The 115343-nt window shown below is 70.2% G+C and carries 94 protein-coding genes, 2 tRNA genes and 2 pseudogenes; 49 read left to right on the forward strand and 49 right to left on the reverse strand.

Annotation, left to right across the window (positions count from 1 at the left end; translation table 11 throughout):
- Window positions 1-411 precede the first annotated feature (411 nt).
- Together ACFVDP_RS37780 and ACFVDP_RS37785 are read right to left on the reverse strand one after the other, a co-directional pair.
- Complete coding sequence (locus tag ACFVDP_RS37780; RefSeq protein ID WP_383500200.1) at window positions 412-1215, reverse strand: sugar phosphate isomerase/epimerase family protein; 804 nt, start codon at window positions 1213-1215, stop codon at window positions 412-414.
- Between the two features lie 17 nt (window positions 1216-1232).
- Window positions 1233-2168 (reverse strand): GNAT family N-acetyltransferase, encoded by a 936-nt coding sequence (locus tag ACFVDP_RS37785; protein ID WP_383500203.1) that lies wholly within the window; start codon window positions 2166-2168, stop codon window positions 1233-1235.
- Between the two features lie 360 nt (window positions 2169-2528).
- Between ACFVDP_RS37785 and ACFVDP_RS37790 the strand changes: the two genes are divergently transcribed.
- A complete protein-coding gene (locus tag ACFVDP_RS37790; protein ID WP_383500206.1) occupies window positions 2529-3956 on the forward strand; it encodes an alkaline phosphatase family protein in 1428 nt (475 codons plus the stop codon).
- 91 nt (window positions 3957-4047) lie between these two features.
- Here the strand turns inward: ACFVDP_RS37790 and ACFVDP_RS37795 are convergent, their stop codons facing one another.
- From ACFVDP_RS37795 to ACFVDP_RS37805, 3 genes and pseudogenes are all read right to left on the reverse strand, one after another.
- Window positions 4048-4851: an inositol monophosphatase family protein gene (locus tag ACFVDP_RS37795; RefSeq protein ID WP_383500209.1), complete on the reverse strand. Its 804-nt coding sequence runs from the start codon at window positions 4849-4851 to the stop codon at window positions 4048-4050.
- Between the two features lie 50 nt (window positions 4852-4901).
- Window positions 4902-5332, reverse strand: a pseudogene (locus ACFVDP_RS37800) (winged helix-turn-helix domain-containing protein).
- The gene (locus ACFVDP_RS37805; RefSeq protein WP_383500211.1) at window positions 5329-5868 is read right to left on the reverse strand and encodes a GntR family transcriptional regulator; all 540 of its coding nucleotides are present in this window, start codon (window positions 5866-5868) and stop codon (window positions 5329-5331) included. Before ACFVDP_RS37805 ends, ACFVDP_RS37800 begins: the two are co-directional and overlap by 4 nt.
- Before the next feature lie 307 nt (window positions 5869-6175).
- On the opposite strand from ACFVDP_RS37805, the gene ACFVDP_RS37810 reads away from it, so the two are divergent.
- A complete protein-coding gene (locus ACFVDP_RS37810; RefSeq protein ID WP_383500214.1) occupies window positions 6176-7114 on the forward strand; it encodes an ornithine cyclodeaminase family protein in 939 nt (312 codons plus the stop codon).
- Window positions 7115-7122: 8 nt separating this feature from the next.
- Here ACFVDP_RS37810 and ACFVDP_RS37815 read toward each other — a convergent pair whose 3' ends face one another.
- Together ACFVDP_RS37815 and ACFVDP_RS37820 are read right to left on the reverse strand one after the other, a co-directional pair.
- Window positions 7123-7890 carry an SAM-dependent methyltransferase gene (locus ACFVDP_RS37815; RefSeq protein ID WP_383500217.1) on the reverse strand — a complete coding sequence of 256 codons (768 nt, stop codon included), beginning with the start codon at window positions 7888-7890 and terminating at the stop codon, window positions 7123-7125.
- Window positions 7891-8356: 466 nt separating this feature from the next.
- Window positions 8357-9406, reverse strand: a complete 1050-nt coding sequence (locus ACFVDP_RS37820) for a LacI family DNA-binding transcriptional regulator (RefSeq protein ID WP_383500220.1) — start codon at window positions 9404-9406, stop codon at window positions 8357-8359.
- A gap of 242 nt (window positions 9407-9648) precedes the next feature.
- Between ACFVDP_RS37820 and ACFVDP_RS37825 the strand changes: the two genes are divergently transcribed.
- The 3 genes from ACFVDP_RS37825 to ACFVDP_RS37835 are packed head-to-tail and all read left to right on the forward strand — an operon-like array spanning window position 9649 to window position 12796.
- Entirely contained in the window at window positions 9649-10815 is a 1167-nt protein-coding gene (locus ACFVDP_RS37825; protein ID WP_383500223.1) for a Gfo/Idh/MocA family protein, read from the forward strand.
- Window positions 10812-11969 carry a dihydrodipicolinate synthase family protein gene (locus ACFVDP_RS37830; protein WP_383500225.1) on the forward strand — a complete coding sequence of 386 codons (1158 nt, stop codon included), beginning with the start codon at window positions 10812-10814 and terminating at the stop codon, window positions 11967-11969. The genes ACFVDP_RS37825 and ACFVDP_RS37830 overlap by 4 nt, the downstream gene beginning before the upstream one ends.
- A gap of 29 nt (window positions 11970-11998) precedes the next feature.
- Complete coding sequence (locus tag ACFVDP_RS37835) at window positions 11999-12796, forward strand: sugar phosphate isomerase/epimerase family protein (RefSeq protein ID WP_383500456.1); 798 nt, start codon at window positions 11999-12001, stop codon at window positions 12794-12796.
- A 20-nt stretch (window positions 12797-12816) separates the two neighbouring features.
- On the opposite strand, the gene ACFVDP_RS37840 is transcribed toward ACFVDP_RS37835, so the two are convergent.
- The 3 genes from ACFVDP_RS37840 to ACFVDP_RS37850 all read right to left on the reverse strand — a co-directional run bounded on the left by ACFVDP_RS37840 (window position 12817) and on the right by ACFVDP_RS37850 (window position 16730).
- Window positions 12817-14151: an MFS transporter gene (locus tag ACFVDP_RS37840; RefSeq protein ID WP_383500228.1), complete on the reverse strand. Its 1335-nt coding sequence runs from the start codon at window positions 14149-14151 to the stop codon at window positions 12817-12819.
- A 120-nt stretch (window positions 14152-14271) separates the two neighbouring features.
- On the reverse strand, window positions 14272-16056 hold the full coding sequence (locus ACFVDP_RS37845; RefSeq protein ID WP_383500231.1) for a sulfatase: 1785 nt from the start codon (window positions 16054-16056) through the stop codon (window positions 14272-14274).
- On the reverse strand, window positions 16053-16730 hold the full coding sequence (locus ACFVDP_RS37850) for a PadR family transcriptional regulator (protein WP_383500234.1): 678 nt from the start codon (window positions 16728-16730) through the stop codon (window positions 16053-16055). Before ACFVDP_RS37850 ends, ACFVDP_RS37845 begins: the two co-directional genes overlap by 4 nt.
- A 143-nt stretch (window positions 16731-16873) precedes the next feature.
- Here ACFVDP_RS37850 and ACFVDP_RS37855 point away from each other — a divergent pair, with 143 nt between their 5' ends.
- On the forward strand, window positions 16874-17851 hold the full coding sequence (locus tag ACFVDP_RS37855) for a formylglycine-generating enzyme family protein (RefSeq protein ID WP_383500237.1): 978 nt from the start codon (window positions 16874-16876) through the stop codon (window positions 17849-17851).
- Window positions 17852-18127: 276 nt separating this feature from the next.
- Here the strand turns inward: ACFVDP_RS37855 and rbsD are convergent, their stop codons facing one another.
- The 5 genes from rbsD to ACFVDP_RS37880 all read right to left on the reverse strand — a co-directional run bounded on the left by rbsD (window position 18128) and on the right by ACFVDP_RS37880 (window position 23991).
- The gene (gene rbsD, locus ACFVDP_RS37860; RefSeq protein WP_383500240.1) at window positions 18128-18517 is read right to left on the reverse strand and encodes a D-ribose pyranase; all 390 of its coding nucleotides are present in this window, start codon (window positions 18515-18517) and stop codon (window positions 18128-18130) included.
- Window positions 18514-19413 (reverse strand): ribokinase, encoded by a 900-nt coding sequence (locus tag ACFVDP_RS37865; protein WP_383500243.1) that lies wholly within the window; start codon window positions 19411-19413, stop codon window positions 18514-18516. The genes rbsD and ACFVDP_RS37865 overlap by 4 nt, the downstream gene beginning before the upstream one ends.
- Before the next feature lie 47 nt (window positions 19414-19460).
- Window positions 19461-21407, reverse strand: a complete 1947-nt coding sequence (locus tag ACFVDP_RS37870) for a substrate-binding domain-containing protein (RefSeq protein WP_383500246.1) — start codon at window positions 21405-21407, stop codon at window positions 19461-19463.
- Window positions 21394-22929, reverse strand: coding sequence for a sugar ABC transporter ATP-binding protein (locus tag ACFVDP_RS37875; RefSeq protein WP_383500249.1), 1536 nt, complete (start codon window positions 22927-22929; stop codon window positions 21394-21396). The genes ACFVDP_RS37870 and ACFVDP_RS37875 overlap by 14 nt, the downstream gene beginning before the upstream one ends.
- Before the next feature lie 66 nt (window positions 22930-22995).
- On the reverse strand, window positions 22996-23991 hold the full coding sequence (locus ACFVDP_RS37880) for a LacI family DNA-binding transcriptional regulator (RefSeq protein WP_383500253.1): 996 nt from the start codon (window positions 23989-23991) through the stop codon (window positions 22996-22998).
- Between the two features lie 233 nt (window positions 23992-24224).
- Here ACFVDP_RS37880 and ACFVDP_RS37885 point away from each other — a divergent pair, with 233 nt between their 5' ends.
- Complete coding sequence (locus tag ACFVDP_RS37885; RefSeq protein ID WP_383500256.1) at window positions 24225-24806, forward strand: hypothetical protein; 582 nt, start codon at window positions 24225-24227, stop codon at window positions 24804-24806.
- A gap of 360 nt (window positions 24807-25166) precedes the next feature.
- Here ACFVDP_RS37885 and ACFVDP_RS37890 read toward each other — a convergent pair whose 3' ends face one another.
- Entirely contained in the window at window positions 25167-25850 is a 684-nt protein-coding gene (locus ACFVDP_RS37890; RefSeq protein ID WP_383500259.1) for a DUF5701 family protein, read from the reverse strand.
- Window positions 25851-25945: 95 nt separating this feature from the next.
- Window positions 25946-26167 (reverse strand): DUF4287 domain-containing protein, encoded by a 222-nt coding sequence (locus tag ACFVDP_RS37895; protein WP_383500261.1) that lies wholly within the window; start codon window positions 26165-26167, stop codon window positions 25946-25948.
- Window positions 26168-26343: 176 nt separating this feature from the next.
- On the opposite strand from ACFVDP_RS37895, the gene ACFVDP_RS37900 reads away from it, so the two are divergent.
- The 3 genes from ACFVDP_RS37900 to ACFVDP_RS37910 all read left to right on the forward strand — a co-directional run bounded on the left by ACFVDP_RS37900 (window position 26344) and on the right by ACFVDP_RS37910 (window position 30548).
- Entirely contained in the window at window positions 26344-26751 is a 408-nt protein-coding gene (locus ACFVDP_RS37900; RefSeq protein WP_383500264.1) for an Imm7 family immunity protein, read from the forward strand.
- A 53-nt stretch (window positions 26752-26804) separates the two neighbouring features.
- Window positions 26805-29060, forward strand: coding sequence for an ATP-dependent RecD-like DNA helicase (locus ACFVDP_RS37905; protein WP_383500267.1), 2256 nt, complete (start codon window positions 26805-26807; stop codon window positions 29058-29060).
- 198 nt (window positions 29061-29258) lie between these two features.
- Window positions 29259-30548, forward strand: a complete 1290-nt coding sequence (locus ACFVDP_RS37910; protein ID WP_383500270.1) for a citrate synthase — start codon at window positions 29259-29261, stop codon at window positions 30546-30548.
- Between the two features lie 630 nt (window positions 30549-31178).
- Here ACFVDP_RS37910 and ACFVDP_RS37915 read toward each other — a convergent pair.
- Together ACFVDP_RS37915 and ACFVDP_RS37920 are read right to left on the reverse strand one after the other, a co-directional pair.
- A complete protein-coding gene (locus ACFVDP_RS37915) occupies window positions 31179-31493 on the reverse strand; it encodes a heavy-metal-associated domain-containing protein (RefSeq protein WP_383500274.1) in 315 nt (104 codons plus the stop codon).
- 77 nt (window positions 31494-31570) lie between these two features.
- Window positions 31571-32515 carry a PrsW family intramembrane metalloprotease gene (locus ACFVDP_RS37920; protein WP_383500277.1) on the reverse strand — a complete coding sequence of 315 codons (945 nt, stop codon included), beginning with the start codon at window positions 32513-32515 and terminating at the stop codon, window positions 31571-31573.
- A 74-nt stretch (window positions 32516-32589) separates the two neighbouring features.
- On the opposite strand from ACFVDP_RS37920, the gene ACFVDP_RS37925 reads away from it, so the two are divergent.
- The 3 genes from ACFVDP_RS37925 (at window position 32590) to ACFVDP_RS37935 (ending at window position 39196) form a co-directional block, all read left to right on the forward strand.
- Window positions 32590-33807: a cation:proton antiporter gene (locus ACFVDP_RS37925; RefSeq protein ID WP_383500280.1), complete on the forward strand. Its 1218-nt coding sequence runs from the start codon at window positions 32590-32592 to the stop codon at window positions 33805-33807.
- Window positions 33808-33902: 95 nt separating this feature from the next.
- Window positions 33903-34946, forward strand: a complete 1044-nt coding sequence (locus ACFVDP_RS37930; protein WP_383500283.1) for an alcohol dehydrogenase catalytic domain-containing protein — start codon at window positions 33903-33905, stop codon at window positions 34944-34946.
- Window positions 34947-35482: 536 nt separating this feature from the next.
- Window positions 35483-39196 (forward strand): ABC transporter ATP-binding protein, encoded by a 3714-nt coding sequence (locus ACFVDP_RS37935; RefSeq protein ID WP_383500286.1) that lies wholly within the window; start codon window positions 35483-35485, stop codon window positions 39194-39196.
- Between the two features lie 25 nt (window positions 39197-39221).
- Here the strand turns inward: ACFVDP_RS37935 and ACFVDP_RS37940 are convergent, their stop codons facing one another.
- From ACFVDP_RS37940 to ACFVDP_RS37950, 3 genes are all read right to left on the reverse strand, one after another.
- A complete protein-coding gene (locus tag ACFVDP_RS37940; protein WP_383500289.1) occupies window positions 39222-39422 on the reverse strand; it encodes a helix-turn-helix transcriptional regulator in 201 nt (66 codons plus the stop codon).
- A 398-nt stretch (window positions 39423-39820) separates the two neighbouring features.
- A complete protein-coding gene (locus tag ACFVDP_RS37945; RefSeq protein ID WP_383500292.1) occupies window positions 39821-40858 on the reverse strand; it encodes a helix-turn-helix domain-containing protein in 1038 nt (345 codons plus the stop codon).
- A 12-nt stretch (window positions 40859-40870) separates the two neighbouring features.
- Window positions 40871-41791, reverse strand: a complete 921-nt coding sequence (locus tag ACFVDP_RS37950) for a sugar phosphate isomerase/epimerase family protein (RefSeq protein ID WP_383500295.1) — start codon at window positions 41789-41791, stop codon at window positions 40871-40873.
- Window positions 41792-41932: 141 nt separating this feature from the next.
- Here ACFVDP_RS37950 and iolC point away from each other — a divergent pair.
- From iolC to mmsA, 5 genes and pseudogenes are all read left to right on the forward strand, one after another.
- Window positions 41933-42889, forward strand: a pseudogene (gene iolC, locus ACFVDP_RS37955) (5-dehydro-2-deoxygluconokinase); the annotation flags it as partial.
- A gap of 495 nt (window positions 42890-43384) precedes the next feature.
- Window positions 43385-44164, forward strand: coding sequence for a deoxyribose-phosphate aldolase (locus ACFVDP_RS37960; RefSeq protein ID WP_383500459.1), 780 nt, complete (start codon window positions 43385-43387; stop codon window positions 44162-44164).
- Between the two features lie 16 nt (window positions 44165-44180).
- Window positions 44181-44999: a 5-deoxy-glucuronate isomerase gene (iolB, locus tag ACFVDP_RS37965; protein WP_383500298.1), complete on the forward strand. Its 819-nt coding sequence runs from the start codon at window positions 44181-44183 to the stop codon at window positions 44997-44999.
- On the forward strand, window positions 44996-46906 hold the full coding sequence (gene iolD / locus ACFVDP_RS37970) for a 3D-(3,5/4)-trihydroxycyclohexane-1,2-dione acylhydrolase (decyclizing) (RefSeq protein WP_383500301.1): 1911 nt from the start codon (window positions 44996-44998) through the stop codon (window positions 46904-46906). Before iolB ends, iolD begins: the two co-directional genes overlap by 4 nt.
- A gap of 20 nt (window positions 46907-46926) precedes the next feature.
- Complete coding sequence (mmsA, locus tag ACFVDP_RS37975; RefSeq protein ID WP_383500304.1) at window positions 46927-48441, forward strand: CoA-acylating methylmalonate-semialdehyde dehydrogenase; 1515 nt, start codon at window positions 46927-46929, stop codon at window positions 48439-48441.
- A gap of 77 nt (window positions 48442-48518) precedes the next feature.
- On the opposite strand, the gene ACFVDP_RS37980 is transcribed toward mmsA, so the two are convergent.
- Window positions 48519-49367, reverse strand: coding sequence for a hypothetical protein (locus tag ACFVDP_RS37980; protein WP_383500307.1), 849 nt, complete (start codon window positions 49365-49367; stop codon window positions 48519-48521).
- A 497-nt stretch (window positions 49368-49864) separates the two neighbouring features.
- Here ACFVDP_RS37980 and ACFVDP_RS37985 point away from each other — a divergent pair, with 497 nt between their 5' ends.
- Entirely contained in the window at window positions 49865-51289 is a 1425-nt protein-coding gene (locus ACFVDP_RS37985) for an APC family permease (RefSeq protein WP_383500310.1), read from the forward strand.
- Window positions 51290-51321: 32 nt separating this feature from the next.
- Here ACFVDP_RS37985 and ACFVDP_RS37990 read toward each other — a convergent pair whose 3' ends face one another.
- The gene (locus ACFVDP_RS37990; protein WP_383500313.1) at window positions 51322-52662 is read right to left on the reverse strand and encodes a Gfo/Idh/MocA family oxidoreductase; all 1341 of its coding nucleotides are present in this window, start codon (window positions 52660-52662) and stop codon (window positions 51322-51324) included.
- Between the two features lie 182 nt (window positions 52663-52844).
- The gene (locus ACFVDP_RS37995; RefSeq protein ID WP_383500316.1) at window positions 52845-53267 is read right to left on the reverse strand and encodes a GNAT family N-acetyltransferase; all 423 of its coding nucleotides are present in this window, start codon (window positions 53265-53267) and stop codon (window positions 52845-52847) included.
- Between the two features lie 212 nt (window positions 53268-53479).
- On the opposite strand from ACFVDP_RS37995, the gene ACFVDP_RS38000 reads away from it, so the two are divergent.
- The 3 genes from ACFVDP_RS38000 (at window position 53480) to ACFVDP_RS38010 (ending at window position 59121) form a co-directional block, all read left to right on the forward strand.
- Window positions 53480-56194, forward strand: coding sequence for an alpha/beta fold hydrolase (locus ACFVDP_RS38000; RefSeq protein WP_383500319.1), 2715 nt, complete (start codon window positions 53480-53482; stop codon window positions 56192-56194).
- A gap of 280 nt (window positions 56195-56474) precedes the next feature.
- Complete coding sequence (locus ACFVDP_RS38005; protein WP_383500322.1) at window positions 56475-57341, forward strand: ABC transporter permease; 867 nt, start codon at window positions 56475-56477, stop codon at window positions 57339-57341.
- 193 nt (window positions 57342-57534) lie between these two features.
- Window positions 57535-59121 (forward strand): von Willebrand factor type A domain-containing protein, encoded by a 1587-nt coding sequence (locus ACFVDP_RS38010; protein ID WP_383500325.1) that lies wholly within the window; start codon window positions 57535-57537, stop codon window positions 59119-59121.
- Between the two features lie 516 nt (window positions 59122-59637).
- Here the strand turns inward: ACFVDP_RS38010 and ACFVDP_RS38015 are convergent.
- Window positions 59638-60849 (reverse strand): acyl-CoA dehydrogenase family protein, encoded by a 1212-nt coding sequence (locus tag ACFVDP_RS38015; protein ID WP_383500328.1) that lies wholly within the window; start codon window positions 60847-60849, stop codon window positions 59638-59640.
- Window positions 60850-60869: 20 nt separating this feature from the next.
- A complete protein-coding gene (locus tag ACFVDP_RS38020; RefSeq protein ID WP_383500331.1) occupies window positions 60870-61337 on the reverse strand; it encodes an SCP2 sterol-binding domain-containing protein in 468 nt (155 codons plus the stop codon).
- Between the two features lie 127 nt (window positions 61338-61464).
- Between ACFVDP_RS38020 and ACFVDP_RS38025 the strand changes: the two genes are divergently transcribed.
- The 3 genes from ACFVDP_RS38025 to ACFVDP_RS38035 all read left to right on the forward strand — a co-directional run bounded on the left by ACFVDP_RS38025 (window position 61465) and on the right by ACFVDP_RS38035 (window position 65867).
- Window positions 61465-62085, forward strand: a complete 621-nt coding sequence (locus ACFVDP_RS38025; RefSeq protein ID WP_383500334.1) for a TetR/AcrR family transcriptional regulator — start codon at window positions 61465-61467, stop codon at window positions 62083-62085.
- 148 nt (window positions 62086-62233) lie between these two features.
- The gene (locus ACFVDP_RS38030; RefSeq protein ID WP_383500337.1) at window positions 62234-64156 is read left to right on the forward strand and encodes an AMP-dependent synthetase/ligase; all 1923 of its coding nucleotides are present in this window, start codon (window positions 62234-62236) and stop codon (window positions 64154-64156) included.
- Window positions 64149-65867, forward strand: a complete 1719-nt coding sequence (locus tag ACFVDP_RS38035; protein ID WP_383500340.1) for a GMC family oxidoreductase N-terminal domain-containing protein — start codon at window positions 64149-64151, stop codon at window positions 65865-65867. Before ACFVDP_RS38030 ends, ACFVDP_RS38035 begins: the two co-directional genes overlap by 8 nt.
- A gap of 21 nt (window positions 65868-65888) precedes the next feature.
- Here ACFVDP_RS38035 and ACFVDP_RS38040 read toward each other — a convergent pair whose 3' ends face one another.
- The 4 genes from ACFVDP_RS38040 to ACFVDP_RS38055 form a co-directional block, all read right to left on the reverse strand.
- Complete coding sequence (locus ACFVDP_RS38040) at window positions 65889-66701, reverse strand: ABC transporter permease (RefSeq protein ID WP_383500343.1); 813 nt, start codon at window positions 66699-66701, stop codon at window positions 65889-65891.
- Window positions 66698-67690, reverse strand: coding sequence for an ATP-binding cassette domain-containing protein (locus tag ACFVDP_RS38045; protein WP_383500462.1), 993 nt, complete (start codon window positions 67688-67690; stop codon window positions 66698-66700). The genes ACFVDP_RS38040 and ACFVDP_RS38045 overlap by 4 nt, the downstream gene beginning before the upstream one ends.
- Before the next feature lie 87 nt (window positions 67691-67777).
- Window positions 67778-68626, reverse strand: a complete 849-nt coding sequence (locus ACFVDP_RS38050) for a DUF4097 domain-containing protein (RefSeq protein ID WP_383500346.1) — start codon at window positions 68624-68626, stop codon at window positions 67778-67780.
- A gap of 87 nt (window positions 68627-68713) precedes the next feature.
- Window positions 68714-69235: a toxin-antitoxin system HicB family antitoxin gene (locus ACFVDP_RS38055; protein WP_383500349.1), complete on the reverse strand. Its 522-nt coding sequence runs from the start codon at window positions 69233-69235 to the stop codon at window positions 68714-68716.
- Between the two features lie 267 nt (window positions 69236-69502).
- On the opposite strand from ACFVDP_RS38055, the gene ACFVDP_RS38060 reads away from it, so the two are divergent.
- A complete protein-coding gene (locus ACFVDP_RS38060) occupies window positions 69503-70162 on the forward strand; it encodes a M15 family metallopeptidase (protein WP_383500352.1) in 660 nt (219 codons plus the stop codon).
- A gap of 74 nt (window positions 70163-70236) precedes the next feature.
- Here the strand turns inward: ACFVDP_RS38060 and ACFVDP_RS38065 are convergent.
- The 3 genes from ACFVDP_RS38065 to ACFVDP_RS38075 all read right to left on the reverse strand — a co-directional run bounded on the left by ACFVDP_RS38065 (window position 70237) and on the right by ACFVDP_RS38075 (window position 71446).
- Window positions 70237-70319: transfer RNA gene (locus ACFVDP_RS38065), tRNA-Arg, on the reverse strand.
- A gap of 68 nt (window positions 70320-70387) precedes the next feature.
- Complete coding sequence (locus ACFVDP_RS38070) at window positions 70388-70654, reverse strand: hypothetical protein (RefSeq protein ID WP_383500355.1); 267 nt, start codon at window positions 70652-70654, stop codon at window positions 70388-70390.
- Window positions 70655-70687: 33 nt separating this feature from the next.
- Entirely contained in the window at window positions 70688-71446 is a 759-nt protein-coding gene (locus ACFVDP_RS38075; protein ID WP_383500358.1) for a GntR family transcriptional regulator, read from the reverse strand.
- 79 nt (window positions 71447-71525) lie between these two features.
- On the opposite strand from ACFVDP_RS38075, the gene ACFVDP_RS38080 reads away from it, so the two are divergent.
- The 3 genes from ACFVDP_RS38080 (at window position 71526) to ACFVDP_RS38090 (ending at window position 73408) form a co-directional block, all read left to right on the forward strand.
- Entirely contained in the window at window positions 71526-71807 is a 282-nt protein-coding gene (locus ACFVDP_RS38080) for a hypothetical protein (RefSeq protein ID WP_383500361.1), read from the forward strand.
- A 519-nt stretch (window positions 71808-72326) separates the two neighbouring features.
- Window positions 72327-73070, forward strand: coding sequence for a GntR family transcriptional regulator (locus ACFVDP_RS38085; protein WP_383500364.1), 744 nt, complete (start codon window positions 72327-72329; stop codon window positions 73068-73070).
- Window positions 73067-73408, forward strand: a complete 342-nt coding sequence (locus tag ACFVDP_RS38090; RefSeq protein WP_383500367.1) for a hypothetical protein — start codon at window positions 73067-73069, stop codon at window positions 73406-73408. Before ACFVDP_RS38085 ends, ACFVDP_RS38090 begins: the two co-directional genes overlap by 4 nt.
- Before the next feature lie 175 nt (window positions 73409-73583).
- On the opposite strand, the gene ACFVDP_RS38095 is transcribed toward ACFVDP_RS38090, so the two are convergent.
- The 4 genes from ACFVDP_RS38095 to ACFVDP_RS38110 all read right to left on the reverse strand — a co-directional run bounded on the left by ACFVDP_RS38095 (window position 73584) and on the right by ACFVDP_RS38110 (window position 83673).
- On the reverse strand, window positions 73584-76541 hold the full coding sequence (locus tag ACFVDP_RS38095; RefSeq protein WP_383500370.1) for a DUF499 domain-containing protein: 2958 nt from the start codon (window positions 76539-76541) through the stop codon (window positions 73584-73586).
- 8 nt (window positions 76542-76549) lie between these two features.
- Entirely contained in the window at window positions 76550-79051 is a 2502-nt protein-coding gene (locus tag ACFVDP_RS38100) for a hypothetical protein (RefSeq protein WP_383500373.1), read from the reverse strand.
- A gap of 353 nt (window positions 79052-79404) precedes the next feature.
- A complete protein-coding gene (locus tag ACFVDP_RS38105) occupies window positions 79405-82629 on the reverse strand; it encodes a helicase-related protein (RefSeq protein ID WP_383500376.1) in 3225 nt (1074 codons plus the stop codon).
- Between the two features lie 576 nt (window positions 82630-83205).
- The gene (locus ACFVDP_RS38110) at window positions 83206-83673 is read right to left on the reverse strand and encodes an NUDIX hydrolase (RefSeq protein ID WP_383500379.1); all 468 of its coding nucleotides are present in this window, start codon (window positions 83671-83673) and stop codon (window positions 83206-83208) included.
- A gap of 18 nt (window positions 83674-83691) precedes the next feature.
- Here ACFVDP_RS38110 and ACFVDP_RS38115 point away from each other — a divergent pair, with 18 nt between their 5' ends.
- The 11 genes from ACFVDP_RS38115 to ACFVDP_RS38165 all read left to right on the forward strand — a co-directional run bounded on the left by ACFVDP_RS38115 (window position 83692) and on the right by ACFVDP_RS38165 (window position 90962).
- Window positions 83692-84471 carry a GntR family transcriptional regulator gene (locus tag ACFVDP_RS38115; protein WP_383500382.1) on the forward strand — a complete coding sequence of 260 codons (780 nt, stop codon included), beginning with the start codon at window positions 83692-83694 and terminating at the stop codon, window positions 84469-84471.
- 139 nt (window positions 84472-84610) lie between these two features.
- Window positions 84611-84967 (forward strand): hypothetical protein, encoded by a 357-nt coding sequence (locus ACFVDP_RS38120; protein WP_383500385.1) that lies wholly within the window; start codon window positions 84611-84613, stop codon window positions 84965-84967.
- Window positions 84968-84969: 2 nt separating this feature from the next.
- Window positions 84970-86337, forward strand: coding sequence for an FtsK/SpoIIIE domain-containing protein (locus tag ACFVDP_RS38125; protein ID WP_383500388.1), 1368 nt, complete (start codon window positions 84970-84972; stop codon window positions 86335-86337).
- An 81-nt stretch (window positions 86338-86418) separates the two neighbouring features.
- The gene (locus ACFVDP_RS38130; RefSeq protein ID WP_383500391.1) at window positions 86419-86601 is read left to right on the forward strand and encodes a hypothetical protein; all 183 of its coding nucleotides are present in this window, start codon (window positions 86419-86421) and stop codon (window positions 86599-86601) included.
- A gap of 3 nt (window positions 86602-86604) precedes the next feature.
- On the forward strand, window positions 86605-87276 hold the full coding sequence (locus ACFVDP_RS38135; protein WP_383500394.1) for a DUF2637 domain-containing protein: 672 nt from the start codon (window positions 86605-86607) through the stop codon (window positions 87274-87276).
- 18 nt (window positions 87277-87294) lie between these two features.
- Complete coding sequence (locus tag ACFVDP_RS38140; RefSeq protein ID WP_383500397.1) at window positions 87295-87486, forward strand: mobile element transfer protein; 192 nt, start codon at window positions 87295-87297, stop codon at window positions 87484-87486.
- Window positions 87487-87496: 10 nt separating this feature from the next.
- Complete coding sequence (locus ACFVDP_RS38145) at window positions 87497-87652, forward strand: hypothetical protein (protein WP_383500400.1); 156 nt, start codon at window positions 87497-87499, stop codon at window positions 87650-87652.
- A gap of 29 nt (window positions 87653-87681) precedes the next feature.
- Window positions 87682-88002 (forward strand): SpdD-like protein, encoded by a 321-nt coding sequence (locus tag ACFVDP_RS38150; protein WP_383500466.1) that lies wholly within the window; start codon window positions 87682-87684, stop codon window positions 88000-88002.
- A gap of 88 nt (window positions 88003-88090) precedes the next feature.
- Window positions 88091-89497, forward strand: coding sequence for a replication initiator protein RepSA (repSA, locus tag ACFVDP_RS38155; protein ID WP_383500403.1), 1407 nt, complete (start codon window positions 88091-88093; stop codon window positions 89495-89497).
- Window positions 89494-89691 carry an AlpA family transcriptional regulator gene (locus ACFVDP_RS38160; RefSeq protein WP_111664652.1) on the forward strand — a complete coding sequence of 66 codons (198 nt, stop codon included), beginning with the start codon at window positions 89494-89496 and terminating at the stop codon, window positions 89689-89691. Before repSA ends, ACFVDP_RS38160 begins: the two co-directional genes overlap by 4 nt.
- Window positions 89691-90962, forward strand: coding sequence for a tyrosine-type recombinase/integrase (locus ACFVDP_RS38165; protein ID WP_383500407.1), 1272 nt, complete (start codon window positions 89691-89693; stop codon window positions 90960-90962). The genes ACFVDP_RS38160 and ACFVDP_RS38165 overlap by 1 nt, the downstream gene beginning before the upstream one ends.
- Before the next feature lie 320 nt (window positions 90963-91282).
- Here ACFVDP_RS38165 and ACFVDP_RS38170 read toward each other — a convergent pair.
- Window positions 91283-91355: transfer RNA gene (locus tag ACFVDP_RS38170), tRNA-Arg, on the reverse strand.
- A 443-nt stretch (window positions 91356-91798) separates the two neighbouring features.
- On the opposite strand from ACFVDP_RS38170, the gene ACFVDP_RS38175 reads away from it, so the two are divergent.
- The 4 genes from ACFVDP_RS38175 to ACFVDP_RS38190 all read left to right on the forward strand — a co-directional run bounded on the left by ACFVDP_RS38175 (window position 91799) and on the right by ACFVDP_RS38190 (window position 97770).
- The gene (locus tag ACFVDP_RS38175) at window positions 91799-93436 is read left to right on the forward strand and encodes a dynamin family protein (RefSeq protein ID WP_383500409.1); all 1638 of its coding nucleotides are present in this window, start codon (window positions 91799-91801) and stop codon (window positions 93434-93436) included.
- Window positions 93385-95262: a GTP-binding protein gene (locus ACFVDP_RS38180; RefSeq protein WP_383500469.1), complete on the forward strand. Its 1878-nt coding sequence runs from the start codon at window positions 93385-93387 to the stop codon at window positions 95260-95262. The genes ACFVDP_RS38175 and ACFVDP_RS38180 overlap by 52 nt, the downstream gene beginning before the upstream one ends.
- A gap of 201 nt (window positions 95263-95463) precedes the next feature.
- A complete protein-coding gene (locus ACFVDP_RS38185; protein WP_383500412.1) occupies window positions 95464-95907 on the forward strand; it encodes a single-stranded DNA-binding protein in 444 nt (147 codons plus the stop codon).
- A 420-nt stretch (window positions 95908-96327) separates the two neighbouring features.
- Window positions 96328-97770, forward strand: a complete 1443-nt coding sequence (locus tag ACFVDP_RS38190; RefSeq protein WP_383500415.1) for a Cys-Gln thioester bond-forming surface protein — start codon at window positions 96328-96330, stop codon at window positions 97768-97770.
- Between the two features lie 164 nt (window positions 97771-97934).
- Here ACFVDP_RS38190 and ACFVDP_RS38195 read toward each other — a convergent pair whose 3' ends face one another.
- Both ACFVDP_RS38195 and ACFVDP_RS38200 read right to left on the reverse strand, forming a co-directional pair.
- Window positions 97935-98474 (reverse strand): hypothetical protein, encoded by a 540-nt coding sequence (locus tag ACFVDP_RS38195; protein ID WP_383500418.1) that lies wholly within the window; start codon window positions 98472-98474, stop codon window positions 97935-97937.
- 83 nt (window positions 98475-98557) lie between these two features.
- The gene (locus ACFVDP_RS38200) at window positions 98558-99088 is read right to left on the reverse strand and encodes a proline dehydrogenase (RefSeq protein ID WP_383500421.1); all 531 of its coding nucleotides are present in this window, start codon (window positions 99086-99088) and stop codon (window positions 98558-98560) included.
- Between the two features lie 134 nt (window positions 99089-99222).
- On the opposite strand from ACFVDP_RS38200, the gene ACFVDP_RS38205 reads away from it, so the two are divergent.
- The 4 genes from ACFVDP_RS38205 to ACFVDP_RS38220 all read left to right on the forward strand — a co-directional run bounded on the left by ACFVDP_RS38205 (window position 99223) and on the right by ACFVDP_RS38220 (window position 102752).
- Window positions 99223-99624 carry a hypothetical protein gene (locus tag ACFVDP_RS38205; RefSeq protein WP_383500423.1) on the forward strand — a complete coding sequence of 134 codons (402 nt, stop codon included), beginning with the start codon at window positions 99223-99225 and terminating at the stop codon, window positions 99622-99624.
- A gap of 349 nt (window positions 99625-99973) precedes the next feature.
- Window positions 99974-101638 carry an energy-dependent translational throttle protein EttA gene (ettA, locus tag ACFVDP_RS38210; RefSeq protein ID WP_383500427.1) on the forward strand — a complete coding sequence of 555 codons (1665 nt, stop codon included), beginning with the start codon at window positions 99974-99976 and terminating at the stop codon, window positions 101636-101638.
- Complete coding sequence (locus tag ACFVDP_RS38215; protein ID WP_383500429.1) at window positions 101638-102054, forward strand: acyl-CoA thioesterase; 417 nt, start codon at window positions 101638-101640, stop codon at window positions 102052-102054. Before ettA ends, ACFVDP_RS38215 begins: the two co-directional genes overlap by 1 nt.
- Before the next feature lie 5 nt (window positions 102055-102059).
- A complete protein-coding gene (locus tag ACFVDP_RS38220; RefSeq protein ID WP_383500472.1) occupies window positions 102060-102752 on the forward strand; it encodes a hypothetical protein in 693 nt (230 codons plus the stop codon).
- Window positions 102753-102765: 13 nt separating this feature from the next.
- On the opposite strand, the gene ACFVDP_RS38225 is transcribed toward ACFVDP_RS38220, so the two are convergent.
- Window positions 102766-103170: a globin gene (locus tag ACFVDP_RS38225; protein ID WP_383500432.1), complete on the reverse strand. Its 405-nt coding sequence runs from the start codon at window positions 103168-103170 to the stop codon at window positions 102766-102768.
- Window positions 103171-103483: 313 nt separating this feature from the next.
- Here ACFVDP_RS38225 and ACFVDP_RS38230 point away from each other — a divergent pair, with 313 nt between their 5' ends.
- Entirely contained in the window at window positions 103484-104476 is a 993-nt protein-coding gene (locus ACFVDP_RS38230) for a methyltransferase domain-containing protein (protein WP_383500435.1), read from the forward strand.
- A gap of 163 nt (window positions 104477-104639) precedes the next feature.
- Here the strand turns inward: ACFVDP_RS38230 and ACFVDP_RS38235 are convergent, their stop codons facing one another.
- The 7 genes from ACFVDP_RS38235 to ACFVDP_RS38265 form a co-directional block, all read right to left on the reverse strand.
- On the reverse strand, window positions 104640-105812 hold the full coding sequence (locus ACFVDP_RS38235) for an FHA domain-containing protein (RefSeq protein WP_383500438.1): 1173 nt from the start codon (window positions 105810-105812) through the stop codon (window positions 104640-104642).
- A 62-nt stretch (window positions 105813-105874) separates the two neighbouring features.
- Window positions 105875-107227, reverse strand: a complete 1353-nt coding sequence (locus ACFVDP_RS38240) for a VWA domain-containing protein (RefSeq protein WP_383500441.1) — start codon at window positions 107225-107227, stop codon at window positions 105875-105877.
- Between the two features lie 65 nt (window positions 107228-107292).
- Window positions 107293-108570: a protein phosphatase 2C domain-containing protein gene (locus tag ACFVDP_RS38245; protein ID WP_383500444.1), complete on the reverse strand. Its 1278-nt coding sequence runs from the start codon at window positions 108568-108570 to the stop codon at window positions 107293-107295.
- 31 nt (window positions 108571-108601) lie between these two features.
- The gene (locus tag ACFVDP_RS38250; RefSeq protein ID WP_383500476.1) at window positions 108602-111079 is read right to left on the reverse strand and encodes a tetratricopeptide repeat protein; all 2478 of its coding nucleotides are present in this window, start codon (window positions 111077-111079) and stop codon (window positions 108602-108604) included.
- Window positions 111080-111291: 212 nt separating this feature from the next.
- Window positions 111292-112593, reverse strand: coding sequence for a hypothetical protein (locus ACFVDP_RS38255; RefSeq protein ID WP_383500447.1), 1302 nt, complete (start codon window positions 112591-112593; stop codon window positions 111292-111294).
- Between the two features lie 55 nt (window positions 112594-112648).
- Entirely contained in the window at window positions 112649-113725 is a 1077-nt protein-coding gene (locus tag ACFVDP_RS38260) for a glutamate ABC transporter substrate-binding protein (RefSeq protein ID WP_383500450.1), read from the reverse strand.
- A gap of 14 nt (window positions 113726-113739) precedes the next feature.
- Window positions 113740-115194: a hypothetical protein gene (locus tag ACFVDP_RS38265; RefSeq protein WP_383500453.1), complete on the reverse strand. Its 1455-nt coding sequence runs from the start codon at window positions 115192-115194 to the stop codon at window positions 113740-113742.
- Between the last annotated feature and the right edge of the window lie 149 nt (window positions 115195-115343).

Consider the following 115343-nt stretch of genomic DNA (forward strand, 5'->3'; position numbering starts at 1 on the left):
CCCAGGGGCGCGGGGAACTGCGCGAGCAACCACGACGAGAGCGGGACTCGGTCGATGACCCAGGGGCGCGGGGAACTGCGCGAGCAACCACGACGAGAGCGGGACTCGGTCGATGACCCAGGGGCGCGGGGAACTGCGCGAGCAACCACGACGAGAGCGGGACTCGGTCGATGACCCAGGGGCGCGGGGAACTGCGCGAGCAACCACGACGAGAGCGGGACTCGGTCGATGACCCAGGGGCGCGGGGAACTGCGCGAGCAACCACGACGAGAGCGGGACTCGGTCGATGACCCAGGGGCGCGGGGAACTGCGCGAGCAACCACGACGCGAGCGGCACTCGATCGACTGCCTCAGGGGCGCGGGGAACTGCGCGACCAGCCACGACGGGAGCCGCGCCCGGCGACGAACCCCTTACGCCGACTCGGTGAGGAGCCGGCCCAGCAACTCCCGCCCCGCGCCCAGCAACCCGGAAAGCGGCGCAGCCGACTCGTACCAGCGGGCCTCGTACTCCCAGCACAACCACCCGTCCCACCCCTCCCGGCTGAGCACCTCCACACACTCGGCGAGCGGCAGCACCCCGGCCCCCAGCGCGAGCGGCGTCGTGTCGTCGGGCCCGGCGATGTCCTTGACCTGGACATAGCCGAGGTAGGGAGAGAGCGCGGCATACGAGGCCGAGGGCTGCTCGCCGCCGAGCCAGGTGTGCATGACGTCCCACAGAACGCCCACGTTGCGGTGGCCGACGAGCCCGGCGACCCGGGACGCGGCGGCGCCGGTGCGGTGCGAGTCATGGGTCTCCAGCAGGACGCGTACACCGCGCTCGGCCGCGTACTCGGCGGCGACCCCGAGCCGCCGCGCGGCCGTCGCGTCGGCCTCCTCGGCGCTCTGCTCGTCACCCCCGCCGGGGAACACGCGCACGTACGGTGCCCCCAGGTCCCGCGCCAGATCGACCAGTTCACGGACCTGGTCAAGCACGGGCCCGTCGTCGGCGGCGGGCGCCGCCACCCGCGCGTACCCGGCGACACCGACCACCTCGACACCGGCCGCCTTGAACCGTGCGGCGGCGTCCGCCCGCTCGTCCGCACCGATGCCCGGATGGACCGGCTCCTCGGGATGCGCGCGCAGCTCGACACCGTGATAGCCGTGCGTGGTGGCGAGGCGCAGCACGTCGTCGAGGGGGAGACCAGGGACACCGAGGGTGGAGAACGCCAGTTTCATGGGGCGGACCCTACCCGTCAGTCCACCGACTTATGGAGGGCCATCTTCCAGTCCTGTCCGACGAGATCGGCGCCGAAGGACCGGTGCGGCCGCTCGCCGACGAGGACGAATCCGTGCCGCTGGTAGATCGAACGGGCCGACTTCAGCACATCGTTGGTCCACAGCACCATCTCCCGGTAGCCGACGCCCCGCGCGAAGTCCGTACAGGCGCGCACCAGCCGGTCGCCGATGCCGAGACCGCGTGCCTCGGGCTCGACGAGCAGCAGGCGCAGCCGGGCCGTGCCGGGCGCCTCGTCGCGTACGCACATCACGCAGCCCACCGGACGGCCGTCCAGCTCGGCGATCCACACCCGCTCCAGGTGCGGGTCGTGGTCCTCGGCGAAGTCGGCGACGATGCGGGCGACCAGGCCCTCGTAGTCGGTGTTCCAGCCGAACTCGGCCGCGTACAGAGCGCCGTTGCGCGCGACGATCCAGCCGAGGTCGCCGGGGCCCGGTTCGCGCAGCAGCACGTCGTCGGGGTGCGGGGTCGCGCGGCCGTCGCCGAGCAGTCGACGGACGGTGCGCAGGGCGTCGCCCAGCCGCTCGCGCTCACCCGCCGGAACCGAGGCGAGCAGCGTGCCGACGCGTTCCCGTGAGCGCTCGTCGAGGAGTTCGGCGGCGCCGCGGCCGCGTGCGGTGAGCGTGATGCGGCGGCGCCGGGAGTCCTTGTCCGACGAGCCGCGCTCGACCAGGCCCGCCCGCTCGAACTTGCCGAGGATGCGGCTCAGATACCCCGCGTCGAGCGAGAGCCGGGTGCGCAGGTCGGCGGCGTCGACGTGCTCGCTGTGCGCAAGCTCGTACAGGACCCGGGACTCGGTGAGGGTGTACGGGGCGTACAGGTGGCGGCTGTAGTCGAGCGCGCCGATCACGTTCGTGTAGAAGCGGTTGAAGGACCGGATGTCGTGCACGGTCATGGTCACCTCGCGGGTACCTCGTGGCGCGGACAGCGGCGCGGACAGTTGACTCAGTCAGAGGTTTCGGGTGCCGCTCAGCGTACGCCCGGACCCGGGGGCCGTCCACGGATGCCGACGTGGGCGGGCTGCGGCGCGGGGGCCGATTCAAGTCCGTGTATACGGCAGGTATGGCGTGTGCCAAGTGTCCGGGTCCAGGCCCATGGGTTGGCCAAGCCCTTGCCGTGCGTTGTCCCTGATTTCATCGTGGGCCTCCTCTGCGTCACATCCGGCGGAGCGCACTGTTGATCCAACGGCCCGTGCGACACGGGCCGTTGGCATGCAGGCGGCGACAGCCGGACCCGAGCAGACAGGGAACTTTCCATGGCCGAACTGACCCGACGCAGACTCCTCGGTTCCGCGGCGGGAGCCGTCGGCGGCGCCGCGGCACTCTCCCTCCTCCCGCCCAGCGTCCAGAAGGCGGTCGCGGCGGGCCCGCCCCGCAAGGGCTCGCTGCGCGACATCGAGCACGTCGTGATGCTCATGCAGGAGAACCGTTCGTTCGACCACTACTTCGGCACGCTCAAGGGCGTGCGCGGCTTCAACGACCCCCATGCGCTGAAGCTCGACAGCGGCCGCTCGGTCTTCTACCAGCCCGACGCGGAGAACCCGAAGGGGTACCTGCTCCCGTTCCACCTGGACACCCACTCCACCAGCGCCCAGGCCATCCCCTCCACGTCGCACGCCTGGTCGGTGCAGCACGAGGCGTGGAACAACGGGAAGATGGACCAGTGGCTGCCCGCGCACCGCAAGGCCGACGGCGTCAACGGCCCGTACGTGATGGGGTATTACACCCGTAAGGACATCCCCTTCCAGTTCGCGCTCGCCGAGACCTTCACCATCTGCGACAACTACTTCTGCTCGGTCTTCGGCCCGACCTGGCCCAACCGGCTCTACTGGATGACGGGCAGCATCGACCCCGGCGGCACGCAGGGCGGCCCCATCCTCAACAACACGGCGCCGCAGCCCTACCGCTGGACGACGTACGCGGAGCGCCTCCAGGCCGCCGGTGTCAGCTGGAAGGTCTACCAGCAGGACGACGACTACGGCTGCAACATGCTGGAGAACTTCGCGTCGTTCAAGAACGCGCAGCCCGGCTCGGACCTCTACGAGCGCGGGGTGCGTCCGCAGCCGGAGGGCACCTTCGAGGACGACGCCCGCAACGACCGCCTCCCGGCGGTGAGCTGGATCATGCCGACGAGCTACCAGTCGGAGCACCCGGACTACCTTCCGGCGGCCGGCGCCGACTTCGTCGCCCAGAAGATAGAGGCGATAGCCAGCAACCCCAAGGTCTGGGCGAAGACCGCCTTCATCCTCAACTACGACGAGAACGACGGCCTGTTCGACCACGTCGCGCCGCCCACGCCCCCGGCGGGCACCGCGGACGAGTTCGTGAAGGGTCTGCCCATCGGCGGCGGCTTCCGCGTCCCCGCGATCATCATCTCGCCCTGGACGGTCGGCGGCTGGGTTGCCTCGGAGACCTTCGACCACACCTCGGCGCTCCAGTTCCTGGAGAGCTTCACGGGCGTCGAGGAGCCCAACATCTCCGACTGGCGCCGCGACACCTTCGGCGACCTCACCTCGGCCTTCCGCTTCTCCCACGCCAAGCCCCGCGCGCCCCGCCTGCCCGACGACACCGCCGAGCAGCTGGCCCAGGCGAAGGAAGAGGTGGCCACCCTCCCGAAGCCGACCCTCCCGGGCGCCGACCAGAAGTTCCCCCACCAGGAGCCGGGACGCCGGCCGCACGTGTAGCCCGGCACGGCTCCGGCACCTCCCGGACACCGGCCGCCGAGCGGGGTGTGGCCCCCGCTCGGCGGCCACACCGTGGGTGCCTGCCGATGCCTCAGACGGCTTGCGCGATCCCCACCAGCGCGGCGTGGGTCTCCGCGTCGGCCGCCACGACGAGCCCGCCCGCCCCGGTGTGCAGCGGCTCGCCGAGGATCCCCGTCACCACGCACCCCGCGGCTCGGCACAGGCCGATCCCGGCGCTGAAGTGCACGCTGTCACGCAGCTGCCCGTCGGTCACGTACGCGGCCCGTCGCCCGGCGGCGACCCAGGCGACGGCCAGCGTCGTCGATACGACACGCGGCCGGAAGCGGTCGGCGAACTCCGGTGCGGCGATGATCCGGGCGCCCCGGAACTCGGGCGAACGGGGGTCGGCGGTATCCATGTTGATGTCCACGAGCCGCGACGCGGCGGACGGAGCCAACGCCCGGTCGACGCCGCCCTCACGGACCAGGGCGCGCTCACCGTCGGTCCAGAAGACTTCCCCCGAGAACGGGTCGGCGGTGGCGGCGGCCGTGACCTCGCCATCGACCCTGAGAGCCACGTTGACGCCGACGAGCATGTTCTTCGCGGCGTAGTTCAGGGTCCCGCACAGGGGGTCCACCAGCCACCGCCGCCGCGCCCCCGGGAGCCCGCTCTCCCCGCTCTCTTCCCCCGCCACGGCATCGTCGGGCCGTCCGGCCCGCAGCACACCGAGGACGGCGTCCTCCGCGGCGAGATCGGCGGCGGTCGCGAAGTCACCGCCGCCCTTGTCGAACCGCTCCAGTGCGCTGTCGTCGTACATCACCCGCACGACCGCGGCGCCGGCCGCGGCGGCGGTGAGGGCGAGTTCGGCGTCGGGCGCCGCGTCCGTGATCGTCATGCGCGCACAGTAGCCCCGGGGGCGGCGGTCGGACACGGCCGCTTACGGAGTTACTCCGCCGTGAACTCGTACCGCAACTCGTAGAGATGACCGGCCTTGACCATCACCGTGGCTTCGACCGGTCTGCCGTCATTGCTGTGGACCGAGCAATGCCCAAGGGGTAGTAGGAAGCGACCGGTTCCGCCGGCTCCTCATCAAGGGGCAGCAGTTGACGGCGTACGACGCACCGCTGTGCGATGCGCGCGGGCCGTGACTGCCGCCCCGGCACGCCTGATGGCCAGCCCTTCGCCCTTGAGGAGTTGCAGGGCCTTCTGCACGCTGGCGCCGGACGCCTTGAACGCTCCTTGAGCTGCACGGTCGACGGGATCTTCGCTCCGGGAGCCAGCACGCCGCTCATGATCCGGTCGCGCAGATCGGCGGCGATCCGTTCGTGCAACGGGCGGCGGTCGAAGGCGTCGGGGTCGGTACGGGGCACGGTCAGCCGATCCGGATCTCGTAGCGCAGGCGCTGGCGGCGGGCGGGCATGGTGATGAGGTCCGCCTGGATCGGACGGCCGTCGGCGTCGAGGGTGAGGCGGGCGATGTGCAGCACGGGCTCGTTCTCCGCCAGGTGCAGCTCCGCCCGCTCCTCGGCGTCCGGCATGTGTGCGGTGACGTCTTCCTGCACGCGTACTCCTACGTGGCCGAGCTCGGCGAGCAGTGCGACGGCGCCGCCGCGAATCTTGCCGGTGCCTGTGAGGCGCGTACCCCGGGCGATGTCCGCGGGGTAATACGTGTCCGTCAACTCGCAGGGTGTGTCGTCGAGTTCGATGATGCGGCGGCGGACGACCACGGGACTGCCCGGTTCCATGCCGAGCAGCGCCGCGACGGCCGGCGGCGCGGGTACTTCTCCGGCCTGTGCGATGCGCTGAGTTCCCCGACGCCCCTGAGCCGAGGCCTCCGCACCCCATACGTCCGACGGGGCGCCCTCGACGGGCGGGGCCAGGTACGGCATCGAGGTGCTCGTCCAGTCGCTCATGCCGACCATGGTGCCTCCCGTGGCTCGGCGTGTCCCAGTCCTCATCGTGGCGAGGCTCATCCGATGAAACTCTGCGGCAGGTGCGTTGGACTCCCTCCGGGCTGTACTGGGCGATCTCATGTCGACCTACGCAGAACTGAGACACCTGAGCCTGCGCCTCTTCGAGTGCCTCGCCGATGCGCTGCGGATCGGGGGGAGCGCAGGAGCGGGGGAGCGGGGGAGCGCGGATTCCGGCGCCCGGCGACAGCCTGGACTGAGTGGGCGCTGTCCGGCGTGCGGCCTGCCCGGCGCTGCGATGATCCCCTCCATGACCCGCCTCTTCACCCGTACCGACCTCCTCGCCCTCCTCGACCCGGCCGCCTGCGCCGAGGCGCTGGCGGCGGGGTTTCGGGTCGCCGTGCCCGGGGCCGGTGGTCGGCGGGTGATCGCCGGGCTTCCCTTTGCCGGTACGGCGACGGCGCTGATCCCAGGAGTGCTGCCCGGGGTCCCCGCCTACACGGTGAAGGTCAACGCCAAATTCCCCGGTGCGACGCCCGCCCTGCGTGGCGTTGTCTGTCTGCACAGCGGGGTCGACGGAGAGCTCCTGGCGCTGCTCGACTCGGCGACGGTCACGGCCTGGCGGACCGGGCTCGCCGCCGCGCTGGGGACGCACGCGCTGGCCCGGGCGGAGGCGCGCACGGTCGGGGTGATCGGGGCGGGCGCGCAGGCCGAGCTGATGCTGCGGGGACTGCGCGCCCTGCGCGACATCGGGGAGGTGTGGGTCCACGACGTGGATCCCGGCCGGGCGCGGGCGTTCGCCGACCGTCATGACGCGCGTACGGCACCGCACCCCGCGGCGATCGCCGACGCGGCCGACATCGTCCTCCTGTCGACTTGGTCCCGCACCCCGCTCCTCGGCCTCGGCCAAGCCCGGCCCGGGCAGCACTTCACGACGCTCGGCGCGGACGAGCCCGGCAAGCTGGAACTGGGAACCGATCTGCTGCGGGCTGCATATTTGGTCGTCGATGACCGGGAACTCGCCCTTGAGAGTGGGGTGTTGGGCTCTCTTGGGGGTGCGGCTGATTCGGTACGCGCCACCCCGGTTCTGGGGGAGATCCTGAACGGCGCCGGCCCGCCGCCCGGGGCCGTCACCGTCTACGCCCCGGTCGGCCTCCCGTGGCAGGACCTTGCCCTGGCCTGGCTGGCCTATGAGGAGTCGCGGCGGCGGGGCGACGGCGCGGGCCGCGAGGTCGACTTCCTCGCCTGAGGTGCGGGTCAGCCCACCGGGACCAGGGTGAGGTAGGCGATGCCGAGTACGTCGCGGTAGCCCCTGAGCCAGTTGGCCCGGTGCGCGTCCAGCTTCTCGCGGGTCTCCCCGGCCAGCGGGTGGTCCGGGTGGCCGGCCAGCCAGACCTCCTTGTCCGCCTGGTAGCCGGACTCGAACGTCTCCCACTCGTCACGGTTCGCCGTCTCGACCCAGGCGGGCCGGAACCCGGCCTCCACGGCGCGGTCTACGAGCCCCGCCAGGTCGTCGTACTCGTCGGCCCTGGCGTCCGGCCACATCGCGGCCAACTCGTCCTGCGTCGGCGGCCGTTGCCAGTACCCCTCGGCGAGCAGCACCCGGCCGCCCGGCGTGACGAGGCGGCGCAGCGCGTGCAGCGCCTCCGTGGTGTGGCGGGGCGGTTCGGCGTCGCTGAGCGCGTGGCTGGCGCTGAGGCAGAGCACCAGGTCGGCGGGGTCGGGCGCGGCGTCGGTGGCGGACTTCTCCAGGAACTCGACGCGGCCGGAGAGACCGCGGGCGGCGGCGTCCGTACGGCCCCGGGCCAGATCCTCACCGTTGAGATCGATCCCGACCCCGGTCGCCCCGGGCGCCGCTTCGAGCACCCGCAGCATCAACTCGCCCCAGCCGCAGCCGATGTCGAGCACGGTGGTCGGCTCCGCGAGCGCCAGGCGGTCGACGATGCCCTTGGCCCGGGGCTCGGAGAGGGGGCCGTGGAAGGTGAGGTGGGTGAGGCGCGGTGGGAGGTCCTGGGTTTCGGTCATGGCGGGTAACGGTACGTGGGGGTGGGCGTCCGCACGAGGGGGTTTTCGCGGTCCGCGTCCCTGTGGGGTTGGCGGTCGGGTGCGGGTCGCGTCGTGGCTGGTCGCGCAGTTCCCCGCGCCCCTGAGATGCGCACTTCGTGCGGCATCTCATCACAGGCGCGCCCCCACGTTTCAGGAGAGGCGCGCCACCAGTCCGAGGTGGGGCGCACCCCCTGCCCAGGGCGGAGGCGCGCGAAGCGCAGCCTCAGGGGGAAGCTGCGCGCAGCGCATGCTTCAGGGGCGCGGGGAACTGCGCGAGAAGCCCCACCGGGCCGCGGACGAACGACAACCTGCGACCAGTCCCACCGGGCCGCACCCGAACGACAACCTGGGGCCAGCCCCACCGACCCGCACCCGACCGACAACCCACGACCACCCCCACCGACCCACCCCCGAAAACGAACACCTCACCCCAACAGCGTGACCGTCACGACGCCCGCGGCACCCCCGTGGACCCCCGCACCATCAACTCCCCGCCCACCACATCCACCCCACCCGCCGGCGCAGCCTCCCGCCCCATCGCGATGCGTCCCGCCCGCGCCGCCGCCTCCGCCAGGGGAAGCCGGACCGTCGTCAGGGCGGGCACCGCGTCCACGCTGAAGGGGAGGTCGTCGAAGCCCGCCACCGAGACGTCCTCGGGGATGCGCAGGCCGGCCTCCCGCAGGGCCGCGCAGGCGCCGAGCGCGACCGTGTCGTTGGCGGCGACCACGGCGGTCAACGACGGATCCCTGCGCAGGAGTTCCACCGTCGCGGCGTACCCCGCCGCCCGGTCGTAGGGACCGTGCACGACCAGGCCGTCCGACTCGCCGACCCCGGCGGCGGTCAGCGCCTCGCGGTGGCCCTCCAGGCGGTCCCGGGTCGTCGTCCGCTCCTCGGGCCCCGCGACGTAGCCGATGCGCCGGTGCCCGAGAGTCAGCAGATGCTCCGTCAACTCCCGGCCGCCGCCGCGATTGTCGAAGGTCAGCGCCACCGCGTCCGCGTCCGGCACCGGCGGCCGCCCGCACAGCACCACCCGCGTACCGGCCTCCGCGAGCCGCCTCAACTTCGAGGCCACCGCCGTCACATGGGCGGCGTCCTCGATCGCCCCGCCCGTCAGAACGACCGCGGCCGCGCGCTGACGCTGGAGCAGTGTCAGGTACGTCAACTCGCGTTCCGGAGAACCACCCGTGTTGCAGACCACCGCGAGCCTCTCACCGCCCGCGCGACCGCCGGGGCCGACGATCTCCGACTGCACGGCGGACGCCATGATCCCGAAGAACGGGTCGGCGATGTCGTTGACCAGCACCCCGACCAGGTCGGACGTGGCGGCGGCGAGCGCGCTCGCCGGACCGTTGAGCACGTAGTCCAGCTCGTCCACGGCCTTCAGGACCCGCTCGCGGGTGGCGGCGGCGACCGGGTAGTTGCCGTTGAGCACGCGCGAGACGGTGGCGGGGGACACCTGCGCGCGGGCTGCCACGTCCGCAAGGGTCACGGTCATCGAGTCATCCTCCGACTGGTATGCGGCTGGTGTCGGCTGTGGTGTCCGCTGTCATCCGCCGCGTATCCGCTCTTGTCCGAGCGGCTGTGCAGAGGCTAGCTTCTCCTTAGGTAGAAAGCGCTTGCTACGGGATATCGAACACGGGATATCGATGGGGCAGGCGCGGATTTCGCGTACGCCGGGCCACGGCGGCAGGACGCCTCGCCGCCAGGACGGTTCACCGGCCGGACGAAGGGACTCACGTGACACGCAAGACGGTGCGCATCGCCATGAACGGTGTGACGGGGCGCATGGGCTACCGCCAGCACCTCGTCCGCTCCATCCTCGCGCTGCGCGAGCAGGGCGGCCTCGACCTCGGTGACGGCACGGTCCTGTGGCCCGAGCCGGTCCTGGTGGGCCGCCGCGAGCACGCCCTGAAGGCGATCGCCGAGCGGCACGGGCTCGACCCGGCGAACATCTCCACCGACGTGGACGCCGTACTCGCCGACGACAGCGTCGACATCTTCTTCGACGCCGCGATGACCTCGGGCCGCGAGGAGATCCTGAAGAAGGCGATAGCCGCCGGCAAGCACGTCTACACCGAGAAGCCCACCGCCACCGGCCTCGAAGGCGCCGTCGAACTGGCCCGCCTGGCACGGGAGAAGGGCGTCAAGTCGGGCGTCGTGCAGGACAAGCTGTTCCTGCCGGGCCTGCTCAAGCTCAAGCGCCTCATCGACGGTGGCTTCTTCGGGCGGATCCTGTCCGTGCGCGGCGAGTTCGGCTACTGGGTCTTCGAGGGCGACTGGCAGGAGGCCCAGCGCCCCTCGTGGAACTACCGCACGGAGGACGGCGGCGGCATCGTCGTCGACATGTTCCCGCACTGGGAGTACGTGCTGCACGAGCTGTTCGGCCGGGTCACCTCGGTCACCGCGCTCGCCACCACCCACATCCCCACCCGCTGGGACGAGAACGGCAAGCCCTACGACGCCACCGCCGACGACTCCGCGTACGGCATCTTCGAGATCGAGGGCCCCCAGGGACCGGTCGTCGCCCAGATCAACTCCTCGTGGGACGTGCGCGTCAACCGCGACGAGCTCGTCGAGTTCCAGGTCGACGGCACCGAGGGCTCGGCCGTCGCCGGACTGCGCAACTGCCGCGTCCAGCACCGCAGTTCCACCCCGAAGCCGGTCTGGAACCCGGACCTCCCGGCGACGTACTCCTTCCGCGACCAGTGGCAGGAGGTCCCGGACAACACCGAGTTCGACAACGGCTTCAAGGTCCAGTGGGAGCTGTTCCTCCAGCACGTGTACGCCGGTGCCGACTACCACTGGGACCTCCTCGCCGGAGCGCGCGGCGTGCAGATGGCCGAGCTGGGTCTGAAGTCGTCGGCCGACGGTCGCCGCCTGGACGTTCCGGAGATCTCGCTGTGACCCTTCATCTCCCCACCGCCGAAGGCGGGTTGAAGGCGTACGAGCCGCGCGCCGAGCCGCTCTCCTTCGACACGGGCGCGCCGCTCGCCTCCCGGGTCGTCTTCTCGGCGGCGCACGTCGTCGCCGACCCGCTCGCCGACACCAACCCCGACTCCCCGGCCGCCGTCGACTGGGACGCCACCCTCGCCTTCCGCCGCCACCTGTGGTCGCACGGGCTCGGCGTCGCCGAGGCCATGGACACCGCGCAGCGCGGCATGGGCCTGGACTGGGCGGGCGCCGCCGAACTGATCCGGCGCTCCGCCGCCGAGGCGAAGGCCGTCGGCGGCCGCATCGCCTGCGGTGTCGGCACCGACCAGCTCACCGCGCCCGCCCGCGACCTGGCCGAGGTCAGGGCCGCGTACGAGGAACAGCTCGCGCTCGTCGAGGGGTCGGGCGCGCAGGCGATCCTCATGGCGTCCCGCGCCCTGGCCGCCGTCGCCCGCGGCCCCGAGGACTACCTCGACGTCTACGGCCACCTGCTCCGGCAGGCCACCGAACCGGTCGTCCTGCACTGGCTCGGCCCGATGTTCGACCCGGCGCTCGACGGCTACTGGGGCTCCGCCGACCTCGACGCCGCGACCGAGACGTTCCTGGAGGTCATCGCCGCGCACCCGGACAAGGTCGACGGCATCAAGGTGTCCCTCCTCGACGCCCGCCGCGAGGTCGAACTGCGCCGCCGCCTCCCGCAGGGCGTGCGCTGCTACACCGGCGACGACTTCAACTACCCCGAGCTGATCGCGGGCGACGACCGCGGCTTCAGCCACGCCCTCCTCGGCATCTTCGACCCGCTGGGCCCGCTGGCCGCGCAGGCGGTCCGCGTCCTGGACACGGGCGACGTCAAGGGCTTCCGCGAACTCCTCGACCCCACCGTCGAGTTGTCCCGGCACCTCTTCCAGACGCCGACCCGCTTCTACAAGACCGGCGTCGTGTTCCTGGCGTGGCTCTCCGGCCACCAGGAGCACTTCACCATGGTCGGCGGGCTCCAGTCGGCGCGCTCCCTGCCGCACTTCGCGCGCGCCTACGAACTCGCCGACTCGCTCGGCCTGTTCCCGAGCCCGGAGCTGGCCGAGACCCGCATGAAGCAACTGCTCGCCCTGTACGGAGTGACCAAGTGAGCGCCGACCCGCTGTTCTCCATCAATCAGATGACCGTCAAGCAGCTCAGCCTGCCCGAACTCGTCGACGCGTGCGGTGAGTTGGGGGTCCGTAACGTCGGCACCTGGCGGGCGCCCGTCCAGGAGTACGGCGTCGAGAAGGCCGCCGTACTGCTGCGCGACGCCGGTCTCACCGTCACCACGCACTGCCGCGGCGGCTTCCTCACCGCGATCGACGCGGCCGAGCGCACGGCCGCGCTCGACGACAACAAGCGCGCCGTCGACGAGGCCGTCACCCTCGGCACGGACGTCCTGGTCCTGGTCTCCGGCGGACTGCCGACCGGCTCGTACGACCTGGCGGGCGCCCGTGAGCGCATCGCCGAGGGCATCGAGGTGCTCGCCCCGTACGCCGCCGAGCGCGGCGTGAAGCTGGCGATCGAGCCGCTGCACCCGATGTACGCGGCCGACCGCTGCGTGGTCTCCACCCTCGCGCAGGCCCTGGACATCGCCGAACGCTTCCCGGCCGACCAGGTCGGCGTCTGCGTCGACACGTACCACATCTGGTGGGACGACCAGGCGCCCGCGCAGCTCGCGCGGGCCGGAGCCCAGGGACGTATCGCGACGTTCCAACTCGCCGACTGGACGACGCCGTTGCCCGAGGGCGTGCTCAACGGCCGGGGGCAGATCGGCGACGGTGCGATCGACATGCGGTACTGGCGCGGCCTGGTGGAGAAGCAGGGATACACGGGCCCCATCGAGGTGGAGCTGTTCAACGACGGGCTGTGGGCGCGCGACGGCCGCGAGGTCCTCGCGGAGACCGTCGAACGCTTCACCCGGCACGCCGTCTGAAACCTGCTGCCTGACAGGTCCTAGACCTCGCCGTCCCGTACCCGCGCCACGTCGCGCGGGTACGTGCGGTGGAGCAGCCCGCAGAAGGCCGCGTTGGCCACCATCAGGACCACCAGCACCCACAGGAAGACCGTCTGGAGCCCCAGGGCGTCGCCCAGCGCCCCGGCGCCGAGGTTGAACAGGGCGTAGGCGATCGCCTCGGCGACGGAGATGAGGACGGCGAAGGCCGGGCCGCGCAGGTCGGGCGGGGTGACGGCCATGACGATGGGCCGGTTGACGCCGGGATTCGCGCCCTGCACGGCCGCCATCGCCCCGAAGAGCAGCAGGTAGGCGCCGATGCCGTGCCAGTCGATCTGCGTGCCGAGGAACGCGAGCCCCGCGTAGAGGAGTTGCAGTACCTGGAGGGTGCGGACGCGCCCGTGCTCGGGGTTCGCGCGGTGGACGCGGTCGGTGATCAGGCCGCCGGCCACGCTGCCGAGCAGGTACCCGACGCCGCTGGGTATCGCGATGAGCGCGGCCGTCGCGGTGCCGAAGCCGCGTTCGGTGAGGAAGACGATGCCGAACCCGGCGACCAGCAGATGTCCGCTGAGCAGCCGCTGGACCACCATGAGTCCGAACGTGGGGATGCCGAAGAGGCGGCGCAGGGTCTGCCGGGAGAACGCGCCCGCGGTGTCCTGGGCGGCGGGCGCCGTCGCCTCGCTCGCCCCGGAGCCCGGGTCCCGGAAGAGGAACAGCACCAGCAGGGCCGCCAGTACGCACAGCGCGCCCACCGCGTAGAAACCGGAGCGCCAGCCGCCGGGGGCCTCGGCGAGCTGTGCCACGAGCGGGCCGATGACCGCGCCGAGCAGGGTCACCGCGCCGTACATCGTGCCGATCGCCCGCCCCCGGGACGTCTCGTCGAAGAGGTCGGCGACGACGTCGTGGACGAGGGGCTGGCCCGCGGCGGCGCCCACGGCGGCCAGCAGGTAGCAGGTGAGCAACTGCGGGAAGTTCTGGCTCAGCCCGCAGGCGGCGAGCCACCCGCCCATCCACAGGCCCGTGCCGACCAGGACGCTCCTGCGGCCTGCGCGCCGCGCGGCGGCGACCCACAGCGGGCCGGAGACGGCGCCGACCACCCGGCTGAGCGCCTGGAGCAGGCCCAGGTGACTCAGGGACATGCCGAGGGTCTGGCGCATCGCGGCGAAGAGGGTGCTGACGACGGACGATTCGCTGTTGTCGGTCAGCACCGTCGGGGAGAGGACGGACAACTGCCGCCAGCGACCCGGGACATGGCGCCCGGCGGCGAGGTCCTTCGGTGGCGCGGCGGGACCGGAACCGGCACCGGCCAGGGGGACGGACGGGGAGTTTTCGGGCATGACGAACTCACCTCTGCCGCGCGGCGGCGTGACGGGGAGGAGCGGGGACGGGGAGGGGCGGGGACGGGGAGGGGGAGGGGCGAGTCCCGGGCGGGCGGCGCCCGGGACTCGCCGGAGGCCTCAGGAAGCGGGAGCCACCTGTGCCAGGTCGGCGTGCAGGGCGTGCAGCAGGGTGCGGTCGACGGCCGGAGTCATCGCGGCGAGCTGCAACGGGCTCATCGCGCCGACCATCGCCAGCAGGCCCGGGTGCGCGAGCATCGGCAGATGCCGCCGCAGGACGTCCGTGCCGTCCGGCGCCTCGGTGATGCGGTGCAGCGGGGTGGTGACCGACAGCTCTTGCGCGGGGAACTCCGCCGCCGAGGGCAGCGGCGCGCTGGAGCGCTCGACCTGCTCGCGCTGGGCCCGCACCAGCAGGTGCTCCTCGGTGACCGGGCCCTCGGCGGGCAGGCCGAGGCGGGTGAACTGCCCGGCGGGGGCGTCGCAGGCCCGCATCCGCTCGACCAGGAGCGTGGCCATGCGCAGCTCCAACTCCTCGTCCAGGAGGGGGTGTTCCTGGTCGGGGTCGGTGGTGAGGTCGTAGAGGCGGGTGCCGAGGGCGTAGGGGTTGCCGACGGCGAAGCCCGGCAGGCTGAGGACGGGGGCGCCCTTGGTGAAGGGGAGCGGGTCCTCCAGGGTCGCGTCGCGCAGCTCGCCCGGGGAGAAGCGGCTGTCCATGTGGGTGGGCATGAGCGTGTACTCGCGCAGCGGCTGGTTGTCGGGCCGGACGCAGGCCCGCATGTAGACGTGGCGTCCGTCGGTGACGTTGACGTGGGCGCCGTAGGAGCCGAAGAGACCGGCCTCGCGGACGGGCCGGTCGTCGGCGGTCGTGTCCCCGAGCGGGACGCCGAGCATGTCGGGGGTGCGCTCCAGACCGAAGAAGTCCAGCAGGGTGGGGCCGATGTCGATGGTCTGCACGAGCGCGGAGCGGCGGCCGGTGGCACGGGAGCGCGGGTCCCAGACGAAGAGCGGGGTGTGGATGTTCTCGTCGAACCAGGGCTGGACGTTCTTGCCCCACCAGCCGTGCTCGCCGAGCAGGAAGCCGTGGTCGGTGCAGACGATCAGGAGCGTGTCGTCCCACAGGCCGTGGGCGTCGAAGGCGTCCAGGACCCGGCCGAGCGAGGTGTCGCACATGGTGAGCAGGGCGGCGTACTCGTGGCGGGCGTGGGCGACGGTCTCCTCGTCCTCCGTGACGCGCTTGTAGTCGGGCCAGTCGAAGTGCGGGCCGTCGTAGGCCGCGTCGCGGGCGGCGTAGTGCTTCTTGTGCTCGGCGTAGGAGAAGAACGGCTCGTGCGGGTCGAAGGTCTCGATCTGGACGAACCAGCGGTCCTCGTCCCGGTTGGCGGCGATGAACTCCAGGCCGGCGTCGAAGGTGAGGTTCTGCGGGTGGTCGGCGGGGTCGGCGAGGTGTTGGCGGTTCACCCAGTCCTGCCGCCAGACCCGGCCGCGGCGCAGGGTCTGCGTGGGCGGGATGTCCGGGTCGGCGACCTGGCCCTTCCACTTGTCGCCCTCCTGGCCGCGGAAGAACTCGAAGGAGTTGTAGCGCTGGTGGTAGGTGGCGCCGCCGTCCTCCCAGTAGTGCTGGTGGTCGGTGACGAGGTGGGTGTAGACGCCGTCCTCGGAGAGCATCTGCGGCACGGAGTCGTCGAAGGGCTCCAGCGGGCCCCAGGAGCGGTGCAGGAAGTTCGGCCGGCCGGTGTGCATCTCGCGGCGCGCCGGCATGCAGGGCATGGAGCCGCCGTAGCACTGGTCGAAGACGGCGGTGTGCTCGGCAAGGCGCTGGAAGTTGGGGGCGTGGGTCCAGTCGCAGCCGTAGGGCGGGAGCATCCTGCGGTTGAGGCTGTCGAACATGACCATGACGGCTTTCACGCGGGATCTCCCTCGGTGCCGGTGCGGGCCTCGCCCTCGCTGTCGGGCCGGGCCCCGCCCTCGCTGTCGTGGCGGACGCCCTGCTCGCTGTCGTGGCCGACGTCCTGCTCGGTGTCGCGGTGGTCCGTGAGCAGGCGGCGGGTGTGTTCCAGCCAGTCGATCCAGGCGTCGATCTGCCGGACGCCCTCCAGGTGCAGCAGCTCGGTCAGCAGCCGGGTGCGGGGCGCGTCGATCTCGGGCAGTGCCTGGTCCAGGCGGAGCGTGCGGTCCCGGCCCCGGGAGTGCGCGACCTGGGCGCGGCGGTGGTCGAGTTCGGTGTCGATGAGCCGCAACGGCAGGTCCGCGTCGAGCATCCCGGCGAACAGCAGGCGCGCGACGAACTCGGGGTCCTGGAAGCGGCTCGGCGGCTCGTACGGGGAGTGGGCCCAGGCGGTCAGCGCCTCGCGGCCGGCGTCGGTGAGCCGGTAGACCTTGGCGTCGGGGGCGCCGTCCCGGGCATCCGCCTCCCAGGTGATCCACCCCTGGTCCGTCATCCGGCCGAGCAGCCGGTAGACCTGGCTCTGGTGGACGCCGGAGCGCAGGAAACGCCCCTCGCGCTCCAGCCACCGCCGCAGGTCGTAACCGCTCTGCGGCCGCATGGCGAGCACACCGAGCAGCACGTGCTCGAACTTCACGCGAACCCCCAACTCCTGACGCGCCGGCCTCGGTGTTGTCGACTTCGACGACCTCGACGACCTAGACGCCCTTGACGTGATGCTGACCTAGGTGCAGATTCACCTAGGTGCATAGTGTTATAGGTGGGAGGCGGGACACGTCAATGGATTCGACCGAGGGAACTCCGGCGCCCTGCTGCACGGGCCCCCGTCCGACCGGCGCGCCCCCACCGAGGGAGACCGCCCGCCCGGCGGTCCCGGGCCTGCACCCCCTCCCGCACGAGCAGCGGACGCTGGCCGGCGGTGCCTTCGCCATGGGCGACGCCTTCGCCGAGGGCTACCCGGCCGACGGCGAACTCCCCGTCCACACCGTCACGTTGTCCTCGTTCGCCATCGACACGACCACCGTCACCAACGCGCACTTCGCGCGGTTCGTCCGCGCCACCGGGCACGTGACCGACGCCGAGCGCGCCGGCTCGTCGGCGGTCTTCCACGCCTACGCGCTCGCCGCACCGGCCGACGTCCTGGGCCGTTCCCCGGCCGCCCCCTGGTGGCTGGAGGTCCGCGGTGCCGACTGGCGCCGCCCGTACGGTCCGCTCAGCGGCGTCGACGGGCTCGACGACCACCCCGTCGTCCACGTGAGCCTGCGCGACGCCCTCGCCTACTGCGCGTGGACCGGCCGCGCCCTGCCCACGGAGGCGCAGTGGGAGTACGCGGCCCGCGGCGGCCTGTCCGGCGCGCGCTACGCGTGGGGCGACGAGCTGACCCCCGGCGGCGCGCACCGCTGCCACGTCTTCCAGGGCGCCTTCCCCGCCGCCCCCACCGGCGCCGACGGCTGGTTCGCCACCGCGCCGGTCCGCGCCTTCCCGCCCAACGGCTTCGGCCTGTACGACATGGCGGGCAACGTCTGGGAGTGGTGCGCCGACGGCTTCGACCCGACCTGGTACGCCCGCTCCCCGCGCCGGGACCCCCGCTGCCCGCCCACGGACGCCCCGGACGCCCGGCACGTCCTGCGCGGCGGCTCGTACCTCTGCCACCCCTCGTACTGCAACCGCTACCGCGTCTCGGCCCGCACCGCCACCACCGCCGATTCCTTCAGCGGCAACTGCGGCTTCCGCACGACGAGTCGGGCCCACCTCTGACCTTCAAGGAGGCGTACGGGGATCAGTGAGGCAGAAAAGGGGGCGCGAGTCGTCCGCTTTCGCGCCCCTTGCGCGCCTCGTGCTCCCGCCGCGCGCCATCTCTCAAGAGATTTCCGCAATCCCGTGCAACCTTTGCGGCGCCAGGCGGGTCGTTACTTGCGTCGGAATCCTGAGGGGGGAGATCTGGGGGGATCGAGGGATTCCGGCGCAGGAGGGGGAAGGCCCGAGGGGCCCGGTCCGCGGACCGGGCCCCTCGTCGGTTTCGTGCCCCGGGTCTCAGAAGAAGACCCCGCACCGCAGCAGCACATTGGCGAACGGCCGCGCCTCACCGGTCCGCACCACGAGCTTCGCCGACGCCGACAGCGCCTTCAGCTCCTCGTGCGTGACGTGGGAGAGGACCGGCAGCCGCTCCGCGAGCAGAGCGGCCGTCTCCGGGTTCGCGTCCCGCACCTCTCCGGCTGCCGTGCCGCCCTCCACGACCAGCTCGTCGAGGAGCCCGTCGAGGACTTCGGCGAACGACGGCACCCCGGCCCGGAAGGCCAGATCGACGACGCGCGGCCCGGCCGGGATCGGCATCCCCGCGTCGCACACGAGCACCCCGTCCCCGTGCCCCAACTCCGCTATGGCCCCGGCCAGATGGCGGTTGAGTATGCCTGCCTTCTTCACAGCGCGGAGACCTCTTCGGCCGTCGGGTACGAGGCCTGCGCGCCCTCCTTGGTGACGGCGGCGGCGCCGACCCGGGCCGCGTACGCCGCCGCCTCGGCCAGCGACGCACCGGTGCCGAGCCGCCAGGCCAGCGCCGCCGTGAAGGCGTCACCCGCACCGGTCGTGTCCACGGCCTTCACCTTGACGGATGCGACGCGCTCCGACCCGTCGGCGTCCGCGACCAGCGCGCCCTCGGCGCCGAGCGTGATGACGACCGAGCGCGGGCCGAGCGCGAGCAGCTGCCGCGCCCACTCCTCGGGGTCCGGGCCCGGCTCCGTACCGAGGATGACCTTCGCCTCGTGCTCGTTGACGATCAGCGGGTCGCACACCGCGAGCACCTCGTCCGGCAGCGGCGCGGGCGGCGACGGGTTGAGCACGAGCCGCGCCCCGTCGGCCAGCGACCGGGCCACCTCGGCGACCGTGTCCAGCGGGATCTCCAGGAGCGTGGAGACCACCGGCGCCGCCGCGAACAGCTCACGGGCCGCCCGCACGTCGTCCGGCGTGAGCCGTCCGTTCGCGCCCGGCGACACCACGATGCTGTTGTCGCCCGACGGGTCGACGGTGATCAGCGCGACCCCGGTGGGCGCCCCGCCGACGAGCACCCCCGAGGTGTCCACCCCGGACGACTCCATCGACGTACGCAGCAACTGCCCGTGCCCGTCGTCACCGACCCGCGCGAGCAGCGCCGTGCGCGCGCCGAGCCGGGCCGCGGCCACCGCCTGGTTCGCGCCCTTGCCGCCCGGGTGGACCACCAGGTCGGAGCCGAGGACGGTCTCGCCCGCGCCGGGACGCCGGTCGACGGCGACCACCAGATCGGCGTTGGCCGACCCCACGACGAGGAGGTCATACGTGCTCATGCTCTGCCTTTCTGTCTTTCTGCATGCCGGACTGCGTGTCGGGCGGATCAGTTGAAGTCTGCCGCGTTCTTCGACGTCACGACCTTCACCGGCACCTTCACCGCCGGGTCGATCTTCTTGCCGTGGGCGGCGTCCACCGCGTTGCGCACGGCGATCTCGCCCAGCTCACGCGGCTGCTGCGCCACCGAGGCGTACATCGTGCCCGCCTCCACCGCCTTGATGCCGTCGGCCTCGCCGTCGAAGCCGATGACGGGCACCGACTTCCCGGCCTTCGAGCCGAGCGCCTTGACCGCGCCGAGCGCCATCTCGTCGTTGGCGGCGATGACGCCCTGGACGTCGGGGTGCGCCTGGAGCAGGTTCGACATCACGTCGAGGCCCTTGGTGCGGTCGAAGTCGGCGGGCTGCTGGGCGAGGACCTTGATGCCCGGGTAGGCCTTGAGGCCCTTCTCGAAGCCCGCCGCACGCTCGCGCGCGGCCGACGTGCCGGCCTGCCCCTGAAGGATGACGATCTTGCCCTTGCCGCCCAGCTTCTCGGCCATCGTCTTGGCGGAGAGCACACCGCCCGCGACGTTGTCGGAGGCGACGAGGGTGGCGACCTTGCCCTTCTCCACCCCGCGGTCGACGGCGACGACCGGCATGCCGGCCTTGTTCGCCGCGGCCACCGAGTTGCTCGCCGCGGCCGAGTCGACCGGGTTGAGGACGATCGCGTCGAGGCTGGAGCTGGTGAAGTTCTGCATCTGGTTGGCCTGCTGCGAGGCGTCGTTCTGCGCGTCGGTGACGGTGAGGTCCACGCCCAGCTTCTTCGCCTCGGCCTGGGCGCCCGCCCGGATCTGCACGAAGAACGGGTTGTTGAGGGTCGACAGCGACAGGCCGACCTTCGGCTTGTCGGACGCCGACGAACCGCCGTGCAGGAAGGACGTGGCGCCGACGATCGCGACGGTGACGACCGCCGCGAGCCCGTACGTCGCCGCCTGCCTGCCCTTGTTCCCGCCGCCGCCGGAGGTGACCGGCGTGGCCCCGGCCTTGCGCCGCAGCGTGTCGAGCAGCACCGCGAGCGCGATGACGACACCGATGACGACCTGCTGCCAGAACGCGGACACCGACAGGAGGTTGAGGCCGTTGCGCAGCACCGCGAGGATCAGCGCGCCGATCAGCGTGCCCGACGCCTTGCCCGTGCCACCGGCCAGCGAGGCACCGCCGATGACGACGGCGGCGATCGCGTCCAGCTCGTAGCCGTCGGCGGCCTGCGGCTGCGCCGAGGAGAGCCGGGAGGCGAGCACGATGCCCGCGGCGGCGGCGAACAGGCCCGACAGCGCGTAGATGACGAGCTTCTGCTTCTTCACGCGCAGCCCGGAGAGCCGGGCCGCCTCCTCGTTACCGCCGATCGCGTACATGGCACGGCCGATGTACGTACGGCCGAGGATCACGGCGGCGATCAGCCCCATGACGACCATCACGAGCACCGGCACCGGCAGCCAGCCGCCGAGCGTGTCACCGAGGTGCGAGACCGAGTCGGGGAACGGGATGGGCGAGCCGTCGGAGAGGACCAGCGCCAGACCGCGCCCCACCGACAGCATCGCGAGCGTCGCGATGAACGGCGGCAGCTTCCCGTACGCGATGAGGAAACCGTTGACGAGACCGGCGACTATGCCGGTCGCGACGGCGAGCACCACCGCGAGGACGACCGGCACCCCGTGCTGCGTGGCGCTCCACGCGAGGACGGTCGCCGACAGCGCGGCCACCGAACCGACCGACAGGTCGATGCCCGCCGCGACGATCACGAAGGTGACACCGAAGGCGAGGATCGCGGTCACGGCCGCCTGGACACCGATGTTGAGCAGGTTGTCGGTGGTCAGGAAGTCGCCGGACAGCGCGGAGAGCGCGATGACGAGGACGATCAGCGCGGTCAGCGCGCCGTTGTCGAGCAGCAGTCTGCGCAGCTGCGCGGCACCACCGGTGCCCGGCTTGCTCTTGAGCGTGTCAGTGGCGGCCACGGTCGGCCTCCTTCTCGGTCTTCCCGGTGGGTGCGGTGGTGCTGACGGCGAGAGCCATCACGGAGTCCTGGGTGGCGTCGCCGGCGGCGAGTTCACCGGCGATGCGGCCCTGCGCCATGACGAGCACGCGGTCGCTCATCCCGAGGACCTCCGGCAGATCGCTGGAGATCATCAGGACGGCATGTCCTGCGGCGGTCAGCTCGTTGATGAGCTGGTAGATCTCGACCTTGGCGCCGACGTCGATGCCGCGCGTCGGCTCGTCGAGGATCAGCACCTTGATGTCGGCGAGGAGCCACTTGCCGATGACGACCTTCTGCTGGTTGCCGCCGGACAGCGTGCGCACGTGCTGGCCGAGCCCCGCCATGCGCACGCCCAGCTGGGCGGCGATGCGGTCGGCCGCCGTGTGCTGGCCCTTGCGGTCCACGAACCCGCCGCGGGTGGCGGCGCGCAGGGTCACCAGGCCCAGGTTCTCCTCCACCGACTGGTCGAGGACGAGGCCCTGTCCCTTGCGGTCCTCGGGCACGAGCCCGACACCCGCGGTCATCGCCGCGTTCACGTCGTGGCGCGGCAGTGCCACGCCCGCGACCTCCACCGAGCCCTTGTCGTACGGGTCGGCCCCGAAGACCGCGCGCACGACCTCGGTGCGCCCCGCGCCGACGAGCCCGGCGATGCCGACGACCTCACCGGCCCGCACCTCGAACGACACGTCCTGGAAGACGCCGTCGCGGGTCAGCCCCTCGACCTTCAGCAGGGCGCTGCCGGTTTCGGGCCGCTCACGCGGGTACTGCTGCTCGATCGACCGGCCCACCATGAGCCGTACGAGCTCGTCCTCGGGCGTGGACGCGGGCACCTGGCCCACACTCCGGCCGTCCCGGATCACGGTGACCCGGTCGCCGAGGGCGGCGATCTCCTCCAGGTGGTGCGTGATGAAGACGATGCCGACGCCGTCCTCGCGCAGCGCGCGGACGATGGCGAAGAGCTTGTCGACCTCTTCGGAGGTGAGCACGGCGGTCGGCTCGTCCATGATCAGCACGCGCGCGTCGAGGCTCAGCGCCTTCGCGATCTCCACCATCTGAAGGCGGGCGATGCCGAGTTCACGCACACGCGCGCCGGGCGACACGTTGACGCCCACCCGCGCGAGCAGCTTCTCCGCGTCGGCCTCCATCTGCTTGCGGTCGACGAGACCGAAGCGGCGCGGCTGCCGGCCCAGGAAGATGTTCTCGGCGACGGTCAGATCGGGGACCAGGTTGAACTCCTGGTAGATCGTCGCGATGCCGAGCCGTTCGGCGTCCTGCGCTCCGTGGATACGGACCTGCTCGCCGCCCGCGAGGATGCGGCCCTCGTCGGGCGTGTAGGCACCGGAGAGCATCTTGATCAGCGTGCTCTTTCCGGCCCCGTTCTCACCGAGCAGGACGTGCACCTCCCCGCGGCGCAGGTCGAAGTCGACGCTGTCGAGCGCGACGACACCGGGGAAGGTCTTCCGTATCCCTTCGATACGCAGCAACTCGTCGGAGCTGCTCATCCGTTGCTCCTCTCCATTGAGGTGGGCGATTGAGGTACGCGGTTGTGGGGTGTTCGTGGCCTGTTGTCAGGCGGGGGCGCCGCAGGAGCGGCGGACGACGAGTTCGGCGGGGAGGGTGACCGAGGCCGGGGCGCGTCCCTCGATCCGGTCCACCAGGGCCCGCACGGCGGCCCGCCCCAGCTCGCCGGTCGGCTGGGCGATCGCCGTGATCGGCGGATCGGTGTGCACGAACCAGCGGATGTCGTCGAAGGCGGCGAGCGCGATGTCGTCGGGAACGCGCAGCCCGCGCGCGCGGATCGCGTCCAGCGCGCCGAGCGCCATCAGGTTGTCGGCGGCGAAGACGACCTGGGGCGGCTCGGGCAGGTCCAGGAACCCGTCCGTCACCCGGCGCCCGCTCTCCGCCTGGAAGTCACCCTGCCCGATGTACGCGTCCGGCAGCTCGATCTCGTAACTGGCGAGCGCCTCCCGGAAGGCGTCGACGCGCTCGCTGCCGGTGGTCGTGGCGGCGGGGCCCGCGATGATCGCGAGCCGCCGGTGCCCGAGCCCGTGCAGATGCGCGACGAGGTCGCGGATGGCGGCGCGCCCGTCGGAGCGGACCACGGGCACGTCGACGCCCGGGATCCACCGGTCCACGAACACCATCGGCGTCCCGGCCCTGGCGGCGCCCAGCATCAGCGGGGAACCTCCGTCGGTGGGGGAGACGAGCAGCCCGTCGATGCGCCGGTCCAGCAGGTTCTGGACGTGGTGGTCCTGGAGGTCGGGCCGTTCGTCGGCGTTCCCGATGATCACGCTGTAGCCGAGGGCGCGGGCCGCCTCCTCCACGGAGCGGGCCAGCTCGGTGAAGTACGGGTTGAGCACATCGCTGATGACCAGGCCGAGCGTGCGGGTCTGGTCGGTGCGCAGGGAGCGGGCCACGGCGTTGGGCCGGTAGCCGAGCGACTCCACGGCGGCCAGCACGCGGGTCCGGGCGTCCGGGCTCACGGACGGGTGGCTGTTGAGGACCCGGGAGACCGTGGCGACGGAGACCCCGGCCGCGGCCGCGACGTCCTTGATGCTCGCCATCGTGCGGCTCCCTCCGGGTGGTGCGGGGCTCATGTGGCGTCGAGGGGACGCACATGTGCATGGAATCGATTACATCGACCTACGTGAGGGATTGGAATCGATTACACGGGTAGCTGGCAACCCCTGTTCCGGTTGTCGTGACCGGATCGTGATGGGAGCGGGGGAGATGTCGGTGCGGCGTGCGAAGGTGGGAAGCCGTAGGACCCGACCTCTCGGAGACGGAGCACAGGACCGTGAACCACGCGCAGCTCACCGCACTAGGCCGCGCCCTGCGCGTGCTCGGGGAGCACGGCGAGAAGCTCTCCGCCGACACCCCGGACGACGTGCTCCACGAGGTGCGCGGCGATCTGTCGCGCGCGCTCGACCGGCTCGACGACGCGACGACGGGCCAGAAGCCGACGACCCGCTGCAAGGAGCATCCGTACGGCCCGGTCGAGACGTCCGCCCCCGACCTGTGCCTGCTGTGCGAGACGCGCCGCCGCAAGGCGCACCGCTCCCAGCTCACGGGGGAGTACACGGGCCCGGCGTCCGCCCCCACACCCGAGCGCCCGGTCCTCTCGCGCTACGGCACACGCGAGGACCGCCCCCAGCCCCAGCAGCGCTGGATCCCGGAGATGTGGAACGGGCAGGTGTGGCAGCTGTGCGGTACCCCGCGCCACGATCGCCGCGAGGCGGATCTGTATCTGGCGGCGCAGCGGCGGCGGCCCGACGCGGCGATGGCGTACCGCCTGGTGCACGAGTTCACGGACTATGAGGTGGTGCGGGTGTGGGGGACGCCTGTGCGGATGGATCCGGAGCCGATGGGCGGGATCTAGGGGGACCTGGGGTGTCGTTCGTGCGCGGGTGGGTGGGGGCTGGTCGCGCAGTTCCCCGCGCCCCTGAGATGCGCACTTCGTGCGGCATCTCATCAGAGGCGCGCCACCGCCCCGCAGGAGAGGCGCGCGAAGCGCAGCCTCAAGGGGAGGCGGCGCGCAGCGCCTGCCTCAGGGGCGCGGGGAACTGCGCGAGAAGCGGCCACCGGCCCGTACCCGACCGACGACCCGTTAAGGGGCGCGGGGAACTGCGCGAGAAGCGGCCACCGGCCCGTACCCGACCGACAGCCCGATAGGAGGCGCGGGGAACTGCGCGACCGGGACGATGCGGCCGCACCCAGCCACCCGGCCCCCGTCGGAGATCTATACGCGCCGCGCGGTGGACCCGAACCCCAGCCACGTGTGCCGGTTGCCCGCCCAGCACCAGCCGACCTTCGGCGCCCCGCGGCGCTCCCGACCGTCGCGGCCCGTGCCGTTGCTGATCCAGATCGCGGGGGTGCGCGCGTCCAGCGAGCCGTTCGCCCTGCGCAGCCGCGAGCCGATCGTCATGAAGCAGTGATTGCGGTCCAGGGCCGCGGGCTGCTGAAGCACCCAGTGGATGCCCTCGGCGAGCAGCAGGGGAGAGCGGCCCCGCTCGGTGAGGGCGGAAAGCGCCTCGTCCGGGCTCCAGTTGGCCATCTCGTCACCCCGATCGGGCCGGTCGACCAGATAGAGCGGCGCGTCGGGCAGGTCCGTGACGGCTTCGACCGGTGCGAAGAGATCGACGTCCGTCATGTCGACGACGACGAACCCGGCCCGGTCCTCGCGGCGCAGCAGCGGCGCGAGGGCGGAGGCGGGCGCCCGGTCCGGGTGCACGACGAGCAGGGCACCCTCGCCGGCCGCACCTTCGGTGCCCTTCGCGAAGTCGCGCAGTGCGGCGGCGTCGAGCCCCGCGATCTCGTGGACACCGAGCTCCACCAGCCGCTCGGCCTGGACGGGCGGTGACGGCAGCAGGGGCAGGGCGGAAGGGGAGGGGGCGGAGGCGGTGACGCGGGCGTTGTCGGACACGGGACTCCCTCGGGCAGGGCGCGTACGGCGGACGTGCCCACAACGGCCGGCCGTTCCTGTGAGTTCCCTGAGCGCCCGGCGGGACGCCACCACGCTCACTTCCCGGCGCGCGCCTCGGCGAGCGTGTGCGCGACCAGCGCGTTCGCATGCCCGTGACCCAGCCCGTGCTCGCTCTTCAGCCAGCCCACCAGCTCCATGTGCCGGGTGAGCGGCGAGGAACGGATCAGGTCCTGCCAGTACGCGATCGGCTGCCCGTACTTCTTCTCGATGGACGGGAAGTAGCTGGCTGGGCCTTTGACGGCGGGGGTGGTGGTCATGGCGGCTGCGCTCCTGTCTCGGTCACGGTCCCGTACGCGGGATGCTGTCTGTTCAGACCGGGCGACGGCGCCGAACTCATCGCCCACGCGCGCGTGATTCCGGATTGTCCGGGACCACCGGCATCACCCGGCATCACTCGGTAGCACCCGATATCACTCGATCAGGGGGGCGGAACGTGTTCGAGTACCACGGCTGGATCACCGTCAGACAGAGCGCGGACGCCGACAGCGAGGAGTCCGCGCTGCCGCGCATCGTCGACGAACTCCGCCTCCACATCGACGGGTTGGCCGCCCCGTACCTCCTCGACCTGCGCTGGATGAACGGCGAACCGTTCCTCCACATCGGCGGCCACGCCAACCACCGCACGGCTCCCCACCCCGTCGCCCTGTACGAGCATGTCGCGGCCGTCGCCCCCGGCTCGTACGGACTGCTGCACATCCGCGACGACGAGGACCCGGGCCACGCGAACCAGATGCGCGTGGTCAGGCTCGCCCGTGGCGCCGTCACCCACCACACCGAGCCCCTGCTGTCCCCGTGCGTCCCGGAGTTGGAGAGTCCGTTCCCCGGACAGGGCGGGTCCTGACGGGACCGCCAGGGCCCTCCCGCGTTGTCAGTGCGCACCGCTACCGTCGGATCATGACCGATCAAGCGGCGGGGGCGCGCTCCATGGCGGTGCTCGAAGGGGTCCTGGAGCGGATCACGTACGCGAACGAGGAGACGGGGTACACGGTCGCGCGCGTGGACACCGGGAGAGGCGGCGGCGATCTGCTCACCGTCGTCGGCTCGCTGCTCGGGGCGCAGGCGGGGGAGTCGCTGCGGATGGAGGGCCGCTGGGCCTCCCACCCGCAGTACGGCAAGCAGTTCACCGTCGAGAACTACACGACCGTGCTGCCCGCCACCATCCAGGGCATCCGCCGCTACCTCGGATCCGGCCTGGTCAAGGGCATCGGGCCGGTCTTCGCCGACCGGATCACCCAGCACTTCGGGCTCGACACCCTCGACATCATCGAGCAGGAGCCGAAGCGGCTTATCGAGGTGCCGGGGCTCGGCCCGAAGCGGACGAAGAAGATCGCCGACGCGTGGGAGGAGCAGAAGGCCATCAAGGAGGTGATGGTCTTCCTGCAGTCCGTCGGCGTCTCCACCTCCATCGCCGTCCGTATCTACAAGAAGTACGGGGACGCCTCGATCGGCGTCGTGAAGAACCAGCCGTACCGGCTCGCGGCCGACGTCTGGGGCATCGGCTTCCTCACCGCCGACCGCATCGCCCAGTCCGTCGGCATCCCGCACGACAGCCCCGAGCGCGTCAAGGCCGGCTTGCAGTACGCGCTGTCGCAGTCCACCGACCAGGGCCACTGCTTCCTGCCCGAGGAGCGGCTGATCGCCGACGCGGTGAAGCTGCTCCAGGTCGACACGGGGCTCGTGATCGAGTGCCTGGCCGAGCTGACCGAGCCGGACCCGGACTCCGGCGAGGTCGGCGTCGTCCGCGAGCAGGTGCCCGGCGAGCACGGGGAGCCGGTCACCGCCGTCTATCTCGTCCCCTTCCACCGGGCCGAGCTGTCGCTCTCCGCCCAGGTGCTGCGGCTGCTGCGCACCGACGGCGACCGGATGCCGGCCTTCCGGGACGTCGCCTGGGACAAGGCGCTGTCCTGGCTCGCCGACCGGACCGGGGCGACGCTCGCGCCCGAGCAGGAGGAGGCCGTGAAGCTGGCGCTGACACAGAAGGTCGCCGTGCTGACCGGCGGCCCCGGCTGCGGCAAGTCGTTCACCGTGCGCTCCGTCGTGGAGCTGGCCCGCGCCAAGAAGGCCAAGGTGGTGCTCGCCGCGCCGACCGGGCGGGCGGCCAAGCGGCTCGCGGAGCTGACCGGCGCCGAGGCCTCCACCGTCCACCGGCTGCTCGAACTCAAGCCGGGCGGTGACGCCGCGTACGACAAGGACCGGCCGCTCGACGCCGATCTCGTCGTGGTCGACGAGGCGTCCATGCTCGACCTCCTCCTCGCCAACAAGCTGGTGAAGGCCGTCCCGCCGGGCGCCCATCTGCTCTTCGTCGGGGACGTGGACCAGCTGCCGAGCGTCGGCGCGGGCGAGGTGCTGCGCGACATGCTCAGCGAGGGCAGCCCCGTCCCCGCCGTCCGCCTCACCCGCATCTTCCGCCAGGCCCAGGAGTCCGGCGTCGTCACGAACGCCCACCGGATCAACTCCGGCACCCCGCCGCTGACCCAGGGCCTCAAGGACTTCTTCCTCTTCGTGGAGGAGGACACCGAGGAGGCGGGCCGGCTCACTGTCGATGTCGCGGCCCGCCGCATCCCCGCCAAGTTCGGCCTCGACCCCCGGCGCGACGTCCAGGTGCTGGCCCCCATGCACCGCGGCCCGGCGGGCGCCGGGAATCTGAACGCGCTGCTCCAGCAGGCCATCACCCCCGCCCGCCCCGAGCTGCCCGAGAAGCGGTTCGGCGGCCGGGTCTTCCGCGTCGGCGACAAGGTCACCCAGATCCGCAACAACTACGAAAAGGGGGCGAACGGCGTCTTCAACGGCACGGTGGGCGTCGTCACCGCCCTCGACACCGACGAGCAGAAGCTCACCGTCCTGACGGACGAGGACGAGCCGGTCGAGTACGAGTTCGACGAGCTGGACGAGCTGGCGCACGCCTACGCCGTCACCATCCACCGCTCCCAGGGCTCCGAGTATCCCTGCGTGGTCATCCCCGTCACCATGAGTGCGTGGATGATGCTCCAGCGGAATCTCCTCTATACGGCTGTCACGCGTGCGAAGAAGCTGGTCGTGCTGGTCGGGTCGAGGAAGGCGCTGGCGCAGGCGGTGCGCACGGTTTCGGCGGGTAGGCGCTGTACGGCGCTGGATTTCCGGTTGGCGGGCGCGACTCTTCAAAAGATTTGATCGATCAAACGAGTCGCAAACGTCACAGGGCACTTCCGGAACCAGGGTGATAGGGGGCAGGATGGGCAGGCTGGAGGCACTGAGTGCCGCCAATCGGTCCAATGGACGACCCCGAGTGCACTCTGCTGGGCCAAGTGGGGGATGGTAGAGACAGTCAGGGCACCTCGAAGAAGAGGCACTACGTCGGTGAGGGATGACGTGAGCGACAACTCTGTAGTACTGCGGTACGGCGATGGCGAATACACCTACCCGGTGATCGACAGCACCGTCGGCGACAAGGGCTTCGACATCGGGAAGCTCCGGGCCCAGACAGGACTGGTGACCCTCGACAGCGGATACGGCAACACTGCCGCCTATAAATCCGCGATCACCTACCTCGACGGCGAAGAGGGCATCCTCCGCTACCGCGGCTACCCGATCGAGCAGCTGGCCGAGCGCTCCACCTTCGTGGAGGTGGCGTACCTGCTGATCAACGGCGAGCTTCCCACCGTGGACGAGCTCTCCACTTTCAAGAACGACATCACGCAGCACACCCTGCTGCACGAGGACGTCAAGCGGTTCTACGACGGGTTCCCGCGCGACGCCCACCCGATGGCCATGCTGTCGTCGGTCGTCTCCGCGCTGTCCACCTTCTACCAGGACAGCCACAACCCGTTCGACGAGCAGCAGCGGAACCTTTCGACGATCCGCCTTCTCGCCAAGCTTCCGACGATCGCGGCGTACGCGTACAAGAAGTCGCAGGGCCACCCGGTGGTCTACCCGCGCAACGACCTCGGTTACGTCGAGAACTTCCTGCGCATGACCTTCTCGGTGCCGGCCGCCGAGTACGAGCTGGACCCGGTCGTCGTCTCGGCGCTGGACAAGCTCCTCATCCTGCACGCGGACCACGAGCAGAACTGCTCGACGTCCACCGTGCGTCTGGTCGGCTCCTCGCAGGCCAACATGTTCGCGTCGATCTCGGCGGGCATCTCGGCCCTCTGGGGTCCGCTGCACGGCGGTGCCAACCAGTCGGTGCTGGAGATGCTCGAGGGCATCCAGGCCTCCGGCGGCGACGTCGACACCTTCATCCGCAAGGTGAAGAACAAGGAAGACGGCGTGAAGCTCATGGGCTTCGGGCACCGCGTCTACAAGAACTTCGACCCCCGGGCGAAGATCATCAAGGCGGCGGCGCACGACGTCCTCTCGGCGCTCGGCAAGAGCGACGAGCTGCTGGACATCGCGCTGAAGCTGGAAGAGCACGCGCTGGCCGACGACTACTTCGTCGAGCGCAAGCTCTACCCGAACGTCGACTTCTACACCGGCCTGATCTACCGGGCCATGGGCTTCCCGACCGAGATGTTCACGGTGCTCTTCGCGCTTGGCCGTCTGCCGGGCTGGATCGCCCAGTGGCACGAGATGATCAAGGAGCCGGGCTCGCGCATCGGCCGCCCGCGCCAGATCTACACGGGCGTCGTCGAGCGCGACTTCGTGCCGGTGGAGCAGCGCTAGTCGCTCCGCTCGGGGCCGGGTGAACGATCGCGCCGTCGGCGGTGCGGTCGGGTGTTCGCCGCGGCCCCGTCGTGGTTGCTCGCGCCGTTCCCCGCGCCCCTACGGGGCGCGAAAGCGCAGGTAGTAGCGGGTAATAGAAAGCGCCCCGCTGTCAGTCCCCCCACGGGCCGACAGTCGGGGCGCTTTCCTTTTCCCGGTTCGGATTCCCCCCACGGGATCCGGCCGGGCGTCTGTGTGCGTCGGTCGCCGAAGCACGTACGTACGGGGTGGGCCGCTCAAGCCCCCCGGTGCACGTGCCCCGGCCAACGCAGTCGGGACCGTCCCCCAAGACGGGCCCGTTCGACACGGGAACGCCCCCCAAGACGTTCCTGCATCGCCTCCTTAGACTCACGAGACCTGCAAAGGGTTACGTTCGGATCGGTGTGATCTGCGTCTCTTGCATATGTCCTGTGCGTACGCAAGAGAACCGATATGGGGATATCGGCTCCTGCGTGGGAGTGCTGCAATTGTGCCGTGTGGATTGTGTGGAGGTCCAGGTGCAACTAGGTGAACTTGCGAAGTCGAAGGCTGTTTGTGACCACAAACACGGATGACAGTCCCAAACCGACCTCCGCGAGCACCTGATTCGGCTCAGACGCGGCCGATCAGCTCGTAGCCGGCCTCGTCGACCGCCTCGCGGACCGCCGTCTCGTCGAGCGGGACCGCGGAGACCACTGTGACCTGGCCGGTGGCCGCGGCCGCCGTGACCGAGGCGACGCCGTCGAGCTCGGAGATCTCACCGGCCACCGCGCCCTCGCAGTGACCACAGGTCATCCCCTTGACCTGGTAGACCGTGGTGACAGCGCCCTCGGTGGCGGAAGGGGCGGCGTCCGAGTGGCAGGCGCCGCCGCAGCAGGAGCCGGCCGGCTCGGCGGAGACCTGCGGAAGCTCGGTGTGGGCGCTCATGTCGTTCTCCTGGAGGGGCGTGGAGCGGCGGGTGCCGGGTACCCCCGGCACCGTCTGACGCAGCCGACCCTATACCCCTAGGGGGTACTTCTCCAAGACGGATCGCGCCGCGCCAGCGAACGCGCCCAGGAGATGCCGAAGAGCGAGATCAGGACCAGGCCGCCGATCGAGAACAGCGCGAAGAGATGCTTCTGGGAGTCGGTCGGCTCGGGGAGGTAGCCCTGCGCGAAGAGGCTGCGGTCCAGGCCCGAGGTGGTCAGCCGGGCCACCAGCCACAGCGCGATGCCGTGCATCGAGTCCCACAGGGCGTGCAGCAGGGAGACGCCGAGGTACGTGAGGATCACCGGGCCGGTGAAGCGGTAGCGGCCGTTCGGGCGACGGAAGGAGAGCAGCACCGCGCCGGAGATCGCCGTCCACAGACCGTGGCCGAACGGCGCGAGCAGCCCGCGCAGCACCTCCGTCTCCAGGAGGGAGCGCAGGTCGATGCCCTTCATGGTGACCGCCGCGTTGAACGCGTAGCCCGCGCTCTCGAACGCCGCGAAGCCGAAGCCGACGGTGGCGCCCAGGACCAGACCGGCCCGCAGGCCGCTGACGCGCGGATAGCGGTGGAGTACGTACATCAGGGCGGCCAGCTTGACGGCTTCCTCGATCAGGCCGACGCCGACGAACATCCAGAGGGAGGGGTGGACGAGGTAGTACTCCATGACCGAGGCGCCGAGCACGCCGAGGATGCCGCCGATCAGGAAGCAGCCCAGGATCAGGTTCACGCCCAGGTCGCGGCCGTGACGCTCGTACGCCCACAGGACGAAGACCGCCGGGGCCAGGAAGCTGCCGAGCAGGATCAGGGTGGGCAGCAGGGTGGTGTTCTTCGTGGCGTACGTGACCACCGCCGTCAGGACCCACAGGGCCAGGCCGCCCCACAGGCAGCGCTTCCAGAGCCCGGCGCGGATCTGCGGGCCCGGAGGCGCCGGCTGCTGGGGGATCCGCGCCTGCGGTGCCCCGGAGGGCTGGTGGTTCGCCACGGTGGTCCTCCGACTTCCCTGCAACTGACTGTGCTTATGGGTGATTTGTCGGAATCCTATGGTAGACAGCCGCTATGTCGCAGCCCGGGACGCTCATTCTGATCATGGTCATCGCGGTTCTGGCACCGCTTCTGGCCTACGGCGCGGGGCGGTGGCTGCCCGTCCCGCTGGTGATCTTCGAGATCCTGCTGGGCATCCTGGTCGGCCCCGACGTGCTGGGCTGGGCCTCCAGCCACGACACGGGCGTCGACACCCTGTCCGACCTCGGGCTCGCCATGCTGATCTTTCTCGCCGGGTACGAGATCGAGTTCGACAAGATCCGTGGCAGCACCCTCAAACGGTCGGCCTGGGCCTGGATCGTCTCGCTCGCCGTCGGCCTCGTCCTCGCCATCGCGCTCGCCGACTGGTCCTACGCGCGCGGTGTGTACGTGGGCACGGCCCTCACCAGTACGGCCCTGGGCACCATCCTTCCCGTCCTGCGCGACTCCGGAGACCTGCACTCGCGGTTCGGCTCGGTGCTGATGGCGTTCGGCGCGGTCGGCGAGTTCGGGCCGATCATCGCCATGGCGCTGCTGCTCAGCGGACGCTCGCCGCTCGACTCGGCGCTGCTCCTGCTGGCCTTCGCCGCCCTCACCGCCCTCGCCGTGCTGTGGGCGATGCGGCCGCGGCCGCCGTGGTTCTCGCGGGTCATCGCGAAGACCCTGCACAGCAGCGGACAGTTCGCGGTACGTCTCGTGGTGCTGCTGCTCGCGCTGATGCTCGGCCTCTCGCAGGCGCTCGGGGTGGACACGCTGCTCGGGGCGTTCGCCGCCGGGATGATCGTCCGCCTCGTGCTGCACGGCGCCGCGCCCGACAGCGCCGGCGAGGTCCTCGGCAAGGTGGAGGCGATGGGCTTCGGGTTCCTGGTGCCGGTCTTCTTCGTCGTCACCGGCATCGACTTCGACCTGAAGGCGCTGCTCGACGGCGGCACCGCGCTGCTCCTGCTGCCGGTCTTCCTCGTCCTGTTCCTGGTGGTGCGCGGCCTGCCCGTCTACTTCTTCGCGCCGGACGACCTGGTCGGCCGGGACCGGTTCTCCCTCACCTTCTTCTCCTCGACCGCGCTGCCGCTCGTCGTCGCCATCACCACCATCGGCGTCCAGGACGGCGCGCTGCCCACGGACGTGGCGGCGGCGCTGGTCGGCGCCGCGATGGTGTCCGTACTGGTCTTCCCGCTGATCGGGCTGAAGCTGCGGGCCGGCAAGGGGGAGCGGGCGCTGCCGCGGGGGCCGGTGAAGGGCGCCGAGTCGTGGTGAACCCCTGGTACTCGTCCGGCAGGGGTTGTGCGACGGCGGCGCGTGGCGTGGGGTGACGGGGGTGAAGATCATCGGCTGACGGGAAGGGCGGGCACATGCGCGCGGTTGTCTTCGAACGGTTCGGGGAGCGGGCCGAGGTGCGGGAGGTGCCGGATCCGGTGGCCGCGCCGCACGGGGTCGTCGTCCGGGTGGCGGCGACCGGGGTGTGCCGCAGCGACTGGCACGGCTGGATGGGGCACGACCCGGACATCGTGCTGCCGCACGTTCCCGGGCACGAGCTGGCCGGGGTCGTGGAGTCGGTGGGCGCGGACGTGCGCGGCTGGCGCGTCGGGGACCGGGTGACCGTGCCGTTCGTGTGCGCCTGCGGGCGGTGCGCGGCGTGCGCGGCCGGGGACCAGCAGGTGTGCGAGCGGCAGACGCAGCCCGGGTTCACCCACTGGGGTTCCTTCGCCGAGTACGTGGCTCTGGACCATGCCGATGTGAACCTCGTGGCCGTGCCGGAGGAGATGGAGTTCACGACGGCGGCCGGGCTCGGCTGCCGGTTCGCGACCGCCTACCGGGCCGTGGTGCAGCAGGGGCGGGTCGCCGCCGGGGAGTTCGTGGCCGTGCACGGGTGCGGGGGAGTCGGCCTGTCGGCCGTGATGATCGCGGCGGCGGCCGGGGCGCGGGTCGTGGCCGTGGACGTCTCGGCCGGGGCGCTGGAGATGGCCCGCCGCTTCGGGGCCGTCGCGTGTGTCGAGGCCGGAGCCGTGGCGGACGTGGCCGGCGCCGTGCGGGAGCTGACCGGGGGCGGGGCGCATCTGTCGCTGGACGCGCTGGGGGCGGGGGTGACGTGTGCCGCGTCCGTGGGGTCGTTGCGGCGGCGGGGGCGGCATGTGCAGGTGGGGTTGCTGGCCGAGGATCCCGTGGTGCCGATGGGGCGGGTGGTGGCTCTGGAGCTGGAGCTGCTCGGGAGTCATGGGATGGCGGCTCATGCGTATCCGGGGATGTTGGAGTTGGTGCGGGGCGGGGTTCTGCGGCCTGAGCTGCTGGTGACGTCGGTGATCGGGCTGGAGGACGCGGCGGGGGCTCTGGCCGCCATGGGGGAGGGGGCGGTGGGGGTGGGGGTGACTGTGGTGGCGCCGTCGGCCGCGGGCTGAGCAGGTTGTCGCTCGTCTGCGGCCCGGTGGGGCTTCTCGCGCAGTTCCCCGCGCCCCTGAGGCATGCGCTGCGCGCAGCCTCCCCCTGAGGCAGCGCTTCGCGCGCCTCTCTTGGAGGGACGGGGGTGCGCCTCCACCTTGGGCAGGGGGCGCGCCTTCGCCTTGGGCAGGTGGTGCGCCTCCACCTTGGCCAGGGGCGCGCCTCTCCTGAAGGGTGGGTGGCGCGCCTTTGATGAGATGGCGCACGAAGTGCGCATCTCAGGGGCGCGGGGAACTGCGCGAGAAGCGGCCACCGGCCGACAGCCGAACGACGACCCGATAAGGGGCGCGGGGAACTGCGCGAGAAGCGGCCACCGGCCGTCAGCCGAACGACGACCCGATAAGGGGCGCGGGGAACTGCGCGAGAAGCCCCACCGGGCCGTACCCGACCGGCAATCCAGGGGCCCAGGGATGGGGAAAATCGGTTGCTCTCGGGTGGGGTGGGCTGCCAGATTGCTTCGGTTTGGGTTGGTGGGTGGGCGAGAGGGCGGCGCGGGATGACGAGCGGCAAACAGGCGGAACGCGACTGGCTGCGCCGATTCGCGGCGCTCTGCTGGGCCAGGCCCCGAGCCGTCACCCTGGCCTGCCTCGGCGCCGTAGCCGGAGTCCTGCTCACCACCACGGCCCCGCTGATCATCCGCCGGGTCGTCGACGGAGTCATCGTCGCCGGACGCGACGCCGCGGCCCCCTGGATCACCCTGCTGCTCGCCGTCGCCGCGGCCCAGTTCGGCGCCTCCTGGGTGCGCCGCTGGTGGGCCGGCAAGGTCCAGTGGGGCGTCGAGCGCGACCTGCGGCTGATGCTGCACGACGCCATCCAGCGCATCGACGGCCGCCGCCTCGACCGCCTGCGCTCCGGCGACGTACTGAGCCGCGCCGTGAACGACGTGGCCGTGGTCCGCGACCTCACCGGATCGCTCCCCCTGCTCGCGCAGAACGGGCTGACCCTGCTGCTCACCCTCGGCGTCATGCTCACCCTCTCCCCGCTGCTCGCCTGCGTCGCCCTCGCCGTCGTCCCGCCGATGATGCTGCTCGCCCGGCACTCCCGGGACCGGATCTACCCCGCCGACCGCGCCGTCCAGGAACGCACCGGCGAGGCGTCCGAAGCCGTCGAGTCCAACATCGCGGGCGTCCGCGTCGTCAAGGGCTTCGCCCAGGAGGACGCCGAGACCGACCGCTACGCCGGGCTCGCCCGGCGCCTGTTCGCCGCCCGCGTGCACCGGCGCTACGTCGCGGCCCGCTACGCCGGCCTGCTCGGCGAACTGCTCCCCGGCACCGCCCGGTTCGGCGTCGTCCTGCTCGGCGGCTGGCTCGCCGTGCGCGGTGACATCACCCTCGGCACCTTCGTCGCCTTCACCACCTACCTGGCCGCGATGATGGGCCCGGTCCGCATGCTCTCCACCATGGTCGGACAGGCCCAGGAGGCCCGCTCCGGACTCGTACGGATCTTTGAACTCGCCGACGCCGAGCAGGAGGTGACCGAGCGGCCGGACGCCGTCGCCGTCGGGGACGGGCCGCTCGCCGTCGTCTTCGACCGGGTGACCTTCGCGCACGAACCCGGCGCGTCCGGCGCCGCCCCCGCCCTCGACGGCCTCGACCTCACCATCGCCCCCGGCGAGACCCTCGCCCTGGTCGGCGGCTCGGGCTCCGGCAAGTCCACCGTGGGCGCACTGCTCTCGCGGCTGTACGACGCCGACGCGGGCGCCGTGCGGATCGGCCCCGCCGGCGCGCTCACCGACGTGACCGCACTGCGCCTGGACTCGCTGCGCGACGCCGTCGGCATCGCCTTCGAGGAGAGCCTGCTCTTCTCCGAGAGCGTGCGCGACACCATCCGCTTCGGCCGCCCCGACGCCACCGACGACGAGGTGCACGCCGCTGCCGGGGCCGCGCAGGCCGACGCGTTCGTCCGCGCGCTGCCCGACGGCTACGACACCGTGCTCGGCGCCCAGGGCCTGACCCTGTCGGGCGGCCAGCGCCAACGCCTCGCCCTGGCAAGGGCGCTGCTCACCGATCCGCGCATCCTCGTCCTGGACGACGCCACCTCCGCCGTGGACCCGAAGGTCGAGGCGGCCATCCTCGCCTCCCTGCGCACGCAACTGGCCGGGCGCACCGTCCTGCTCGTCGCCCACCGCCGCTCCACCCTCCGCCTCGCCGACCGCATCGCCGTCCTGGAGGCGGGTCGCGTCCTCGACACCGGCACCCACGACGAACTGACCGCCCGCTGCCCCCGCTACCGCGAGCTGATGCTGGGGGAGCTGGAGGACCTGGGGGAGTTCGACGAGCTGGTTGAACTGGAGGAGGTGGCTCAGGAGGCGGGGGACGGGCCCGTTGTCGGCGGCGCCCTTCCGGCCGGCCCCCTTCCGTCGTCCGACCGGCCCGCCCCCAACGCCGTCCCCATCCGTGACCCGGACGTCGTCCCCACCCGCGACCCCGACGTCGACGAGGCCCGCGCCCGCGCCGCCGACCCCGACTTCACCCTGCGCCGGCTGCTGCGCCCCTACCGGGCCCGGCTGCTCGCCATCGGCGTGCTCCTCGTCGCCGACACCGCCCTGCTGATGCTCGCTCCCCGCCTGGTCAGCGCCGCGATCGACCTCGGGGTGCGGCGCCACGACGGAGCCGCGCTCACCGCCGTCGCGGGCGGCCTGCTGGCCACCGCCGTCGCCAACTGGCTCGTCTTCGCGTACGAGATGCGGGCCATCGCCCGGACCGGCGAGCGCATCCTGTACGAGCTGCGCGTCAAGATGTTCGCCCATCTCCAGCGGCTCGGCCTCGACTACTTCGAGCGGGAGTCCGGCGGCGCGGCCGTCACCCGGATGGTCAGCGACGTCGCCGCGATCGGGGAGTTCGTGCAGAGCGGGCTGCTCGACTCCGCCGTCAGCGTCATGCTGTTCACCGGGGTGCTCGCCCTGATGTTCGCCCTCGACACCGGCCTGGCCCTCACGGTCCTCGTCGTCGTGCCCGTGCTCGCCGTCGCGTGCTGGTGGTACGGGCGTGTCTCCAAGCGCCGCTACGACCGTGCCCGCACCCAGCTCGGCGGGCTCAACAGCGCGTTCCAGGAGGCCATCGACGGGGTGCGGGTCACCCAGGCGTACCGCAGGCAGGACCGCAGCGCCGCCCGCTTCCACGTCCTCGCCGAGGAGCAGCGGCTCCTCCAGATGCGCTCCCAGCGCTCCCTGGCCTGGTTCTTCTCCGCGGTGGAGTTCCTCTCCGACGCCACCACCGCCCTCATCCTCGGTGTCGGCGCCTGGCGGGTCGCGGACGGCGCGGCCAGCACCGGGACCGTCGTCGCCTTCCTGCTCTACGTCGGCCTCGTCTTCGGCCCGATCCGCAACGCCTCGCAGCTCCTCGACGGCTACCAGCGGGCCCGTGTCGGCCTCGGCCGCTGCCGCGAACTGCTGCGCGAGCGGCCCACGGTCACCGAGCCGCACCGCCCGCTGCCGCTGCCCGCCTTCGGCAGCGCCGGGCGGATGCGCGGCGAGGTGGTCCTGAAGGACCTGCACTACGCGTACGAGGGCGGCGGCAAGCGGGCCCTGGACGGGGTCAGCGCGCGGATCGGCGCGGGGGAGACGGTCGCCGTCGTCGGCACGACCGGCGCGGGCAAGTCGACGCTGCTCAAGCTGGTCGCCCGGATGTACCTGCCGACCGGCGGCGCCGTCGAGATCGACTCCGTGGATCTGCGCGCGATGGACGGGTTCGCCTACCGCAGCCGGATCGGGCTCGTACCCCAGGAGGCGTATCTCTTCGGCGGGACGGTCCGCGAGGCCATCGCCTACGGGCGCCCCGGCGCCTCCGACGCGGAGGTGCGCGCGGCCGTCGAGGAGGTCGGCGCGCACCGGATGATCGCGGGCCTGCCCCAGGGGTACGGGCACCGGCTCACCGAGCGCGGCCGCAATCTCTCGGCGGGCCAGCGGCAGTTGATCGCGCTGGCCCGCGCCCGGCTGATCCGCCCCGACCTGATGCTCCTCGACGAGGCGACCGCGGCGCTCGACCTGGCCACGGAGGCGGCGGTGGGGCGCGCGGTGGAGGCGGCGACGGCCGCCCCCACCACGATCGTCGTCGCGCACCGCCTGACGACGGCGGCCCGCGCGGACCGCGTCCTCGTCCTGGAAGGGGGCCGCCTCGTGGAGGACGGCCCGCACGAGGCGCTCGTCGCGGCCGGCGGCCACTATGCCGCGCTCTGGTCCGCGTACGACGACGGGGTGATCCCCGCCTAGGGCCGCCTGCACAGGGGTGGTGCGCTCAGTCCATGGAGCGGCCGCGGTTGCGCGGGCGGGCGGCCACCCATGCCCGGACCGTGTCGGCGTACCAGTAGGGCTTGCCGCTCTCGACGTGGTCCGGCGGGGGCAGCAGACCGTGCTTGCGGTACGAGCGCACGGTGTCGGGCTGCACGCGGATGTGCGCGGCGATCTCCTTGTACGACCAGAGCCTGCGGTCGGCCATGGGTGGCTCCTTCCCTGGCGGGTGTCGCCCGGCGGCTCGGGGGTGGCCGCCGGTGATCACTCACCTTGTGCCCGGAGAACGACGGGCGCGGAGCTGAAGGGAGGGGCTGTGGGACGCCTGTGACGCAGAACCCGCGTAGGGCGGACAAGCGTGACAGTAGAGGGGCGTTTGTGACGTGAATGATGCAAAGGGGGCGCTGTGACGGCGCATGCACCGGCGCGCAGCGGGGAGGAGCGGGCGTGGTGCGCGGCAGCCGGGAAGGGGCGGCGGGCGAGCGGCGGGCCGGGTCCGACCCCGGCTCGCGGCCCATGTCCGAGCAGGGGGCACCCCCGTACACCGGACCCGGCCCGCCGTTCCCCGCATCCCCCGGCCAACTGGCCCGAAGGGACAAGAGTGCCTCAGCGGTGACCGGTGGTCTTGGACAAAGACGAACCACCGGCGCGCGGTCCGTGCCGCAGGACCAGGCTCGTCGCCTCCCCGGTGAGCCGGTCGGTGGCCGGCGGGCCGCCCGCGTCGACGTGGACGCCGCGGGCGAGGAAGAACTCGCGCGGGGTGCAGCCGGTCATCGCCTTGAACTCGCCGCTCAGATGGGCCTGGTCGTAGTAGCCGCAGGCCGCCGCGGTCTCGACCTGGCTGGACCCGGCGCAGAGCAGTCGCCGGGCGCGCTGCAGCCGCAGCACCCGCGCCGCGGCCTTCGGGGTGAGGCCGATCTGCTCCCTGAACCGGTTCTCCAAGTGCCGTACGCTCCAGCCGACCTGACCGGCTATCCGGCTCACCGGGGTGGCGCCGCCGCTGTGCGCGAGCGCGTACCAGGCGTGCACGGTGCCGCCCGCGGGGCGCGGCCCCGAGCGCAGCCAGCGGCCCAGCGTCTGGTCGAGCAGCCCGAAGCGGGCCCGCCAGGACGACAACTGACCTATCTCGTAGGCGAGTTCGTCCACGGCGCCGTCGGGGAGCGCTCCCATGGTGTCCGGGTCCACCCGCCAGCCGGACAGCTCGTGCAGCGGCGTACCGAACATCGTGAACGCGGCCCACGGGGTGAGCAGCACCTCCACCCCCGACACCCGCCCGTCGTGCTCGCCGAGGACCGGAAGGGTCGTCAGGCCGGACAGGACCGACGAGAACTCGATCGTGCGCAGTCCGTCCGGCCGCGCCGCGCCCGCCTCCCGCTCGCCGCCGACGCCGACCCAGCCGCCGGTCGCCTCGGTGACCCGGACCGTGCCCTCGAACCCCAGCATCAGCGTCACCGCGCCGATCGGCGCCTCCAGGCGGGCGCGCGGCCCGGGGAAGGCGAGCCGGAAGCCGCGGTAGCCGATGACGCCGGGGCGCAGGCTCGCGTGCGGGCGGGCCGTCGCGGTCTCCCAGGTGTCGTCGGGGCTGCGCACGGGTCGGACGGCGGGGCGCGCGGGACTCGGGGCGCGCGAGGCACGAGAGCTCATCCGCCGATAGTGCTACACGCCGCAGGACCTCAGGTAGCCCCTGGTGCGCCGGGCGATCGGCAGTGGCCGGTCCGGATCGCACGGATACATGTCCTGCTCGACGATCGCGAAGAGGTCGACGTCGAGACGTGCGGCCGCCGCGAGCACCGGTTCCAACTCCGGTACACCCCGCGGAGGTTCGCACATCACGCCCTGGGTGACGGCCGGCCCGAAGGGGGTGCCCTGCGCGCGGACGTCGGCGAGGACGGCCGGATCGACCTGCTTGAGATGCAGATAGCCGATGCGCTCCCCGTACGTCTCGATCAGCTTGACGCTGTCGCCGCCGCAGTACGCGTAGTGCCCCGTGTCCAGGCACAGCGATACGAGGTCGGGGTCGGTGGCGTCGAGGAAGCGGGTGACGTTCTCCTCGGTGTCGATGTGGGTGTCGGCGTGCGGGTGGACGGCGATCCGCAGCCCGTACCGGTCGCCGACCTCCCGTGCGAGCCGCTCGGTCTGGGCGGCGAGATGCCCCCACTGCTCGGCGGTGAGGCTGGAGTCCTCGATCACCTGCCCGGTCTTGTCGTCGCGCCAGAACGACGGGATGACGACGAGATGCCGGGCGCCCATGGCCTGGGTGAGCGCGGCGATCGACGCCACGTGCTCCCAGGTCTTCTCCCACACGGCGGGGCCGTGGTGCAGCCCCGTGAAGACCGTCCCGGCGGACACCTTCAGCCCGCGCCGCCCGGTCTCCTCGGCGAGCGTGCGCGGATCGCTCGGCAGATATCCGTACGGGCCCAGCTCGATCCACTCGTAACCGGCCTCGGCGACCTCGTCGAGGAAGCGCTGCCAGGGGACTTGGCGCGGATCGTCGGGGAACCAGACACCCCAGGAGTCGGGCGCCGAACCGACGCGGATGCGCTGGGGGCGGGATGTCGGGCTTGTCGGGGTCGCCATGGGGCCAGCCTTGGACGCGCCGGAGGGAGTGTCAAGTGTTCGTCCGAATGTAAGGACAAAATGTTGACAGGGGGGAGAGGCACGACTAGACCGGTGCTACCGACAGCCCGGTGCCACCGACCACCGTCGAAGGGACCCTGCATGGCCCGCACGGAGTTCGACCTGATCACGATGGGGCGGATCGGGGTCGACCTGTATCCGTTGCAGGCGGGCGTGGGTCTCGCGGACGTGTCGTCGTTCGGCAAGTTCCTCGGCGGTTCCTCGACGAACGTCGCGGTGGCGGCTGCGCGGCTCGGGCTGCGCGCGGCCACGATCAGCCGGACCGGGCGCGATCCCTTCGGTGACTATCTCCGGTCTCAGCTGCGGGAGTTCGGGGTCGACGAGCGCTGGGTGACGCCGGTCGATGGGCTGCCCACCCCCGTCACCTTCTGCGAGATCTTCCCGCCGGACGACTTCCCGCTCTACTTCTACCGGCGGCCCTCCGCGCCGGACCTCCAGATCGCGGCCGACGACCTCGACGTCGACGCGATCGGCGCCGCCCGGATCTTCTGGATGACCGGTACGGGCCTGAGCGCCGACCCCAGCCGGGAGGCCACCCTCGCGGCCCTTGCCCACCGGGCGCGCGACGGGCACACCGTGTTCGACCTCGACTGGCGGCCGATGTTCTGGTCCGAGCCGGAGGCCGCGCGGCCCTTCTACCGGGAGGCGCTGCGGTACGCGACGGTCGCCGTCGGCAATGTCGACGAGGTCGAGATCGCGACCGGCGAACGCGAACCGCTGGCCGCGGCACGGGCGTTGCTCTCGTACGGGGTGCGCCTCGCCGTGGTCAAGCAGGGTCCGCGCGGCGTCCTGGCGATGACCTCCGACGGCCGGTCCGCCGAGGTTCCTCCCCTCCCTGTGGAGGTCCTCAACGGTCTCGGTGCCGGGGACGCGTTCGGCGGCGCCCTGTGCCGTGGCCTGCTGGCCGGCTGGGACCTGGACCGCATGATGCGGTACGCGAACGCGGCCGGCGCGATTGTGGCATCGCGCCTCGAGTGCTCGTCGGCGATGCCGCGCCCGGAGGAGGTGGAGGCCGCCATTGCCGCGGGGCGGGTCCTGTCCGTTTCCGCCCGCGGCCCGGTGGCCGCTTCTCGCGCAGTTCCCCGCGCCCCTGACGGGGCGGTTCCCGCCGACGTCGGCTGCGGGCCGTCGGTGGCTGGTCGCGCAGTTCCCCGCGCCCCTGACGGGGCACTCGACGACGGCGAGTCGCCACATCAAGCCCCTCCGCCGCGTGGCGACGGCGCTTCGCAAAGTCAAGTCCCTCCGGCGCTCGACGACGGCGCCCCTCCACCTCAATCTCCTCCGGCAGCCGACGACGGCGCCCCGCCACCTCAACCCCCTCCGGCAGCCGACGACGGCGATGCGCCACATCAAGCCCCTCCGGCGATTGAGGAGCGGGGGCCGGGGCGGAGCCCCGGGGCTGGGGGCGCGGGGGCCCGTGCCAACGACCCCCGCACACTGGCGCGGCTCAGGGCCGAGCACCCCGAGGCGATCCAGGAGGCGGCAACCACAAGGACCCGCCGCCCACTCCTCCCCGCACCGAACACCCGCCTAATGATCATCGCCGCCGACCACCCGGCCCGCGGAGCCCTCGGCGCAGGTGACCGGACCCACGCCATGGCCGACCGCACGGACCTCCTGGAACGGCTCCAGCTGGCCCTGTCCCGCCCCGGCGTGGACGGCGTCCTCGCCTCCGCCGACGTCCTGGACGACCTCCTCCTCCTCGGCGCCCTGGAGAACAAGGTCGTCATCGGCTCCATGAACCGCGGCGGACTCGCCGGCGCCGCCTTCGAACTCGACGACCGGTTCACGGGCCACCGCCCCGAGGACCTGCACCGGCTCCGCTTCGACGCGGGCAAACTCCTCCTGCGGATCGGCTACGACGAACCCGGCGACGGCTCCGTACGGACCATCGAGGCAGCCGCCCGCGCCGTCGACGCGATGGCCGAGCGCCGCCTCCCCGTGTTCATCGAACCGTTCGTCTCCCACCGCGACCCCGCCACCGGCGCCCTGCGCAACGACCTGCGCGCCGACGCCGTCACCCGCTCCATCGCCGTCGCCTCCGGACTCGGCGGCACCTCCGCCTACACCTGGCTCAAGGTCCCCGTCGTCGACGACCCCGACACCATGGCCCGCGTCATGGAGACGTCCACCCTCCCGGCGGTGCTGCTCGGCGGCGACATCAAGGACGGCGACCAGGACGCCACGTACGAGAAGTGGCGCACGGCGCTCCAACTCCCCACGGTGCAGGGCCTGGTGGTGGGCCGCTCGCTGCTGTACCCGCCGGACGGCGACGTCGCGGCGGCGGTCGATACCGCCGTCGGCCTGTTGTAGAGAGGAGAGTGACGGGATGACCTACCTCCCCAGGGGCAGCGCCGCCGACGGCCCGTACGCCCTGCACGTGGACCCCGACCACATCCCGGGCAAGGCGCCCTGGTCCCGCGCGGGCCTGCGCATCGTCGAACTGGAGCCCGGGCAGCGGCACGCCTTCGACACCGGCGAAAGTGAATGGATCGTGCTGCCCCTGTCCGGCGCTTGCTCCGTGCACACCCCGGAGCGGATCATCGAACTGCGCGGCAGGGAAAGCGTGTTCAGCGGCGCGAGCGACTTCGCGTACGTACCGCGCGACACCCGCGCAGAGATCGCCTCCGGTGCGGGAGGCCGCTTCGCCCTGGCAGGAGCGAAGTGCGGACGACGACTCCCCGTCCGCTACGGCCCCGCGCCGGAGGTTCCCGTCGAGGACCGGGGCAGCGGCACCAGCGCCCGCCAGGTCCGCAACTTCGCCGCCGCCCACACCTTCGACTGCGACCAGCTCATCGCCGTGGAAGTGATCACGCCGGGCGGCAACTGGTCCTCGTACCCGCCCCACAAGCACGACGAGCACCGCCCGGGCGAGGAGTCGGAGCTGGAGGAGATCTACTACTTCGAGATCGAGGGCCCGCACGGCTACGGCTACCACCGCGTGTCACCGTCGCGCCCCGGCGGCACCGACCTGCTCGCCGAGGTCCGCACGGGGGACGCCGTGCTGGTCCCCGACGGCTGGCACGGCCCGTCGGTCGCCCAGCCGGGGCACACCATGTACTACCTGAATGTGATGGCCGGGCCGGGGGAGGAGCGGGAGTGGAGGATCTGCTTCCACCCCGACCACGTGACGGAGGGATACCGATGACCGAGCCGAGGACTCCGGCCACGCAGGCGACTGCGACGACGCGGCTCACGACCGCGCAGGCCCTCGTCCGCTTCCTGTCCCGCCAGTACACCGAGCGCGACGGCACGAGGCAGCGCCTGATCACCGGCACCTGGGGCATCTTCGGGCACGGCAACGTGGCGGGGATCGGCCAGGCGCTGCTCCAGTACGTCGACGACATGCCGTTCCACCAGGGCCGCAACGAGCAGGCGATGGTGCACGCGGCGGTCGGCTACGCGCGCCAGCGCGACCGGCTCTCGGCGCACGCGGTCACCACCTCCATCGGCCCCGGCGCCACCAACCTCGTCACCGGCGCCGCCCTCGCCACCGTCAACCACCTCCCCGTGCTCCTCCTCCCCGGCGACGTGTTCGCGGCCCGCCCCGCCGACCCGGTGCTCCAGCAGCTCGAAGTCCCGTACGCGGGTGACGTGTCGGTCAACGACTGTCTGCGTCCGGTGTCGAAGTACTTCGACCGGATCACCCGCCCCGAGCAGCTGATCCCGGCCGCGCTCCAGGCGATGCGGGTCCTGGCCGACCCCGTCGACACGGGCGCCGTCACCCTCGCCCTGCCGCAGGACGTCCAGGCGGAGGCGTACGACTGGCCGGACGACTTCTTCGCCGAGCGCGTCTGGACGATCCGCCGCCCCGCCCCCGACACCGCCGAACTGGCCGCCGCCGTCAGCGCGTTGAAGGAGGCCGAGCGGCCGCTGATCGTCGCGGGCGGCGGCGTGCACCACAGCGGCGCCGAGGACGCCCTGGCCGCCTTCGCCGAGGCGACCCGCATCCCGGTCGCGTCCACCCAGGCGGGCAAGGGCGCGCTCCGCCACGACCACCCCGCCGACGTCGGCGGCATCGGCCACACAGGCACCGCGACCGCGAACGAGCTGGCCCGCACCGCCGACCTGGTCCTCGGCATCGGCACCCGCTACACGGACTTCACGACCGCGTCGGCCACCCTCTTCGCCCACCCGGACGTCCGCTTCCTGAACCTGAACATCGCCGCCTTCGACGCGCACAAGCTGGCCGCGCTGCCCCTGGTCGCCGACGCCCGCGAGGGCCTGACCGCGCTCCACCGGGCCCTCGGCAAGACCTTCCGCGCCGCGCCGGCCCAGGTCGCCGAGTACACGGAGGACAAGGAGCGCTGGGAGTACCGCGTCGACGCCTGCTACACCGCCGACGACGACCTCGTACGTCCGACCCAGACCCAAGTCCTCGGCGTGCTCGACGAGTTGGTGACCGGCGACGACATCCTCATCAACGCCGCCGGTTCCCTCCCCGGCGATCTGCACAAGCTCTGGCGCACCCGCTCCCGCGACCAGTACCACGTCGAGTACGGCTACTCCTGCATGGGCTACGAGATCCCGGCCGCCCTCGGCGTCGCCCTCGCCGCGCCCGGCCGCCCGGTGTGGGCGCTGGTCGGCGACGGCACGTATCTGATGATGCCGACGGAGATCGTCACCGCGGTGCAGGAGAACATCCCGGTCAAGGTCGTCATCCTCCAGAACCACGGGTACGCGTCGATCGGCGGTCTCTCCGCGTCCGTCGGCGCGGAGAGCTTCGGTACCCAGTACCGCTACCCGGGCGACCAGGGGCCGTACTCCGGGGCCCCGCTCCCCGTCGACCTCGCCGCCAACGCGGCCAGCCTCGGCATGGACGTACACCGGGCGAAGACGGTCAGGGACCTGCGCGAGGCGCTCGCCGCGGCCCGTGCGGCGACCCGGCCCACATGTGTCTACGTCGAGACCGAAACGGCAGACACAGTGTCGGGCCCGCCTCCCGCGCAGGCGTGGTGGGATGTGCCCGTGGCCGAGACGGCCGACCGCCCGTCGACCGTCAAGGCCCGCGAGGAGTACGACCGGCACGTCACCGCTCGACGCCGCCACCTCTGAGACACCACAGGAGTCGCCCCATGTCTGACAGCGTTGCCAAGTCCGTCCACCACTGGATCGGCGGCAAGTCCGTCGAGGGCGTGTCCGGTAACCACGGTCCGGTCACCGACCCGGCGACGGGCGCCGTGACGACCCGGGTCGACTTCGCCTCGGTCGACGAGGTGGACGCGGCGGTCGCGGCCGCCAAGGCGGCCTACGCGACCTGGGGCCAGTCCTCGCTGGCCAAGCGCACGGAGATCCTGTTCCGCTTCCGCGCGCTGCTCGACGCCAACCGCGACGCGATCGCCGAGCTGATCACCGCCGAGCACGGCAAGGTGCACTCGGACGCGCTCGGCGAGGTGGCCCGCGGCCTGGAGATCGTCGACCTGGCCTGCGGCATCAACGTCCAGCTGAAGGGCGAGCTGTCGATGCAGGTCGCCAGCCGCGTCGACGTCTCCTCGATCCGCCAGCCGCTCGGCGTGGTGGCGGGCATCACGCCGTTCAACTTCCCGGCGATGGTCCCGATGTGGATGTTCCCCATCGCCATCGCGTGCGGCAACACCTTCGTCCTGAAGCCGTCGGAGAAGGACCCGTCCGCCGCCGTCAAGATCGCCGAGCTGCTCGCCGAGGCCGGTCTGCCCGACGGTGTCTTCAACGTCCTGCACGGCGACAAGGTGGCCGTCGACCGCCTCCTGGAGCACCCGGACGTCGCGGCCGTCTCCTTCGTCGGCTCGACCCCGATCGCCCGCCACATCCACCGCACCGCCTCGGCCAACGGCAAGCGCGTCCAGGCGCTCGGCGGCGCCAAGAACCACATGCTGGTGCTGCCCGACGCCGACCTGGACGCCGCCGCCGACGCCGCCGTCTCGGCCGCGTACGGCTCGGCGGGCGAGCGCTGCATGGCGATCTCCGCGGTCGTCGCGGTCGGCTCGATCGGTGACGAGCTGGTCGCCAAGATCAAGGACCGCGCCGAGAAGATCAAGATCGGCCCCGGCAACGACCCGGAGTCCGAGATGGGCCCGCTCATCACGGCCGCCCACCGCGACAAGGTGGCGTCCTACGTGAAGGGCGCCGCGGCCGAGGGCTGCGAGGTCGTCCTCGACGGCTCCGAGCACACCGTGCCCGGCTTCGAGAACGGTCACTGGGTCGGCCTGAGCCTCCTGGACCGCGTCCCGACGTCCGCGAAGGCGTACCAGGACGAGATCTTCGGCCCGGTGCTGTGCGTGCTGCGCGTCGACACCTACGAGGAGGGCGTGGCGCTGATGAACGCGTCCCCCTTCGGCAACGGCACCGCGATCTTCACCCGTGACGGCGGCGCCGCCCGCCGCTTCCAGCTGGAGATCGAGGCGGGCATGGTCGGCGTCAACGTCCCGATCCCGGTCCCCGTCGGCTACCACTCCTTCGGCGGCTGGAAGGACAGCCTCTTCGGCGACCACCACATCTACGGCAACGACGGCACGCACTTCTACACCCGCGGCAAGGTCGTCACCACCCGCTGGCCGGACCCGTCCGACGCCCCGGCGGGCGTCGACCTGGGCTTCCCGCGCAACCACTGAGCCGCAGAGCCCGTACACGTACGAAGGCGCCCCGCCCGTCACGGTGACGGCCGGGGCGCCTTCCCGCGGTCCGGGCGTCACTGCCCCAGCGACTGGCCCCGCTGCTTCTTGACCTCGTCGGTCAGGTCGCCCGTGTCGGAGGCGGGCGGCGCGGTGATCGGCTTGGCGGCGCCGAACTTCAGGAAGTCCATCGTCACGTCCATGCCGCCGCCCTGCTGCTTCATGCGCACCGGCAGGTCGTCGCCGTCGACCCAGACGTCGTACGTGAGCCGCCCGCCGCCGGCGGCGAGGGACTTCAGCGCGGCCTTCTTCTCCGCGGCGCTGAACTTGGAGCTGCTGTTGACCTGGTCCGCGCCGATGCTGCCCCGGTAGTGGACGGCCTTCTTGCCGCGGACGCTCTCCTCGCCGACCTCCTTCACGTTCTTGGAGGCGCCGATGTAGCGCAGGCCGGCGGTCGGGTCGGCGTTGTCCGCGATGTTGTCCGCGCCCGCCTCGCCCATCACGGCGGAGACGTCGATGCGCATCCAGTGCTTGCCCTTGAGCGGGCCGCTCGGCTGCGGGTCGATCTCGTAGAAGTAGGCGCCGTCGACCATCTTGACCTGCATGGTCGGGTCGTCCTGGAGGGTCGACATCTTGGCGTTCGCGGTGTCCATCTCGACGTCCATCGCGGCGCCGTCGCCCCACGAGTACGTGCCGTTCATGGCGACGGGCCTGCCGCCGGCCGCGGTCAGGACGGTCGTCGTCTCGACCTCGGCCGAGCCGAGCCCGGACGCCTTGTCGGAGGCGCGGGTCAGCGCCGCCATGACCGAACCGGCGTGGCCGACGGCGTCGGCGGTCTTCTTGGCCGTGTCCGCGCTGCACGCCGTCGTCGCGGTCAGCGCGGCGACGGTGATGCCCGCCCAGGCCACGGTCCTCAGGTGCTTCATCTGCTCTGTCCCCGCCCCTTGTGATGCTGCGTACTGCCTGTGCGTCTTCTGTGAGCTCGTGCGGGGCGGACTGTAGCGGGGGAGGGGCCACCGCCACACCTCAAGAGACAAATGCGGCAATCAGGGCCCGTCGGGTGTCCGGACTTCGGACAAGTTCCGAAGAACTTCGGGCGGTCCGCTGCGGTTCCCGAACAGAGGGGATGAATCGGGCGTCGGAGGCCTGTGGACGCTCAACCCTTCGATAGCAAGGTCATCGGTCCACATCGCCACATGGAAAGCGGCGGACTTTGCGAACAGGTAAAGAAGTGCGGGCGGTTGGCGCAGGGGGTGCGTACGGAATCCGTAGGGAAACGGCCGTTGACGTTCCGGTTATCGACGATGTTCGATAACGCGCCGGGAGCGACGCACCACCCCATCCCCACCAGCCTGTCCAGCCTTCGGAGGCGATAGCGCTCCCGCCCGAACCCGCTGCCGTACGAGTCGATCGGAACCGCTCCATGACCGACACGCTTCGCCCGACCGCCGTCCCCGCGGCCGCGCCGGAACCCGGTGCGTCCCCCCAGAAGCTCAAGCGTTCCATCGGCGTCGTCGGCGGCACCCTGCTCACGCTGTCGTGCGTGACGCCCGCCTCCACGCTCTTCGTCGTCGTCCCCGACCTCTTCGGCGACCTCGGCACCGCGACGGCCCTCACCATCGCCATCGGCTCGCTGCTCTGTATCGGCGTGGCGTTCTGCTACTCGGAGCTGGGCACCCTCATCCCCAGCGCGGGCGGCGAGTACGCCATGGTCTCCACGCTCGCGGGACGCCTCGCCGGCTGGCTGGTCTTCGTCCTGTCGCTGCTCGTCGTGGTGATCGTGCCGCCGGTCATCGCGATGGGCACGGCCGACTACCTCGCCCCGCTCGTGCACCTCGACCCGTCGATCGCGGGCGCCGGGGTGATGCTGCTCGCGACCCTCGCCGGTCTCCTCGACCTGCGCGCCAACGCGTGGATCACCGGTGTCTTCCTCGTCCTGGAGGTCATCGCGGCGGCCGTCGTCGCGGTCCTCGGCTTCTCCCATGCGCAGCGCGGCGCGGGTTCGCTGGTCTCCATGCAGGTGGCGGGCGCCCACGGCCACACGGACACGGTGACGGCGATGCTCGTCGTCTCCGGCCTCGCGATCGCCCTCTTCGTCACCCAGGGCTTCTCCACGGCGGTCTACCTCTCCGAGGAACTGGAGAACCCCCGCACGTCCGTCTCCCGCACGGTCCTCGCGACCCTCGCCATCTCCACGGTGATCATCCTCGTCCCGGTCGCGGCCATCACGATGGGCGCACCCGACCTGGCGGCGCTCACCTCGGGCGACATCGGCGGCATGGTCGAGGCGTGGTCGAACTCGGCCGTCGGCACCTTCGTCTCCCTCTGCGTCGCCCTCGCGATCATCAACGCGGGCATCGTCATGGTCATCCAGAACTCCCGCGTCCTGTTCGCCTCGGCCCGCGACAAGGCCTGGCCGGGACCGGTCAACCGGGGCCTGTCGAAGCTCGGCCGGTTCGGCTCCCCGTGGGTCGCCACGCTCGTCGTGGGCGTCCCCGGCGCGGCCCTCTGCTTCGTCAACCTGGACACCCTGTACGGCGTGACCGGCGTCTCCGTCACCGGCATGTACATCCTCGTGGCGGTCGCCGCCCTCCTCGCCCGCCGCGGCACGCACGGCGAACGGTCCGCGTGGCGCATGCCGCTGTGGCCCGCGATCCCGGTGCTCCTGATCGCGGTGCTCGCGTACGTCCTGAGCCAGCAGGAGGTCTCCTACCTGCTGTGGACGGGCGGCATCACGGCGGCCGCAACCCTCTACTGGGCCCTGTACCTCCGCCCGCACCCGGAGACCCGCTGGGTGATCTCGGTACCGGACGACTCAAGCCCCGATTCAAGCCTCTCCGGCGATTGAGGAGCGGGGCCCGGGGCGGAGCCCCGCAACGGTCACCACAACTGGGCCGTCTCGACCGGGAGACCGGTGACCAACGACCGATTACCCGCAACCCCGACGGCCAGCGCAAGGGCCCCGTCGCGCGCGGTCGCCCCCTTCCCGGCAGCGGGCGCGACCCCCGCATCGGACCCGTCCCCGACCGCCCCGAACAACTCCTTGAGCATCCGCAGATCACCCCCGCCATGAGCCCCGGCAGCGGACTCGTACGAGACCGACCGCGGCGCCTCCCACAACGGCCGCAGCAGGATCGACGTACGCCCGGGCCGGTCCATGACGACCCCGCCGTGCGCCCCGCCACCGCCGGAGGCGACCCGCGGGGCCTGCCAGGTGTTCTCCTCGACCTCCAGCTCCAGACGGCCCGCCGTGCCGTTGAACATGACGCGGTAGCCCTCCCAGGGCGAGTAGGCCGTCAGGTGGTACGACATCGTCGCCCCGGAGTCGTACCGGACGAGCAGGGCGAGATCGTCCTCCACGTCGATGCCGTCACCGAAGACGTTGCGGTCCCGGATGTACGGGTCGCCGGCCGCCTCCGCGTCGAGGTACAGGGAGCTGAGGTCCGGGTCGTCGGCCAGCCGGATCGCGTACGGGTCCGTGGCCGACTCGGGGGAGCCGTGGGCGCGGACGTAGTCGCGGCGCAGGCCGGTACGGGTCCCGTTGTCACGGCCGTAGAAGACGAGGCCGCCCTCCGCGTGCACCCGGGCGGGGGCCGCGCCGAGCCACCAGTTCACGAGGTCGAAGTGGTGGCCCGACTTGTGCACGAGCAGGCCGCCGCTGTGCCGCTTCTCACGGTGCCAGCGGCGGAAGTAGTCGGCGCCGTGCCGCACGTCGAGCAGCCACTCGAAGTGGACGGAGCGGATCTCGCCGATCGCGCCGTCGTGCAGCAGCTGCCAGACCTTCTCGTGGGCCGGGTTGTAGCGGTAGTTGAAGCCGACGGAGAGTTCGCCGCCGGTGCGCTCGACCGTGTCGAGGATCGACCGGCACTTCTCGGCGTCCGTCGTCAGCGGCTTCTCGGTGACGACACGACAGCCCGCCTCCAGGGCGGTGTTGATGTACGTGTGGTGGGTCGCGTCGACGGTGGTGACCACGACCTCGTCGATACGGTGCCGGCGCAGCGCCTGCGCGAAGTCGTCGGGGGCGCACGCGGTCGCCCGGGGTCTGCCGAGGGAGGCCAGGAGCCGGTTGTGGTGGGCGATCCGGCCGGGGCTCGGGTCCGCGAGGAGGGCGATGTCGTAGTGGGCGCGGGCGCCCAGGGCCTTGGTGTACATCTGGGCGCGGTGGCCGGTGCCGATGATCGCGGCGCGCTTCTGGGCCGGGGACGGGGTCGACGAGGTCATGGTCGGTTCCTCGGGCTGCCGGGGCTGCTGCGGGTGATCTCGGGGTGGGACTTTGGCATGCGCTCGCAGTGGCGTCAACGGTTCGCGCAAGCGCTTGCTGTCCGGCCGCCCCGCGCCCTCGCCCTCTGCCGATTCCCTTCACACGGTGCCCCCTTGAGGCGACTCCGCGAGCGCTCGCGGGGTTATCGGGCGAGGTGTGTGAAGTCCCACGCGATCACCTGGCACGCGTCCTCTTGGGCGCCGCCCGCGCTGCGGTACGTGGCGAGTGCCGCGTCGTTGTCGAGGTCCACGCCGACCCACATTCCGTAGCAGCCGAGGCCGGCGGCCAGGTCCGCGAGCGTGCGGACCAGGGCACGGGCGATGCCGCGCCGCCGGTACGCCTCGGCGACCGCGAGTTCGTAGAGGAACATCTCGCGGCCCTTGTCGGGGTGGACGGTCTCGACACCGCTGACGAAACCGGCGGGCTCGCCGTCCACGTGCGCGAGGTAGAGATGGTGGCCGGGGGCCGCGAGGAAGTCCGCGGCCCATTCCTCGCGCGGCGGAGCGTCGAACAGGACGGCCGCGGAGTGCAGTTGGGCGGTCGAGGTGGCTCGGACGATGCGCATCGTCGAGTCGTAGCACGACGGGGTGCGCGGGGCGGGGCGCGCCGCGAGCGCGAGGTGTCCGGTTTCGGTGCGTGCGAGGCCGGGCAGGCGGGGCGGAGCCCTCTCGTACCGCGTCCGTGGTAGGCGAGCGGCACGCCGTAATACCCGGGGATGGCATCCGGCTCCGACCGGGGGCGGCGGTAACTGTCAGTGGTGACCCCTACCGTTGAGGCATGGATCTACGAGTGCGCGCATGGCGTGAGCGAGTACGCGGAAAGCCGCGGCGGTGGATCGCCGTCGCGGCCGCCCTTGTGGTGCTCGCGGGCGCCGGGACCTGGACGGCCGCGTCGGCGTCGTCGGGTTCGGCGCCCACGGTGCACCGGCAGGACCGGCTGATGGCCATGGGCGGCGGCGTCCGCGTCGACACGTCGTACTTCACGACGGGGCCCGCGAGCGAGCGGCGCCCCGCCGTGCTGCTCACGCACGGTTTCGGCGGCAGCAAGGCCGATGTGCGCGGCGAGGCGGAGAAGCTGGCCCGGCACGGGTACGCGGTGCTGACGTGGTCGGCGCGCGGCTTCGGGAGGTCCACGGGCAAGATCGGGCTGAACGACCCGAAGGGCGAGGTCGCCGACGTGTCGCGGCTGATCGACTGGCTGGCGAAGCGGCCCGAGGTGCAGCTCGACAAGGCCGGTGACCCGCGGGTCGGCATGACCGGCGCGTCGTACGGCGGCGCGGTGTCACTGCTCGCGGCCGCCTACGACAAGCGGGTCGACGCCATCGCACCGCAGATCACGTACTGGAGTCTCGCGGACGCCCTGTTCCCGGACGGGGTGTTCAAGAAGCTGTGGGCCGGAATCTTCTTCACCTCCGGCTCGGCGAACATCGGCTCGCGCACCAGCGAGGCGGGCCTGAAGTGCGGACGGTTCCAGCCGGAGCTGTGCGCCATGTACCAGCGGGTGGCCGTGGCCGGCGAGCCCGACGCGGCGGCCCGCAAGCTCCTGGAGGAGCGCAGCCCGTCCGCCGTCGGCGACCGCATCAAGGTGCCCACCCTGATCGCACAGGGCCAGACCGACTCGCTCTTCCCGCTCGGGCAGGCCGACGCCATGGCCCGCCAGATCAAGGCCAATGGCGCCCCGGTCGACGTGGACTGGCTGAACGGCGGGCACGACGGCGGAGACATGGAGATCGACCGGCTCTCCGGACGCGTGACGTCCTGGTTCGACCGGTATCTGAAGGACGACAAGAGCGCCGACACCGGCCCGGCGTTCCGCGTCACCCGCACCGGCGGCGTCGACTCCACCGACGGCGCGGCCACCCTGCGCGGCGCGAGCGGCGACCGGTATCCGGGGCTGCGCGGCGAGCGGCGGGTGGACGTGCCGCTCAAGTCCGGCACGGAGACGTTCCAGAATCCGCCGGGCGGCGGCCCGCCGTCGATCTCCTCGGTGCCCGGCCTCGGCTCACTGGCCTCCCTGTCGTCGCTCGGGATGGGCGTCTCGCTCGACTTCCCTGGGCAGTTCGCGCGCTTCGACTCGGCGCCGCTGGCCAAGTCGGTGCGCATCACCGGATCACCGACGGTCACGGCGCACGTGAAGTCCTCCACCGGCACGGCCGTCCTGTTCGCGAAGGTCTACGACGCCGGGCCCGGCGGCGCCCGCGAGGTGCTGCCGTCCCAGCTGGTCACGCCGGTCCGGGTGACGGGCGCGGGCGGTGACGGCAAGGACGTGAAGATCACGCTCCCGGCCATCGACCACCAGGTGCAGAAGGGCCACAAGCTGCGGCTCGTCCTGTCCGCGACGGACCTGGGCTTCGCGTCCCCGGACCAGCCCGCCACCTACCAGGTGTCCACGACCGGCGGCCTGAGCCTGCCGACCGCGCCCGACGTGCGGACCGCCGACACACCGCTGCCCTCGTGGGTGTGGTGGCTGCCGCTCGGCGCGGCCGTCGTCGCCGCGGGCCTGCTGCTCACCGCGCGCCGCCGGACGACGGCACCGGCGCCCGACCCGGCGCTGGCCGACGTCCCGCTCCAGATCACGGACCTCAGCAAGCGGTACGCGAAGTCCACGGACCGGTACGCCGTCCGTGACCTCTCCTTCCGCGTCGAGAAGGGCCAGGTCCTCGGCCTGCTCGGGCCGAACGGCGCGGGCAAGACGACGACCCTGCGCATGCTCATGGGCCTGATCGGTCCGGACGCGGGCGAGATCCGCGTCTTCGGACACGCGATCCGCCCGGGCGCCCCGGTGCTGTCCCGCGTGGGCGCCTTCGTCGAGGGCGCCGGATTCCTGCCGCACCTGTCCGGCCGGGAGAACCTGGAGCTGTACTGGCGGGCCACGGGCCGTCCGTCCGAGGACGCCCACCTGGAAGAGGCCCTGGAGATCGCCGGGCTCGGGGACGCCCTCGCCCGCGCGGTGCGCACGTACTCGCAGGGCATGCGGCAGCGGCTCGCCATCGCGCAGGCCATGCTCGGCCTGCCCGACCTGCTGATCCTGGACGAGCCGACCAACGGCCTGGACCCGCCGCAGATCCGCGAGATGCGCGAGGTGATGATCCGGTACGCGCGCGCCGGCCGCACCGTCATCGTCTCCAGCCACCTCCTCGCGGAGGTCGAGCAGTCCTGCACGCACCTCGTCGTCATGGACCGCGGCCGCCTGGTGCAGGCCGGGCCCGTCGACCGGATCATCGGCTCCGGGGACACGCTGCTGGTCGGCCTCGCCGGTGAGATCGGCGATCCGGTGATCGAGAAGGTGGCCGCGCTGACCGGGGTGGAGTCGGCGGTCCGCGCGGACGACGGCCTCCTGGTCCGACTGTCCCCGGCCCCGTCCGAGCCCCCCGGCGTGCCCGCGGCACGCTTGCTGGCCGAACTGGTCCGGCTCGACGTCCCGGTGAAGTCACTCGGCCCGCACCGCCGACTGGAGGACGCGTTCCTCACGCTGATCGGGGGTGCGCCGTGACGGGGCCGGCCCGGGGTCTGTCGGGTGCGGCTCCGGTGGGGGCTGGTCGCGCAGTTCCCCGCGCCCCTGAAGCATGCGCTGCGCGCAGCTTCCCCTATGGAGATCGCGCACGAAGTGCGCATCTCCAGGGGCGCGGGGAACTGCGCGAGCAACCACGACGAGAGCCGCACCCGACAACAAGGGCGAGCGCAGCTCGCTTTGAGGGGCGCGGGGAACTGCGCGAGAAGCCCCACCGGCCCGCAGACGACGTGCGAGTCACCCCACGGCCCGGAGGAAACCCATGACCACCATCAACCCCGAGGCCCCGGAACTCGCCGAAGGCTACCGCCCGCACCGCACCCTTCCCCTCCGGGTGGAACTGGCCCGGCAGATCAAGCGCCGCCGCACCCTGGCCATGGCAGCCGTACTCGTACTGCTGCCCTTCGTGCTGGCGATCGCGTTCGCCATCGGCGGTGACCCGGGCGGCAGGAGCGGCCGGGTGACGCTGATGGACACGGCCACCGCGTCGGGCGCCAACTTCGCGGCGACGAGCCTGTTCGTGTCCGCCGGGTTCCTGCTCGTCATCCCCGTGGCCCTGTTCTGCGGCGACACCATCGCCTCCGAGGCGAGCTGGTCCAGCCTGCGCTATCTGCTGGCCGCGCCGGTGCCCCGGGCCCGCCTGCTGTGGTCCAAGCTGACGGTCGCGCTGGGCCTCAGCCTCGCCGCGATCGTGCTGCTGCCCGTCGTCGCGCTCGCCGTCGGCACGGCCGCGTACGGCTGGGGGCCGCTGGAGATCCCGACCGGCGGCGCGCTGTCCACGGGCACGGCGGCCCAGCGGCTGCTCGTCGTGATCGCGTACATCTTCCTGTCCCAACTGGTCACGGCGGGGCTCGCGTTCTGGCTGTCGACCAAGACGGACAACCCGCTGGGCGCGGTCGGCGGCGCGGTGTTCCTGACCATCGTCGGCAATGTCCTCGACGCGGTGACGGCGCTCGGCCACTGGCGCGACTTCCTGCCCGCGCACTGGCAGTTCGCGTGGGCGGACGTGATCCAGCCGCAGCCGGAATGGAGCGGCATGATCCAGGGGACGTCGGTGTCGGTGGCGTACGCGGTGGTGCTGTTCGCGCTGGCCTTCCGCGGATTCGCACGGAAGGACGTGGTCTCGTAAGCGACCCGGCGTCTCGTGGCCCTGGTGCATGACCGGCCGGTCTCCGGAAGATCACCCACCGGTCACAACCACCCTCCCCCGTGACCGCTTTGAGGCCAAGGCGCAACCGCCCGGGACGAACACCGGGGCCGCCTCCCGCGTCACAGTCACAAGGTCGCCGGTACCACCGGCGTGTGACGAGGGGGAGGGCCACATGAGGACCGGACCGGACGGAACACGCGGGGCACGACGCCGCGCCGCGGCACTGCTCGCCGCGGCGCTCGCCGGCGGTCTGCTGCTGACGGGCTGCAGCGCGACGGACACGCCGGGCGGCTCCTCGGCCGACCGCAAGGCCCGAGGCGCCGACGGACCCGCCGCCTCCGCCGCCCCGGACGGCAGCGGCGACAGCGAAGACAGCGCTGAGAACAGCGACAAGAACGGCGGCAAGGACGGCCCGGTCGACTACCGCTCCACGTTCGCCCTCGACGTGGACACCGCCTCCTACGGCTACGCCCGCCGCACCCTCGCCGACGGACGCCTGCCCGACGCGGGTTCGGTGCGCCCGGAGGAGTTCGTCAACAGCTTCCGGCAGGGCTACCCGCGCCCCACGGGCAACGGCTTCTCGGTGACCGTCGACGGCGCCCGCACCGGTGACGACGGCTGGCGCCTGATGCGGGTCGGACTCGCCACGGCGCAGTCACCGGCGGACGGCGAACGGGCGCCCGCCACGCTGACGTTCGTGGTCGACATCTCCGGCTCGATGGGCCAGCCGGGCCGCCTCGACCTGGTCCGCAGCTCCCTGTCCCAGCTGACCGGCCGGCTCCGCGCCGACGACTCGATCGCCCTGGTCACCTTCAGCGGCGAGGCGAGGACGGTGCTTCCGATGACCCGCCTGGGCAGCAAGGGCGGCGCGGTCCGCGAGAAGGTCCAGGACGCCATCGACACCCTCGAAGCCACCGACTCCACCAACCTGGAGGCGGGCATCACCACCGGTTACGCCACCGCGGTGAAGGGCGCCAGGTCCGGGGCGACGAACCGCGTCGTCCTCCTCTCCGACGCCCTCGCCAACAGCGGTGAGACCGACGGGGACGCGATCCTCGACCGCATCTCCGACGCCCGCCGCGAGCACGGCATCACCCTCTTCGGTGTGGGTGTCGGCAGCGACTACGGCGACCAGCTGATGGAGGAACTCGCGGACAAGGGCGACGGCCACACCTCGTACGTGTCGTCGGAGGCCGAGGCCCGCAAGGTCTTCACCGAACAGCTGCCCGCCAACATCGAGTTGCGGGCTCGCGACGCCAAGGCGCAGGTCGCCTTCGACAAGGACACCGTTTCCGACTTCCGGCTCCTCGGCTACGACGACCGCCGCGTCGCCGACGACGACTTCCGGGACGACAGCGTCGACGGCGGTGAGGTCGGCCCCGGCCACACGGTGACGGCGCTGTACGCGGTGAAGCTCCGCGAGGGTGTGGAGTCCGGCCGGGTCGCGAAGGCCACGGTGCGCTGGCTCGACCCGGAGAGCCGGACGCCCAGGGAGGCCTCCGGCGACGTCGCCGTCCCGGCGCTGGGCGGGGACCTCTGGTCGGGGAAGACCTCGCCCCGCCTGCGGGTCGACGCCGTCGCCGCCTACTTCGCGCACCGCCTGGCCGAGGGCTCGAACGAGCCGTACCCGGGGGAGCCCTCGCTGAACGAACTCTCCCTCAAGATGGAGAAGTTGACCGCGGTCACCGAGGACCAGGACGTCGCCGCACTGGCAAACGCGGTACGCGACGCGGGCCGGCTCCGGGACGCAGAAGGCTGACCCGCACCATTGTGGACCGGTTGCCGGGCGCGCCTCGCGTCGTGGCTGATCGCGCAGTTCCCCGCGCCCCTTATCGGGCAGTCGTTCGTCCGCGGGCCGGTGGGGGCTGGTCGCGCAGTTCCCCGCGCCCCTGAGGCATGCGCTGCGCGCCGCCTCCCCCTGAGGCTGCGCTTCGCGCGCCTCTCCTGAGGGGCGGGGGCGCGCCTCCACCTGGGGCAGGTGGCGCGCCTCTGATGAGATGCCGCACGAAGTGCGCATCTCAGGGGCGCGGGGAACGGCGCGAGAAGCGGCCACCGGCCGTCAGCCGACCCGATAAGGGGCGCGGGGAACGGCGCGAGAAGCGGCCACCGGCCGTCAGCCGACCCGATAAGGGGCGCGGGGAACGGCGCGAGAAGCGGCCACTGTCCCGCACCTGACCGACGGCCCGATCAGGGGCGCGGGGAACGGCGCGACCAGCCCCCACCGGCCGTCAGCCGACATACAACCCAACAGGCCCAGACCGCGCCAAGGACGACATCAACGAATCTGCCGCCCCGAGATCGCCCGAGCGATCACCAGTCGCTGAATCTCACTGGTCCCCTCGAAGATCGTGTAGATCTTCGCGTCCCGATACATCCGCTCCACCGGATGCTCCCGGCTGTACCCGGCCCCGCCGAGCACCTGAATGGCCTTCTCGGTGGAGGCGACGGCCAGTTCACCGGCGCGGAGCTTCGACATCGAGCCCTGCCCGGCGTCGAAGACCTTGTCGTTGCGGGCCATCCACGACGCCTGCCAGATCAGCAGCCGGCACGCCTCGATCTCCGTACGGAGGTCGGCGAGGGCGAACGCGATCGCCTGGTTCTCGATGATGGGCCGGCCGAACGCGTGCCGGTCACCCGCGTACTCCAGCGCGTACTCGTACGCGGCGCGCGCGATGCCCAGCGCCTGCGCGCCGACCGTCGGCCGGCTGACCTCGAACGTCGACATCGCGGCCTGCCCCTTGGCCCGGCCGCCCTCGCGGGCCCGCGCGAGTCGCGCGTCCAGCTTCTCCTTGCCGCCGAGCAGGCAGTGCCCCGGAACCCGTACGTCGTCGAGGAAGACGTCCGCCGTGTGGGAGGCGCGCAGGCCCAGCTTCCGTATCTTCTTGGCGCCTTCGAGGCCGCGCGTGCCCGGCGGCACGATGAACGCCGCCTGCCCGCGCGAGCCCAGCTCCGGGTCGACGGAGGCGATGACCACATGCACGTTGGCGATGCCGCCGTTGGTGATCCAGGCCTTCTGGCCGCTGAGCACCCATTCGTCGCGCGCCTCGTCGTACCGGGCCCGCGTCCGCATCGCCGCCACGTCCGAACCGGCCTGCGGCTCGGACACGCAGAAGGCCGCCACCTTCGGGTCGTCCTCGTCGCCGAAGCACTGCGGCACCCACTCGGCCAGCTGGTCGGGCGTGCCGGACGAGAAGATCCCGGCCACGGCCAGCGACGTACCGAACAACGCCATGCCGATGCCCGCGTCGCCCCAGAACAGCTCCTCGTTGGCGATCTGGAGCGAGATGCCGCTCGGGTCGCCGAACAGCTCGGCGAGCGACTCGAACCCGTACAGGCCGATCTTCGCGGCCTCCTGGATCACCGGCCAGGGGGTCTCCTCGCGCTCGTCCCACTCGGCGGCGGCCGGGCGGACCACGTCCGCCGCGAAGCCGTGCACCCAGTCGCGCAAGTCCCGCTGCTCTTCGTCAAGTTCGAGAGAGAAAGCCATGACCGAACCCCGCCCCGCCCCTACGCCTTGGGAATGTCGAAGTAGCGGGTCAGGCCCGCCGCGAGCGCGACATCGCCCGCGATCTTCACCTTGCGCATCATGAACATCGTGACGGGGGAGGAGTTCCCGGACACCAGCTTGAGGAAGTCGGCGTCGCCCATCACCAGCGTCACGCGCGGATCGGCGTTCGAGCGGCCCTCGGTCACCGTGCACGTGCCGTTCGAGATGTTCGTCTCGTAGACCGCCTCGTCGGTGTCGTCCTGCCCGGTCACCTTCCAGCGGATCAGCGCTTCGAGGGAGCCCGCCACATCCGGCTTGAACTGCCGCTCCATGCGCGCGAACACCTCCTTGAGAACACGGGCGCGCAACGCTGCGTCCTGCGCGATCTCGTTGATCTCCTTCGCGGACAGGCCCTTCACGATCCGGGCGAACTCCTCGGGCGTCACGCTCGCGAAGTCGAGGGAGGCGATGTCGTCGGCACCACTCATGGACCCAGTCTCCTTACTGCTGAGTAAACTTACTAATTGGTAAGGTTACGGCGAGGTAGGTAGGCTGACAAGAGTGACGGGGACATCAGGAGCCACTCAAGGGCGCGAAGGCGGGCGCAGGAAGCGCGTGCCGCGCCAAGTGCGCGAGCAGCAGATCATCGACGTGGCCGTCGGGATCTTCGCCAAGCGCGGCTATCACGCCGCCTCCGTCGACGAGATCGCCGAACTCGCCGGGATCTCCAAGCCGATGGTGTACCTCTATCTCGATTCCAAAGAGGGGCTCTTCCTCGCCTGTCTGCGGCGGGAGGCCGAGCGGCTCGTCGCCGCCTTCCAGGAGGCCGCCCGTGGCGCGGGTGCCGCACCCGAACTGCGGCTCTACGCGGGGCTCTCGGCGTTCTTCGCGTTCGTCGCCGCGCACCGCGACAGCTGGGTCGTGCTGCACCGCCAGGCCTCCGAGCTGACCGAGGCCATCGCCGCCGCGGTCGCCGAGGCCCGGCGCGCGGTCATGGCCGAGGTCGCCGGGCTGATCAGGGACGGGATCACGGAGAGCGGGCGCGGTGCGCGACTGGGCGGCCAGGACGCCGACTTCGTCGCCCACGCCCTGGTCGGCGCCGCCGACTCGCTCACCGACTGGATGGAGCACCACCCCGGACAGTCGCCGGAGGCCGTCACGCTGCGCCTGATGAACATGGTGTGGGTGGGCATGCGCGACGTCCTCGACGGCGAGGCGTGGCTGCCCGAGGGCTGACCCGGCACCGCCCCGGACGCCTCGGGCCCGCCCCAGACACTTAGGGCCCGCCCCGGATTCGCGCGCGACCCATTGAATTTTCGTTACGCATGAGTAAGTTGACTCCCGAGTAAGTTGTCCCGCAGCAGCCGCGCGACCGGGAGCCGTCATGGGCGTACGCAAGGATCTGAAGCGGGCCAGGAAGCGCAGCGACCTGGCCGACCGCGTGCGGATCGAACTCGTCAGGGACGAGCGGGGAGTGGTGCGCGAGGCCCGCACCGCGCCGCTCGCCGCACCACCGCAGGACGGCGGCACACCGGCCGACATCCCGTTCGTGAACGCCGCCGAGGCGCCGGACACGGTGGTCCTGCGCCGCAAGGAGGCCGGCGAGTGGAAGCCGGTCACCGCCGCCGCGTTCGCCCGCGAGGTCACCGCCGCCGCCAAGGGCCTGATCGCCGCCGGGCTCGAACCGGGCGGCCGCGTCGCGCTGATGTCGCGCACCCGCTACGAGTGGGAGGTCCTCGACTTCGCGATCTGGGCGGCGGGCGGCCAGACCGTCCCCATCTACGCCACGTCCTCGCCCGAACAGATCGAGTGGATCGTCCGCGACTCGGGCGCCCGCCTGCTGATCGTGGAGACGGCCGAGAACGCGGCCGCCGTCGAGGCCGCCCTGCCCGCCGCCGACCGCCCGCGCCTGTGGCAGCTCGACGCGGGCGCCGTCCTCGAACTCGCCCAGCTGGGCCGGGACCTGGCCGACGACGAGGTCACCAAACGGCGCAGCGCCCTCACCCCCGACACCATCGCGACCGTCTGCTACACCTCGGGCACCACGGGCCGCCCCAAGGGCTGCGTCCTGACCCACGGCAATCTGTACGCGGAGGCCGCCAACACCGTCGAGCTGCTGCACCCCATCTTCAAGGCCATCACCGGCCAGGCCGCCTCGACGCTGCTCTTCCTCCCCCTCGCGCACATCCTGGGCCGCACCATCCAGGTCGCGTGCCTGCTGGCCCGTATCGAACTGGGGCACTGCGCGAGCATCAAGCCGGACGAGCTGCGGCCCGAACTCCGCTCGTTCCGACCGACGTTCGTGGTCGGCGTCCCGTACCTCTTCGAGAAGATCCACGACACCGGGCGGGCCACCGCGGAGAAGCTCGGCCGAGGCTCGTCCTTCGACCGGGCCGACCGGATCGCCGTCGCGTTCGGCGAGCGGCACCTCGCGAAGTTCCTGGAGACCGGGCAGGGGCCGGGGCTCGGCCTGAAGCTCGCCGCCGGACTGTACGACCTCCTCGTCTACCGCCGCGTACGCAAGGAACTCGGCGGCCGGCTGCGGTACGCGATCAGCGGCGGCTCGCCCCTCGACCGCAACCTCAACCTCTTCTTCTACGCCTCCGGCATCGTCATCTACGAGGGCTACGGCCTCACCGAGACCACTGCCGCCGCCACCATCACCCCGCCGCTGCGGCCCCGGCCCGGCACCGTCGGCACCCCCGTGCCCGGCACCACGATCCGGATCGCCGACGACGGCGAGGTGCTGGTCAAGGGCGGCATCGTCTTCGGCGCGTACTGGAACAACGACGCGGCGACCGGCGAAGTCCTCGACGCCGACAGCTGGTTCGCCACCGGGGACCTCGGCGCGCTCGACGACGAGGGCTATCTCACGATCACCGGCCGCAAGAAGGACATCCTCGTCACCAGCGGCGGCAAGAACGTCTCCCCGGCCGTCCTGGAGGACCGGCTGCGCAGCCGGTCACCCGTCGGCCAGTGCATCGTCGTCGGCGACAACCGCTCCTACGTCGCCGCCGTCATCACCCTCGAACCCGAGTCCGTGGCGCACTGGCTGTCCGTCCGCAAACTGCCCGCCGACACCCCGCTGAGCGAGGTCATCGCCGACCCGCGCATCATCGCCCACGTCCAACGGGCCGTCGACTACGCCAACCAGGCGGTCTCCCGCGCCGAGTCCATCCGCAAATTCACGCTCGTAGAAGGTGAGTTCACCGAGGACAACGGACTCCTCACCCCGTCCCTCAAGGTCAAACGCCCGGCGGTCATGGCGGCGTACGAGCGGGAGATAGAGGAGCTCTACGGTGCCTGATCAGGAGGCACCACTCGACTTCGACGTCATCGTCGTCGGCTCCGGGTTCGGCGGCTCCGTCGCCGCCCTCCGGCTGACCGAGAAGGGCTACCGCGTCGCCGTCCTGGAAGCGGGCCGCCGCTTCACGCGCGACACCCTCCCACGTACGTCCCTGAAGATCCGCGACTATCTGTGGGCGCCGCGTCTGGGCCTGTACGGGATCCAGCGCATCCACCTGATGAAGAACGTGATGGTGCTCGCGGGGGCGGGCGTCGGCGGCGGTTCCCTGAACTACGCGAACACCCTCTACGTCCCGCCACCCGCCTTCTTCCAGGACCGGCAGTGGGCGGGCATCACCGACTGGCAGGGCGAACTCGCCCCGTACTACGACCAGGCGCGCCGCATGCTCGGCGTGCGCACCAACCCGACCACCACCGAGGCCGACGAACTGCTGCGCTCGGCCGCCCGGAAGATGGGCGCGGGCGACACCTTCCGGCTCACCCCGGTCGGCGTCTTCTTCGGCGACGGGGAGGACGCGGAAGGCGCCACAACCGCTTTACCGGGTGCGGCCGTTCGGGACCCCTACTTCGGCGGCGCCGGGCCCGACCGCGCCGCCTGCACCGAGTGCGGCTCGTGCATGACCGGCTGCCGCGTCGGCGCCAAGAACACCCTCACCGAGAACTATCTGCACCTCGCCGAACGCATCGGCGCCGAGGTCCGCCCCCTGACCACCGTCACCCGCGTGCGCGAACTGGACGACGGCACCTACGAAGTCACGACCCGCCCCACCGACAAGCGCCGCCGGAGCCGCGCCACCGTGCTGCGCGCCCGCCGCGTCGTCCTCGCCGCCGGCACGTACGGCACCCAGACCCTGCTCCACCGCATGAAGGCCGACGGAATCCTGCCGCGTCTCTCCGCTCGGCTCGGGGTGCTGACGCGCACCAACTCCGAGTCGCTGGTGGGGGCGTTGACCTGGCCGCGCAGGCTCGGCCGCAAGGACATCGACTTCACGCGCGGGGTGGCCATCACCTCCTCCGTGCACCCCAACCCCACCACCCACATCGAGAACGTCCGCTACGGCAAGGGCTCCAACCTCATGGCCCTGATCTGCGTACCCCAGTACAAGCAGAACCTGCCGAAGCCGCTGGCCGCCGCGCTCGCCCTCCTCTCCCACCCCGTGCTCGTGGCCCGCACGGTGGCGCTGCGCCGCTGGTCGGAGCGGACCATCATCGGGCTCGTCATGCAGACCCACGACAACTCCCTCACCACGGGCCTCACCCGGCGCGGACTGCTCACCGCCGAGCAGGGCCACGGCCGCCCCAACCCCGTGCACATCCCCGAGGGCTGGCAGGCCGCCGGGCTGATCGCCGAGTCCATCAACGGCTTCGCGGGCACCAACCTCGGCGAGCTGATGGGCAAGCCGCTCACCGCGCACTTCCTCGGCGGCTGCGCCATCGGGGAGTCGGCCGACAGCGGGGTCATCGACGCGTACCACCGGGTGTACGGGCATCCGGGGATCTCCGTGGTGGACGGCTCGGCGGTCTCCGCGAACCTCGGCGTCAACCCGTCCCTGACGATCACGGCGCAGGCCGAACGGGCGATGTCGTACTGGCCGAACAAGGGCGAGCCCGATCCGCGCCCGGCGCCGGGGGAGGAGTACCGCACGGTGACAGCGGTGCTCCCCGCGGCGCCGGCGGTTCCGGCCGGCGCCTACGGGGAGCTGAGGTTCTGAGCCCTGGTGTGCCGGCCCGGGTCAGCTTTTGCCGGTGTTGTTGAAGGTGGCGGCCGACCAGAAGTAGCCGAGTGCGGCGAGCCCGACGCACCAGGCGAGGGCGAGCCAGCCGTTGTGCCCGATCTCGGTGCCGAGGAGCAGGCCGCGCAGGGTCTCGACGGCGGGGGTGAAGGGCTGGTACTCGGCGATCGGCTGGAACCAGCCCGGCATCGAGTGCAGCGGCACGAACGCGCTGGAGATGAAGGGCAGGAAGATCAGCGGCGTCGCGTTGTTGCTGGCGGCCTCGGCGTTCGGGCTGATGAGGCCCATGCCCACGGCGATCCACGTCAGGGCGAGGGAGAAGAGGGCGATGAGCCCGAACGCGGCGAGCCATTCCAGGGCGGTGGCGTCGGTGGACCGGAACCCGATGGCGACCCCGACGGCGCCGACCAGCACCACACTGGCGACGGACTGGATCACGCTGCCGATGACGTGCCCGATGAGCACCGAACCGCGATGGATGGCCATGGTGCGGAACCGGGCGATGATGCCCTCGCTCATGTCCATGGCGACCGAGACCGCGGTGCCGATGGTCGTGGACCCCACGGTCATCAGCGCGATGCCCGGCAGGAGATAGGCGAGGTAGGCGTCGCGGCCCGCGCCGCCGCTCATCACGTCACCGAAGATGTAGACGAAGAGCAGCAGCAGGACGACCGGCGTGAGCAGCAGGTTCAGGGTGAGGGACGGATAGCGGCGCGCGTGCAGGAGATTGCGGCGCAGCATGGTCGAGGAGTCCCGCACGGCGAGGGAGAACCGGGACGGGCGGACGGGAGCCGGGGCGGCGAGGGCGCTCATCGGAGGTTCTCCTTGGGGGAGTCGGTCGGCGTGGTGGTCGTGGCGGGGCCGGTGAGGGCGAAGAACACGTCGTCGAGGTCGGGGGTGTGCACGGTGAGTTCGTCGGCCTCGATGCCGGCGGCGTCCAACTGGTCGAGCACGGACCGAAGTTCGCGCTGACTGCCGTCGCTGGGGATGCGCAGGCCGAGGGACTCGTCGTCGAGGCTCGCGGCGGGGAACGCGGTGACGGCGCCGCGATAGGCGTCGGGGTGGGTGAAGCGGAGCCGGATGTGCCCGCCGGGGACGATGCGCTTGAGCTCGTCGGGGGTGCCCTCGGCGGCGATCTTCCCGTCGTTCAGTACGGCGACGCGGTCGGCGAGTTCGTCGGCCTCGTCGAGGTACTGGGTGGTGAGCAGCACGGTGACGCCGTCGGAGACGAGCGCGCGGATGATGCCCCACATGGTGTGCCGGGACCGGGGATCGAGCCCGGTGGTCGGCTCGTCGAGGAAGATGATCCGCGGATTCCCGACGAGCGTCATGGCGATGTCGAGCCGCCGCTTCATACCGCCGGAGTACGTGGAGGCGGGCTTCTTGGCGGCGTCGGTGAGATCGAACCGCTCCAGGAGCTCGGCGGCGACGCGCCGCCCCTCCCGCTTGGACAGGTGGTGCAGATCGGCCATGAGGAGCATGTTCTCCTCGCCGGTGATCAGGCCGTCGACGGCGGAGAACTGGCCGGTGACGCCGATGGCGGCGCGTACGGCCTGCGGGTCGCCGGTGAGGTGGTGCCCCGCGACCTGGGCCTCTCCGCTGTCGGCGGAGATGAGGGTCGACAGGATTTGCACGGTGGTGGTCTTGCCGGCCCCGTTCGGACCCAGCAGAGCGAAGACCGAGCCGGCCGGGATGTGCAGGTCGATGCCGTCGAGGACGGTCTTGTCGCCGTAGGACTTGCGCAGGCCGATGGCGGAGACGGCGGTCGCTGCGGACGCAGTGGTTGACTTAGACATGGGCATGACAGAAGAAGGCATGGGGTCCTCCCCTTCGAGGGCGACGGACGCGGTGGAGTGGGTGCGGGGTGAAACGAGGGGGCGGGGTGGGGCTCAGGCGCGGGCGCGGCGGATCTCGATGTTGCCGTGACCGGTACGGGCGGTCACCTCGACGGTGTCCTCGCTCTTCTCCGGACCGGTGGACTCGGTGAGCCGGTTCAGTACCTGCCCGGAACCGGAGTTGAGGTCGAGCCAGGTGGCCGTGCCCTCGCGGACGCCGACCTCGATGGAGCCGTTGGAGGTCTTCAACTGGACCGTGCCGCGGGTGACATCGAGGACGCGCAGGGTGCCGTTGGCGGTGGTGGCGGCGACGGACCCCTCGGCGCGCTCGACGGTGATGTCACCGTTGGCGCCGCTGACCCGGAGGGACCCGGTGACGTGACCGACGGTGGTGGAGCCGTGCGAGTTCTTGAGGACGGCGGTGCCCTCGACGGCGCCGACGCGCAGGCTGCCGGAGCTGGTGGTGATCTCGGCGGGCCCGGTGACGCTGTCCACGGAGATGGACCCGTGGGAGGCGGTGAGGTGCAGCGGCCCGGTCGCGTCGAAGCGGGCGTCGCCGGCGGAGGTCTTCACCCGGACCTCACCGAGCGAACCCTCGCCGCGCACCTGCGCCCAGGCGCCGTTCACGTCGAGCGAGGACCCGGCGGGCAGTTCGACGGTGACGTCGACGGTGCCGGTGCGGCCGAGCCCGAAGAAGTTCCCCTTGGGGGTGCGGATGTGCAACTGGCCGCCGGAGAAGGAGACCTCCGTCTGCTCGGCGGCCCGGACGTCGAGGTCCTTCTTCGCGTTGCGGGGCTGCACGTCGACGACGGTGTCGACGCGGTCGCCGGCCAGGAACAGAAGGGACCCGGCGTCCATGTTCGCGGTGACCGAGATCGGCTGGGTGCTGTCGAAAGAAGGCATGGCTGTCCCGTCCTCGTGACTCGTGGGTGAAATGGAGCTGTTGGCGATGCGGGCGTACGGGGCTGGAGCTGTCCGGTATCGCCTGGGTCAGCGCACCCAGCCGGTGAAGCTCTGCCCCACGGAGCGCCCCTTGTCCGGTGTACGAGGCTGTGCCGCCTGACCGGGGTCGACGGCGGCCGACACGGCACGCACCAGCCAGGCGTTGACCGAGAGCCCCTCGCGACTCGCCGCCTCCTCGGCGCGGGCCTTGAGGTGCGCGGGCAGCCGCAGATTGACTCGTGCGGTGCTGCCGTCGTCGGCGGTGTCGGCGACGGGGGCGGCCCGGACCGGCTCGGCGGGCCGGGGCCCCTCGTCCGCGCTGTCCCCGACCGGCAACGTCACCACGAACTCGGGATCGAGCCCCCGCAGCCGCACGTCCACCGAGCCGGGCGCGAGGTCACGGGTGACCTCGTCCATCGCGGCGGAGAGCACATTGAGCAGAGTCAGTCGGGTCGCCGACTCCAACGGCGCGGTGAGCCGCTCGGCCAACTCGCGAGCTTCGTCCCCGCCGGCTTCGGCGGCCACCGCGAGTTCCCGGTGAAGAGTGTCGACGTACGGCGTGAGGTCCATGACGTCATAGTGGCACCACTGTGGCACCACGCGCAAGCGCTATGGGGACACATTCGGCACCACGAAGACCGATGCGACCCCTGACCTGGGCAAACGCGACGCTACAACGACGAATCGCGTCGATGTCAGCCACTCGGTGGGCGCGATATGACACCGGGCGCCCCTCTGACGGCACCACGTGGCACCACGCGGTGCCACGAATGCGCCGGGGTGCCGCACGTGAGACCACACGGAGCGGATCGGCAATGGTCGGCAATGATCAGGCGCATGACCAAGATCGTGCTGATGTCGGACCCGAAGATCGCGGCGATCCCGATAGCCGACTGCGCCGAACCCCTGCTCGACGCAAGGCGGGAGAAGACGCTGGCGGTCGACGCACGCCAGGCGACCCCGTCGGACGACTCATCGTTCGCCCACGTGAGAGAAGGCGTCCTGACCCGCCTCCTGGAGGCCCAAGCCCTGCTCCCGAAGGACATCCGACTGCTGTTCATCGAGGGATACCGCCCGCCCGCGCTGCAACGCGCCTACTTCGACGAGTACGCGACCGAACTCCGGGCCGCGCACCCGGACTGGCCGCAGAGCCGGCTCAGGCAGGCCGCGAGCCGCTACGTATCGCCCCCCGAGATAGCACCACACAGCGCAGGCGCCGCCGTAGACCTCACACTTGCCACGACCGAGGGCATCGAACTGGACATGGGAACCCGGGTGAACGCCAGCCCGGAAGAGAGCGCGGGCGCCTGCTACACGGACGCCGACACCATCAGCGCGGAGGCAAGATCCAACCGCCGCCTCCTCGCCGCGGCCCTGACCGCCGCGGGCCTGGTGAACTACCCCACGGAGTGGTGGCACTGGTCCTACGGCGACCGCTACTGGGCCCACGCGACAGGCGCCGACGGGGCTATGTACGGCCCGCGCGAACTCCTCTGAACCACGACACGCGCCGACAAAACGGCACCCGCCGAAAACAAAAAGGCCCCACCGAAGCAGGGCCTGTGGAAAGGCGCCCCCGGCAGGACTCGAACCTGCGGCCAAGCGCTTAGAAGGCGCTTGGCTTATCGAGAGATGAGGCTGCTCTGACCTGGGCCCTCACATGCCCTGTCCACGACCCGTTGCTGGCCTTCGACACGCATTCGACACAGCCCTGTCGAAGGGCTACTCGTACATGGTCGCGGCCATCAACGCCCGAGCGAAGAACCGCCAGTCCCCGTCGGCTGGCTCCTCATGGCCGTGGTACCGGTACCAGCCGCCGGCGCTGTCGATCCAGGCGGACAGGGCCTCCAGGAAGTCGGGGAGATCGGGGTTCTCCCACGAGCTTCTATCCTCGGCGTGGTTGCGTTGCAGGGCGCGAACGAAGGCGGCGAGATCTTCCCGGCTGTTGACGCGTTCAGGTGCGGGCTCTGACTCAAGCGAGGCGGTCATGCAGGCAACCTTCGGGGGAGGGCAGTTGCGGACTCACTGCCGATTGATGGGGATCTCGTAAACGACCTCGCACAGCGCGGCGGGCACGACGATGTCGGCCGTCTCGACCGGCCGTCCCTGGTCGCTGTAGTAGGTCCGCCGAATGTGAGTAACGAGTGCGGACTTCGGAATCCCGAGGAGCGAGGCCTCCTCGGCGCTGGCCTGTCGCGGCTCGGGCTGCTCGACGGCATGACTGACGATGACGCCGATCGCGGCCATCCGATTCACAACTCCCGCGCCGGCGTGCGGCCCACCCTCGGGCAGCACGACGAGCGTTCCCGCGGTGAGGTCGTACGGCTCCCAGCTCGTCGACAACTGGACGGGCCGACCGTCAGCGAGAAACTCGTACACGGTTCGGACGGCCAGATCACCCTCGTCGATGCCGAGCCGCCCCGCGATCTCAGCAGGTGCTGGCACCTTGGCCTCGGTACGGCTCTCCCAGTCGCCCTGCTTGCCCGCGGCCCTCATGTCGGCGCGAAACGGCGACCCGCTGGGCTGCTCACGCGCCGAGGAACGGACGACCCGCACACGCTGACGAGGTGCGGCGACATAGGTCCCGGACCCAGCACGCCCCTCAAGCACGCCTTGCGAGATCAGCAGCTCTTGAGCCCGGCGGATCACGTTCTCGCCGACGCCGCACTCTTCGGCGATCTGTGCGCGTGAGGGAAGACGATCCCCCGGCGCCCACTCCTGGTCCGCGATCCGACGTCGAAGCACGTCAGCGATGCGGAGGTATGGCGGCTGCTCAGGCATATGGAAAATCTAGTCCACTAGCTCTAATCTAGTTAACTAGCTTGACGGAGAGTGATTACGAAGTAACGGGGGCGGAGCTGTGTCTGCTGCATCGAGTGCAGACGCCGAAGGCATCACTGCTCGCCTGACCGCGCTCGGTCTCACTCCTCGCGTGACAGAGCACGCCCATCACTTGGTGATCGAGGCGGAGGTACCGGATTCGCTCCCCGCCGAGCAGTGGCGGGAGGCCCTGAAAGCAGTCGCGGAGGCCGACCGATTCGGCCTCCTGGCCAACAGCCTCAACGGCCGCACGTTGTGGGCCGCCGTACATACAGAGACCCCCGCGACGGGCGACGTCCGAGGGCCTGGCAATCAGCGATAGGAGCTGATCAGCGTGTTCAACGGTAGTTGCAGTACTGCTCGCTACATCGGCACACGGCACACCCCGCCCGCGGGCTTCGTACTGACAGGGGCCTTCTGATGTCGCTGGGCAAGCCCCCTGGCGTCTCCCACGAGACGCCAGTCCCCTACAAGTCGAGCGCGTGCACGGTCGGCAAGCACAGCGCATGCGCACAGTCCGCACCAGCCGTCTCCACGCCGGACGCACCTCTGATCTACGAGACATGCGGCTGTGACTGTCATGCGGTGACCGCCGGTGGCAGCACGTTGGAGGTACCCCGGTGAGGACATGGGCGCCGCGTGGAGCGCCAGCTGTTCCGGTCGAGATCACCGCGACCAACATCCGGCGCGAAGACGTCATCAACGTCGGTGGCAGTCCGCACCGAGTAGTTGACCTCATCCAACTTCCCGGAGGGGTCAAACAGGTCCGGTTCGAGTCGGGCGAACTCCTCACAATGGGCTCACGAACTCGCCTGATCGCCCTCCGAGTGTTGAGAAGGCGGTGACCGAGACCGTGCCTTCCCGTCGCCAGACCATCGCCGACGACATCCGAACCCAGATCACGGCCGGCGAACTCAAAGCGGGCGAACGCCTCCCATCCGAAACGACGCTCGCTTCGCGGTACGGAGTCAGCACATCAACTCTGCGCAGTGCCCTGGCCCTCCTCCAGAGCGAAGGCCTGGTCGACAAGACCCACGGCAAGGGCAACTTCGTCGGTCACGCGTCGCGCCGTCACACGTACATCGGTGGTAGCCAAACGCATCTTGAAGCCAACGGAGTTGGCCCAACGCTGCGAGTCACGGTCCGCACCACTCGGCTCCAGGCGCAAGGCCACTTGGTCCCTCTGCTGCGGGTGCCGGCCAACACGGAACTAACTCAGTTCCTGTGCATCCACAACGGGGGAACCTCCCCACACAGCCTGGCCCGCATCTACGTGCCATCTGATCTGCCACCGAAGGGCCTGCCCTGTGAGCCGCCTTCGTGCCGGGCCTTCGGAACAAGGTTGGCGGAGTACTGCCCACCGCCGACAGAGATCCGAGAACGCCTCACAGCCCGCCTACCGACGCACGAAGAAGCCGAGACCCTTCGCATCGGTTCCACCCTCGCGGTGCTCGACATCACCCGCGTGACGATCGACAGCACCGGCCGCGTGATCGAGGCGGCGCTCCTCGTCCTTCCCAGCCACCGCGCGGACGCGTACTTCATCACCCGCGTCGCGCCCGCAGAGAACAGGAGGGAAGGATGACGACACCGAACGAGCTGCGACTCCTCCCTTGGACGGGCCCCGAAGGCCAGCCCTGCTACTTGAACACCGACAACGCGAACAGCTACCTGTCCCGCTTGGCCGACAACACCGAAGCCATCCACTTGGGAATGGCTGCCGAAGTTCTGGACCAGGCTGTCGAGCTGCTCGCAGGGGAGAAGGCGACATCGAACGACTTGCGCCTGGTGGCGAAAGACCTCGCGGGGGCTCTGAGGACAACTCTCAGAGTTGCAACAAGCCGCGGCCGACGCTTGCCGCAGCCGGACTTGGCCAGCCATGAGCGCGGCGACGATGGCCCCCGGCCATCGGCATTTGGCTAGCCAGCCAGGACACAGACGACGGAGGGCCCCGGGAATCCGCACGGCACCTCAGCGAATTCGAGAAGGTCAACTGGCGACCAATCAACACATCGTTCCTTCTCCTGCCTTGCCGGCAGGAGAAGGAACCAGTGCCCGCTGAGGTGCTATCACTCAGGCTGGAATATTGGCTGTTGACCTACAGATCATCGTCCTCAATCTGACTGGTTGCGTTGGGAATTTGTTCAGCTTTTGAGATTAGAGACTGCGTATCGCCAGAGCCGGCTGAAATTGTTATCTGAAGCCCAGCCATTTGGACGTCGCTTTGGCTTCCCTTTGCTGGATCTATCAGTGATGCAATTTCGCGAACAAATTGCCAGATCTGATCCCGCTTCACTGGATCAGTGACAGAAGAGAAAGGAAGGTTAATTACAGTAGTTTCGAAAGATGTTTCCCCCGGCTCGTCTAGTGAAGTAACATCTCCACCGGAAGCAGTCGCAGCGTTTGTCGAGCCAGTAGAATCTACGCGCCCGTCACGCACTGTATTTCTGTGATCGACTGCCTCGGCTGCGATCACCTTTTGACGACTAGATTCTTCCAATTCTTCGCTTGGGCGGGGCCGGAGTTGCTGTTGAAGGGTGGCGGACTGGATCTGTGCAGGACTGCTTGGCCGGATCTCTAGACCGTCACTATCGGTTAGCATCCACTCAGAGGAGGTCGCCAGTTTGAAAAGCGCCTCGCGCATTTCTTCGTCCGCCTGGATTAGGGGCCATGTCGGATCGCTATATGGATATGCGAAAACTTCTTTCGGAGTCAGGTCGCGTCCATAGCGGCCAGCCCTGATCAACTGGGCGACGTAGTCAGCTGATAGCTGGTTCGGTTGAACGGCCCGCTTGTCCGATACCAGCGCAGCCCACACGTGCCCACCTGACAGCGACGTTTGAGGTTCAGGCAGCGTTTTGTACTGCGCCGCGAGCCCGTTGTCCGTGCGCAGCACGTATACATAGTGCTGATACGCCCTAGTTACCGCCTCATCCAACTTCTTATTGGCTTCGTCGCGGCGGATCTGCGCTTCACTTAGCTCATCGCTGTCTTCTGCTAGCTGAGCAACCACCTGATTCCATGCTAGGAATTCCCGGGCGAATGCCTTAGCGCGATCACGACGTTGAGTGGTGGCTACAGCCATCACCAATGAGGACGCGAATGTGCTTGGCAGTCCAGAAGAGACACCGTAGACCAGGTCAATGTCAGACCGTGTTGCTCTGTCCCGCCCATTCAGAAGAGTCCAACGTCGAGGGTCTAGAATCACCAATCGTGTTTGCTGCGAGTCCAACCCTGCAAATGCCTGAGCTGTGGAAACATCAGATGGAGGGCGAGGCACTTTGTACAAGGCGGAGAATCCTTGTTTGTCCGCTAGGCTTTGTGCGCGGATCCACACGGAATCTAGCGCATCGTCGCCGCTGACCATCGTCAGTGCGTTCGCGTGATACATGTTCAGGGTTTGTTTGATGGACAGGTAAAATCGCCCAGGTATCCTCCCCGTAGGCCGCGTGCGCTCTAGCGCACCCAGCCCGCCGTCGGCAGGGCTTGCGACGAGGGCGTTGAATACCTCCTCTGCGGAGGAATAAGAGACACCTGGGCCAGCGATTGCCGCCAGCAACTCCGATTTTGTCGCTCCTCGGGCGGCGCGAGGCCGGGGGACGAGACTGTAAGACAGACACGCGGCAGCCATCCGGCGGGCTGGGTAAGCCTGTCCGGAATCTACTCCATTTTCCTTGAGGGAAATGTCGAGAGTATAGGCTGTTCCGCCTCGCCCGCCAGTATTGACGATGTCAGTGGTCGCCACGGCCCGGTATCCCTGAATCGCACGGTCATTGCCAGCGAGGACACCGCTGGAGAGCAAGGCTTCGAGGGCATCAGTGTGCAGGGGGATGTCGCCAACACCGATTAGGGGAGGTGCCCAACGTCCTGCATCATGCTCGGTGCTCCAATACAGGGCAGTTCGCGCAAAGATGGAGACGGTAGACCGTACGCGCTGGAACGCCTGCACCACAGTCCATTCTTTGCTCACTAGTGCAAAAAGATCTGGATGAAAGGGATACGTGTCAGCGATCCTCTCCGGCAGGCCGGCCAGAGTCCGCTTGCTGCCTAGAGGCGTGTACACCTGGTCTTTCCACGCCTCCTCCTGACCAGCCGTGACGAAGGCAGCTGAGGTTGCTGCAGCGACCCTTTTAATATCGGCGTGGGAGAAAAGGCGGCGACGAATGATCTGGGCAAAGTCTGACGGTTCGGTGACCGTGACTGTCTCACCATTACGCTGCAGCCGAGGACTCAGGTAGTCACGAAATGCTTCAGCCGCGGGGTGATAGCCGCTTTCATCTTCCTCACTCTTGATCATAACTAGCACGAGAGCAACACCTGGCTGATCATCGACGGCATCGGTCAGTGCATTTAGGAAGGCTTGTTCACCCGGCATGCTACCGATGGCACTTTCGTCCGTTAGCGCCATGACATAGTCCATGAGCTCGTCGATGAGCACCAGAACCGGTCGGTCGATCTCTGCGAAAGCCGCTTGCAGTGTGCTCTTGTTGGCGCCGAGACTGCTGTAGTGCTGGTAGCGCCCCATCCGGTCTGCGTGGTCGGCGAACAGCAACCAGAGGAAGCGACCGAATAGATCTGTGGCTGGTCCGAAGCGCGGATCCTTCTTGCCCGGCGACATGCTGTCGCATGTCAAGATGACTGGCACCACGTGCGACAGGTCAACAGGGTGATGGTTGGAGCCAGCTGCCAAACCAACAGCTCGACCCAGTTCTGATCTGAAGAAGGCATCAGGCCGGCTGATCATGTGCCAGATTCCGACGAGCGCGTGACTCTTGCCGCCTCCCATGCCCTGGTCTAGGTGAAAGCATGCCTGTGCATCGATGTCGCCTACACCGAGACGGCGGGCGACGCGACCAAGGAAGCCGACAAGTTTTGGAGTGGGCTGGGTGATATCTGTGTAGTAAGCAATGTTCGCGTATGGAACGGGGACTGTCTGATAGACGGCCTTGGCCAGACTCATCTGCAGTTCGCCGACAGATCCGTCAGTCTGCCTAACTTCGTCCCGCAGGGTCAGGACTTGGGCCCAGTGAGCGACGGGAGGGGTAGTAGCGGTCACGTCAACTCCTAGAAGAGACTTGCCTGGTTGCGAGGATCGTCTGCTGGGTCTGTAGGCGCGGATGCGACCGCGGCAGAAGCCTGTACGGTGCCGCGGTTCCGCTTGATGGCAGCCAGAGCTACCGCGACTGGATCTGAAGCGGGCAATTTGGCAGCTACCCAGTCAATGACGGCCCAGAGGTGAGCGTCTGTTGGGGAGAGGTCCGCATCGGCCACCACGGCTGCCACAGCGTCGGTGCCGGCACCCCACCGGGCAGCCATGCCGCGGATCACTTCATACATACTTGAAGCGGGCGTGACTTTGTTGGGTGCGTCGTGTCGGAGTCGGTACCCCGCTTTGGTCTCTGTGAGGATCGGGCCGCGCAGATCCTCAAGGCGCAGGTCATCGGACTGTGCAAAGAACCGAGCCTCGCCCTTGGGGACGTCTGCCCGTCCATAGAGCTCGTGCCAAAAGACGGCAAGACGCGTGTGAGGGTCGAAGGTCTCCAGAGGCAGTTCATCCAGCCGGAGCGCAACTGCGTCTCGCACGGCGCGACGCGCAAGAGTCATGTAGTACTCAAGAGGGACCTGGTCCCCGCTTGGAGTGATGACGCGTTCATATCGACCCACGATTGCGAGCGCCGCTCCGTATGAGGCCATGAGTTGGTCCTCAAGCGCGAGGCCATCAGTGTCCCAACCTCGGCAACGGGCCTTCACATCAGCGATCACATCTGCGTCCACCTGCGCGGCAATGCCAACCGGCCTATCTCTAGGCGCGACACGGGCGCCAATTGAAACGGTCACTGAGATCGTGGCCACACCGGTCACAGCGGTTTCCGTCCTAGACGGCCACGAGGACGTCACTACGAATCCCGCGTCGGTGAGAGCAGAGAGGAGCCTTTTCCAAGCCTCAGGATCCGAATGGCCGAAGATGACCGTGAGGTGGCCGTCAACTTTCAGCACACGGCGAGCTTCGGTGAAAGATCTCGCAAGCATCGCCTCGTAACGCTCTTCGCTGGAACGGTGATCTCCGGCGCCCTTTGCTCCACGCCCCTTGACAATGATTTCGTCAGCCTTGTCCTGTAGCCCATCTGGACCATCAGCAGATCCATCGAATAGACCTTGCATGGACTTCCCAAGAGCCCGTTTGAACCAAACGTAAAAGAGATCCGAGGAATCAGCGTAGGCGATCATGTCATAGTAAGGCGGGTCACACACGAGGGCGTCAACGGTTGCATCCCGATATGGAAGAGTCACGGCCGAGGCGCGACGAAATCGCCCTGGCCTGCCCGACGCATGCGTTTCGTCAAGGATTTTTCTAAGAGCATTCAGGAGGCTAACGGAGACTGAACGCCAGGTCCCAGGTCCTTCTCCGGGGCCCGCTTCGAGATAGTCAAATTGGTGCTTAACTACAGATTGGGATGAAAAGATGTGATCGACTTGAACGCGGTTCTGCCGGGCTCCGCTTGGTGCGCCATGCGCTAGGTTGCTGGCCCCACGAGTACTGCGCTTGATTTGCCGCACGATGTTGCTCGAAGCGTACCCTGCCAGAGCGGCCGCATATTCAGGAGAAACAACAATTGCCAGTTCGTCATGGATGTCACGGATTACCCGTGCGGTTGTGGCGAACAGAAACGATTGCCGTTTGTTCATCAACGAGCCATATGACAGATAGCCATATCCGCTCCCGCGCACGTTGTCCTTGTTCCCTTCGGGGATGAGCTCGTCAGGTACCGCGCTCAAGCCGTCAAAAGTCGCAAGGTCATGCGGGCTCACCTTTTCAGCTGCCTCGATTTCATCGAGACGGGGAACCCTGAAGATCTTTTGATTGGTTTCCGGGTCTGTTTCTGCCACTGCCAGCATGGCATCTTTGAATTGATTGGCGAACCCCTTCGCCTTAACGACATCAAGAGAATGCGGGTGGCCACAGTTGGGGAAAGGGCATCGAGCCGATTTACCCCGCTTACCGGGGGGTGCTGTGAAGGTTGCGTCTTGTGCGGGCGCGCCTGAATCAATTTCGACCCGCCAAACATCGCCCTTTGTGACCAGGCGCATAGACTGCCCGGTGTCTCCGGTGCGCATATAGGGGTGACGTAGCGTCATCGATCCAACGAGAGGAAAACGGCGATGACACCCGTCACACGGCATGGTTACAGCCCATAGGTAGGCCCATGGACGTTTTCCACTGCTCGCCGGCGGATAGAATGGCGCAACGAGTTCTTCTACTCGGCGTCCAACTTCGGTGAGCACAATGCGCACGTCATTCAAGAGTCGCGGTTCTTGCGTAGACGTTTTGGCGACGTCAAAGTCGAATGTTTCGGCGCTGCCTTCCGTCTCGTTTTGTTCTACCTCAAGAACAGGGATTGCGGCGAAAGGCAACGGGGCTTCATCCGACCAGTCGCGCAAGGGATAATCAGCCAGTAGCCGACCAGCCAAAGTCGCGACTGGGGACAGGTCGGTCCCTATGGCAGTTGCCCCGAACCTCGCCGCTTCAAGTGGAATAATTCCGCGGCCCGAGAACATGTCAAGCACGACCGGTGGCTTATTTGGGTATTGAGCCGCGATCCTTTCTCGCAACCGTGCCATCGCACCAGTATCGCTGCTAAGGACTGCCAGCTTTATGTCAGACCTGTTCCTGGGAGTATCGGGCAGGAGTGCGCAAATAACGGCGGCGCGAGCTTGAGCAATCGGCCGTGATGCGAACCACGTAAATAGTGCTTTTTCGCTCCGGCCTGACCCCGTTGGCGTTGCCACAGCCGCGTCAACTTCGGCGCAAGGGAACCAAGTGTCGATCATCCTGGCGGCAGCATCAAAGGCTGGCCCGATGGATATGCTCGGTATGCCTGGGCTGGGGCTTGCGGTAGTGCGCCCATCGGGACCATTTGTCACTGCTGTTCTCCAATTAGGCGAGTGAGTTCAGAGAGGGGAATTTGGAAACGTTCAACCCGTCGCGCTCTCCTCAGGGCGTCAGCAGGATCCTGCTGACGTAGCACGACTGTCGGCTGAGTTGCGCATGTGGTGACTACGTAGAGCCAATATGTGTCAGTTCTTTGTTGCGCCTGTGCCCACTCGTTTTGTTCAAGCCAGATAGACCGCAAGGAGCCTTGCTGCCCCTTCACCTCTACTAGTCGTTGTTCGCGCGTTGAGCGATGTCGGGCGTACAGGTCATAGCCCAAACCGCTGCTCTGGCGATCATCGACATCGAAACCGTGACGCTCCAGTTCGCTTACGACTGTTGCTATGGCAACCTTTTCGGCATCAGGGTCGTAGCCAAGCGTTTCGAGGCGAGCACCGCCGGTCACGCTGACCCAACCGACAAGCCGCACAGCACTGGCTGTTACTCCTGCGATATCTTCGAGGACTGCCTCCCGAGAGGCCTTCGAGGAAGCGAATTGGTCCAGCAATATCCGCCTTTCTTGTAGCGGGCGATCAGCTATGGACTCCTCGAATCGGTATTGCGTAGCATCCAGTTGTGAACGTGCCGCCTCTATCCATGATTCTCGCTCGTTTGTTAGAGCTAGTACCTGCTGTCGCAGTATTGACCGAGCAGCGTTGTGCGCATCATGACGTATTCCAGGGGGCAGAGAATTTGGGCCTGATGAGGCTGGATCATTCCGGTGGGGTGCGCGTAGCTTCATGAGGGAATCCCACGCTACGGGAACTGCTTGCCCAAGAGAGCACCGGATCAGAAGAGGCGCTTTCTGGATAGTTCTTGTTCGACCATCATGGACTTGAATGTCGGCATCGAACAGTGTCAGTACGTATGAGGTCAGGGATCCCTGATCTATAAGCGTAGTGCCCCGAACTAGATCGCTTTCGCCAGTCGCCAGAGCGTGTTTGACCAGCTCTTGAAATGGTTCTTCAGTCGGTCCAAGAACGACGACACCGTCAAGACCGGTTGCCCCGTCATTAATGGCCTGGCGCACTGAATCGCCTGCAGCCGCAATGTGCGCATGCCATGAGCCGCCGAGTGTTGGAGGCAGCGGTGCTTGAGTTGCTTCCACGGACCGTATGCCTTTTGCTGGGCCGGGTCCCACGGTCCAGCCCTCGCTTCGGGCAACTTGCTCCACCATTGCTTCGACGATGATGGGATTGATTGCCTCAAGGCGGTCCGCCGCAAATCTTTCCAAAGCTTCGGAGACGTTTGCCGGCGAAGCCAGAGTGCGCTCCTCGGCGACGAGTGCTTGTGCAGATGCGATCAGTGTGTTGGCGTCGGGTATGGTGACTTCGCGGCCAGCTTGCGCGTCGACCATAGCCTTTCCCCAGTCAAATCCTGCGCGATCGGCTGTAGCATCCAGTAGATCGTATATCTTCCCCTTCAGAGACCTACTGGCGTTTTCGAGGTTCGTGAGCATGACCTGTTGGACGCGGCCTTCTCGGGTATGAGGCGCTACCAAGTGGTACACGTACACAGGTTTGCTCTGGCCGATGCGATGAAGACGCCCCATCCGCTGCTCAAGTCGTACCATTGACCAAGGAAGATCCCAATCCACCATTACATTGGCAGATTGCAGATCGATCCCTTCTCCGCCGGCATCAGTGGAGATCAGTACTTGAAAATCTCCTGCCAGGAACCTCTCCTGGAGAGCATCGCGTTCTTTATGCTTGATGGAGCCGTCTAGAATTTCGGTACTGTATCCCGACTCTTCGAATCGTGTTCTCAGCCACCTTGCCGTGTCTGAGAATTCGCTGAAAACAAGTAACTGGCCTTTGCCGTCAGGCCCTATCTGGTGCCGCTCCATGACCCGCGTCAAATTTATCCACTTGGCAGAGGTGTCGATGGATTGGGCCTCGGATAACGTGTGGAGCAGAGCTTCAATGCGTGCAAGCTCAAGGGTCTTATTCTTGGTGCGCGCGGTTACCAAGGCGTTCTCTGCCTTGCTCCATGCCTCGTCGTCGTCTGCCGCGATACCGAGACCATTCGGCGTTATGAGATCTTCTGGAAGAACTGGCTGAGACCGTTGATGCCCAGCTTCTTTGAGGGATACCTGACGGCGACGTAATGTGGCTGAAACGGCGAAGAGGGATGATGCAGCGCGTTTGCCATATATGGATCTGGCAAGAGCGGCAGTGTCGCTGTAGAAGGTCTCCACATAGCTCATGACCGCGTCGTATGCTGTTGCCTCGTGCATGTTAAGGGTCACGGGTATGGTTTCTGAAAACCTGGGTTTGAATAGTTTGGTCCCGTCGTGGTCTACAAGGTCTTCTTTCATCCGACGGAGAAAGGAGAGTTTCGAGGGCACCAACGCGGTGTCGTAGTCAGTCTTGCGGGGGTCCCACGGATAAAGGGTGGGATCCAGCAAGTTCATCAGGCCGCGAAAATATTGCTCTTTCCCGCGATGGGGAGTCGCGGTCATGAGGAGCAGGTGGTGTGAGCATTCAGAGAGCTGACGCGCAGCAGCAAGAAACTGGCTTGTTGGAGTGAGCCTGTGGGCTTCATCAAAGATGACCAGGGACCAGGAGCTTCGCGTTCCGGCCATCTTCCGTCGTACTTCGGCATTATGCGTATATAGGTCTAGGGAGACGATCCATGTGTCAAATCGAGGATCCAGATCAGCGGGGTCGACGGCAACCGTCGTGGTGATGCGCTTGGCCCGTACTCCGAAGAGGCGTAGTAGGTCGCGCTCCCACTTGGTGACTAGGTGCGCTGGCACAATAATTGCTGTCCGTCCTTGAACTAACCCAATTCTTCGCCCCTCTGTCAAATACATGCCGGCCATGATTGTTTTTCCGGTACCAGGCTCGTCCCCCAGAAGGAAGCGAAGACGGGGTTGGTTCAACATGAAGCCGTGAACGGCCTCGTCCTGGTGAGCGAAGGGCTTGAGAGGGCGCGTTGCTAACACGGCTGAACGGATACGCGGCACGGCGTGCTGCATCCAGCGTCCCCAGAGGCCTGTAAGGGCGCGCTCTGGGTCCCCGCCGCGATCGTTGAGAGGAACCAGACTCGTGGCCAGCTGGTCACCTGTCAGGAGGATTCGCTGAGGCGCTCCGGCGGCGTCTACGACGAACAACTCAACAGTGCCGTCTCCTGCATGATCAGCGTCACGCACGGTGACGAGGGCGCCGTCCACACGCACCTGTGCGCCCTTTTCGGGCAGTTCAACCGCCATAGTCCCACCCCCATACTGCAGCCGGCGTAGCTCTGGCCCCGCAGGTATGTCACCGGGTGGTGCGACTTGCGAAGGTGCTTAGCCGTTGGCCCTCGACTGCCCCTACAGTCCCAACTTGGCTGGATCCAAGAGGATATGACGACACGCCACTGGATGTCATCGGCGCGGGGCGATCTATGTGCTTGCAATTTCAGACCGCATCTAAGACGTGGGTCAGCTGCACAGGTCGGCGGAGCGGGTTTGGCCGGTGGCCTGCCTGGTCTGGGGTCGAGCATGATCAGGGGGCCGTACGCTGGCCAGCAACTCGGGCAGGCTTTGGGCCTGACCGCAATTAGCACGAGTGGCCCCCTGGTCTTGCTTGACGCGGGACCCGGACCGGGGAGGTGGCTAAAGCCGTGGAGCCGACCGCCCCAGCCACGACGTACCCCTTATCTGGCATCAGGTTACTGATTGCCATGAGCGCGGCACGGGCGTCGGCCGGGCTGGAGCGGGGCGGAGACAGGAGCGCTGGGCCGGCCGGGGGCCGGGCCGCGCGCGGGGAGCGGAGCGAGCCGCCTTGATGAAGTAGGGAAAGTTCTATCGCGCTGGTGTCAGGTGCTTGCCGTCGTGGCTCCGCACGTGAGGGCCGGCCCCATCGAGGGCGTCCAGGAGCCGGATCGAGTAGACCTCGGCCATGTACTGCGTGACCTCGTCGGGCGTCAGCCACTCAACTGCCGTTGACTCGCTCGACGTTCGCTCGACTCCGCCCGCGGGCTTGCAGCGGAAGACCAGGGCGACGACGCCTCGGGTCGTGTTCTTGTAGACCCCGGTCAGCTCGTCCACCTCGACGTGAATGCCGGTCTCTTCCCAGACCTCGCGTCGTACGCCGGCCTCGGGCGTCTCGTCGAGTTCGAGCACGCCGCCGGGTAGTTCCCAGTGGCCGTTGTCCGCTCGGCGGATCGCCAGCAGTCGGCCGTCATCGCGGACCACTACTCCGGCTACGGACACGGAGTGCAGTGGCGTTGACTGGCCTTCCTGGGCGCTGTTACTCATGTACAGGAGCATAGGAGGAAGAGAAGGACTATGGGAACTGCAGCAGAAGAGGGGAGGGCCGTACCTCGGTACGTGCAGATCGCTGAAGACATCGTTCAGCAGATCAGGGGCGGAGTCCTCAAGCCCGGAGACATGGTGCCGAGCGAGTCGGAGCTGGTCGACCGTTACAACGTCTCGGGCGGCACGATCCGTAAGGCCATGGTCGAGGTGCGGGCCAGTGGGCTCGTGGAGACCCGCCACGGTAAGGGTTCGATCGTGAAGGACCGGCCGCCGGTGCGGCATCGTTCCTCGGATCGCTTCCGCCGTTCGCACCGCCAGGGCGGCAAGGCTGCTTACCTCGCCGAGTCGGCGCAGTCCGGCGCCACGGCTAAGGTCAGCGTGCTCTACATCGGGCCCATGGAGGCCCCGGAGGATGCGGCCGACCGCCTCGGAGTTGCGGCCGGTACTCAGGTCCTCGCTCGCCGACGGCTCTACTTCCGCAACGGCACCCCAGTCGAGACGGCTTCCTCGTACCTCCCGTGGGACGTCGTGAAGGACATCCCCGAGCTGTTCGCCGAGAACCCCGGCGGTGGCGGCATCTACGCCCGACTCGAAGACCACGGGCACGAGTTCGCCGAGTTTGTCGAGACGCTGCAAGCGCGGCCGGCCTCCAAGGCGGAGGCGTCCGAGCTGGCGCTGAGCCCCGGTGCGCCAGTGGTTCACCTGATTCGTGAGGCCCGTACGACCGAAGGTCGCGTGGTCGAGGTGTGCGACACCCTCATGGCCGCTGACCAGTTCGTTTTCGAATACCGGATCCCCGCCCGCGACTGACGCGCACTCAACTCCTTCCAGCCCGCCGTGACTTATCTGTCGCGGCGGGTTGACTCATGTATAGGAGTGATGCACTCTTCTTCATGTCACTCATGTACATGAGTGACGGAGTCCAGCATCTACATAGGAGTGATCCGCTGTGCGTCAGATCCCCGTCGACACCTCCACCGCCACCGTGATGGTCGCCAAGACCCCGCAGATCAAGATCAAGGACCGCCGGACCGGTGAGATCGCCCTGGACGTCGAGACCGGCGGCAAGTTGATGACCGTGGACGTGCTGTTCGCGGCCAACGACGAGGTGGAGGTCCTGTCCGTCACCGTCCCCGAGGCCGGCGTCTCCGAGGAACTGACCATGGGCACCCCGGTCGCGCTCACCGGCCTGATCGCCCGGCCGTGGGAGAACGAGTTCAACGGGCAGAAGCGGCACGGCATCGCCTTCCGTGCCGTCGCCGTCACCTCCCTGGTCGCCGGTGCGGCTGAGGCCAAGGCGGCCTGATCATGGGCGAGTTCATCGGCATCGTGCTCGTGGTGGTCGCCGTCGCCGCAGGTCTTCTGCGGTGGCGGCGCCCCGCCTGGTACTGGGTCTGCTTCGGCGCCGTACTCGCCTCGGTGCGGCTCCTGGTTCGCTACTCCTCCGTGATGGAGGCATGCGGGCTCACGGTCCCGCCCTCGCGCTGGCGCCTCGCACTCGCCCGGATGGCCAACCGACCCGTTCCGGAATCGCGTTCGCCGCGCATCCTCCGCCTGCGTCCCACCCGGACCGGCCTCGTCTTACGGCTCAAGCTCCGCCCCGGACAGGACGCCTTCGACTTCTCCGCCGCCACCGACCGACTGCGCCACTCCTTCGGGATGTACGGCGTCAGCTCCCGTGAACTACGCTCCGGTGTCGTCGAGTTGCGGATTACCGGCTACGACGTCCTTCAGCGGGTCCAGATGCCCGCCCCGAAGACCTCCGCGAGCACGTCACCGCTCCGCGTCCCGGTCGCCCTGCGCGAGGACGGAGCGATCCACTACCGCGACTACCGGGCCGTTCCGCACGGCCTGACCCTTGGCGCCACCGAGTCCGGCAAGTCCGTCTACCAGCGCAATCTCGTCTGCGGCCTCGCCCCGCTCGACGTCGCCCTGGTCGGCATCGACTGCAAACAGGGCGTCGAACTCTTCCCGCTCGCCCGGCGCTTCTCGGCGCTGGCTGACAACCCGGACACCGCGCTCGACCTCCTCGAAGCGCTCGTTGCCCACATGACCGACGTCTACCAACTCATACGCGCCGAACAGCGCATCAGCGTCGGCGTTCCGGATGCAGAGATCGCCGCCGACATCTGGGACCTAGCCGCCGACCTGCGCCCGACCCCGGTCGTCGTCCTGGTCGACGAGGTCGCCGAAATCGCCCTCTTCGCCAGCAAGGACGAGGAGAAGCGCCGCGATCGCATCATCACCGCCCTGGTCCGCCTCGCCCAGCTCGGCCGCGCGGCCGGCATCTATCTGGAGATCTGCGGGCAGCGTTTCGGCTCCGAACTCGGCAAGGGCATCACCATGCTCCGCGCCCAGCTCACCGGTCGCACCGCCCACCGCGTCAACGACGAGACCAGCGCCAACATGGCCTTCGGCGACGTCTCCCCGGACGCCGTGCTCGCCGCCATCCAGATCTCACCCGACACCCCCGGCATCGCCGTCGCCGGTGACTCGACCGGCGGCTGGGCCCGCATCCGCGCCCCGCACACCTCGCTGCGCGACGCCGTGAACCTCTGCAACGCTCACGCCGACCGCACCCCGGACCTGCCCGCGCTCGCCGCCTTCCGGCCCGCCGTCGCCGCGTTCTCTCCTGCCGCCGTGTCGCTCTCCAAGGTCGCCCCGGTCACGGCCTGACTCCCTCCGCTCCACGGTCGGCGCGACCGCACCGCGCCACGGCCCTACCCCGCCCATGCCGAAAACAGGAGGCCAACCCCCATGGACGCCAACGAGGACTTCGCTCGCACCGTCGCACTCCTCCGCGCACTGGATCTCTACGAGCGGCGTTACGAGGCCGACATGGCGTTCATCGCCATCGTCGCCCCCGCGCTCGCCCTGTCGCTCCCGATCGGGGTTCTGCCGCCTCTGCTGCGCGACGGCGACGACCCCACGGAGGACTGATCCATGGCGGCCCGCAGCGCGCTCCGCCCGGACGCCGTTCTCGTCCAGGCCGTCATCGCCGGAGGCCTCTCCTTCGCCCACCTCCACGACCTGGCTGCCGCTGCCGGACAAGACGGCTGGAAGGCATGGGCCTACCCGGTCAGCGTCGACCTGCTCCTGGTCGCCGCCTGGCGCCGACTCAGGGCCGACCGCCGTTCCCGGCTCGCCTGGTGCTGGTTCGCCGTCGCGCTGTTCGCCTCGCTCGGCGCCAACGTCGCCACCGCAGGACTGCTCGACATCCAGCACCCGCCCGCCTGGCTCCGGATCGGAGTCGCCGGTTGGCCCGCGATCGCCTTCCTCGGCGGCACGCTCCTCGCCCACACCACCGTCCCGACACCCACCGCGCCGGTCCCGCCGGCCGCCCCAGAGTGCGCATCGGAGATCCAGGAGCCGACCCCCGCGCCCCCGGACGCTGTCGAGCCCCTGGCCCGCGAAGAAGCCCCGGCCCTCCCGGCCGCCACCGAACCCGCAACCCTGACCACCCCCGCCGTTCCAGCCGCTCTCGTCGCCCACGCTCGCAAGCTCGCCGACGACCACCAGACCCGTACCGGCACCGCGATCGACCCCGACACCCTGCGTGCCCGACTCGGCGTCCCGCCCCAACTGGCCGACGCCGTCGCCGCCCAACTCACCTGACCTGAAGGGAGAACCACCGTGCCCGCTCACGACCACTTCCACTCGGTGATGCAGATCGGCCCGGTCCAGATCGGCACCTACCGCGACCGCCGCGGCCACACCAAGCACGCCGCCGTGTGCACCGCCGACCGCTGCGGCTGGTCCTCGGACTACTCCAGCCGGTCCGCCGCTCAGCTCGCCGCCCGCACCCACCGCTGCAAGGTCCGCTGAGGAGACACCCATGGACGTCCCGCTCTGGTTCTTCGTCACCTGCGTCGGCCTGGTCGGCATCAAGCTCATCCGCCCGCCCTGGTGGCTCGTCGCGCTCCTGCTCCTCGGCGGCTACCTCCTCGCCGACAGCCTCTTGGCCCCGGTCATCAACACCGCCGTCAAGTGACCACCCACCGAAGGGAGAACGCCCCGATGCTGCTCCGCCCCAAGGTCCCGACCATGCCCGCCCCGACCGGCCACATCGCACCGCCCGCCGTCATCGAACCGGCCACCATCATCACGCAGCCCGCCGCCGCGGCGCCCACGCCGACCGTCGTGCCGGCCTCGACCCGCCCCACGATTCAGCTCACGTCCGGCGGCCTGATCACCCTCGTCGTCGGCGGCACGACCGTCGTCCTGGTCCTGGGCGCCGTCCTCGTCTCACTGCTCCTGGCGGTCGCCATCACCGCCGGATCGACCGCCATCACCGCGCTCGTCATCCGCTCGCTCATGAACAGCGACACCAAGCGCCGCTGACCGGCCCCCGGGCGGCCTGATACCGCCAAGCATCCACCGCCCGGGCGCCGTGCCCCCACCGATCCGAGAACCGGAAGGAAGCACCAGCATGGCCCACCGGACCCGCCCTCCGCACACGAGGGCGCCCGCGCCTGACGCACTGCTCGACCCGACCACCCTCGGCGACCTGCTGAGGGTTGCTTCGGCCTCCGACTTCGACCGCTGGCAGGACCAGATCACCCGCACCGGCGGCTGCTCCGACCCCATCCACCTCACCGGCTGGACCCTCACCAAGGACAAGACCACCGGCGAGACCCTGCACCACTACTCCACCGAGACCGAACCCGGCGGACGCCTCCGCCTCGCCTGCGGCAACCGCCGCGCCTCCCGCTGCCCCTCCTGCGCCTGGACCTACGCGGGCGACACCTACCACCTCATCCGAGCGGGCCTCGCCGGGGACGACCACCGAGACGTCCCCTCCACGGTTCGCGACCACCCCCGCGTCTTCGCCACCCTCACCGCCCCGTCCTTCGGCCCGGTCCACAACCGCCCCGACCGCGGCGCTTGCCGCTGCGGCACCCGCCACGCCCCGGACGCCTCCGCCCTCGGCGCGGCCCTCGACCCAACCACGTACGACTACGCGGCCGCCGTCCTCTTCAACAACCACGCAGGCGACCTGTGGATGCGCTTCACGACCCGTCTCCGCCGCGAAATCGCTGCCCGCGCCGGCCTCTCCCAACGAGAGCTGAAGGAGACGGCCCGTCTCTCGTACGGCAAGGTCGCCGAGTTCCAGAAGCGCGGCGCCCTGCACTTCCACGCAGTGATCCGCATCGATGGCCCGGAAGGACCTGAGACCCCGCCGCCGTCCTGGGCCACGGTCACGCTCCTCACCGATGCAATCCACGCTGCCGCAGCCCACAGCTACACGTCCGTGTCCGTCCCGGCCTCCGCCGGTCAACCGGCCCGCACCTTCCGTTGGGGTACCCAACTCGACGTACGCCCCGTCAAGGCCTTCGACGACGGCTCCGACGTCACCGAACAGGCCGTGGCCTCCTACGTCGCCAAATACGCCACCAAGGCCGCCGAGAACACCGGCACCCTCGACCGCCGCATCGGCGAACTCTCCGAACTCGACCGCCACCAGGTCCCCGACCACGCCCGCCGCCTGATCGAAGCCTGCAAGACCCTCGACCCGCTCTACCCGGATCGCCGTATCTGGGCCTGGGCTCACATGCTCGGATTCCGCGGCCACTTCTCCTCGAAGTCCCGCCGCTACTCGACCACCCTCGGCGAACTCCGGCAGGCCCGAGCCGACTTCCGCGCCGTCCAAGAACGCGAAGCCCTCGGCACGCCCACCTTCGAGCCGGACACCGTCCTCGTCCTTGCCGACTGGCAATACGCCGGCCACGGCCACACCCCCGGCGAATCCGCCCTCGCCGCCACCATCGCCCACGATCTCCAACTCAACCGCGAGACCGCCCGCGAAGCGCTCCGCAGTGAAGGGAGCGACAGGTGACCACGGCAGTCCGCACACGCAACATGCTCACCCTCGCCGAGGTCTGCGCCGAGCTGTGCATCTCGCGCTCGACCTTCTACGACTGGCGTGCCAAGCGACGCGCCCCGCGCTGCATCAAGCTCCCGAACGGAGACCTCAGGATTCGGCGGAGCGATCTCGATCTCTGGCTCGACGACCGTGAGGATGCCGCCTGATGGAGACGACCTACGACGTCAAGGTGTACAAGATCCTCACGTACAAGGGCGCCCGCAAGACCACGTACACCGTGCGATGGATGGTCGCCGGCAAGGCCTGGCGCGAGCCGTTCGGCACGGTCGCACTTGCCGAGGGGTTCCGCTCCGAGTTGATCCAAGCGACCAGCAAGGGGGAGGGGTTCGTCATCGCGACGGGGCTCCCCGTGTCGCACCGCTCCAAGGCGGCCTCCATGAGCTGGTACACGTTCGCCGTTCAGTACGTGGATGCGCGGTGGGCCCAACTCGGCGGCAACAGCCGGAAGAACACGGCCAAGACGCTTACGGCCATCACGATCGCTCTGCTGCGCGCTCGGCCTGCCCAGTTCGATCCCGTCGCCGTGCGGACGGCTCTGCGTGAGTGGGCCTTTAACGTGAACCGCCGGCCGAACGCCCCGCGCGACGTCGTGGCCATCCTTCGATGGGTCGAGCGGAATTCCCTCCCCGTCTCGTCCTGGGAGGACCCCGAGAAGGTCGACGACGTCCTTCAGGCCATCGACACGCGCCTCGACGGCAAGCAGGCCGCGGCCTGGTCCCGCAAGCGCCACCGCCGAATCCTCAACGTCGTCATGAAGTACGCGATCCGGCGTCGCATCCTGCGGACCAACCCCCTCCCCAAGGGCAAGGAAGCAACAACCACCACCAAGACCACGAACGCCGTGGACAAGCGCTGCCTGATCAATCCTGCGCAGGCTGCCGCGCTTCTCGACTGGGTCCGGCAGCGGCCCCGGGGCGGAAAGCGGCTGCACGCGTTCTTCGCCGCCCTGTACTACTGCGGGCCGCGTCCGGAAGAGGCAGTGGCCATTCGCGTAGCTGACGTCAAGCTGCCCGACGACGACGCTGACGACCAGTGGTGCGAACTCCTGATCCACACGGCGACTCCGGAGGTCGGCAAGCAGTGGACGGACACAGGAGAGATCCACGAGGAGCGCGACCTCAAAGGCCGCGCCGAAGGGGAGACCCGAACCGTGCCGGGACACCCCGCCCTGACCCGCATCCTCCGGCAGCACATCGAGGACGAGGAGCTGAAGCCCAGCGATCTCCTCTTCCAGGGGGAGAAGAGTGGCATCCTCGCCGGATCCGTCATCCGCCGCGCCTGGCGTAGTGCTCGCAAGGCCGTGCTGCCCGCGCACGTTTTCGAGTCACCCATGGGCAAGCGCGTCTACGACCTCCGACACACCCGCCTGACCAAGTGGCTCAACGACGGGATCCCGCCCGCTCAGGTGGCCGACTGAGCGGGCAACAGCGTCCCCGTGCTGCTCGCGATCTACGCCCGGTGCGTCGACGGCCAGTTGCCGGACCTGAAGCGGCGACTCGAAGCGGCGGGGGATCTCGAAGACCTGCCTGCCTTCGACTGACGGACTGAACGGCCCGACTGACCCGCGGCGAAAACTTCGACACGTATTCGACAGAGCCACCCGCAGAAACCCGGTTCCAGCCGGACAGCCCCGGACTCACCCCATGATCGGCAGGGGAGTGGCCGGGGCTTCTGTGTGCGCACCTACAGGCCCTCTGAACAGCAGAAAGGCCCCACCGAAGTGGGGCCAATGAGAGGCGCCCCCGGCAGGACTCGAACCTGCGGCCAAGCGCTTAGAAGGCGCCTGCTCTATCCACTGAGCTACGGGGGCCGGTGTGTGGCCGGTGGCTCGGCCGGATGGATGTGGGGGTGATCCATGACCTTGCCGGGGACAAGGATAGGGCTCCCGAGTCCCAGTCCTTGCTGCTTCGCCTCCGTGACTCGATGTGGAGGTTCAGTGAAGCGATCCTGATAATCGCAGGTAGGTACGAATCCTGCATCGCTTTTGGCGACTCCAGCCACGGGTGTTGTGCACTCGTTATGCCTGCGCCCCCTGTTTTCCCTTCCGTCCCGCTGTGTGCTTCCTGTGACGTATCACGCGCCTTATGTGGTGGTGTCCGAGGCTCCGGAGGGGGTTCGGCGAAGCTTCGGCGGGGGCCCGGCGGTGCCTCCAAGGGGTTTCGGCTGGGCCTCCTGGTCTGTTCTGGCGTGTTATCGGCGCGCAGGTGCGCTCATATGCTTCAGAAAGGCGTCAAAATTGGGCATTCTTCGCATGTGGTGACCTTGGACGTACGGCCTCAGCTGCTCGACGCACTTACCGCGCTGCGCGACCGTGTCGCCGCCGCGCGCTTCCCGCTCCCCCTCGCGGGGGCACCACGCGCGCGTGCCAACAGAAACGAGTTGCTCGCACAGCTCGACGACTACTTGGTGCCCCGCTTGCGCGCCCCTGAAGCGCCCTTGCTCGCCGTGATCGGTGGATCGACCGGGGCCGGCAAGTCCACTCTGGTGAATTCACTCGTAGGGCGTGTGGTGAGCGAGGCCGGAGTGCTGCGGCCGACGACGCGGACGCCCGTGCTCGTCTGCCATCCGGACGACCACCACTGGTTCTCCGGGATGCGGGTACTGCCCGACCTCACGCGCGTGTGGGTGCCCCGGCAGGCCGACGACGAGGCCGTGGACGAGGACGACGACGCGCTCGACCCCGTACTGGAGGACGGGGAACAGGTACTCAGGGTCGAGACCGCGGGCACGCTGCCGCAGGGGCTCGCTCTCCTCGATGCGCCCGACGTCGACTCCCTGGTCGACGAGAACCGGCTGCTCGCGGCCCGGCTCGTCAGCGCCGCCGACGTTTGGATCATGGTCACCACCGCGTCCCGGTACGCCGACGCCGTGCCGTGGCACCTGCTGCGCACCGCCAAGGAGTACGACGCCAGCCTGGTGACCGTGCTCGACCGCGTACCGCATCAGGTGGTCGCCGAGGTCTCGCGGCAGTACGGGGCCCTGCTCACCAAGGCCGGGCTCGGCGACGTACCGCGGTTCACCGTGCCCGAACTGCCCGAGTCCACCGGGAACGGCGGACTGCTGCCCGCCACCGCCGTGGCGCCCCTGCGGGCCTGGCTCACCCACCGCGCCCAGGACCCGGACGCACGGGCCATCGCCGTCACCCGTACGGCGCGCGGCGTGCTCGACTCGCTCAAGGCCCGCATGCCGGAACTGGCCGCCGCCGTCGCCGCCCAGCACTCGGCCGCCGTACGGCTCACCACCGCGGTCGAGGAGGCGTACGAGAACGAGCACGCGCGCGTACGCAGCAGATTGCAGCGGGGCGGCGTGCTCGCCGGTGACGCCCTCAAGCGGTGGCGGAGCTATCCGCTGGACTGCTCGGCCGGAGAACTCCTCGACGCGCTCGTGGAGAGTCTCAGCGCTCTTCTTTTGTGCGCCGTAAGCGCTGCCGACCAGCGCGTCGACGAGGCGTGGCGGCGCGAACCGGGTGGTGGCGCACCCGAACTGGCCGGCCGGGACCCTGAACTGGAGAGCGCCGAGCACCGCATCGGGATGGCCGTACGACGGTGGCGTCGGGTCCTCGAGGAGTACGCCGAGGACGAGGTGCGGGCCGTCGGCGACCTCCAGGGCGTAGCGCCACCGGAGCCCGAGGTCGTCGCCGCGCTGGTCGCCACCGCGCTGCTCGGCGGCCGACGGGCCAGGGCCGCGGGCGAGAACCTCGCCGAGCGCATCGGCGCACAGGGCGCCCTGAAGCTGCGCGACCGAGGTGGGCGGCTGCTCGGCGAGTACCTGGACACCGTGCTCGGCGCGGAGCGCGAACGCCGGCTCACGCCGCTCGACGGGCTCGGCGTCACCCCGGAATCCCAGGCCGAACTGATCGCGGCCCTTTCGCTGCTGCAGAAGGAGAGGTGAGGGCGGTGACCGCCGTCACGGATCACGACACCGAGTACGCCGATCAGCCCCGGAACGGGGAGCCCCTCGCCGCCGACTCGCCCCCCAAGGCGGGCGCCTGGGACGACGGGCTCATCGCCCGGCGGGCCGCGGGACAGGCGGGCGACCTTCTGGAGACCGCCCCGCCGACCGGCACGGGAACGGGAACGGGAACGCACGACGACGGGCAACTGAAGGACCGTCTCGACGCGCTCCGCGAACTCGTCGGCCTGTCCAGGACGCGTCTGGAAGGCCCGACCCTCGCCGAGGCGGGACGGGTGCTCGACGAGGCCGCCGCCCGGCGCAGGCTCTCCGCGCGGCACACCGTCGTGGCGGTGGCCGGGGCCACGGGGAGCGGGAAATCGACGCTGTTCAACGCTCTCGCGGGTGTGCCGCTGTCCGACACCGGACTGCGCCGGCCGACCACCTCCGCGCCGATCGCCTGCAGTTGGACCGACGGCGCGGCGGGCCTGCTCGACCGGCTCGGCATCCCCGGGCGCTCGCGGCGCAGGCCACTACAGGGGCAGCACAGCGACACGCCCCTCGACGGGCTCGTGCTCATCGACCTGCCCGACCACGACTCCGCCGCGCCCGCGCACCGCGAGCAGGTCGACCGGGTGCTCGCCCTCGTGGACGCCGTGGTCTGGGTCGTCGACCCCGAGAAGTACGCCGACGCGATGCTGCACGAGCGCTACCTGCGGCCCATGGCCGGGCACGCCGAGGTGATGTTCGTCGTCCTCAACCAGGTCGACCGGCTGCCGGGCGACGCCGCCGAACAGGTCCTCGACGACCTGCGGCGCCTCCTCGACGAGGACGGCATCGCGCTCGGCGAGCACGGCGAACCCGGCGCCACCGTGCTGCCGCTGTCCGCGCTGACCGGGGACGGCGTCGGTGAACTGCGCGAGGCTCTGGACCAGTTCGTCGGCGAGAGGCGCGCCGCCGCGCAGCGGATCGGCGCCGACGTGGACGCGGCGGCCCAGCGACTGCGGCCGGTGTACACGGCCGGGCGGCAGATCGGGCTCAGTGAGGCCGCCCGCGAGGAGTTCGCCGACCGGCTCGCCGAGGCGGTCGGCGCGGCAGCGGCCGGACAGGCCGCCGAACGCGCCTGGGCACGTGGCGCCAACAAGGCCTGCGGCACACCGTGGCTCAGGCTCTGGCGGTGGTACGAGGCCCAGCGCGCCGCCACCGCGAACGGCACGCAGGCCGCCGCGCCGCCCGCCGACGAAGAGGCCACGGCGCGCCAGCGCGTCGAGCACGCGGTACGGGCCGTCGGCGACGCGGCGGCGACCGGACTGCCCACCGCCTGGGGACAGGCCGTACGGGAGGCGGCCACGCGCGGCGCCGAGGGACTGCCCCAGGCGCTCGACGAACTGGCCGTCGCGGCGGGCACGCCGGACACGGGGGCGCGGCAGCCTGTGGCGGTGCCCGGGGCCGGTGCGCGCCCGCCGCGTCCGGGGTGGTGGCCGGTGGCGGTGCTCGCCCAGGTCTCCATGACGGTCCTTCAGGTGCTGGGCGGGTTGTGGCTGTTGGGGCAGATCGTCGGGGTCGTGTCGCCCAATCTCGGGGTGCCCGTGCTGATGATGCTGACCGGCATCGTGGGCGGGCCGTGCGTGGAGTGGGCGTGCCGGCTCGCGGCCAAGGGCCCTGCGCGGCGGTACGGGCAGGACGCCGAGCGTCGGTTGCGGGACGCCGCGGGGGCCTGCGGCCGGGCGCGGGTGCTCGACCCCGTCGCGGCGGAGCTGCTGCGGTACCGGGAGGTGCGGGAGCAGTACGTACGGGTGACGGGGATTTCCACAACCGGCCGGTAGGACACAGGCGGCAGCGGGAGATCGGCGGCGGGGGCAGTCTGGGGATCGCGGTTCGGGAAGGGCCCGGACCGCCGCGGTCAGGCGATTGCCCTGGCTGACAGGGCTGACAGGGCTGGCAGGGCTGACAGAGCTGACGTGGCTGGTAGGGCTGACGTCGGTGGCCTGGGGCGATCTTCAGACGATCAGGGGAGGGCGTACGCCATGAACGAGACGCTGCTGACAGTGGTGGGGAATGTCGCGACGACTCCGGTCTACCGGGAGTTGCCGACGGGGCCGGTGTCCCGGTTCCGGCTCGCTGTGACCCCGCGCCGCTTCGACCGGGTGCGCAATGAATGGGTGGACGGGCACACCAACTTCTTCACGGTGTGGGCCAACGGCCCGCTCGGCGCCAATGTGCAGGGCTCGATCACCATCGGTGAACCCGTCATCGTGCAGGGCCGGTTGAAGGTGCGTGACGAGGAGCGCGGAGGGCAGCACTGGACGTCGGCGGACATCCAGGCGAGCACGATCGGGCACGACCTCTCGCGCGGCACGTCGGCGTTCCGACGGGCGACGCGGAAGGCGGCGGGCGCGGAGGGCGAGCATCAGGCGCAACAGGCGCTGGACGAACCGTCGTTCGAGATCGAGCCGCAGCCGGTGGGGTGAAGCCCGTGACACGAGAAACGAAGACGCGAGCAACGAAGGCGCGAGTAACGAGGGCGCGAGCAACGAAAACGGGAGCAACGAAAGCGAGAGCGGCGACACCGGGAGCAACGAAACCCGGAAGGGCGAAAAGAGGCGTCGGTGATGTGCCGATAAGCCCACTTCGCACATGGTTTCGGCGATAACGATTCCGAGTCGGATCGTCGACCGGGCTGCACCTCCAACGAACCGTCACAGCCGACGTCCTTAGGATGCGGGCGGAGTTCCTGGGCTCGAAGACGCGTCCGAGAACTTCGGAGGCTCCCGAATTTGGAGAGGCTCAAGAGCCGGCCGGGTCGCTCAGGGTCGCTCAGGTCGGCATTGATTCTGGCGGCGGGACATCACCCCCCAAGCTTCAACGCGTCCCGCCTGAAGGGGAATTACGTGTATTCAGTGTTCACGCGGGCCGCGCGGTACGGGCGGTCCACCGTCCGGATCGCCGCGGCGGCCCTGGTGTCGGGGCTCGTGATGGCCGGCGCGATATCCGGCGCGGGCCCGGCCCGAGCGGTCGACGGCGCCCCGGAGCAGAGCGGGGCGAGCGCCGTCATCAGCGGCATGGACACGCACGGGACGGCCGTGGTGCACCAGGACGGGAAGGACGAGCGAGTCTCGGCGGGCCTGTTCCGGATGACCGTCGACGGGGGCGGCATGCTCCAGACGTACTGCGTCGACATCCACAACCCGACACAGACGGACGCCCGCTACCAGGAAACCTCCTGGAACAGCACTTCACTGGGCGGCAACAAGGACGCGGGCAAGATCCGCTGGATCCTGCAGAACTCGTACCCGCAGGTCAACGATCTCGCCGCGCTGGCCCGCAAGGCCCAGACGAAGACCCTCACCGAGCAGGACGCCGCGGCCGGCACCCAGGTGGCCATCTGGCGCTACTCGGACCAGGCCGACGTCGAGGCCGTCAGCCCCGCCGCCGAGAAGCTCGCCGACTATCTGCAGCGCAGCGCGCTGAACCTCACCGAGCCGAGAGCGTCGCTGACTCTGACGCCGCAGGCGGTCTCCGGGCACCAGGGCGAGCGGGTCGGCCCGGTCACGGTGCGCACCGATGCCGGCAGCGTCGGCGTGACGCCGCCTGCCGCGGCCGCCGCGGAAGGGGTGCGGATCGTCGACAAGAACGGCGAGCCGGTCACGTCCGCGGTCGACGGCAGCCGCCTGTACTTCGACATACCCGAGGACGCCGACGCGGGTTCGGCCGCGCTGACCGTACAGGCCTCCACGACGGTGCCGGTCGGCCGCGCCTTCACCTCCGACACCCACAGCCAGACACAGATCCTCGCGGGCTCAAGCGAGTCCACGGTCTCCGCGAGCGCCACGGCGACCTGGGCCCGGCAGGGCGCTGTCCCGGCCCTCTCGGCGCAGAAGAACTGCGTCAAGGGCGGCGTCGACATCACCGTGGCCAACAAGGGGGACGAGCCGTTCACCTTCGAGCTGATGGGGGAGCGGTACACGGTCCGGGCCGAGGCGACGCGGACGGTGACGATACCGCTGCAGGAGGACCAGGCCTACGACTTCACGATCAAGGGCCCGCACGGCTTCGAGAAGCGCCTGCGCGGCATCCTCGACTGCCGCACGGCCTCCGCGGCCAACGCCGACGACAACAGCCTGCGCACCCAGACCACGATTCAGCCCAGCCCCGCCTCGGTCGGCGGCACCGGCACCTCCGGCACGGACCTGGCGGAGACCGGCGCGTCGAACGCGACGCCGGTGATCGCCGGCACGGCCATCGTGCTGGTCCTGGTCGGCGGCGCCGCACTGGTCCTCGTACGCAAGAAGAAGACTCCGGCGGAGGGGGCGTCCGAGTCCGGGGAGGAGTGAGCGCAGGATCGGACACCGGGAGGGTGACGACGGCGAGCTGATCCCGGCCGTCCTCACCTTCCGCCCCGAGCAGCTGGGGGAGCCGGCACTGGGGGGAGAGCTGGCTAGGGGAACGGTTCGCCGATGTTCTCGACGGTGCCCTCGTCCCGCTGCTGAATCGGGGACTACGCCGCACCCAGCAGCGGGGCGAGGGGGTCCTGGGTGAGCCGGGTCGGTGCGGCCAAAGCCTCGTCGTAGGCCGGGCGCGGAAAGACGTAGGGGCCCAAAGGAAGTTCGCCCCACTCCGGGCGATCGGGCTGGTGGAAGCCGGACCAGACGACCTCCGTCGCCGTGGCGCGGACCGTAGCGAGCAGGGCCCAGCAAGCGGGGATGCCGCAGGGACAGACCAGGAGGCACAGGGCACCGGTGGCGTCGTTGCGGAGATGCGGTGGAGCGTCGCCCAGGAAATGAGCCCGGGCCCGGGCGCCGTCGGCGTCGTCGTCCAGGTACAGCGGCGCGTGCTGGTTCAGCAGGAACTCCTCTCGCTCCTGCGGGGTGTCGTCGTCCTCGTCGAGCTCGCGATCCCAGAGTGCGCGCGTTGCCTCCGCGACCAGAACGCGGAGGTCGGTGCCGTCGATCCGGATACCCCAGAACGTGAGGTGCGGGTGATCGGGGTGAGGGTGGCGCAGGAACTCCACCCGGTGCATGACGGCCGGCTGACTCATGCGCCTTATCCTGCGGCGCCCGCCCACTGGGCTCCAGCGAGTATCGAAAGTCCGTGCCGATGCCGATGCCGCTGTCGGGGGGGCTAGGGGACGCGTATTCGTCTGTAGCCGAGGACGTCCGATGCCGCCGCGCGGAGGACTTTGACCGCCTGGTACGACAAATGCTCGCGCTCGGCGGCGAGTTCGAGGTCCGCGACTTTGCGGGATGTGTCGCCCGCGTGGGCGTCACGGACCATTCGGCGCATGACCTCGGCCAGGCTGTCGGCCGCGTGCACCGCACGGTAGAGCGCCTGCACCACCGACTGCGGGCCTTCGAGGATGACGAATTCGGCAGAACGGTGAACGTTGCGGGCCTGGGCGTGGAAGCGCTCCATGTTCGCGTCGATTTCCCGCAGGTCCGGATGGTCTGCCCGCAGTGCGTCGCGTACCGCGTCCAGGGCGATATCGCGGTCGTACAGCGCGGCCAGGTAGTTCGCGTATGCGTCCCGGCGGTGTTGCCGTTGCCATTGGGCGAACTGGGAGCGGGCAGCCACGCGCCCGGTGAGCATCGCGGAGCCCAGGGTGGCGAGTGAGCCCACGGCGGCGCCCAGGAGTGCAGTCAGACCAGCGTCCATGGGCCAATTCTGCCGAGTACGAGGACTCTGGTGTTCGGAGCCCTACCTCAGAGGGACGGCGCTGCCCGGCCCGCGCCTCGGAGTCGTGCGCAGCACGGAGCGGCGTTGTCAGTGGCCGACTGTACGGTCCGCCCATGATCGAAAGACCTACGACAAGTTGGCGCAAGGACGTGGAGAGGGAACAGCGCGAGCTGGCCGCCGGCAGCCTGAATGTCGAGTGCGCTTACGCGGCTGAACTGTTTCCCGAGCGCCTGATCATCGCCACCGACAGCGTCCTGGACGCGTTCGAGGCAGATGTCTCCGCGCTCCAAGGCGCACCGGACCAAAGCGTGTTCGATGTCGTTCAGCGTGTTGTCCTGGCCCTGAACGCCATCAACGACGAGCACGACGGTGCCGCTTACGAGACGGACGAGCGTGAGCGGCTGTGCGACTACATCGACCAGGCCCTCACCGAGCGGGGAATCGACGTCCCAGCGCTGACGGCGCGACACGGATTGGGGCGCCACGAAATAACGGATCGGTGGCGCGACTGGTAGCGGCACGCTCTCCTGGCGGCATCGGCGGCATCGGCGGCATCGGCGGCATCGGCGATTGCGGTTGAGCACGCCGCTGCCCCCGTCACCGTCAGGCTCGGCCGGAGTGCCATCAGTGACCCCGGGCCGTCTCCGGGCCGTGCGAGGTTCGCGTGGCCGCCGATCAGCGACCGACAGTGACGGCCCAGCTACTGGCATCCACGGAGAACCCGCAGTTCAGAGCCGTCCCCCGATACGGGTTTCCGCCCAGCAGTAGCCATGCGGCAAGATGGGGTGTATCTGCCCTCGCGCGGTGGAGCCGTGCACGCGGGCCCCTTGACGCGACCACACTTCGACTGCCGGACGGTTTCTCTTGGCTGAGTTCATCTACACCATGCGCAAGGCGCGCAAGGCGCACGGCGACAAGGTGATCCTCGACGACGTCACCCTGAGCATGTACCCCGGCGCGAAGATCGGCGTCGTCGGTCCGAACGGTGCCGGTAAGTCGACCGTCCTGAAGATCATGGCGGGCATCGAGCAGCCGTCGAACGGTGACGCGTTCATCAGCCCGGGATACAGCGTCGGCATCCTCATGCAGGAGCCGGTGCTCGACGAGTCCAAGACCGTTCTGGAGAACGTTCAGGACGGCGCCGCCGAGATCATGGGCAAGCTCAAGCGGTTCAACGAGGTCGCCGAGCTCATGGCCACCGACTACAGCGACGAGCTGATGGAGGAGATGGGCAAGCTCCAGGAAGACCTCGACCACGGCAACGCGTGGGACCTCGACGGTCAGCTGGAGCAGGCCATGGACGCCCTGGGCTGCCCGCCCGGCGACTGGCCCGTCACCAACCTCTCCGGTGGTGAGAAGCGCCGCGTCGCGCTCTGCAAGCTCCTCATCGAGGCGCCCGACCTGCTGCTCCTCGACGAGCCCACCAACCACCTCGACGCCGAGTCCGTGAACTGGCTGGAGCAGCACCTGGCCCAGTACAAGGGCACCGTCGTGGCCATCACCCACGACCGGTACTTCCTCGACAACGTCGCGCAGTGGATCCTCGAGCTCGACCGCGGCCGCGCCATTCCTTACGAGGGCAACTACTCCACGTACCTGGAGAAGAAGTCCGAGCGCCTCAAGGTCGAGGGCAAGAAGGACGAGAAGCGGCAGAAGCGGCTCAAGGAAGAGCTCGAGTGGGTGCGGTCCAACGCCAAGGGGCGGCAGACCAAGTCCAAGTCGCGTCTCGCGCGCTACGAGGAGATGGCGGCCGAGGCCGACAAGATGCGGAAGCTGGACTTCGAGGAGATCCAGATCCCGCCGGGCCCGCGTCTGGGCAGCATCGTCGTCGAGGTCGAGCACCTCAGCAAGGCCTTCGGGGAGAAGGTGCTCATCGACGACCTCAGCTTTACGCTGCCGCGTAACGGGATCGTCGGTGTCATCGGGCCGAACGGTGCCGGTAAGACCACCCTCTTCAAGATGATCCAGGGGCTTGAGACGCCGGACTCCGGTGCGATCAAGGTCGGCGAGACCGTCAAGATCTCGTACGTCGATCAGAACCGGTCCAACATCGATCCGAAGAAGACGTTGTGGGCGGTCGTCTCCGACGAACTCGACTACATCAATGTCGGGCAGGTCGAGATGCCGTCGCGGGCGTACGTGTCGGCCTTCGGCTTCAAGGGGCCCGACCAGCAGAAGCCGGCCGGCGTGCTCTCCGGCGGTGAGCGCAACCGCCTCAACCTCGCGCTCACCCTCAAGCAGGGCGGCAACCTGCTGCTCCTCGACGAACCGACCAACGACCTCGACGTCGAGACGCTGAGCTCCCTCGAGAACGCGCTTCTCGAGTTCCCGGGTTGCGCTGTGGTCGTGTCCCACGACCGGTGGTTCCTCGACCGGGTCGCCACCCACATCCTCGCCTACGAGGGTGACTCCAAGTGGTTCTGGTTCGAGGGCAACTTCGACTCGTACGAGAAGAACAAGATCGAGCGTCTCGGCGCCGACGCGGCCCGCCCGCACCGCGCCACCTACAAGAAGCTGACCCGCGGCTGATGGCACGCCACGTATACGCCTGCCCCCTGCGCTGGGCGGACATGGACGCGTACGGCCACGTCAACAACGTGGTCTTTCTTCGGTACCTCGAAGAAGCTCGCATCGACTTCCTGTTCCGCCCGGACAAGGATTTCCAGCAGGGGTCTGTCGTGGCACGCCATGAGATCGACTACAAGCGGCAGTTGGTCCACCGGCACGCGCCGGTGGCCATCGAGATGTGGGTGACCCGGATACGGGCCGCCTCGTTCACGCTCGCCTACGAGGTCAAGGACGAGGACGTGGTGTACGTGCGCGCCTCGACGGTCATCGTGCCCTTCGACTTCGAGGCGCAGCGGCCCCGGCGGATCACCGCCGAGGAGAAGGAGTTCCTCCAGGAGTACCGGGACGACAGCGACCCGGAGGCGCTCGCCGCATGAGCAGCGTGCCCGTGCTGTATTTCGCCGATGCCGGGGAGGCGGCGGACCTCGCCGCCTTCCTCGGCCGGCTGCTGCACTACGACAAGGCGGCAGCCGTCCGGTTGCAGGCGCAGTCCGGTGGACAGGCGCTCGCGGTGTTCGGGCGGCCGCCGTCGTTCGAGGTGCTGGCCATCCGTGCGGCCCGGCTGCTCAAGCCGTACGAGAACGGGATCGAGGACGCCCTCGACGTCACCGTGTCCGCCGGGGAACTGCTCGACGCCATCGACGAGAGCGCGGTGACGGCCACGGTTCCGAGCGCCGTCACCGGGCCGCCCTGGGCCGGCGTGCTGCCCCCGCGAAGCGGCTGGCAGCGGGTCGACGGGTTTCCCGCCGCCGACGAACTGCGCGGGCTCGTGAAGACCGCCGTGGGTGAATTCCGCGGCCGGGTCGAGGAGTTGGCGCCCGAGGCACGGACACGGGCCGCGCTCGACCGTATCGGGCGGGACATCTGGTCGCGGGAGATCGTCCTGGGCGACGGCACCGGAGTGCCGGTGCGCGTCGCGCACGCCGCCGTCTCCCTCGGGTTTCTGCGCGGGGCCTCGGTGGATCTGCTCGCCGCCGGGGCGTGGCTGCGGCTGCGCACCGCCTACGGGTCCGTGGCGGTCCGGCGGGGCGACGCCACGGTGGGGCTCGGCGGGCTCGGCGTCACGCCTGCCTGACGTCCTCCGCGGTTCAGCCTGCCGTGTTCACCATGGATGCCGCCGCGTACGTCAGGTAGTTCCACAGCGTCCGCTCGTGCTCCTCGGACAGGTCCAGATCGTCGACCGCGTCCCGCATGTGCTTCAGCCACGCGTCGTGCGCCGCCCGGTCCACCTGGAACGGCGCGTGCCGCATCCGCAGCCGCGGGTGGCCCCGGTTGTCGCTGTACGTGCGCGGGCCGCCCCAGTACTGCATCAGGAACAGGGCGAGCCGCTCCTCGGCCGGGCCCAGGTCCTCCTCCGGGTACATGGGGCGGAGCAGCGGGTCCTGGGCGACGCCCTCGTAGAAGCGGTGCACGAGGCGGCGGAAGGTCTCCTCGCCGCCGACCTGCTCGTAGAAGGTCTGCTCCTGGAGTGTGTCGCGCGGGGTCTCAGTCACCCGTCCATCGTCTCAGACGCGGAGATCCAGGACTTGGGGCGTAGGTCGTGGCCGCAAAGTCCCTCCCCCAGCTACCGCTGGGAGGTGCCCCCGGCCCGGCGACGCCTGGCACGTGCTCTCGCCGCACCGGGCACAAGGCCAAGTACGTCCAGTACGAGGCCTCGCGCCCGGCACTCCCCCAGCCTTCGGCCGGGGGGACCCCCTGAGAGCACGCACCAGACGCCGCCGGGCCCGCCCTCCGGGCGGACGACGGGACTTTGCGGCCACGACCTAGGACCTCGCCGTTTTGCGACGCGGGCCGCACAGTGGGCGTATGGGTACGGAGCGCGACGGTGGAGCGGGTGGTCTCGCCGGGCGGGCGCGGGCCGGGCTCGTGCGGGAGATCGCCGGGACCGGGGTCTGGGACCGGGACGCGGGGTGGCGGGACGCCTTCGAGCAGGTTCCGCGGCACCTCTTCGTGCCGTACTACTTCGTCGGGGCGCCGGGCGGCCACGAGCGGCTGTGGGGGGAGGACCCGGATCCCGCGCGGCGCGAGCGGTGGCTGCGGGGGGCGTACGCGGATCAGCCGCTCGCCACCCGGTTGCGGGACGGGGAACTCGTCTCCTCCAGCAGCCAGCCGTCGCTCATGGCGAAGATGCTGGCCGACCTCGATGTGCGCGACGGGCACCGGGTGCTGGAGATCGGGGCCGGGACCGGGTACAACGCGGCGCTGCTGGCGCACCGGCTCGGGGACGCCGCCGTCACCACCGTCGATCTCGATCCCGAGATCACCGAGTCCGCGCGGGCGCATCTCGCCGCCGCGGGGTACCGGCCCGCCGTCGTCACCCGGGACGGGGCGCGGGGGTGCGTCGAGCGGGCGCCGTACGACCGGATCATGGCTACGTGCGCCTTGCGGGCGGTGCCGGTGGGGTGGCTGGCGCAGTGCCGGCCCGGGGCGCGGATTCTGGCGCCGGTGGCCACCGGGTTGCTGCGGCTCGATGTGCGGGACGGGGGGTTCGCGCAGGGGCGGTTCTTGCGTACGCCGGCGTATTTCGTCGCGGTGCGGGGGGAAGGCGGGCTGCCCGGCGGGGGTGGGGTGGGCTCCGTGGGTGGGGTGCCTCGGCGGGTGGCGGGGGACGAGGTGTTCCGGTTTCTGCTGGAGCTGACCGGGGGGCTGGGCGGGGTCCGGGAGGTGCTTGCGTTGTGGGAGCGGGAGGGGCGGCCCGGGCGGGAGCGGTTCGGGGTGACCGTCAGTGGGGGGCGGGAGTGGGTGTGGCTCGATGATCCGCGGGGGCCGTGTGTGTGGGATCTGCCCGGTGGGGGGTAGGGAGTCGCCCCCGCCGCCCCTTCCCGTCCCGAAACCGGGGGCTGCGCCCCCGGGGCCCCGGTGTGCTTTGTCGGGTGCGGGTCTCGTCGTGGCTGGGCGCGCAGTTCCCCGCGCCCCTGGCGGGGCTGGGGCGCAGGTTTCCGCGTCCCCAGCCCGGGGGGGGTCAGGCCCTGTGGATGGTGATGGTTGTCCAGGCGCCCACGTGGACTCGGTCGCCGTCCTGGAGGGGGACCGGGACGAAGGGCTGGATGGGCTCTTCGCCGCCGTTGACCGTCGTGCCGTTCGTCGAGTTCTGGTCGACCACCGCCCAGCTGCCGTCCGGCTGCTGCACCAGCACCGCGTGCTGGTGCGAGACCCCGGGGTCCTCCGGCGGCACCGACAGGTCGATGTCGGGGGTGTCACCGGTGGAGTGGCGGCGGCGGCCGATCGAGAGCTGGTTGCCGACCAGGGGGCGCTGCTGCTCCGGGGAGTACGCGGGCAGGTTCAGGCCCGACGCCTCGGGGCCGCTGCGGTGCATCATCGCCATGAAGTAGTCACGGTCCGGGCCGATCGTCGCCGACCACGTGACGTACCCCTGTGACTGCTGAGGCTGCTGCGCCTGCTGGGGCGGCTGCTGCTGGTACGGCGGCGGGGGCTGCTGCTGGTAGCCGTCCGGTGCCGCGGTGGGTGACGACGGCGGGGAGATCGTCCAGTCGTCGCCGCTCGTGCCACCAGGACCGCCGGGGCCACCCGGGCCGCCGGGACCGCCGAACGACGGGTTCGGCGGCTGCATCGGGCCCGGCTGGGTCGGAGGCGCCGGCTGCTGCGGCTGGTAGGCCTGCGGGGGAGTGCCGCCGGGGCCGCCGGGGCCCGGAGGGAACGGGGCCGGGCCCGAGGGCTCGCTGCCGAACGGATTCGGCGGGATCGGCTCGGCCGGCCGGTTCATCTGCGACGGGCGCGAGCCCTGGTACTCGTACGGGTCCTGGCCGGGGCCCTGCGGCGGCTGCTGGAAGCGCATCGCCGGGTTCGGGCCCTGCTGCTGCGGGCCACCAGGGCCACCGGACGTCGGCAGCGGCGGGTTCGGTGCCGCCGGGGTGTACGACGTCGCCGTGTTCGTGAGGAAGTTCCAGCGGCACTCCTCGCAGAACGGCGCACCGCCCTCACGCGGCGTACGGCACTGCGGGCACAGCTCCGGCGCCCGGGGAGGGCCCTGCGGAGCCTGCTGCTGCGGCGGGTAGCCGTAGCCGGGGGCCGGCGGCGGCGGAGGGGGCGGAGGTACGGCACCGGCCATGCGGTGACCGCAGACCTCGCACCAGTCTTCGGAACCCGACTGGTGTCCGTTCGGGCAGGTCGGCATGTCGGCGCTTCCCCCTCTCCTTCACGCGCAAGCCCGGGCTTGCCATGGGTGATCTCGGATGGCTACTTCTTGACGCGAACGGTCTTGGTGGAGCGGGTCTCGAGAGTCATCTCGTCGGCCTCCGCGACCTTCGGCTTCAATCGAACAGTACCTTCCGCGGCGTCCACCACGTCCACCACCTTCGAAAGCAGTTTCGCCGTATCGGCGTTTCCGGAGAGCGCCGCGAGCTGTACCGCCCGGCCCAGCTTCGCCGTCGCCCCCGCGTCGTCGCCCGCCTTGCGGGCGTCCAGACCCTGCTGGATCACCTGCGCCAGTTCGGCCTGGCCCGTGTAGTGGGCGACCTGCGGATTGATGGACGTAGAGGCCGCCATGTCGTCCGTCCAGACCGCGCGGACCAGGCCCTGCGAGACGGTCTGGGCCGAGCCGTCGGACTGCGGGATCACCAGCGAGACCCGGGCGGCCAGCATCTCCTGGCCGAGGTCGGCCGTCGGGACCTGGACACAGACGTGGTAATCGCGGGACTCGTCGCCCCAGGAGCCGGTGGGGTAGTCGCCGGCCCGCGGGCCCGCCTCCGTGCGGCGCTCGGTCAACTCCTCGACGGTGGGCGCCACTTGCTTCACGAACTTGATCTCGGAGCCGAGCGGGGTCCACAGGCGCAGGCTCACGTCCGCGACCTCCTTGCCCATCGCCGTCTCCATCATCTGCGTGAAGTCCTCGGCCAGGTGCGCGGGGTCGGCGACGATGTCGGCGGTGCCGAGCAGCGCCGAGGCGATCCCTGTGACTTCCTTCACTTCCCAGTCGGTGCCCACGCCGCGGGCGTCACAGGTGAAGCGGCCCGCGGTCGCGTCCAGCGTCGCCCGCAGGTCCTCCGGCGACTCGTGCTCGTTGCGCCCGTCGGTCAGCAGGATGCCGTGCCGCACCATCGACCCCGAGGGATCGGCCGCGTACAGCAGCCGGTCGGCCAGGCGCAGCCAGGTGCCGATCGCCGTGCCGCCGCCCGCGGACAGCTTGCGCAGCGCCTGCTTGGCCTGGTCGCGGGTGGTGGCGTCGGCGACGGCGAGCCGGCCGTTGCCCGGATAGATCTCCTTGGCGACGTGGGTGCCCGCGATCACCGCGAAGTGCACACCGTCGCGCAGGGTGTCGATCGCGGCGGCCGACGCCTCGCGGGCGCCGCGCATCTTGGTCGGCGGGTAGTCCATCGAGCCGGAGCAGTCCACCATCAGCGCGACCGCGGCGTCCACGGAGGTGCCCGGGCTGTACAGGTGCGGGGCGCCCACGGCGCTGCCCACCGTCCCGCCGCCCGTCGCGGTCACCGTGACGATCGCGTTGACCTCGCGGCCCCCCTCCGGCAGGTACTCGTTCTGGTACACCTCGACCGAGAACTGCGGCACGGTCGGCTTCGAGAAATTGGCCATGATGACAAGTCCCCCCTGGACAACATCACTTGAGCATTGTGCGTTGAGCGACGCGCGGGCCGGCCTCAGGCCGATCCTGCCCCCTGCCGGGCCCCCGGGAACGGCAGGACCGCCACTGTTACGTTGTCGTGGCCCCCGCCGTCGAGGGCGTGACCGGTCAGCACCTGGGCCGCGTGCAGCGGACGGGCGGCGGCGTCGACGGGCACGGCACCGGCCATCTGCTCCGCCGACTCCGCGTAGTTCCACAGCCCGTCGGTGCACACCACCACGACACCGGACCGGTCCGGCTTGAAGGAAGCCGTGTGCGGCTCCAGTTCGTAGGCGTCCGCGCCGAGCCAGCCGGTGATCGCGTGGGCGCGCTCGTCGGCGTACGCCTCCGCCTCGCTCATCAGGCCCGCCGACACCATCTGCGCGGCCCACGAGTCGTCCTCGGTGAGCCGGGCCGCGGTCGCCGTGCGGTCGTCGGGCACCCAGTAGGCGCGCGAGTCGCCGACCCAGCCGACCACGAGCAGGTCACGGGTGACGATCGAGCCGACGAAGGTGCACGCCGGCGCGTTCTGGTGCGGCTGGTGCTCGCGGGCCGTCGCGGGCTCCCGCGCCAGCACGTTGACCGCCTCGGCGGCCACCAGGATCGCCTCGTGCAGCGCCTGCTGCGGGTGGGTGCCGCGCGGCAGGGACTCGTGCAGCGACTCGTTGGCCGCGCGGGTCGCCGCGAGCGAGGCGTCGTCGGGGCGGGTCGCGGACGACACCCCGTCGCAGACCACGGCGACCACGGCGGGGGAGCCGTCGGGCAGCGCGGCCGAGGAGATCACGAACGCGTCCTCGTTGCGGTGGTGGCGCAGGCCCCGGTCGCTGACCGCGGCGACCGCGCCCAACTCCTGCTCCATGTGATCGCGTTCACGCGGCTGGGCGTGCCCGCAGTTCTCGCAGTAGCCGTCCGGGTCGACCTGACCCGAGCGGCAGGCCACGCACAGCTTGGTGCCGGCCGGCGGAGTGGCCGCCTCCAGCTGCTCGGGCGTCGCGGTACGCGGATCGGGCGCACCGGCCGCGGCGCCGCCCTCGGGCACGCCGTCGAACCGCACGCCGGAGGCGGGCAGCGCGCCGCCGTCGGACTCGGTGCCCTCCAGGTCGGTCGGCAGATGCACCGGCGCGGGGGTGTCCGAACTGTCCGTCTCCTGTGCGGCCGGCCACTCGGCGGACCCCTCCGGCGGCCGCGTCGTCGCCGGCTCCGGACGGCCGTCCGGAGCCGACGCCAGCGGCGCCGACGAAAGGTCGTATCCGCAGGCCCCGCAGAAGCGGTCGCTCTCTTCGAGCGGCTCCTCGCAGCTGGGACACACTGACATAGCTGTCGACTGGTGCGTCTGCGACATCAACTCACACCCACGTCCGAGGGCGGTAGCGGTTGGCCCGCTCCACCAGTTCGATCCTCTCCTCGCCCCTTGAAGCGAGCCTGGCCAGTGTCCGGTACGAGCGTTCCAGGCCGAGGCGCAGTCCGCGCTCGTCCAGATCGTTGCCGAGCACCACCGTGCCTGCGGGGCCTGCCGGCTGACCGGAACCCTGCCTACCGGAGAGTACCCAGTCGAGGGCGGTACCGAGGACCTCGGTGGACAACTGCTCGCGGCGCACCGCGTCGAGGCCGAACGCGTCGAGCGCCTCGACCTGCCCCGCGGCGGCCGTCAGGTCGCCGAGCAGCGGGTCGCCGTGCCCGGAGACGGGCGCTTCCGCGATCCGTCCGCGCAGCCGCGCCCGGACCGCGGCGACCCGGGCCGCCGTGTAGTGGATCGAGGACTCCGGCACCGACTCCAGCGTGCGCACCGAGCCGGCCCGGTCACCGGCGGCGAGCTGGACGCGCGCCAGGCCGAACGCCGCGCTGACATAGCTCGGGTCGGTGGTCCAGACGAGGCGGTAGTACTCCGCCGCGTTGTCCAACTGGCCCAGCACCTCCGCGCAGACGCCGAGCGCCAGCTTGGGCACGGGCTCGCCGGGGAACGCGTCGTAGACCGCGTCGAACGACAGTGCCGCGCTGGCGTGGTCGCCGACCGCGAGCGAGGCGACGCCCTGGTACCAGACCACCCGCCAGTCGTCGGGGCGGTCCGCCTCCAGGGCCGCGAGGCCCCGGACGGCCGCGTCGAGCTCGCCCATCTCCAGGCGGGCCCGCAGTTCGCGCAGGCGCAGTTCGAGGGAGCCGGTGGGGGCCGCGTGCAGGGCCGCGACCAGCTCCGCGGGCGCGGAGGTCATCAGGCCCGCGAGGAACCCGGCGTTCGGATCGTTCGGGTCGACCCGGGGGACCGGCAGGGCCAGCGCGGTGGTGACCGCCTGGAGCGGTCTGACCAGAGCCGAGGGGGACGGCGGCAGCGCGGGCGCCGGGACCGGGGCGAGCTGCTTGCCTCTCCGCTCGCGCTCGGGGAGTTGGCGCACCCCGAGGCGCGACACGTCGGAGTCCAGCCGCCCGAACAACTCGGTGTCGGTGACCTTCACTTCCGGCCCGAAGAGCGTGGACAGGGCCGGCCGCGGCCGGTTCGTCTGGAGCGCGACGACCTCGCGCAGCACGCCCGTCAGCTGCTCGGCCATCTCCTGCGCGGACGCGAAGCGGCGGGCCGGGTCCGGGTCGGTGGCCCGCACCAGGAGCCGGTAGAACGACTCGTAGCGGCGGAAGACCTCGATGTTTCCGGGGTCGGGCAGGGAGTCCACGAACACATTCGTGTAGCCCTGGAAGTCGAAGGTGAGCAGGGCCAGGGTCCGGGCCACCGTGTACAGGTCGGAGGCGACGGACGGGCCGACCTCGGCGACCTCGGGCGCCTGGAAGCCGACCGTGCCGTAGATCGCCGACTCGGCGTCGTCCATCCGCCGGACCGCGCCCATGTCGATCAGCTTGAGCTGGTCCTCGGTCTGGATCGCGTTGTCGACCTTGAAGTCGCAGTAGAGGAGATTGCGGCTGTGCAGATGCCCGAGGGCCTCCAGCGCCTCGATGCCGTACGCGCACGCCTGCTCCACCGGCAGCGGGTCGCGCCGGCCCTCGGGGGTGCGCCGCTCGTTGGCGATCTCCTTCAGCGACTTGCCGCCCACGTACTCCATGACGATGTAGCCGTCCATGGAGCCGGTGCGCTGGTCGAGGTGCTCGACGAAGTTGTAGATCCGGACGATGTTCGAGTGCTCGATCTCGGCGAGGAAGCGGCGCTCCGAGATCGCCGCCGCCATCGCGTCCTGGTCACCGGTGTCGAGCAGGCCCTTGAGGACCACCCAGCGGTCGGACACCGCGCGGTCGACGGCGAGGTAGACCCAGCCGAGACCGCCGTGCGCCAGACAGCCGGCGACCTCGTACTGGCCGTGCACGACGTCGCCCGTGCTCAGCTTCGGCACGAAGGAGTACGGGTGGCCGCACTTGGTGCAGAAGCCCTCGGTGCGGCCCGCCCGCTCCCCGCGCGAGCGGCCCACGGGCGCCCCGCAGTCCGAGCGGGAGCAGAATCGCTTCCGCTCGGGGACCTCGGGGTTCTCCTGCACCATCGCGCGCGGGTCGGGCCGCGGCACGTCGGGCACGCGGACGAGTCCGGCGCCGAGCCGCGCCCGGCCCGAACTGCTCGCGCTCGCCCCCGAACTGCGCACCGACACCGACCGCGAGGTCGACGTCCCGGACAGCGACCGGGACAGCCGCCCCGAGACCGACCGGCGCGACTGCGAGGAGCGCGACGACGACCGCGTCGACCGCGACGAGGACCGCGAACTGGCCCGTGAACTCCGCGAACCGCGCGAGCCGCCACCCGCGATGCCGGTCGGCGGCGACGACACCATCCCGGTCGGCGACACGACCGGGGCGAGCCCGCACGTGTCGCAGTACAGCTCACCGCCGCCCATGTCCGCGTAGGAGCCGGCGCAGCCGGGCCGCTGACACGTGCCGGGCCGCGCGGCGGAACCCGCCGGACCCGCCGCGGGCGCCGGGGCGCCGGGGCCGGGGCCGGGCCCGGCCTGCGGCTTCAGGCCGCAGGTGTCGCAGTACAGCTCCCCGCCCATGTTCTCGTAACTGCCCGGACAACCGGGCCGCGTGCATCTCTGAGCCCCCGCCACGACTAGGACTCCCCCCTCTGGTCCGTGGGCGCGGCCAGCACGTCCGCCGCCGCCCTCTGATACCGCAGCACCGCCGACTCCGCCGCCAGCAGATCGCACGGTGCGCTCCACAGCATGCGGCGGGCCGCGTCGTACCGCTCGACGAGCAGCGGGTCCTCGGCGAAACCGAGCCGGGCCACCTTCGCCTTGTACGCGTCGAGCCGGCCGCGCAGCTCCGCGCGGACGGCCAGCGGAGCGGTCACCGCGGTCAACGACTCGCGGGCCCGCAGCAGTTCGTCCTCCGCCTTCGTCTCCAGCGACTCCAGGAGCGGGGAGAGCCGGTGCCACTGGCCGTGCCTGCGGTACTCGGCCGCCGTCGCCAGCTGCTCCTGGAGCACGGTCGGCGGGCCCGACACGGCCGGCACCTCCGAGGCGGCGATCTTCGCGAGGACCTCGCCGCGCGCCGATCTCGCCTCGGCGAGCGTGCGGTCCGCGCGCGAGAGCACGTCCCGCAGGCGCCCGAGGCGCACCTCCGCGTCCTGCCGGACGGTCAGCACGGCGTCGATCTCGCGGCGCACCTCCTCGATGGCGCGCGCCTCACGGTCGTACGCCGTGGTGTCCGGGCGTCCGCCGCCGGGCGCCGAACTGCCCGGTGCCTTGCGCCAGTACGCCAGCGGGTCGGAGACCACTTCCTCGCGCAGCCGGGTCAGCACGGCGGTGATCCGCTCCAGGTCGTCACCGGCCGGGTGCTCGCCGGGGCGGACCCCGACGGAGTGCGCGAGCTGCCGGGTGCGGGACAGCTCGGCGGCGAGCATGTCTATCCGGGCGGGCAGCGCCGACCACACCGAGTCGGCGGCGACCACCATGTCGAGCGACGACGCGTACAGGTCGTTCATCCGCTCCACTATCGCGGCCAGCGTGAACCGCTCGGAGAGCTTCGCCGGGCCCGTGATCGACGGTGAGCCGCCGCCCGTGCTCGCGCCCGAGGCGACGGTGACGCAGTCGCCGCGCAGCAGGTCGGTCAGCTCCACCAGGTCGTCCCGGCTGGGCCAGCGGCGCTGGGCGCGGATCCCGCGGGCGGTGCGCAGCGCGCCCGCGTACGCGTCGAAGTACGCCCAGAGCAGCGTGATCGCCTGCTCGGCCGACGACCAGCGCTCCCGGGTCGTCCCGGTCAGCTCGGCGCCTTCGAGCAGGCGGCGGCCCGCGTGGTCCTGGAGCGCGAGCAGTGACGTCTCGATGGCCTCGTGCTCGGCCCCGAGGCGGGCCAGGGCACGGTCCACCTCGTCCCGGTCCATCACCTGACCAGGGGGTCCCACGACGCCCATCGATCACCTCTCGCTTTTCTCAACTGCGCTGCCTGAGTTCTTACTTGTGCTTCGGCTACTTGTACTTCGGCGCGGGCGGGCCGGACGACGGCCCGAGGTCGGCCTCGAGCCACTTGTCGTACGACTTCTGCCAGCCGCTGTTCTTGCCGCCGCCGCGGTAGTCCTCCAGCACCTGATTGACCCGGCGCACCAGGTCGTCCGCGCCCTTCTTCATGGCCACGCCGTAGTACTCCGTGGTGAACGGCTTGCCCTTGAGCTCCACCGTCGGGTCCTGCGCGGCCTGGCTCGCCGCGAGGGCACCGTCCGTGACGACCGCGTCGACCTCACCGAGCTGGAGGCGCACCAGGCAGTCCAGCTGGTTGGGCACGGTCGTGGTGATGTCGGTGCTGCTCGGGATCTCGTGCTTCTCGTCGCGGCCGTCACCGAGCGCGATCTCCGCCGTCGAGCCCTTCGCCGTGCAGACCCGCTTGCCGGCGAGCGACTTGTCGTAGCCGGTGATGTCCGAGGAACGCGGGGCGAGCACCTGCTGGCCGGTCTGGAAGTACGCGGTGGAGAAGTCGACGTCGGCGAGGCGGTCGCAGCTGATGGTCATCGTGCGGACCACCATGTCGACCTGGCCGCTCTTGATCGCCGGGATGCGCTGGTTGGTGGGGATGGCGCGGAACCGGATCGCGCCGGGGTCGCCGAGGATCTCGCCCGCGATCTCGTGCGCGAGGTCGATGTCGAAGCCCTCCAGCTCGCTGGTCTTCTCCTCGCCCGCCGAACCGTTCTTGTCCAGGCCCTTGTTGGGATCGCGGTAGCCCCAGCGGTAGCTGTTCTGGTCGACGCCGACCGACAGATAGCCGCGGTCCTTGATGGCCTTCACGGCCTCGCCGTTCTGGTCGCCCTTCGGATCGAGGCTGCGCTCCGGCTCCTTGCCCTTCTTGTCCGGGTCGCAGTCCGTGGCCTTCGTCTGCAGGCCGTCGGCCACGCCGCCCGAGCCGAGGCCCGTGCTGCCGTCGCCGCTCGCCGTGTGCGACAGGGGGAGCAGCACCGTGAACACCGCCACGAGGGCGCAGGCGACCGCGGTGGCCATCGCCGCCACGCCGCCCCAGCCGCGCAGACTCACCCTGCGCGCGTCTCGCTCGTCCATCCCCGCACCCCCTCTCACCGGTACTCCGAAAGCCTGCGCCCGATGCCCAGCAGCGCGCCCGCCGCCGCGAGCACCGCGAGAATCGCCGCGCCGACCGAGAGTCCGGTCATCGCGTCGCGGCCGCCGGTGGCGTCGGACGTGAACTGTGCCTGCTCGTGCACCAGAGCCTGGTCGAGACTCTGGTCCACCAGATCGAAGCACTCACCCGTCGGTTTGTCGTCCTTCGAGCCGATGATCTTGTCGAGGGCGCCCTGATAATTACCGGAATCGTCCTGCTTGCGCGCGTCGGTGTGGCGGATCCGCCACTCCTTCATGCTGCTGTTCGCCTTCGTCACCGGTGCCTCGCCGGCCGCGTCGCCCTCGGCGAGCGTGTCCGCCGCCTTCAGCTTCGTCGCCAGCGTCGTCATCTGCTTCTGGAAGTCGACGTCGTACTTGTCCTTGACCTCTTCGCCCACCTTCACCGTCTCGGCGCCGCGGCTGACCAGCGTCAGGTTCTCGTTCCCCCGCGCCTTCAAGGAGGCGATGCTCGCGTCGTGCAGCACGTTCAGCGACCGGACGCCCTGGTCGTACGAGGCGTTGAGCCCGCCGCGCGCCACCGTGTGCCCGACCACCAGCCACAGCAGCACGACGGCCGACGCGGCCGTGGCCGCGAGCAGCCCGTGGTTGAACACCCGGTTCGTCAGACGGTAGTTGCGCCGCTGCGCCCAGGCGAGTCCGGCGAGGGCGACGACGCCGAGCGCGATCGCGATCCAGGGGTAGGGGGTCGCCGCGTCGTAGTCGTCGCGCAGCCGCTGGTTCTCCTTGGTGTACAGGTCCTCGGCGGCCGGGAGCATCTCGGTCTGCATCTTCTCGTTCGCGTACCGCAGATACGCGCCGCCCAGCGGGTAGCCCTGCCGGTTGTTGGCACGGGCGCGCTCGATGAGGCCCTTGTACTCGGGCAGCAGCTTGTTGAGCTTCGCGATCGTGGCGGCCGACGGGGTGCCCGGGTCGGTGCTGGCCGCGGCGGTGACGAGCTTGTCGGCGGCCGTACGGATGTCCTTCTCGTAGCGGTCCCGGACGGCCGCGGTCTCCTGACCGCCGGCCAGGAAGCCGCTGGACGCCGTGGTGTTGGCGTCGGCGAGGGAGCGGTAGATGTCGGCGGCGTCGGCGCTCAGGGGCTGGCTGGAGTGCAGTACGTCGTCCGCGGCGGCCTGGCGGTCCGTCATCTGCCAGGCCGTCGTCGCGCCGAACGCCACGACGAGCAGGGCGAGCACGGCGCCGATGATGCGCAGCCGGCCCGGCTCGGTGGTGGCCGCCGATTTCAGCCGCTCGATGCCTTCCGCCCAGGCCGTGCGGCGGGGCTCCGCCGGGGGCGGGGCTACGGGTGCCGGTGGTGCGGTGCCGCGGGTCTGTTGCGGCGGGACCGTCGGCATCGTGGGCACGGCGGTGTGCCCCGGTGGCGCCGTGCTTCCGTTCGGCGGGTATGTCACTTCGACCCTCCCCCATGGTCGTGCGTCGGCGGTAAGTATCGCTGCCGCGACTGACATCCGCACAGGCATTGACTCGATCTTGTTTGCGAGCCCTGCATTTGAACACGTAGCGGGGGTGGGTTCGGTTCCCGGGGCCTTGGGGGTCGTCG

It is taken from the genome of Streptomyces sp. NPDC057694 (assembly GCF_042799415.1).
Taxonomy (GTDB): Bacteria; Actinomycetota; Actinomycetes; order Streptomycetales; family Streptomycetaceae; genus Streptomyces.

Bases quoted from the DNA above. Each gene is read 5' to 3' on its own strand.
- ACFVDP_RS38005 (WP_383500322.1), top strand. From the start codon at position 56,475: ATGACCACCATCAACCCCGAGGCCCCGGAACTCGCCGAAGGCTACCGC.
- ACFVDP_RS38070 (WP_383500355.1), bottom strand. From the start codon at position 70,654: ATGACCGCCTCGCTTGAGTCAGAGCCCGCACCTGAACGCGTCAACAGC.
- ACFVDP_RS37880 (WP_383500253.1), bottom strand. From the start codon at position 23,991: ATGGCGAGCATCAAGGACGTCGCGGCCGCGGCCGGGGTCTCCGTCGCC.
- ACFVDP_RS38165 (WP_383500407.1), top strand. From the start codon at position 89,691: ATGGAGACGACCTACGACGTCAAGGTGTACAAGATCCTCACGTACAAG.
- ACFVDP_RS37905 (WP_383500267.1), top strand. From the start codon at position 26,805: ATGACCGATCAAGCGGCGGGGGCGCGCTCCATGGCGGTGCTCGAAGGG.
- ACFVDP_RS38020 (WP_383500331.1), bottom strand. From the start codon at position 61,337: ATGAGTGGTGCCGACGACATCGCCTCCCTCGACTTCGCGAGCGTGACG.
- ACFVDP_RS37935 (WP_383500286.1), top strand. From the start codon at position 35,483: ATGACGAGCGGCAAACAGGCGGAACGCGACTGGCTGCGCCGATTCGCG.
- repSA (WP_383500403.1), top strand. From the start codon at position 88,091: ATGGCCCACCGGACCCGCCCTCCGCACACGAGGGCGCCCGCGCCTGAC.
- ACFVDP_RS38110 (WP_383500379.1), bottom strand. From the start codon at position 83,673: ATGCTCCTGTACATGAGTAACAGCGCCCAGGAAGGCCAGTCAACGCCA.
- ACFVDP_RS37985 (WP_383500310.1), top strand. From the start codon at position 49,865: ATGACCGACACGCTTCGCCCGACCGCCGTCCCCGCGGCCGCGCCGGAA.
- ACFVDP_RS38075 (WP_383500358.1), bottom strand. From the start codon at position 71,446: ATGCCTGAGCAGCCGCCATACCTCCGCATCGCTGACGTGCTTCGACGT.
- ACFVDP_RS38030 (WP_383500337.1), top strand. From the start codon at position 62,234: ATGGGCGTACGCAAGGATCTGAAGCGGGCCAGGAAGCGCAGCGACCTG.
- iolB (WP_383500298.1), top strand. From the start codon at position 44,181: ATGACCTACCTCCCCAGGGGCAGCGCCGCCGACGGCCCGTACGCCCTG.
- ACFVDP_RS37875 (WP_383500249.1), bottom strand. From the start codon at position 22,929: ATGAGCAGCTCCGACGAGTTGCTGCGTATCGAAGGGATACGGAAGACC.
- ACFVDP_RS38090 (WP_383500367.1), top strand. From the start codon at position 73,067: ATGACGACACCGAACGAGCTGCGACTCCTCCCTTGGACGGGCCCCGAA.
- ACFVDP_RS37990 (WP_383500313.1), bottom strand. From the start codon at position 52,662: ATGACCTCGTCGACCCCGTCCCCGGCCCAGAAGCGCGCCGCGATCATC.
- ACFVDP_RS37815 (WP_383500217.1), bottom strand. From the start codon at position 7,890: ATGACCGAAACCCAGGACCTCCCACCGCGCCTCACCCACCTCACCTTC.
- ACFVDP_RS37835 (WP_383500456.1), top strand. From the start codon at position 11,999: ATGACCGTCAAGCAGCTCAGCCTGCCCGAACTCGTCGACGCGTGCGGT.
- ACFVDP_RS37865 (WP_383500243.1), bottom strand. From the start codon at position 19,413: ATGAGCACGTATGACCTCCTCGTCGTGGGGTCGGCCAACGCCGATCTG.
- ACFVDP_RS38000 (WP_383500319.1), top strand. From the start codon at position 53,480: ATGGATCTACGAGTGCGCGCATGGCGTGAGCGAGTACGCGGAAAGCCG.
- ACFVDP_RS37895 (WP_383500261.1), bottom strand. From the start codon at position 26,167: ATGACCACCACCCCCGCCGTCAAAGGCCCAGCCAGCTACTTCCCGTCC.
- ACFVDP_RS38240 (WP_383500441.1), bottom strand. From the start codon at position 107,227: ATGGCCAATTTCTCGAAGCCGACCGTGCCGCAGTTCTCGGTCGAGGTG.
- ACFVDP_RS37930 (WP_383500283.1), top strand. From the start codon at position 33,903: ATGCGCGCGGTTGTCTTCGAACGGTTCGGGGAGCGGGCCGAGGTGCGG.
- ACFVDP_RS37795 (WP_383500209.1), bottom strand. From the start codon at position 4,851: ATGACGATCACGGACGCGGCGCCCGACGCCGAACTCGCCCTCACCGCC.
- ACFVDP_RS37940 (WP_383500289.1), bottom strand. From the start codon at position 39,422: ATGGCCGACCGCAGGCTCTGGTCGTACAAGGAGATCGCCGCGCACATC.
- ACFVDP_RS37960 (WP_383500459.1), top strand. From the start codon at position 43,385: ATGATCATCGCCGCCGACCACCCGGCCCGCGGAGCCCTCGGCGCAGGT.
- ACFVDP_RS37855 (WP_383500237.1), top strand. From the start codon at position 16,874: ATGGATTCGACCGAGGGAACTCCGGCGCCCTGCTGCACGGGCCCCCGT.
- ACFVDP_RS38015 (WP_383500328.1), bottom strand. From the start codon at position 60,849: ATGGCTTTCTCTCTCGAACTTGACGAAGAGCAGCGGGACTTGCGCGAC.
- ACFVDP_RS37945 (WP_383500292.1), bottom strand. From the start codon at position 40,858: ATGAGCTCTCGTGCCTCGCGCGCCCCGAGTCCCGCGCGCCCCGCCGTC.
- ACFVDP_RS38040 (WP_383500343.1), bottom strand. From the start codon at position 66,701: ATGAGCGCCCTCGCCGCCCCGGCTCCCGTCCGCCCGTCCCGGTTCTCC.
- ACFVDP_RS38135 (WP_383500394.1), top strand. From the start codon at position 86,605: ATGGCGGCCCGCAGCGCGCTCCGCCCGGACGCCGTTCTCGTCCAGGCC.
- ACFVDP_RS38245 (WP_383500444.1), bottom strand. From the start codon at position 108,570: ATGTCAGTGTGTCCCAGCTGCGAGGAGCCGCTCGAAGAGAGCGACCGC.
- ACFVDP_RS38060 (WP_383500352.1), top strand. From the start codon at position 69,503: ATGACCAAGATCGTGCTGATGTCGGACCCGAAGATCGCGGCGATCCCG.
- ACFVDP_RS38195 (WP_383500418.1), bottom strand. From the start codon at position 98,474: ATGAGTCAGCCGGCCGTCATGCACCGGGTGGAGTTCCTGCGCCACCCT.
- ACFVDP_RS38230 (WP_383500435.1), top strand. From the start codon at position 103,484: ATGGGTACGGAGCGCGACGGTGGAGCGGGTGGTCTCGCCGGGCGGGCG.
- ACFVDP_RS38115 (WP_383500382.1), top strand. From the start codon at position 83,692: ATGGGAACTGCAGCAGAAGAGGGGAGGGCCGTACCTCGGTACGTGCAG.
- iolD (WP_383500301.1), top strand. From the start codon at position 44,996: ATGACCGAGCCGAGGACTCCGGCCACGCAGGCGACTGCGACGACGCGG.
- ACFVDP_RS37805 (WP_383500211.1), bottom strand. From the start codon at position 5,868: ATGAGCGACTGGACGAGCACCTCGATGCCGTACCTGGCCCCGCCCGTC.
- ACFVDP_RS38045 (WP_383500462.1), bottom strand. From the start codon at position 67,690: ATGCCCATGTCTAAGTCAACCACTGCGTCCGCAGCGACCGCCGTCTCC.
- ACFVDP_RS38145 (WP_383500400.1), top strand. From the start codon at position 87,497: ATGGACGTCCCGCTCTGGTTCTTCGTCACCTGCGTCGGCCTGGTCGGC.
- ACFVDP_RS38215 (WP_383500429.1), top strand. From the start codon at position 101,638: ATGGCACGCCACGTATACGCCTGCCCCCTGCGCTGGGCGGACATGGAC.
- mmsA (WP_383500304.1), top strand. From the start codon at position 46,927: ATGTCTGACAGCGTTGCCAAGTCCGTCCACCACTGGATCGGCGGCAAG.
- ACFVDP_RS37820 (WP_383500220.1), bottom strand. From the start codon at position 9,406: ATGACCGTGACCCTTGCGGACGTGGCAGCCCGCGCGCAGGTGTCCCCC.
- ACFVDP_RS37785 (WP_383500203.1), bottom strand. From the start codon at position 2,168: ATGACCGTGCACGACATCCGGTCCTTCAACCGCTTCTACACGAACGTG.
- ACFVDP_RS38010 (WP_383500325.1), top strand. From the start codon at position 57,535: ATGAGGACCGGACCGGACGGAACACGCGGGGCACGACGCCGCGCCGCG.
- ACFVDP_RS38105 (WP_383500376.1), bottom strand. From the start codon at position 82,629: ATGGCGGTTGAACTGCCCGAAAAGGGCGCACAGGTGCGTGTGGACGGC.
- ACFVDP_RS38200 (WP_383500421.1), bottom strand. From the start codon at position 99,088: ATGGACGCTGGTCTGACTGCACTCCTGGGCGCCGCCGTGGGCTCACTC.
- ACFVDP_RS37915 (WP_383500274.1), bottom strand. From the start codon at position 31,493: ATGAGCGCCCACACCGAGCTTCCGCAGGTCTCCGCCGAGCCGGCCGGC.
- ACFVDP_RS38205 (WP_383500423.1), top strand. From the start codon at position 99,223: ATGATCGAAAGACCTACGACAAGTTGGCGCAAGGACGTGGAGAGGGAA.
- ACFVDP_RS38250 (WP_383500476.1), bottom strand. From the start codon at position 111,079: ATGGGCGGCGGTGAGCTGTACTGCGACACGTGCGGGCTCGCCCCGGTC.
- ACFVDP_RS38050 (WP_383500346.1), bottom strand. From the start codon at position 68,626: ATGCCTTCTTTCGACAGCACCCAGCCGATCTCGGTCACCGCGAACATG.
- ACFVDP_RS37780 (WP_383500200.1), bottom strand. From the start codon at position 1,215: ATGAAACTGGCGTTCTCCACCCTCGGTGTCCCTGGTCTCCCCCTCGAC.
- ACFVDP_RS38255 (WP_383500447.1), bottom strand. From the start codon at position 112,593: ATGGGCGTCGTGGGACCCCCTGGTCAGGTGATGGACCGGGACGAGGTG.
- ACFVDP_RS37980 (WP_383500307.1), bottom strand. From the start codon at position 49,367: ATGAAGCACCTGAGGACCGTGGCCTGGGCGGGCATCACCGTCGCCGCG.
- ACFVDP_RS38130 (WP_383500391.1), top strand. From the start codon at position 86,419: ATGGACGCCAACGAGGACTTCGCTCGCACCGTCGCACTCCTCCGCGCA.
- ACFVDP_RS37925 (WP_383500280.1), top strand. From the start codon at position 32,590: ATGTCGCAGCCCGGGACGCTCATTCTGATCATGGTCATCGCGGTTCTG.
- ACFVDP_RS37950 (WP_383500295.1), bottom strand. From the start codon at position 41,791: ATGGCGACCCCGACAAGCCCGACATCCCGCCCCCAGCGCATCCGCGTC.
- ACFVDP_RS37995 (WP_383500316.1), bottom strand. From the start codon at position 53,267: ATGCGCATCGTCCGAGCCACCTCGACCGCCCAACTGCACTCCGCGGCC.
- ACFVDP_RS38260 (WP_383500450.1), bottom strand. From the start codon at position 113,725: ATGGACGAGCGAGACGCGCGCAGGGTGAGTCTGCGCGGCTGGGGCGGC.
- ACFVDP_RS38125 (WP_383500388.1), top strand. From the start codon at position 84,970: ATGGGCGAGTTCATCGGCATCGTGCTCGTGGTGGTCGCCGTCGCCGCA.
- ACFVDP_RS37840 (WP_383500228.1), bottom strand. From the start codon at position 14,151: ATGCCCGAAAACTCCCCGTCCGTCCCCCTGGCCGGTGCCGGTTCCGGT.
- ACFVDP_RS38185 (WP_383500412.1), top strand. From the start codon at position 95,464: ATGAACGAGACGCTGCTGACAGTGGTGGGGAATGTCGCGACGACTCCG.
- ACFVDP_RS37810 (WP_383500214.1), top strand. From the start codon at position 6,176: ATGACCCGCCTCTTCACCCGTACCGACCTCCTCGCCCTCCTCGACCCG.
- ACFVDP_RS38235 (WP_383500438.1), bottom strand. From the start codon at position 105,812: ATGCCGACCTGCCCGAACGGACACCAGTCGGGTTCCGAAGACTGGTGC.
- ACFVDP_RS38055 (WP_383500349.1), bottom strand. From the start codon at position 69,235: ATGGACCTCACGCCGTACGTCGACACTCTTCACCGGGAACTCGCGGTG.
- ACFVDP_RS37790 (WP_383500206.1), top strand. From the start codon at position 2,529: ATGGCCGAACTGACCCGACGCAGACTCCTCGGTTCCGCGGCGGGAGCC.